Here is a 113751-nt window from a genome sequence, read left to right on the forward strand (position 1 = left end):
TCGCGCCGCTGTACGTGCCGCTCGCGGTTCCGCCGAGCGTCAGCGCGTTCGCGCCGAGATTCACGTTCGTGCCGGCCACGCCCGACAGCGCGCCGAGCGTTTGCGCACCCGACGCATTGCTCAGGTCGAGCGTCGCGCCCGCGTTCGCGAGATTCATCGCGCCGGTCGCCGACAGGCTGCCGCCCGCGCCGATCGCCAGCGTGCCGGCATTGATCGTCGTGCCGCCCGTGTAGGTGTTCGCGCCCGTCAGTGTCACCGTCGCCGCGCCGTTTTTCACGAGCGCGCCGGCGCCGGAAATCACGCCGCCCAGCGCGAGCGCATTGCTGCCGCCGAGCGTGAGTGCCGTGGCCGTGCCGAGATCGATCGCGTTGGCGACCGACAGGCTCGTATTCGCATCGAGCGTCGCCGCACCGCCGACGGTCAGCGTGCCGGCGCCCAGCGCCGCGGCGTTGCCGAGCACGAGGGCGCCGGCGTTCAGCGTCGTGCCGCCCGTGTAATTGTTCGCGCCGCTCAGCGTCAGCGCCGCCGCGCCGTTCTTCACGAGCCCGCCGCCGCCGGAGATCGTCCCGCCGAGCCCGAGATCGGTGCTGCCGCCCAGCGTCAGCGTCGTGCCGGTGGCGACGTTGATGCCGTTCGCGAGCGACACGTTGGTGGTCGCATCGAGCGTCGACGAGCCGTTGACGTTCACCGCGCCGGAGCCCAGCGCCGTGTTGCTGCCGACGACGAGGTTGCCGCCGTTCAGGTTCGTGCCGCCGGAGTAGACGTTCGTGCCGGTCAGCGATTGCGTCCCGGGGCCGGACAGCGTCACGCTGCCCGAGCCGCCGATCGTGCCCGCGTAGGTCGCGTTGATGGTGCCGTTGAGCGTCAGCGAATTGCCGCCGAGGTCCACGTTCGTGCCGGCCGCTCCCGCCAGCGCTCCGATCGTCTGCGCGCCCGACGCGCCGCTCAGGTCGAACGTCGCGCCCGCGCCGGTCAGGTTCACCGTGCCGGTCGCCGCGAGGCTGCCGGCGCCGCTCAGTGCGAGCGTGCCGCTGTTGATCGTCGTGTCGCCCGTGTAGGTGTTCACGGCCGTCAGCGTGGCCGTCGCGGAGCCGTTCTTCACGAGGCCGCCGTTTCCGCTGATCGTGCCGGACAGCCCGAGGCTGTTGCTGCCGCCGAGCGTCAGCGTCGCGCTGTTGTTGAGATTGATCGCATTGTCGAGCGTGACATTCGCGCTCGTGTCGAGCAACGCCGACGCATTGACGTTCACCGCGCCGGTGCCGAGCGCCCCGTTGTTGCCGACCACGAGGTTGCCGCCGTTCAGGTTCGTGCCGCCCGTATAGGTATTGGCACCCGACAGCGCCAGCGTGCCGCCGTCGTTCTTCGTCAGCGCACCGCTGCCCGACACCGTGCCCGACAGCGTGAGCCCGGTCGCGCCCTGCACCGTCAGCCCGGTGCCGAGCGTTACGTTGTTCGACACGTTGAGCCCCGCCGTGCCCGCCTGCAGCGCGCCGCCGTTGGCCGTGATCGTGCCGGTGCCGAGCGACGCGTTGTCGTTGATGATCGCGACGCCGCCGCTCGACAGCGTCGCGTCCTGCACGGTCGCCGCGCCGTTGATCGTCCAGTTGCCGCTCGCGACGTCGAGGTGATTGAAGTTGACGTAGTTGTTGATCGCGATCGTGCCGTTCGCGGAGGTGCCCTGCTGCAGGTTCAGCGTGTTGTTGCCGCCCGCGCCGCCGTCGACGATCCCCGTCGCCGCCACGTTGAGCGTGTTCGGGCCGACCGTGATGTTGAACGCGCCGCCGGTGCCGCCCGCCGCGTTGACCGACGAGCCCGTCACCGCGTCGAACGTGTTGGTGCTGTTCGCGCCCATCGACACGCTGCCGTTGATCGTGCCCGAGTTGGTGAACGTGTTGCCGCCCCCGGGCGTGCCGTTCGTGGCGAGCGACACGCGGCCGTTGATCGTGCCGCTGTTCGTCATGTTGACCGTGCCGCCGCCGTATGCGGCGACCACGGGCGCATCCGCGCCGGACAGCGTCGCGCCGACCAGCGGGTTCGAACCGATCGTGCCGGTGTTGTTGATCGTCGACGTGCCGCCGGTGCCGTTCTGGACCGACAGTGCCATGCCGGTCACGCCGCTGATCGCGACCCCGGTCGAGCCGAGCATCGTGCCGTTGTTGGTGACGGTGGTATTGCTCGCCGACGCATTGCCGAGCACCGCGCCGCTCGACAGCACGCCGAGCCCCGAGCCGAGCGCGGACGGGTCGATCGTGCCGTTGTTGGTCAGCGTGTTGTTGTTGCCGGTCAGCGACATCGCGGTGCCGCCGACGCCCAGCAGCACGCCGACGCTCGCGCCCGGATTGACGGTGACGTTCAGGTTGTTGGCGCTGTTTGCATAGCTCGGCGCCAGCGGATTCGCGACGCCCGAGCAGGTGACAGTGGTGCCTGCCGTGCTGCAGGTCGCGTACGCGGGAACGATGCCTGCGCCGGACAAGGCCAGGAAGACGCCCGTCGGCAACAGGAATTTCGGAAACGGCTCTCCGCTCTTCTTCGAATGCGCAATGTTCATGCTTCCCCTCGTGCTCGGCATGGCCGGTGAATCGAGCCGGCGGCGGCGGAAAATCCGGGACGCAAGCGTGCCCTCCGGCGGTCGCGGAACGACGTCGGTCTATTCGTGGATGAACTGCGGGTTAATCGATTCTCGTTTGCGAGTGCAAACTCAACCGGACGACATGATCGTGGCCCCTTGTTCTTATGCAGCGACTTTCTGGTTGATTTGATTACCGCCCTGCTTTTTGTCAGACAAGGCTATATCAAATAAACAGGGTTTTCCAGTCGATGTTTGGTTATCGGAGCGAGGTCGATGGAATACGTATTTTTTACTCGTGCGATTGCGTGAAACGACTGTATTAAAAGGATCTTTCGGTCATTCCGTCATGCCAGGCAAAGTTACCTGCACCACGAGATCAGTAAAAACACCGATAATTCATACTAATCGCCGGCCGGTTTTTCGCGACTCAATTTAAATAATGACGGCGGCAGTTGGCGCAAATAATCCGAACCCATTTTATTTAAAGAATTGAGAGCATGGATTCTCAACACACTTGCAGAGTGCCTTCGAATTCGGCGCACATGATCCCGCCGCCTTGAAATGAAAAATGAAAGCCGGAAGGTTAATCGCCCCCCGGCCACGCGGCCCCGCTTGAAACGCGGGTTCAAAGGTGTCGGACTTCAGGACAAGCGTGCCGCCGGCTTGCACGGCACGCGGCCCGGCATGCTGCCACGGCCCGCTCGCGCATGGCCAGGCACTGCGGTCGACACGGCGTGTCGAGCCTGTCCGGAGCAGCCGGACGATGTTCGGCATGCCGGAGCTTCGGGGTTCGAAGAATGTTCAACGAAGGTCGACGCGCCTGCCCGGCCGGCGTCAATCCACCGGACACATCGCGAGCCGCCCCATCGCCTCCCCGGCGCCGCGCACCGCGCAGGTGGCCGGCTCGTCGGCGATCCGCGCGCTCAGCCCGGTCTCGTCGCGCAGCAGGCGTTCGAGATCCGCGAGCAGCGCGCCGCCGCCCGTCAGCACCACGCCGCGATGCGCGATGTCGGTCACGAGTTCGGCCGGCGCGTTTTCCAGCACCGACTTCACCGCGCCGATCACCTGCTTGAGCGGCGCGGCCAGCGCGTCCGCCACATCGTGGTTGGACAGCTCGATCGAACGCGGCAGGCCGTCCTTGACGCTGCGCCCGATCGCGCGCGTCGACGCGCGCGGCACGGCGCTGGTGGCCGAGCCGATCGTCTCCTTCACGCGCTCGGCGGTCTGCTCGCCGAGCAGCACACCGTACAGGTTGCGCACGTGATTGACGATCGCCGCGTCGAACTGGTTGCCGCCGACCCGGATCGCCTCGCGATAGACGACACCGCCGAGCGCGATCACCGCGACTTCGGTCGTCCCGGCGCCGATGTCGACGACCATCGAGCCGACCGGCTCGGTCACCGGCAGGCCCGCGCCGAGCGCGGCGGCGAGCGCTTCCTCGATCAGTTCGACGTCCGATACACCGGCCGCGAACGCCGCCTCGCGCATCGCGCGACGCTCGACCGCCGTCGCATCCGACGGCACGCACAGCGTGACCTCGACGCGGCGGCTGAAGCGCGAGCGCGTGCGCGACATGTCGATGAAGCGCCGAAACATCTGCTCGGCGGCGTGCGCATCGGCGATCACGCCGTGCCGCATGGGCCGCACGGCCTCGAGATGCCCCGGCTCGCGGCCGAGCAGCGCCTTCGCGAGTTCGCCGACCGCCTCGAGCGTCGGTCGCGCATCGGACGCGCCGCCCTTGCGAAAGCACACGACCGACGGCTGATCCAGCACCACGCCGCGCTCGTGCGTATAAATCCGCGTACTCGCCGTTCCAGGGTCGATCGCAACGGGTTGCGCAAACAACTTTCCGAACAGCGGTGTCGACATGGTTACCCTTTTCTTGAACAAACGGCCGAAGCGGCCAGGCCGCATCCCCGCGGCGCGCCTTCGCCGCCCCATTGAAGTCTTAGCGGCAAATCGTGCCGATACTTTAAGCAATTCCAATGATTATTTCGCGACGAAATTGCCGAAACCGCGTTTCGGCAGGCCTGCGGCTACGCATCGGCCGCTCGCGCTGCGCTTGTAAAACACGGTAATCTCTCGGTCTTGCCTGCTCCCGGCAGGCGCCCGACGCCCGATCACGCCAGGTATTCCACCATGACAGCGACCGCCTCTCTCCGCTGGCTCGGGGTGCGCCGGCTCGGCGCCACGCTCGTTGCGCTGTGGTGCTGCACCGTTGCCGCGCAGCCCTTGCCGGCCGCCGACACCGCCGCGCGCACCGCGCCGGCGGCCACTGCCGCCGCACCGGCCGCCCCTGCCACGACGGCCGCCCCCGCCGCCACGCCCGCATCGACCTGCAACGCCGACGGCGGCCCGGCCGGCCGGCCGCCGGTCGGCCTCGTGCTGTCCGGCGGCGGCGCGCGCGGTTACGCGCACCTGGGCGTGCTGAAGGTGCTCGAAGAAAACCGCATCCCGATCGACTGCATCGCCGGCACGAGCATGGGCGCCGTGGTCGGCGGGCTGTATGCGAGCGGGATGGCCGCCGACGAGATGCAGAAGCAGCTGTCGGAGGTGAACCTGGCCGACATCGCGTTCGACGTGACCGACCGCGCCGACCTGCCGCAAACCAGCCGCGAGGACGAGCGCCTGTACATCAACAGCCTGACGCTGGGCTTCGGCAAGAAAGGCGTGAAGGCGCCGGTCGGCCTCGTGCAGGGCAACCGGCTGCAGGCGCTGCTCGCGAACTGGACCGCCGCCGTGCCGACCAACCAGCCGTTCGACCAGTTGCCGATCCCGTATCGCGCGGTCGCGACCGACCTGCAGACCGGCCAGATGGTCGTGCTGGACCGCGGCTCGCTGCCGCTCGCGATCCGCGCGAGCATGGCGATGCCCGGCCTGTTCGCGCCGGCCGAGATCAACGGCCGCGCGCTCGTCGACGGCGGGCTCGTCAGCAACCTGCCGGTCGACACCGCGCGGCAGATGGGTGCGAAGGTCGTGATCGCCGTCGACATCGGCTCGCAGCTGCGCCCGCTCGACGCGCTCGCGTCGCCGGCGGACGTGATGCAGCAGATGGTCGGCATCCTGATCCGCCAGAACGTGACGACGCAGCGCAAGCAGCTCGCCGCGCAGGACGTGCTGCTCACGCCCGACCTCGGCGCGCTCGCGTTCACCGATTTCCAGAACGCGAAGCAGGCGATCGCCGCCGGCGCGGCCGCCGCGACCGCGGCGCTGCCGCGGCTCAGGCACCTCGCGCTTACGCCGGAACAGTACGCGGCCTACCGGTCCGCGCATGCGCAGCCGCTGCCGCCGCCGATCCGCATCACGCGGGTCGAGATCAAGACGACCGGCGGCGTGCCCAAGCGTGTCGTCGCCGACGCGCTGCACGTGAAACCGGGCGACACCTACGATCCGGCGACCGTCAGCCAGGACCTGCTCGGACTGACGACCGGCGGCAATTTCGAGAGCGTGACGCAGCAGATCGTGAGCCACGGCGACGAGAACGTGCTCGAGATCGATGCGCGGGAGAAATACTGGGGGCCGAATTTCCTGCTGTTCGGCGTCGGGATGTCGAGCAGCTCGACCGACGAAGGCGGCTTCCGCCTGCACGTCGGCTACCGGCGGCCGTGGCTCACCGAATCGGGCCTCGAGTTCCGCGCGGACACGACGATCGGCAGCGACCTGCAGTCGGCGCGCGTCGAATTGCGCCAGCCGTTGCCGGCCGCATACGGCTTGTACATTTCGCCCTATGCGGAATACCAGCGTCGCTACGTGAACCTGTACGACAACAGCGGCCAGGTGAAGCTGAACCAGTACTTGATGCAGACGGCGCGCACCGGGCTCGACTTCGGCCTGCCGATCGCGCGGCTCGGCGACTTCCGGATGGGTATCGGCTATGCGACCGGGCACGGCTCGCCGAACTACAACCTGCCGTTCCCGTTCGACGACGGCAGCTCGACGCTGATCTGGCCGAGCTTCACGTCGCAGGCGCTGACCGCGCGTGCGCGGCTCGTCATCGATCAGCTCGACGATCCGATGTTCCCGCGCCGCGGCTACTACGGCGAATTCCGTGTCGAACGGTCGCTGTGGTCGCACAACAGCCAGTCCGCGGAGGACCTCGCCGATACATCCAACACGCCTTACACCGAGCTCTACGCCAAGGCGATGATCGCGCAGCAGTTCGGCCGGCACAGCGTCAGTGCAACGATCGAGGGCGGCAAGAGCATCGGCGGCACCAACCTGATCAACGCGTTCAACTTCACGCTCGGCGGGTTCCAGCATCTGGCCGCGTATGCGGCCGACCAGCTGACGGGCAACGAACTCGCGTACGGCAACGTGACCTACATGAACCAGCTGATGACGTTCAACGCGTCCCCGATCAAGGCGCTGTCGGTCGGCGCCAGCGCGGAACTCGGCAACGTGTGGTCGAGCGGCGTGAAGGTCGGCGGCGGCACGCTCAAGCAGAGCTATACGTTCTTCACGAGCCTGTCGACCTCATTCGGTCCGCTGTACATGGGTATCGCGCTCGCGCCGGGCGGCCGGCGCAACATCTACCTGCAGCTCGGCCGCACATACTGATGGCGGCGCGTGCGGATGGCGGCGGGCATCCGCCGCGTCAGCGCCCGCGCCTTGCGCGGCCGGACGCCGGCTAGATCGGCCAGCTGATCTCGAAGCGCGCGCCGCCGAGTTCGGCCGGATCGACGACCGCGATCCGGCCGTTGTGCGCGTGGAGCACCTGCCGCGTGATCGCGAGGCCGAGCCCGTAGCCGCCGGTGCGGCGGTCGAGCCGCACGAACGCGTCGAAGATCCGCTCGCGTTCGCTCTCCGGCACGCCCGGCCCGTCGTCCTCGACATAGATCGCGATGTTGCCGTGTTCGATCGCGATCCCGACGACGATCCGCGACGCCGCATATTTGCTCGCATTGCGCAGCAGGTTGCGCATCGCGTACGACATCAGCCGCCGGTCCATCTTCACGCGCAGGTCCGACGCGATCGCGATGCGCGACTCGATCGCGCGCTCCGGATACAGCAGCTGCGCGTCGCTGACCTGGTGCTCGAACCACGCGACCGGCGCGGTCAGCTCGAGGTTCGACTGCAGCGAGCTGTATTCGAGCCGCGCGTACGTGAGGCTCATGTCGATCAGTTCCTCGAGTTCCGTCACGTCCTGCGCGATGCTCTCCAGCGCACCGTGGTATTCGGCGGCCGAGCCCGGCTCGCGCAGCATCTCGAGCGCGAAGCGCACGCGCGCGAGCGGCGTGCGCAGCTCGTGCGAGATCCCGTTCGTCAGGTCGCGCTGCGCGGCGATCAGCCGCTCCATGCGCATCGCGAGCGCATTCAGCGTGCGCGCGAGCGGGCCGATGATCACGCTGTGCGACTCGCGTGCGCGCGTGTTGAAGCGCCCGCCGGTGAAATCGATCGCGCGCTCGCGCACCATCACGAGATCCGACCAGACCGGCCGCATCCACCGATACGCGGCGAGTGCGGGCGCGGTGAACACGAACGCGAGCACGATCCAGATATCGCCCGGCAGCGCGTCGAACGCATGCCACACGACTTCCGGCGACAACACCACGCACAGCGCGAGCGCCGGCACCAGCGCGGTCAGCAGCACGAGGCCGAGCAGGTGCAGGTAGGTGCGCACGTACAGGCGCGACCAGCTCGGAATGCGGTCGGCGCGCGTGTCGGTCCACGCGCGGCGGAAATGCAGCCAGCGCCATTTGACATAGCGCAGCGCGGAAAGCGGCGCTGCGTCGGGGTGCGAACGGGTGCGTCGGATCATCGCGGCTTCCGGCTATCGTGCGATGCGGGGACGCGGCGGCCGACGGCGTCGCGCCAGGGTGGCGTCATTCCCACGCATGCTTGCTGAACTGGTAACCCTTGCTGCGGATCGTCTTGATCCGCTGCGGGTTGCCTGCATCGTCGTGCAGCTTGCGGCGCAGCTTCGAGATGCGCCCGTCGATCGTGCGGTCGAGGCCGTCGAATTCGACCCCGCGCAGCTGCAGCATCAGGTCGTCGCGGCTGACGACCTCCCCCGCACGGCACACCAGCACCCACAGCAGGTCGAACTCGGCCGACGTGAGGTCGGGCGAGCCGCCGCCGGGCAGCACGACCGAGCGGTCGGTGCGGTCGATCGAGAACTGGCCGAATGTGTAGCGCTCCGGCTGCGACGCGGCGCCCTCGGCCGCGCGCGCGGGCACGCGGCGCAGCTGCGCCTTGATCCGCGCGAGCAGGATGCGCGGCTCGACCGGCTTGTGCACGTAGTCGTCGGCGCCGAATTCGAGGCCGAGCAGTTCGTCGAACGGCTCGTCGCGCGCCGTCACCATGATGATCACGCCGTCGTATTGCTTGCGTGCCTCGCGGCAGATCTCGAACCCGTCCTTGCCCGGCAGGTTCACGTCGAGAATGACGAGATCCGGGCGCGTGGACAGGATCGCCGGCACGGCGGCGTCACCATGCAGCACAGTGTCGACTTCATAGTCGTTCTTGCGCAGGTAGCCGGCGATCAGCGTGGACAGGCGGGTGTCGTCTTCGACGAGCAGGATGCGAAAGGGCATGGGCAACGGTCGGATCGTACGGGGAGACCGCGGCGGCGGCAGGCTTGCGCCGGCTGCCGGCCATCGGTCGAAACGTACCGCATGATACTGCGCCCACCGCTCGCCTGTTTGCCCGACCGATAAATAAGGGCGCGATTGCTGCCGCGCTTGACGAACCGGCGCCGAAACGGTTCCATACGGGCTCTTTGGAAACCGGGCCGCCCGCCCTGCCTCGCACGCGATGAACTATCAGCCGATCCTCGAACGCATCCATACCGAACTCGCCCCCTGGATCGGCCAGGGACGCGTCGCCGACTACATTCCCGAGCTCGCGAAGGTGCCCGCCGACAAGTTCGGGATGGCCGTCGTGACGCTGGACGGAAACGTTTACACGGTCGGCGACGCGCGGGAGCGCTTCTCGATCCAGAGCATCTCGAAGCTGTTCGCGTGCACGCTCGCGTTCCAGTTGCTGGGCGACGCGCTGTGGGAACGGGTCGGCCGCGAGCCGTCGGGCACCGCGTTCAATTCGCTCGTTCAGCTCGAAAGCGAGCGCGGCAAGCCGCGCAACCCGTTCATCAACGCCGGCGCGCTGGTCGTCACCGACGTGCTGTGCCGCCGCTTCGTCAGGGCCGAGACGGCGCTCGTCGAGTTCGTGCGGCGGCTGATCGGCGCGACCGACCTCGACTACGATTCGCGCGTCGCGCTGTCGGAACTGCAGCACGCGGAACGCAACCGCGCGATGGCGCATTTCATGGCGAGCTTCGGCAACATGCAGATGCCGCCCGATACGGTGGTCGACGCGTATTGTCGCCAGTGCGCGATCACGATGAACTGCGTCGAGCTGGCGCAGGCCGCGCTGTTTCTTGCGAACGGGGGCGTCGCGCCCGTTACCGGCGAGCGGGTCGTCGACGCGAGTTCGGCGAAGCGGCTGTCGGCGCTGATGCTGACCTGCGGCACCTATGACGCGGCGGGCGACTTCGTATATCGCGTCGGCTTGCCTGCCAAGAGCGGTGTCGGCGGCGGGATCGTCGCGGTGCTGCCGGGGGAGATGGCCGTGTGCGTGTGGGCGCCGGGGCTCGATGCGAACGGGAACTCGCTGGCGGGGACGTTGGCGCTGGAGTGGTTGACGACTTATACGGAAAGGTCGATTTTTTGACGCACAGAATTCACGCGCAACGCATTCTTCGCAATGTGACGATCGATTCGGCACACACCGGCACGTTGAATCGGGAATTCGTTCTCGGGCAGCAATCGACCCGGAGGACACGCTCGCAACGCCCGAAACCGGACATCGCACCCGTCATGAATCGAGCGCGACAACCGATCGCATCGGAACATTGAGCGAGCAAGATTCGGATAGGCCGGCGCAAATCCGGCCACGCAGCTAGAAGGCGCTCTTTATCACGCCCCCGTCGGCTCGCAACGCAGCGCCGGTCGTCGCCGACGAAAGCGGGCTGGCGATATACGCCACGAGGGACGCCACTTCCTGCGGCGAACCGAATCGCTTGATGAGCGATGTGGGACGGACCTTCTCGAAGAATTCCTTTTCGAACGCTTCAAACGATTTGCCGTCGGCCTTCGCGAGCGTCTCGACGAATTCGCCCACGCCGCGCGATTTCGTCGGCCCCGGCAGGATGCTGTTGACCGTGATACCCGTGCCGGCAACGGCTTCGGCCAGCCCGCGCGCAACCGCGATCTGCGCGGTCTTCGTCACCCCGTAGTGGATCATTTCGGCCGGAATCTGCACCCCGCTTTCGCTCGAAATGAAAATGATGCGCCCCCAGTCGGCCTGCTTCATTGCCGGCAGAAACAGCCGGGCGAGGCGTACGCCACTCAGGACGTTGACCTCGAAGAAACGCTTCCAGTCCGCGTCAGGAATCTCTTCGAATGGCTTGGGCTCGAAGATGCCGAGGTTATTGATCAGGATTTCCACACCCGGATAGCGTTGCGCCAGTTCGTCGGCCGCTTCGGCCGTACTCAGGTCGCCCGCAAATCCAGCCACATCGCCGCCGGTATCCGCTTTCAGTTGCGCGACTACGTCATCGACAGATGACCGGGAGCGTCCGTTCACGATCACACGAGCGCCTTCCTGGGCCAGCGTGCTGGCGATAGCGAGGCCAATGCCGGCTGTGCTGCCGCTCACCAGTGCGAGTTTGCCTGTCAGATTCAGGTTCATGAGTGATTCCTTTTTCCGTGGACAAAGTAGACGTGACGACATCGAGTCTCGAACGACTGGATGTCGCCAACAGGTTTACGTACGCGTAATCGATGCGCCGCCATCGACCAGCGAGGCAGTGCCGGTGACAAAGGACGAATCGTCGGATGCGAGATAAAGCACTGAACGCGCCAGTTCTTCCGGCTTTGCCACGCGCTTGAGCGCATGCAGTCCGGTCACGAACGCCTGCGATTCTTGAGTGTCGTTCATGCCGCGATACATCTCCGTGTCCACGGCACCCGGCAACACCGCGTTGACCCGCACGCCTTGCGCGCCGTACTCCGCGGCGAGTGCCTGCGTCAAGCCGATCAGCCCGGCCTTGCTCGCCGCGTAGGCCGCCGTGCCGGGAAACGCGAACGAGTAACCGACGAAGGTCGACGTGAAGATGATCGATCCGCCGCCTTGCTTCAGCATTTCGGGAATCTGGTGCTTCGCGCCCAGGAAGGCACTGGTCAGATTGGTCGCCAGCGCGGCGTTCCAGCCTGCTTCGGAAATACCGGTGGTCGGGCCCATCTCGCCGAGCGTACCTGCGTTGTTATAGGCGATGTCCAGACGGCCGAAGCGGCTCACTGCAAGCGCGACCAGCGCTTTCGCGAAGTCCTCCGACTGTACGTCGCCGGCCAGATACGCGGCTTCGCCGCCTTCGCTGGCGATCTCCGCCGCGAGCGCTTCGAGTTCCGCGGCGCGCCGCGCCGCAATGACCACCTTGGCGCCTTCCTTCGCGAACAGCTTTGCAGTGGCGCGGCCAATACCTGCGCTGGCACCCGTCACGATGGCGACTTTTCCTGTCAAACGTTGCATTTCCAATCTCCTGATCCGCTGCGTCGGCCAGCGCCCGATGCGTTGGCCCGTGAGAGCAATATAGGCTTCAGTCTTGATTGCAGAAAGGCATAAAAAATGGTCCTATCATTAAGTTTTTGTGAATGATCGAGGATTGGTATGGATCGCCTTCGCGCCTTCGAGGTTTTCGTGACGGTGGTGAGCCGTGGCGGCTTCGCGCGCGCGGCGGAAGCGCTCGGCACGTCGCCGGCCAACGTCACGCGGTACGTGCATGAACTGGAAGCGCACCTCGGCACGCGCCTCCTGAATCGCACGTCACGCACGCTGTCCCTGACGGAGGGCGGCGAGACACTCTACGCCCGCTGCAAGTCCATCCTCGACGAGGTTGCGGAGACGGAGGGGCTTGTGTCATCCGCGTCGGTCGAACCACGTGGACGACTGCGCATCAATGCGCCCGTGAGCTTCGGCATTCTGTATCTGGCGCCGCTATGGCCCGGCTTCATGCAGAAATATCCGCGAATCGAACTCGACATCGGGCTGATCGACCGCGTCGTCGATATCGTCGACGAGGGCTACGATCTCGCCATTCGCATCTCGCGCGCCGGCTCGACCAACCACGCGGCACGCAAGCTGGCGACATCGCAAAACATCTTGTGTGCGTCGCCGGCCTATCTGGCCCGCTTCGGACATCCGACCGCGCTGACGGACCTGGTCGAGCATCGCTGCATCGGGTACACATATGCGGCCACTGGCGACGAATGGGAACTGATCGATGGTAACGGCAAGACCCATCCTGTGAGGGTCGACTGCCATATGCATACCAATAACGGCGATACGGCGCGCTCGGCAGCGCTCGCCGGGCAAGGGCTGATCTGGCAACCCACGTTCCTGATCAACGACGATCTGCGTGCAGGCAAACTCGTTCACGTGTTGCCTGAGTATCGTCTACCCGAGATCGACATACTTGCTGTCTACCCGAGCCGCCGACACTTGAGCGCCAGAGTGCGCGTCATGATCGATTTCCTGGTCGATGCGTTCGGTGGCGTGCCGCCGTGGGACCGGGATGACGGAAATCGGGCAGGCGCCACGCCGGCGATGCGTTGAAGGCGCATCCCGAACATGCGTCCGCCATGTTCGGGCATTCAGGCTGCGGGAGCGCGATCGTTCCGTGCTCTGGCGCGCGGACATCGGATGACGGCCCCGGCCAGCCTTTGACCACGGTCGGCGACTGTCTGGAAATTTCAGCATCTCCGGACATGGAATGCGCGCGAAAGCCCGTCACCTCGGCGCAGGCGACATTCGAATGTCGATGCGATAGAACCCGCCGACATCCACGACTGGCCGAACCCGGTCCGACGGCGAAGATCGCGCCGCATTGTTGGAGTCCGCGGACCGTCATTCCATACGTTGCAAATTTGATTATTGACGGGTGTCCGTTGCGGGCCGCACGCCCCGTGGGGGAAAGTCGAACGAGAGAAACGGCATCGCTAGTCTGCAACGCAATGGGCGCGCTCTCCTGCCCCGTGGAAACGGGCCATGTCACGCGCGGGAGACACTCCGAATTGGCGTGCATATTCACGGCTGAATTGACTCGGGCTTTCATAGCCCACGCTAAAGCCGACGCCTGCGACATCTCCTTGTTGCGCTAAAAGCCGGGCGCGAGCGGTCTGGAGGCGGATTTGCTTTTGATATTGAAGCGGGCTCATGGCGGTTGCCGCCTTGAAATGGCGGTGGAAAGATACTGGGCTCATCCCTGCCAACGCGGCCAGGCGTTCGACCCGCACCGACTCCGAAAAATTGGTGCGCAGCCATGTGATGGCACGACTCACCTGCGAGAGGCGGCTGTCCGCCATGGCAATCTGGCGGACCATGGGGCCACACGGGCTTTGCAGAATCCGCCAGAACACCTCGCGCCGGATCATGGGCGCAAGGACTGCAATGTCCTCCGGCCGGTCGAGCAACCTGACCAATCTCCACATCGCATCAAGCAAATCGGGCCCAGCGTGGTTGACCTCCACGCCGGCGGCGCCGCCCTGTGGCGCCATTGGCTCGGCGATCAAGCTCGCGAGCATGCCCAAGTCCAGGTCCAGCGTGACGGCGGAGTATGGCGCCTGGGTGACCTGCCCTGTCGCTGGCAGGTCCACGGACACGGCTACGTAGTCGCCCGGCACGATGTCGAATAGCCGGCCTCCGAGCACCGTCCGCTTTGCCCCTCCGAGGATTAGGGCCAAAACCGGCCGGTGGACCACGTAGGTGACCACCGAAAGATCCGTCTCGACATAAAGCGTCAGCCCGCCAACGGCGGTTTCAGTCGGGCCTTCCCCGCCATGGCGCTCGACCAGCGCGCGAAGTTCGTACAAGTGGTCCAAGCCTGCCTCCAAACACCTCAGGGCATTGCACCCGCTCCGGAAACACCAATTGACAGGATTGTGCAAGAGATTGGCGGCATTGCGCTACCGCCGCGAACGGTCGCTGCGATTCAATGGAGCGTCCCAAACGCAGAATTGAACGAGGAAACCGTATGACGCACACGCCTCAAAAACCAATCGGTTCAGGCTTCGGCCCCGCCTCGACCGCCGACGAGGTGATCCGTGGCATCAATCTTACGGGCAAGACCGTCGTGGTAACCGGCGGCGCTTCAGGTATCGGAATCGAGACCGTCCGTGCATTTCGTTCCGCAGGCGCCAGGGTCATCGTGCCGGCCCGCGATACAGCCCAGGCCGAAGCAGCCCTCGCGACCATGCCTGACGTCATCGTGGAAGCGATGGACTTGCTGGAGCCTGCAGCGATAGACAGATTCGCCAGTCGCGTACTGTCGCTGACGGACACGCTGGACATTCTTGTCAACAACGCTGGAGTCATGGCCGCACCGCTGACACGCGATGCGCGCGGCTACGAAATGCAGTTCGCGGCCAACCACCTCGGCCATTTCCAACTCACCTGCCGGCTATGGCCCGCACTCGTGCGCGCGGAGGGGGCTCGCGTCGTAGCGCTCAGCTCCTACGGACATCGCCGCGCCGGCATCGATTTTCGCGACCCTCATTTCGAGCGTCGTGAGTACGACCGATGGATAGCCTACGGCCAGGCCAAAACCGCGAACGCCTTGTTCGCCGTCGCGCTGGATTCAATCGGCCGGCACTGGAACGTGCGCGCATTCGCCGTCCATCCCGGTGGCATTGCCACCCCGCTAGCGCGCCACATGCTGCCCTCCGAGATCGAAGCGAGCCGGATCTTCGATGCCGAGGGCAAGCCGGTCATTGATCCGGAAAACAACAAGAAGACGCCCGAACAGGGGGCGGCCACCTCCGTGTGGTGCGCGACGAGCCCTCAACTAGCCGGCATGGGCGGCGTCTACTGCGCCGATTGCGACATCGCCATCGCGCTTCCCAGCGACGGGAGCCCTGAAATGCACGGCGTCAGGCCCCGTGCCATCGACCCCGTCTCCGCCGGCCGTTTGTGGCAGCTCAGCGAACAACTGACGGGCGTGACGCTGGATTGAGCAAATTCGATGCGACTCGGGACAACCAGTCGCGCCTTATCACCAACCACTATGGCAACGTAGCCAGGAGAAAAAACATGCGAACGGTATCACTCGGAAGCCAAGGCATGGCGGTCAGCGCGCAAGGCCTTGGGTGCATGGGTATGAGCACTACCTACGGGCCCAGCGACGAGCACGAAAGCCTTGCAACCCTCATGCGCGCCCTCGACCTCGGTGTGACGTTCTTTGATACGGCGGAGGTCTACGGCCCATTCATGAACGAGGAGCTTCTCGGCAAGGCCTTCATAGGCAAGCGCGACAAGGTCATCCTGTCGACCAAGGCAGGATTTCGCTACACCGAGCACGGCAAGCTCGCCATGGAAGGTGAGAAGCCCTTGGTCACGGGCGATCCGTCGCATATCCGAAAGTCGGTCGAAGGATCGCTGCGACGCCTGAGGACCGACGTCATCGACCTCGTCTACCTGCATCGCATCGATCCGGCAACGCCGATCGAAGTGACGATCGGCGCGCTAGCCGACCTCGTGCACGAAGGCAAGATCCGCTACCTCGGCCTTTCCGAGGCATCGGCAAAGACGATCCGGAAAGCCCACGCGGTTCATCCGCTCACGGCCGTCCAAATGGAATATTCGCTGTTCGAGCGTGGCGTCGAGCACAACGATGTGCTGGCGACCGTCCGAGAGCTGGGAATCGGTTTTGTCTCCTACTCGCCGCTCGGCCGAGGCTTCTTGACCGGTGCGCTGAAGCATCTGGATAACCTGCATCCGACCGACTTCCGCCGGTTCGATCCGCGCTTCCTGGGAGAGAACCTCCAGTCCAATCTACTGTTGGTCGACCGCATCACCGAGATCGCTGAAGCAAAGGGCGTCATGCCGTCTCAGCTCGCCCTTGCATGGGTGACGAGTACCGGAACGGTGCCCATTCCGGGAACGCGACGCATCAGGTATCTCGAAGAGAACGTCGCCGCCGTCGATATCACGCTGACCCAGGACGAGATGAACGCCCTGGATGCGGCCGCTCCGTTCGGCGCTGCAGCTGGCGAGCGCTATTCGTCCGGAATGATGGCCACACTCGGTCATTAGGACAGCAACCCGCAGGAGGCGCCGCGAGCGTTTGCGCAGGCGGTGATCGACGTTGACAGGTTTTGATCCGGCAGACTCCGGCCTTGAAGGCGCGCGCCTCAGCCAGACTGTGGTCAACACGACGTAAGTAACCAGGGGCCGCGCCACGACGTATACGAGCTGTGGCCTGTCGGACATCTTGCGATTTCGCGCAAGTTTGAAAGATGCATAACTCTTGTTCTCGGGAGCGGGTTTGCTTCGTAACTCCCCGCCGTGCACCACGACTCCCGCCCATCCTATTCGCCCAAAGCGGTGCGGTACGCGATCCGGCTTCCAACGAGGGCTACGATTCTGTTCGTCCAGGTAGAGCAGCCACGGAGACCTGACTGCCGGCGAGCATCCTGTTGGCTCGGCGCACGAACACCCAGTGCCAAATCCAGAGGAGAACCGCAACTCCGCCGGCGACGGTGCCAATGGTATTGGGTATTAGCGAAAGAACCTGGGCAAGACACCACCCGATGCCGCTGATCCGGCCGAACGAGCGCAAACCCGACAGAGCCGGATTGATACGAGACTCCGCTTCCAGGGACTTCGCGACGTTGGAAATAATGAAGAAGTCCTCGATGAAGTTGTATGGCAAGAGGAACATGAGCCAGACGCTGTTGGGTTCGGCCGCACGCGATCCTCGGTTGACCGATTTCAGGGTGGTCCTGAGGTCGCTCGCGTAGGCATAGACCAGCGCCAGGAAAACCGCGATGACGACGATGCCACCGATCGGCCCAAGCATCTCCATTTCGCCGAGAACGCCTCCGCCTTCAGCGGGATAGATAAGGGGATAGGCGAGCCCAAAGGCAATGGGGATGCTCAGAATGGCTTTGAGAATGGTCCGCGCAGTCGTGCTCATGTATATCGGCTGGAGTAGGTGCGTTGTCGCAGGCAGCATAGCGAACGATCATCCTCGCCGTGCGATTATTTCCTGATATATACCGCCTTTTCTCGCGACTCCAGCCGAGCGGTGTTCTCGATTGATTCGACCCGTTCGATGGCAGGAATGCAGCCCGCCGAGAGGTGCGCCTCCTGTGCGACGGTCAGCACACGCTGGAGAGCTTCCGTTCCTAGAGGTGCTTGCGAACGTCACCGTCAAGCGCTTGCTTGACGACTCGTGTTCCGCAGTTCGTCCCGGGCCAATGCGCGTTAGCCTCGATCTCCCGATCGAATATCCGCCGTCCGCTGAGCACAACGGTCACTCGTTCCGAACATCCGATCGCTTGTCCTCCCTCCGCGGATCGATTGCAGCGACCGAAAGCCGGGCGCACCACGTGACTGACCTGGCTCCAGCACCCAGCCCGACCTGCGCCCCCAACGGCAAGCAATGGTCAGAGATCTCCGCGCACTTCACCGGTTCCCAGCGCGCTGCGCTGCCGGTTGACTTCCGCCCAAAGCTCATCGCTGTCGTCATTGCGCAGCACGACCATCCAGTCCAGTTGATCGTCGGTCACGCCGAAGTATTCCAGGATTTCCCGGCGAACCGCATCGACGAACTGCGCATATTCCGGGGTTGCCTGCGCCTGCGCGTGCAGGGCGTCGTATGCGGCATCGTCCGCGCCGCCGCCGTGCTCGTCGATATAGCGCGAGATCCACTGGTCCAGTTCGCGGTCGTAATCGGCCTCGGCGCGCATCGCTTGCACAGCCGTGTAGAAATCCAATTGCGCAAACGCGGCGATTGCCGCCGTTGTCGCCTCGTCGAAGGTAGTCGTCATTCCATCTCTCATGTCGGTCATGGCACATCATCGCACGGGCCGCACCCGGGCAGATGCCGCGATTCCGGACGGTGCAACACACCGCCTCGCGCCACCGGTCGACCGGAGCAAAGGCACCGTGAGCGGGGGCACGTCTTCCAGTGCGCCACTCATCGGGGCCGCCCGGCAACAGGACACTCATTTTGCCGCATTGCGAGCACAGTGAAGAAAGCAACCGGGCGCGGCAAATCGCGGAACAAGTTTCGTGCGTATCGCCGCAGGCGTCACACCGGTACTCAAGCGCCAATGCGGGTGCCGGTCGTGCATGACTCGTAATGGCCGAATCGAACGCCGTTGGATACCTCCCCGGCGGTCCGTTGCCGGTTGAATCCGCTCCCCTTGCCGAAAAGCCCACTCGTCGGTCAGTCGAATAGCCTTCGGCCCATGATCTGCGCGCCGGACACACGAGCCTGTCAACCACAGACCCGCCGCTCCTGCGGCAAAGCGGAGTGGCCTGCGCTGCTGCGCAAGCTGGACCGCATCGCCCCTCTTGTCGCCGCTGAAAAAGCGCAAGCCCGGCGCGAAGCCGGGGTGACGGAAACGCGCCGCTGTAATCGCCCTCAGGCCGACGATGCCGCCGACGCATTGCCGCCCGCGCGGCGACGGTACAGCCCGAGCGTCGCGCAAAAGCCGCAGAGCGCAGCGAAGCTCAGCCAGTAGCCGGGTGCGGCCTTGTCATGCAAGACCTGAATCAGATACGTCGATACGGCCGGCGTAAAGCCGCCGAACAGCGCCGTCGCGAGACTGAACGCCAGCGAGAAGCCCGCGACGCGCACTTCGACCGGCATCACTTCGGTGAGCGCGGCGACCATCGCGCCGTTATACATGCCGAAGAAGAACGAGAACCACAGCAGCACGATCAGCATGCGCGCGAAGCTCGGTGCATCGGCGAGCCAGGACAGCGCCGGATAAGCCGTGAAGATCGTCAGCGCGGAAATGGCGAGTAACAGCGGTTTGCGGCCAATGCGGTCGGAAATCGTGCCGCCGATCGGCAGCCAGACGAAATTCGACGCAGCCACGAGCAGCGTCACCATCAGGCTGTCGGAGGTGGACAGCTTCAGCACCGACTTCCCGAAGGTCGGCGTATACACGGTGATGAGATAGAAGGTGGTGGTAGTCATCGCCGTCAGCAGCATGCCGCCGATGACGGTGCGCCAATTGCCGAGCAGCATCGCAAAAATCTCGCGCGCCTGCGGATGATGCCGCCGCGCTTCGAACGCCGCGGTCTCCTGCAGCGAGCGGCGCAGCACGAACAGGAACGGCACGATCGCGCAACCGATGAAGAACGGCACGCGCCACCCCCATGCAGCGATCTGCTGCGCGGACAGCCACTGGTTCAATCCGTAACCGATGGCCGCCGCCACGACGATGGCGACCTGCTGGCTCGCCGACTGCCAACTCGTGTAAAAACCCTTGTTGCCGGGCGTCGCCATTTCCGCGAGATAGACCGACACGCCGCCCAGTTCCGCGCCCGCCGAGAAGCCCTGCAACAGACGCCCGAGCAGCACGAGCGCTGGCGCGACCAGGCCGATGGTCGCGTACCCCGGCACGCAGGCAATCAGAACGGTGCCGCTCGCCATGATCGACAGCGTAACGATCAGCCCGGTGCGCCGCCCGACCTTGTCGATATACGCGCCGAGAAAGATCGCGCCGAGCGGACGCATCAGGAAGCCCGCGCCGAACACAGCGAAGGTGAGCATCAGAGACGCGAACTCGCTGGTGGACGGGAAAAAGATCTTCGCGATCGAGGTCGCGTAGAAGCCGAACAGAAAGAAATCGAACTGTTCGATGAAATTGCCGCTGGTCACGCGCAACACGGCGGCGGCCCTCGTCATGGGCGAAATGCCGGGCGTGGCAGCGATCGATTCTGTGCGGTTCATTGCGTCTCCTGCTTCTTGTCTATGATGATGGGCGCCCACGCGCCCTGGTGTCTGCTAATCCGAACCGAGGTTCAGCGTGCTGCGTTGCCGCTTCTCTAGCGACGATTTGAGCAATGCCGCCGAGCGGAAGATGCCGTGCGCGAACTTGCCGTAAGGCAGCGTGGCGAACAGCGCCATCACGATGCCGAGATGAATCGCGAGCAGCGACGGCATCGCCGAGGTCGTGCGGAGCGCGAGCAGCGCGAGACCGGATGCGCTCGTCAGAAGCAGGAGCGCGATGAAGCCGCGGTCCATCGGACGCTGACGGGGATCGCCCCGCTCCGGAACGCGTTTCAGGTTCAGCCACAGCAGTCCCGCCGGCCCCGCAATCAGCCCGATGCCGCCCGCCGTTCCCATCAGCACCGGCACGCTCAGAAACGGATACGGCGCTTCCAGACCGAATGCATAGTGATAGAGCGTCGCGACTGCGGTTGCCGCAAAGCACAGCATGAAGCCGTAGAACGTCAGGTGATGGAAGCGACGCCGCGCCAGCGTGAAGGCATCGTCCTCTTCGTTGCAGCCGTCGCCGTGGCCGCCGTCCAGGTACTTGAGCGTCAGCGCGTTCCTGGCCGCTTCCGCGACGGCTGGCGCGCTCGCGCTCGCCGTTCCTGCCGACACGTCGCGCCAGAAGCGCGTGACGCCGAGACCGAGCGCAAGAATGGCGAACAGGAAAACGATGCCGAACATCGCCGCGAGCAGGCCGTGCGGGAAGATCGCGTAGAAGTTCGCCGGCGCGACATCGCCCGACAAGCCGCCGCGCAATGCCGTACCGAGCAGCAGAAACAGCGCGATTCCGGCCGCCAATGCAACCGACAAAGTCAGGCCGTTTCGCTTGTACAGCGCGCCGAACGACGCAGGAAACGCGTATTCGGTGTAGGTTTCGAGCCGGACTTCGGCCATCGCTTTCGGCACGTTCACGCCGAATTCGTGCGGCGGCGCGTATTGGCACGCGTGATAGCACGCGCCGCAGTTGTGGCAGAGATTCGCCAGATAGTTGACGTCCGCCTTGCCGAATTCCAGGCGGCGCGTCATGGCCGGGAACACCGCGCAGAAGCCTTCGCAATAGCGGCAGGCGTTGCAGATCTGCATCTGCCGTGCCACTTCGGTTTCGCCGGCGCTCATGTGTACGATGGGGATCACGCGCGCCGTGCTGCCGTGTGGAGTTTTTTTCGTATCGACCGAGCACGCCGTGCGCGCGCGTTCGGGCGCGAGCGGGTCAGACTGCTGCACTGGTTGCCTCCGTTGTCTTGAGCGCGGCGCGTGCGGCCTGCGTCCCGGCAATGCGCCCGAAGGCCGTGCCGATCGACATGCCGACGCCCGCCGTATAGCCCTTGCCGAGCACGTTGCCGGCCATCATTTCGCCGGCGACGAACAGGTTTTCACTGGCGTTGCCGCCGAAGTGAACCTGCGCGCGGTCATTGGTCTTGAGTCCGAGATACGTGAACGTGATGCCTGGCCGCAACGCGTAACCGTAGAACGGCGGTGTCTCGATGCGGCGGGCCCAGTGTGTCTTGGGCGGCGCGAGGCCTTCGGTGTGGCAGTCGTCGAGCGCGGTGTGGTCGAAGGTGCCGTCGCGGCACGTATCGTTGTAGCGCGTGAGCGTTTCCATGAAGCGCGCCTCCGGCAGCCCGAGCTTGCGCGCGAGTTCCGGCAGCGTGTCGGCCTGTGCGCCCGGAAACACCGGCGGCATGAAGCGGCCGATTGCTTTCGAGTCGATGATCGAATAGCCGATCTGCCCCGGCTGATGCGCAACGAGCCGTCCCCAGATTGCATAGCGCTTCGGCCAGAAATCCTCGCCTTCGTCGTAGAAGCGCTCGGCGTCACGATTCACCACGACGCCCAGCGACACGCAGTCGATGCGTGTGCAGATTCCGCCGTCATACAGCGGCGCGCGTGCATCGATGGCGACGCAATGCGACTGGGACGGATCGCCAATCATGTCCGCACCAGCGTCGGCCATATGCTTGATGAGCACGCCCTTGTTGAAGCGCGTGCCGCGAATCAGGAAGTTGTCGGCGGGCCATTCGCCGCGCTCGTTTTGCCCCCACGCTTCGCGCAGCCATTCGCGATTCGATTCAAAACCGCCTGCCGCCAGCACGCAAGCGCGCGCCTCGAAGCGCTGGCTGCCGCTGCGCGCCGCGATGAAGAGACTGCCGTCGAGTTCAAGCGAATCAACGGGCGTTTCATAGCGGATATCGACGCCGAGCGCTTCGGCGCTGCGGTAATACGCGTTGACGAGCGCCTTGCCGCCGCCCATGAAGAACGCGTTGGTGCGTGCCACGTGCAGCGCACCGGACAGCGGCGGCTGGAAGCGCACCCCATGCTTCTGCATCCACGGCCGGCACGACGACGACGCGCGGATCGTCAGCCGCGCGAGATGCTCGTTCGTGATGCCACCGGTGACTTTCAACAGGTCCTGCCAGAATTCCTCTTCCGGATAGGCGTCGACGAGAACGTCTTGCGGCGCATCGTGCATGCAGCGCAGATTGCGCGTGTGTTGCGAGTTGCCGCCGCGCCATTCGCGCGGCGCGGATTCGAGAAGCAGGACCGAGGCGCCCGCTTCGCGCGCCATCAATGCGGCACACAGCGCGGCATTGCCTCCTCCGATTACGAGCACATCGACCATCAGACTTGCCTCCTTTTGGACAAATCGTAAAGGTCTCGTGCCCGCGTCGCTACCAGCCAGCCGTCAACGGGTCTTCACTTTTTGTGAAGGCTGAGGTTCCCGCAGCCGCGCACCGGGCCAGCGGCCTTCCTGCACCAGTCGACGGGCGACATCGGCGAGCACCACGCGCGCAGCGAGACCGGCGGGAGACAGTTCGTCATCGGAGATGCTGGCGAGCATGTTGGGCCGCGTGGCGTATTTTTCAGCGACGGGCACGCTCGTCAGTATCACGTTCTCGGGCCTTGCGAGCGCCGCGCCCGGTTGTATCGTCGCGCCGATGCCGGTGCGGACGAAGTCCATCAGGAGCGCAAGGCCGTCGACTTCGGCGACGATGTTCGGCTCGTACTCGGCGCGCCTGAACGCCGATAACAGCAGCGAACGCAGCCCGTGCGTGCCGCTGGGGAGAATCAGCGGAAGCCTGCCAAGATTTTTCAGCCGGACGGACGCGCTCGTCGGCATGCCATCGAGATCGCCCGCGCCGATCAGGAACAGCCGCTCGTCCAGCAGCGGCAGCACGCTCCATCGTTGCGCGGACTCCTCATGGAACAGCACGGCGAGATCGATCTGACGCGCGCTCAACATGGACGCAAGATAGCCGGAGAGACTTTCGACCATGTGCAACCGTACATCGGGATAGCGCGAGCGCATGGCCTGCATGAATGCGACACCCAGCACGCTCGCCGTGCTCGGCGCCATGCCGACGCTGACATGGCCCGACAGACGGGCCGAGCGTGCGGCAAGCGCGGCATCGTCGATATGCCGCAGCGCGAGTTGCGCCTGACGCCAGAACGCCAGACCTGCATCGGTCGGAACGACGCCCGCCGAGGTGCGTTGCAGCAAGCGCGTGGACAGTTCGCCTTCGAGACGGCTGATCTGCTGACTCAGTGCCGAGGTCACCACGCCGAGTTCCAGCGCTGCCTTGCCCATGCTTCCGTGTTCGACGACACTGAGAAAATAGCGTAGTTGTCTGAGTTCCATTCCGCGCTCGATCAGGAGGATTGGGCGGATATTTTGACAGAACGTCGTCGGGTAATCCTCAGTGTCGAGGTTGGATCTTTACAGCACGTGCGTCTCTGCAGCAGTCGCACATATCCGGCAGAGACCAACCCCTTACTGCCACCGCTCTCTTCGAGAACAGGCGCTGATCGCTCCATACGCGCTTACCGAAGCCACCCTGGCTCGAGCTTCGACCGAAGCTAACCCCGCGTGCCGCTTTTGACGAATGCCAATCGGCTCCACATCACACCCGCACGCCGATTTCCACGCTGTACGGATTCGGTCTGGACATTCAGCACATTGCGCAAGCCATGAGCATTTGCGAGCTGCATGGTTTCTTCCGCTGAGACGTCGAACATCCGTCGTCCTTCCGGAACCGGTCCGTAACGCAAGGACACGACCAGCACCGCGCCGTCGCACAGGAGAGCGCTGACGTTCGGCATCGCCCGACGACGTTCGTCTTCATCAAGGTGCATCCAGACGGCCGACAGCATCACGAAGTCAAATTCCTTTCGCCTCGTACGCAAAATCGCAAGATCCGGCAGGCTATCGTCCAGCCATTCGATCCGAGGAGACGAATGCCGCCTGATTCCCGCAACGCGCAACGCATCCACCGGTTCGACGGCTACGACCGAATGCCCCATCGCCGCGAATGCAGCCGCATCGGTTCCGATACCGGCTCCAACATCGAGAATGCAAGACGGGCGCGCGGGAACGAGATGCAGCATGGGCCGATGATGTTCCTCGAACGAGATGTCCTGCCATTGCTCGATGAGCGAATGTGCATGCTCCGCGTAGCCTTCCGTGCCGCGTACATTGATGGACACCACCGTTCTCCAAATGTCGGTGTTTCGCGAAGTTTGCCAGATTGCCGGCATTTCAGTATCGCCGACCCGATGTCCAGAGCTGAACGAACCCGGTCGTCCAGGGCGGTACCGCACTCGCCAGCTCGGCCGGTCTGCACCAAGATGAAATGTCGGTTTATATTGCCGGAGTTCCAACACGCTCGCGCCGGAATGGTTGACGACGTATACGGAGCGGTCGATTTTCTGAAAACACCGAAGTGGCTCATGGGAGAGCATCAGTCATGCAACCGGAACACGCTTCAGATCTCGCGACGACTCGCCATGCAGGTGCGGAAGGCAGCACGCACGCGCCGATACCCTCGATCGTTCCGGCACAAACCGCGCTGATCGTGATGCACTACCAGACCGACATCCTCGGCCTCTTTCCGTCAGTCGCCCCCACCCTGCTCGCCAATACGCGCAAGCTGTGCGATGCAGCCCGGGCGAGCGGTGTCCACGTCTGCTTCGCGAATCTCCGCTTCAGCCCCGGCTATCCGGAAGTCAGCCCCCGCAACAAGAACGGGCAAGGGATCAAGCAACTCGGCCTGTTCGTCGACGACGGCCCGTGCCCGGAGCTCGGCCGGCTAGACAGCGAGCCGCTGACTATCGCGCATCGCGCGAGCGTGTTCTTCCGCACCGACCTGCAGGCGCGGCTCATCGCGCGGGGTATCGATACGCTGATCCTGGTCGGGATTGCGTCGACCGGCGTCGTGCTGTCGTCGGTCGCACACGCCAGCGACGCGGATTTCCGGCTGTATACGGTGAAGGACTGCTGCTACGACCCGGATGAAGTCGTGCACGAGCATCTGTTCGCGACGGCGTTCGAGACGCGCACGACGGTGCTGTCGCTCGCGGACGCGCTGCGGCTGCTCGCTTAGGCGCACGATATCCACGCCACGCCGGCCGGAACGCTTCCGGCCGGCGCCTCGCGCATTACGCCGTGCGCAACTTCGCGCGTTACTTCGCGATATACACGCCCGACGTCGGGCACGTCCCCTGCGTATTCCCGTCCGTCACGAGCGACGCCGCGCTCGGAAACTGCGCGGTCGCGTTCGTCTTGACCGCGATCCACGCTTCCGTGAAATAGCTGACGCCATTGGTCTTCGTGCACTTCAGCGACACCGCGCTGCGCGTATTGCTGCCGAACGCGCCTTCGAACGCGGACAGCAGCTGGTTGCGCGTCACCGTCTTGCCCGCGTTGGCCTGCAGGAACGCGTTGAACGACGTGTTGCCGAGCCGGCTGATCATGCCGGCCGCCTGGTTCCAGTACGCATCCGGCGACGCCGAGTTCGAGCAGGTGCCGTGCTTGAACCATTCGTGCTTGTCGAGGCACGACGCCACGCCCGGCATGTAGGTCGACAGCGTGCTGCGGGTCGCGGTGCTGACCGGATACGCATCCATGCTGCACCACTGGTGCGCGTTGTCGAGATCGACGTCGCTCTGCGGCACGCCGCAGTAGAACGGCTGGTTGCCGTCGTACCGGTTCGGCCAGAGACCATGCAGCGACAGGCTCGTCGCCGCGTACGTGCCGGCGAGGTTCGTACACTCCGGCGTGTCGTGCGACGCGCAGAAGCCGGGTTCCCACGAAGCAGCGAGCAGCAGGTAGTCGTAGCTGGTCTGCGCGACGGCGTGCAGCGAGGCGGATGCGACGGCGATTGCGGCCGCGGCGCGGGCGAGCGTCTTGAGCATGGCGTTTCCTCGGAAAAGGCTTGCGGTCGCGGGATGCGCCACAAGGTTGTCGAATGTCTGCCCGCGATTGTTGCTCGCGCAACGTGGCATCAATATGAAGGTGGACGAAGGAATTCGTAGTCGAACGCCACCCTTGTCAGCGCCGGCACCGGTACCAATACGCGCCCTTCTCCGCCGGAGACGCCGGCTCGCCCTGCAACGGAGCATCCCCACGATGACGGCCTGCCGGCCGGGCAGGCCCTATCGCGTCGCGATCGGAATGGGCAAAGCATCGAACTCGCGGACAGCATGCCCCTGCTCACGGCTCGCTGCTGCCAAGCTGCATGCGCGCACGCGCGGCCGAATCCGCGCCTTCGAGCGCGAGAATCTGTCACACGCCGATGCTCACGCGCCGGCCCTCGTCCGGCGCCACGCGATCATTTCACCGACGCGGCCTCCGATCCGCCGGACGACATCGCCGCGCTGTCCTGCTCGCGCCACGCGCGGCGCGACGCGATGATCGCCTGCACGGCCGAGCGCGCGACCTTCCACCACGCGAACGGACGCGGATCGGCGAGCATGCTGAGCGCGCGCGCATAGTCGAGCGTGAGCCCGGGCGTCCAGGCCATCGTCACCGCGCGCTTGCGGATCTGCGCGGCGACCCACAGCTCGGGCGTGAGCAGCAGCCGCACGAATGCGCCCCACCCGGCCCGCGTGCCCTTGAGCCGCCACACCGCGCCGTCGAGCGCCGCTTCGAGCGCGTTCGACACGGTGCTCGAACAGTTGCGGTGCGTGAGGTTGTACGTGACCGTCTGCCGATACGACGACCAGAACGCGGCCAGCTTCGCCGGATCGTAGTTGCGGATCCGCACGCGCACGGTCGACGGACACCACGCCTTCGACTCGGTCGCATAGTCGGGCTGGAACAGCCCGGGCACGTCGTTCTCGCGCGTCGCGCGCAGGATCCGTGTGAATTCATCGGGAGAACGATCGATCTCGACGGCCGGATACAGGCTGATGTAGATACCCTCGGGCGACTCCAGCGCCGCATGGCCGGTGGAGATCACGCCGTTGACGTCCACCGCCGCGATGTAGCGGTCGATCACCGGATAGCGCTGCGCTTCGGCCTTCGACGTGCCGGTCGGCGTCCACACGTGCACGGTCAGCGCGTGCTCGTGGTCGGCCGGCGGGCCGTCCCATTCGGATTGCGTGAAGCGCGGGAGGTCGGCAGCCGTGTCGATGTCAGGCACGATCGCCGGCGCCGGCGACGTGACGAACGCGGGGTTGCGCGTCAGCCGCCGCACGCGCGCGGCGAGGCTCAGCATGTGCATGCCGCCGAACATCAGCAGCAAGCCGAGGCAGTACGGCACGGTGCCCACATAGTGAGTCGGATACGGCTGGTAGAAGAAGATCGCGAGCAGGATCTCGACGACGCCCCACGCGAATGCGACGTGCCAGCGCCGGTAACGCACCATCCACGCGGACGTGCACTGCAGCAGCCCGTCGACGAGAAACAGCGTGCCGAAGATCATCGACAGCAGGAAGTGTCCGTGATGATGGCCCGCGAACACGAGCGCGGCGGCCACCACGACCGCGATGCCCTTCACGTAGCGCAGGATGCGCTGCCCGCCGACGCCGCTGCCGGCCACCGCGAGCGTCGCGAGCCCCTCGATCAGGAACAGCCACGCGAACAGTTCGATCGGAAAATGCAGCGCGCCGTCGAGTGCGTCGACGAAGATGCCGACGCCCGCGACGACCCACAGCCAGCCCAGCACGGTCAGTCCACGCCAGCGCGTTCGCAGATATTCGATGCCCAGCAGCAGCAACACCAGTCGTACCATGGCGCCCTCGTATTGATTTTTTCGGGATACGCGCAGATCACGCGCCTCCGGTCGTGCCGATCATGCATCGTGCGATGCGGAAGTCGGACGGTGGCAATGCTGACCGGCGCGTCATGCGTCGACATGTCCAATCACGGCCGGCGCGCTCCGCTTTCGCCGAATAATAAGATATGGCGGAGCCGGTTGAAAGCCTGGCGAAAACATTGCCGGCGGAGCCGGACGCCGGGCGTGTCGATAGAGACGGCGCGATTGGCGGGGTTGCGGCTGCTATTCCGCCGAAGGTTTCGACGTACCGTCCGGGATGGCCGCACCGTTGCTCGATCAGCCGTACACGATCTAAGCTCGGCATGTCACGATGGCGATCGCAGGTCTGGATCTCACGATACAGCGCACACCGATCACCGCCGACGGCACACCCGCCCTTGGCGGACGACGCGCGTTCCGATCGGGTTCGTCGTAATCCAGGCATCCCGGAAATGACGGCCCCATTCATCCATTGCGCAACGCGGCGCCTGCGCGGCCCGCATCCCGAACGGAATACGAACATGCCCGCCTCACCGCTTCACACCCCGCCGCTCGGCCCGCAACTCAAGCGTTGGCGCACGCTGCATCGCGTGAAGCAGAGCCATGCTGCCGAGTTGTTCGGCGTCGCCCAATCGACGATCTCGCGCTGGGAAGCCGGCATCCAGCAGATGTCGCCGGACGAGCGCGCGACGGCCGAGCGGCTGCTTGCCGCGCGTCTCGATTCGGCGGGCGACCACGCGCTCGCGCGGCTGATCGCGAGCAGCACGGCGCGCATGCATCTCGTGTGTGACCTCACGCACCGTCTGCTCGCGTGCTCGCCGTCGCGCGCGGCCGAGTTCTCGCGGCCGCTGCCGACGCTGCTCGGCACGTCGCTGTGGCGCTATGCGTCGCCGGAGATCGTCCGCATGGAAGCCGCGCTCGAACCGCTCGGCTGGCACGATCACGCGGGGCCGCCGAGCGTCGAATTCGCAACCGGCGCCAATGCGTCGCGCGTCGTGCCGATCCGCGGCAGCACCTGCCGATGGACGCGGATGACGCTGTCGGACGGCTCCGCCGCGCGCCTCGTCGAAACGCTATAGCACGCGCGGCGGTCGCGGGGTACGAGCGCGGCGCGCATATTTCATGCGTCGACGCAGCGCGGCCGCACGGCGTACGCTTGACGGCACGATTCGAGCATTCCCACCAGCCATGAACCTCGACACGATCCACGCGCGGCTCGATTTCCTGCGCGAAGCCGAACGCCTGAAAGACGTGCTGCGCAGCGGCCACACGTCGAGCGGGCGCGCCGAAAGCACGGCCGAGCACAGCTGGCGGCTGTGCCTGATGGCGCTCGTGTTCGCCGACGCGCTGCCCGACGTCGACACGACGAAGCTGCTGAAACTGTGCGTCGTCCACGATCTCGGCGAAGCGCTGCACGGCGACATCCCCGCGATCGAGCAGGCCGCGCATCCGGACAAGAGCACGCACGAACGCGACGACCTGCTCACGCTGACGGCCGGGCTCGATCGCGCGCTGCGCGACGAGATCGTCGCACTGTGGGACGAATACGAGGCGGCGGCATCACCGGAAGCGCGCGCCGCGAAGGCACTCGACAAGCTCGAGACGATCCTGCAGCACAACCAGGGCAGCAATCCGCCGGACTTCGACTACGCGTTCAATCTCGGCTACGGCCGGCGCTACACCGACGCGGCACCGCTGTTCAACGCGATCCGTGCGATCGTCGACGCGGACACGCAACGCAGGATCGACACACGCGGCGACGGCGCGTAAGCGCGCGGAACCAGCCGCGCACCACACCGCGTGCGGCAATCGCACAAGATGCGCACGCACCTGAACGGACGGGAATCGGCGCGATGCCCGCGCGCGGCGAGGAACACGACCGGCCGATGATGACGCTCGTTGCCGCGTCACGGCAACGACGCGTCACCCGACGCGCGGCGCACGCGTCATTCACACACCGTCACCCCCCGCCGCGCCGGCGCGAACGCCACCGCGCTTGCCGTCGCGAGCACGGCCACGCCGGCCGCGCCGTACACCATCACCCAGCCGAAGCCGTGCACGAGCGCCGCGTGCAGCGCCGCACCGTTCGGGTCGGCCTTGGCGAGCGCCGGCGCGATCGCCTGCAGCCCGTCGGTGCGGCCCGACGCGATCTGCTGCGCCAGCGCGCGCAGCGCCTCCACATCGACCGCTCCCGCGACGCCGGCCTTCAGGCTCGCGACGATCCCCGCGACCAGCACGAAGCCCATCGTCGCGATGTTCAGCGCGAGCGAGATCATCCGCGCGCTCATGTCGATGCCCGACGCCATCCCGGCCCGCGAACTCGGCACCGCGCCCGTCGTCGTGTTCGTGACCGGCGTGTTGGTGAGCCCGAGCCCGATGCCGGCGATCACGCAGCCGGGCAGCATCGTGAGCCAGCTCGCGTGCTCGACGCCGCTGCCGATCCGCATCAGCGCGAAGCCGGCCGCGATCGTAAACAGGCCGCCCGGAATCACGACGCCTGGCCCGTAGCGCAGCGCGAGCCGCTCGCCGAACGGCGGCGCGACCAGCGTCGGCAGCGTGTACGCGAGCAGCGCGAGGCCGGCCATCACGCTGTCGTAGCCGAGCGCGACCTGGAACCAGATCGGCAGGTAGATCATGAACGGCCAGAAGCTGAAGTTCATCCCCATCGAGCCGAAGATCGCGCCTGTGAACGCGCGAATCCGGAACACGGAGAAGTCGAACATCGGCCGCGCGCTCGTGCGCTCCGCGACGAAGAAGCCGGCCAGCGCGAGCACGGTCGCGCCGAGCACGCCGAGGCCGGCCGCACTCGTGAGCCCCAGCTCCGCGCTCTGCGTGATATAGAACGCGAGACCGAGCACCGCGAGCGACAGCGTGACGATGCCCGCGACGTCGAGCGTGCCCGCATGCGGATCGCGCGACTCCTGCACCGCGCCGCAGATCAGCACGAGCGCGACGGCCGCGAGCGGCGCATGCACGAGAAACACCCACGGCCAGCTCGCCGCTACGACGATCGCGCCGCCGACGATCGGCCCGAAGCCGAGGCCGATCCCGAACACGATGCCCCAGATCCCGAACGCGCGGCCACGCTCGCGCCCTTCGCGGAACTGATGCGACAGCACCGCGATCTGGCAGATCAGCATCGCGCCGCCGCTCGCGCCCTGCAGCAGCCGGCCCGCGACCAGCACCGGCACGTTCGGCGCGAGCCCGCACAGCAGCGAGGTCGCGCCGAACAGCACGGTGCCGATCACGTACACGCGCTTGCGGCCGAACCGGTCGGCGAGCGTGCCGGCCGCCATCAGCACCGTCGTGCACGCGATCGTGTACGCGTTCATGATCCACTGCATGCCGTTGAAGTCGCCGTGCAGCACGCGTTCGAGCGTCGGCAGGATCACCGGCACGCTCGAGATCTCGAGGCCGAACATCAGCGACGTGAGACAGACGGCCGCCAGCGCGACCGCATTCCTGCGGGAGTCGGATAGGGTCATGCGTATTGCGCGACGGCCCTCGACAGGCCGTGCGCCTCCAGGTGAGAAGGATGCGCCGCGTGCGGCCGGCAACGCACGCTGAGCGGGAATCGGTACTATAGTGAGAATTTCCCTCCCCATTGACGCGTCCACTTCCCCGGACTCGGGAATCACAGGACGCAATCAGGGCAACCCCAGCACGCCCCGCCATGACCGACAAACTCGACGGCGTAACGACCTTCGTCCAGGTCGTGGAATCCGGCAGCTTCGCGCTCGCCGCGGAACGGCTCGACATGACGCGCTCGGCGGTCGGCAAGGCGATCGCGCGGCTCGAGAAGCGGCTCGGCGCGCGGCTGCTGCAGCGCACGACGCGCAGCCAGAGCCTGACCGACGACGGCCAGGCGTACTACGACCGCTGCGTGCGCGCGCTGGCGGAGCTGGAAGCGGCCGAAGCCGATCTCGATTGCGGCCGCAACGAAGCGCGCGGCAAGCTGCGGCTGAGCGTGCCGCTCGCGTTCGGGCATCACTGCGTGACGCCGATCGTGCTCGATCTCGCGCGCACCTATCCGCACCTGCGGATCGACGTGTCGATCACCGACCGCTTCGTCGACCTGGTCGAGGAAGGCATCGACCTCGCGGTGCGGATCGGTTCGCTCGCGGACAGCACGAGCCTCGCGGTGCGGCGGCTCGGCACGCAATACGGAAGCCTCGGCGCCGCGCCGTCGTATCTCGCGCGCTACGGGATGCCGCAATCGCTCGACGATCTGAGGAACCACCGGACGATCGCATACTCACGCTCGGGCGTCGCGCAGCCGTGGGACCTGCGCGCGCCGGACGGCTCGACGGTGCGCATCGACATGCCGCACCAGCTCAGCTTCGACGACGTGCAGGCGATCGCGGCGGCCGGCGCATCGGGGTTCGGGATCGCGTGGCTGCCGAGCTGGCTGCTCGATCATTACGTGAAGCGCGGCGAGATGGTCGTCGTGCTCGATCGCTGCTTCGTATGCGAAGGCGACATTCACGCGATCTGGCCGAAAACGCGCTACCTGCCGCGCAAGACGCGCTGCGTGATCGACGCGCTCGTGCAGGCGGTGCCGCCGATGATCGAGCGGCCGCAGCCCGCGAGCATCAAGAAAACCGGTTGAAACCGACGCGCCGCACGGGCGCGCCGGGCCGTCACGCGGCGCTCACGCCGCGCCGAGATCGGCGAGCGGATGGGCGAACAGCTTCCACGGCGACGTCAGGAAATGCCGCACGCGCTCGGCGCGCAGCTCGACGAGCGACGCCGGCGCCCAGCGCGGCTTGCGATCCTTGTCGACGAGATGCGCGCGCACGCCTTCGCAGAAGTCGCCCTCCTCGATCGCGCGCGCGACGATGCCGAGCTCCATCCGGAACGATTCGGCGAGCGTCATCTGGCGGCCGCGCAGCAGCGCTTCGCGCGTCACGCACAGCATCGTCGGCGAATGGCCGGCGAGTGCATCGAGCGTCGCCTGCAGCCATTGACGATGCTCGCGCGACAGCTCGTCGCGCGCGAGCTCCTGCGTGAGCGTCGCGACGATCCGCTCGACGGTCGAGCGCTTGTCGAAGTGCCGGACGATCCACGCCGTCTGCGTATCGAGCGCCGCATGCGGCACGACGTTGCACGGCGGCTCGAACACCTTGCGCAGCGCCGGCAGCACGTCGCCGTCCCATTTGATGCTGTCGATGCGCGTCTCGAACGTATCGAGCCACGCCGACGGCACGCACAGATCCGCGAGCTTCGCGCTCAGCGCGTCGGCACCCGACAGCATCGCGCCCGTCAGCCCCACGTACAGCTCGAGCTCGACCGGCATGCGCGACAGGAAATGCGTCGCGCCGACGTCGGGCACGAGGCCGATGCGCGTCTCGGGCATCGCGATCTTGCTGCGCTCGGTCGCGACGCGCAGCGCCGCGCCTTGCGCGAGCCCCATTCCGCCGCCCATCGTCACGCCGTCCATCAGCGCGACCACCGGCTTCGGGAACGTGTGGATCGCGTAGTCGAGCCGGTATTCGTCGACGAAGAACGGCAGCCAGGTCTCGCGCTGCGCGACCATCCGGTGCAGCGCGCGCACGTCGCCGCCCGCGCAGAAGCCCTTCTCGCCCGCGCCGCGCAGCACGACCGCGACGATCTGGTCGTCGGTGCGGCAACGCTCGAGAAGCGCGGCCAGCTCGCCGATCATCGAATAGGACAACGCATTGAGTGCGGCCGGCCGGTTCAGCGTAATGAGCGCCACGCGGTTCACCACGCGAAACAGCACCTCCGGCGCGGGTTGCGCGAAGCTGTCATGAGTCGTCACCGGCGTGCTCATCGTTGCGACTCCCCGTCGGTGTGCCATTGCGGCGCGCGCTTGCCGAGAAACGCGGCCACGCCTTCGCGCGGATCGTTCGTGTCGAACAGGTCGACGAAGCGCTCGCGCTCGACCGCGAGCGCCGCGCTACGCGGCACGCCGCGGCGCGCGAGGCCGATCAGCTCCTTGCTGTAGGCGACCGCATGCGGGCTCTGCCGTGCGACGTTGCGCGCGAGCGCCAGCGCCGCATCGCGGGCCGCGCCGCTTTCGACCACGTCCTCGACGAGGCCGATCCTGAGGGCCGTCGCCGCGTCGACGCGCGTGCCGGCCAGGATGATCTTCTTCGCCCAGCCTTCACCGACGAGCCAGGGCAGCGTCTGTGTGCCGAGCCCGCACGGCAGCAGGCCGACCGACGGCTCGGGCAGCGCCATCTGCGCGTGCGTCTCGGCGATCCGCAGGTCGCACGCGAGCGCGCATTCGAGGCCGCCGCCCATCGCATAGCCGTTGATCGCCGCGATCGTCACGACGCGCGCGTCGTGCAGCGCCTCGAATGCCGCGCCGAAACGCGCGGCCATCGCGCGCGCGACCGCGCGGTCGCCGTCGGCGAACGTATTCAGGTCCGCGCCCGCGCTGAAGAACTTCGGGCCGTCTCCGGTGATCACCAGCGCGCGCACGCGCGGGTTCGCATTCAATTCGGCGACGGTGGCCTGCAGCTGCTGCAGCCCGTCGGCGGTGAAGGCGTTCGCGGGCGGACGCTTGAGCGTCGCGCACGCGATCGCGCCGTCGTCGACGTAGTCCAGTTCGATCATGAGGCGTCCTTCTTGGTGGCCGGTTGGTACAGGCGGATCACCGCCGAGAAATCGAGCTGCCCATCGCCGCGGCTGCTCATCGTCTGGTACAGCTGCTGCGCGAGCGCACCGAGATAGACGGGCTGGCGCGCCTGCTTCGCGGCGTCGTTCGCGAGGCCGAGATCCTTCAGCATCAGGTCGGTGCCGAAGCCGCCGCTGTAGCCGCGCGACGACGGCGCGGTGTCGATCACGCCCGGATACGGGTTGTAGGTGTCCGAGCTCCAGCAGCGGCCCGTCGACGTGTTGACGATGCCGGCCAGCACCTTCGGGTCGATGCCGAGCGCGACGCCGAGCGACATCGCTTCCGACACGGCCGCCATCGAGATGCCGAGCACGAGGTTGTTGCAGACCTTCGCGACCTGCCCCATCCCCGTCGGCCCGCAGTGGACGATGTTCTTGCCCATCCCGGCGAGCACCGGCTTCACGCGCTCGAAATCCGCATCGCTGCCGCCGACCATGAAGGTCAAGGTGCCGGCCGCCGCGCCGCCGGTGCCGCCCGACACCGGTGCGTCGACGAACGCGCCGCCGTGCTCGCGCACGAGCGCGCCGAACGCCTGCGCGCTCGCCGGGTCGATCGTGCTCGAATCGATCACGGTCGCGCCGGCGCCGAGGCCGGCCAGCACGCCGTTCTCGCCGGCGAGCACCGAGCGCACGTGCGGCGCGGCCGGCAGCATCGTGATCACGAAGGCCGCGCCCGATGCCGCGTCGCGCGGCGATGCGGCGACCTGCGCGCCGGCGTCCTGCAGCGCGCGCAATGCGTCGGCGCTCAGGTCGAACGCATGCACTTCATGGCCGGCCTTCAACAGGTTCAGCGCCATCGGCGCACCCATGTGGCCCAGTCCGATAAAACCGATCTTCATGTTCGTGTCCTCCGCGGCTCAATGCAGCCGGATCGTCGTGTTCACCGGGCCGGCCGTCGTGTCGTCGTCGAACCAGCGCGCGGTGACCGTCTTGGTCTGCGTGTAGAACTGCACGACCTGCTTGCCGTACGGGCCGAGATCGCCGAGCTTCGAACCGCGCGAACCGGTGAAGCTGAAGAACGGCACCGGCACCGGGATCGGGATGTTGATGCCGACCTGGCCGACGTCGATCTCGCTCTGGAACTTGCGTGCCGCCGCGCCGCTCTGCGTGAAGATGCCCACGCCGTTGCCCATCGGGTTCGCGTTGACGAGCGCGATCGCTTCGTCGAGCGTGTTGGCTTCGAGCACGACCAGCACCGGACCGAAGATCTCGTGCGTGTAGATCGACATGTCGGTCTTTACGCCGGAGAAGATCGTCGGGCCGACGAAATTGCCCTCCTCGTAACCGGCCACCTTCACGTCGCGGCCGTCGAGCTCGAGCTTCGCGCCTTCCTTCACGCCCGCTTCGATCAGCGACAGGATGCGCGCCTTCGCTCCGCGCGACACGACCGGACCGACGTCGGTGCCGGCTTCCGCGCCCGCGTTCACCTTCAGCAGCTTCGCCTTCGCGACGAGATCGGGCAGCCAGTCGCGCGCCTCGCCGACCAGCACCGCGACCGACGTCGCCATGCAGCGCTGCCCGGCCGCGCCGAAGCCCGCGCCGACCAGCGCGTTGAGGGTCTGCTCGCGATTCGCATCGGGCAGCACCACCGCGTGGTTCTTCGCGCCCATCATCGACTGCACACGCTTGCCGTGCTGGCTGCCGAGGTTGTACACGTGCGTGCCGACCGCCGTCGAGCCGACGAACGAGATCGCCTTCACGAGCGGATGCGTGCAGATCGCGTCGACGACTTCCTTGCCGCCGTGCACGACGTTCAGCACGCCCTTCGGCACGCCGGCCTCGATCGCGAGTTCGACGAGCTGCATCGTCGACATCGGGTCTTGCTCGGACGGCTTCAGCACGAACGTGTTGCCGCATACGATCGCCATCGGGAACATCCACAGCGGAATCATCGCGGGGAAGTTGAACGGCGTGATGCCCGCGCACACGCCGAGCGGCTGGCGCAGCGTGTAGGTGTCGACGCCGCCCGCGACGTTCTCCGCGAATTCGCCGAGCTGCAGCGTGCCGATCGAGCACGCATGCTCGACCACTTCGAGGCCGCGGAAGATGTCGCCTTCGGCATCGGGCAGCGTCTTGCCCTGCTCGGCCGTCAGCGTCTTCGCGATGCGCTGCAGGTTCGCGCGCACCAGATCCTGGAACTTCAGCATGATGCGCATGCGCGCGGCGATCGGCGTGTTCTTCCACGTCGCAAACGCGGCGTGCGCGGCCTGCACGGCCGCGTCGACTTCGGCGACGGTCGCGAACGGCACGCGCGCGAGGACCTGCTGCGTCGCCGGGTTGACGATGTCGCGCCACTCGCTCGTGGTGGACTCGACGAAGGCGCCGTCGATCAGCAGCTTGACCGTCGGCACGTCTTGCCCCGTGCGGGGCGTCGGATTCGCGTTCATCAGTGCACTCTCCTTGCAGTGGGCCGCATGGCGTGATGCCACGCGCGGCCGGTTCGGTTCAGTCCGGTGACGGGCGACGCACGGCAAAACGCGGCGCGCGCGGCCCGCGGCCGGTCATTTCAGTTCGGCGGCGAAATCTTCTTCCCAGTATTCGCCGGGCATCCGCGTGGTCGCATCGTCGCCGCGCTCGATCTCGCGGCGGCGCAGCTCGACGCGGCGGATCTTCCCCGAGATGGTCTTCGGCAGCTCCGCGAACTGCAGGCGGCGAATGCGCTTGTACGGCGCGAGCTTCTCGCGCGAGAAGCGGAAGATCTCCAGCGCGAGCGCGGGGCTCTCCTCGTAGCCCTGGCGCAGCGTGATGAAAGTCTTCGGCACCGACAGCCGCAGCGGGTCCGGGCTCGGCACGACGGCCGCTTCCGCGATCGCCGGATGCTCGATCAGCACGCTTTCCAGTTCGAACGGGCTCAGCCGGTAGTCGGACGACTTGAACACGTCGTCCGCGCGGCCGATGTACACGTAGTAGCCGTCGTCGCCGCGCATCGCGATGTCCGACGTGCGGTAATGGCCGTCGCGCATCGCGTGGGCAGTCGCGTCGGGATTGTTCGCATAGCCGGTCATCAGGCCGACCGGGCGCGTCACGCCGGCGCCGATCGGCAGCGCGACCTCGCCTTCGGTCACCGGCGCGCCGTCCGGGTCGAGCAGCGCGATCCGGTAGCCGGGCAGCGGCCGCCCCATCGAGCCCGCGACGACCGGCTGGCCCGGCGTGTTGCCGATCAGGCAGGTCGTCTCGGTCTGGCCGTAGCCGTCGCGAATCGTGATGCCCCACGCCTTCTTCACGCGCTCGATGATCTCGGGATTGAGCGGCTCGCCCGCGCCGACGATCTCGCGCAGCTTCACGTCGAACGACGCGAGCGGCTGCTGCACGAGCATGCGCCACACGGTCGGCGGCGCGCACAGCGTGGTCACCTGGTATTTGACGAGCGCATCGAGCACGACCTTCGGCTCGAAGCGCGCGTAGTTGAACGCGAACACGCACGCCTGCGCATTCCACGGCGCGAAGAAGCAGCTCCATGCATGCTTCGCCCAGCCCGGCGAGCTGATGTTCCAGTGGATGTCGCCCGGCTGCAGGCCGACCCAGTACATCGTCGACAGGTGCCCGACCGGATAGGTGCGATGCGTATGCTCGACGAGCTTCGGCTTCGACGTCGTGCCCGACGTGAAGTACAGCAGCATCGGATCGCTCGCGTGCGTGACGGCGTCCGGCTCGAACGCGGCGCTCGCCGCATAGCCGTCGTTCATCGCGAGCCAGCCCGCGCGCGGCGCGCCGGCGACGATCTTCTGCTTAAGGCTGAGATCGGCCTGTTCGAACTTCGCGGTTTCGTTCTCGTCGACGATCGCGTATTTCGCGCCGCCGATCTGCACGCGATCGCGCACGTCGTCGGCCGACAGCTGCGTGGTCGCGGGCAGCACGATCGCGCCGAGCTTCATCGCGGCGAGCATCGCGTCCCACAGCTCGACACGGTTCGGCAGCATCAGCAGGATCCGGTCGCCGCGCACGACGCCGATGCCGCGCAGCCAGTTCGCGATCCGCGACGAGCGCTCGGACATCTGCGCGAACGAATACGGGTCACCCGTGCCGGTTGCCGCGTCGACGATCCACAGCGCGGGCTTGTCGTTGCCGCGCGCCATCGGGTCGAAGTAGTCGAGCGCCCAGTTGAACGCATCGAGCACCGGCCATTCGAAATCGCGGTAAGCGGTTTCGTAGTCGGTGCGATGGCGCAGCAGAAAGTCGCGTGCGTCCAGGAATGCCTGTACCGTCATCGTGTCGTCTCCAGTCTCCATGCCCAGCGGTCAACCGGGCACGCGCTGCAGCGCATGCCCGGTTCCGTATCGCGCGGCGCACGGTCACGTCGTTGCGTGCCGCGTTTGCCGCGCTGCCCTCGTGCCCTGCCTGTTTGCCTGCCTGTATGTCTGGTTGTTTGCGTGGTTGTCGATGGAGCGCGCGTCGCGACTCAAAGCTGTCGCGCGATCACCATCCGCTGCACTTCGCTGGTGCCTTCGTAAATCTGCGTGATGCGCGCGTCGCGATAGTGACGCTCGACTTCGTAATCGACGAGGTAGCCGTAGCCGCCGTGGATCTGGATCGCGTCCGAGCACACGCGCTCGGCCATCTCGGACGCGAACAGCTTCGCCTGCGATGCTTCCGACAGGCACGGCAGACCGGCCGTGCGCAGCTTCGCCGCGTGATGCACGAGCAGGCGCGCCGCGTTGATCTGGGTGGCCATGTCGGCGAGCTTCTGCTGGATCGCCTGGTGCTCGGCGAGCGGCTTGCCGAACTGCACGCGCTCGCCCGCATAGCGGCGCGCCTTGTCGAATGCGGCGCGCGCGATGCCGAGCGCCTGCGCGGCGATGCCGATGCGCCCGCCTTCCAGGTTCGACAGCGCGATCTTCAGCCCTTCGCCGCGATTGCCGAGCAGGTTCTCTTCCGGAATCGCGCAGTTCTCGAACGTGATCGGGCACGTATCGGATGCGCGGATGCCCATCTTCTTCTCCGGCTTGCCGACGATGAAGCCCGGCGTGTCGGTCGGCACCAGGAACGCGGAAATGCCGCGCTTGCCGGCTTCCGGATCGGTCATGGCAAAAACGATCGCTACGCCGGCGCGCTGGCCGTTGGTCACGAACTGCTTCGCGCCGTTCAGCACCCACTTGCCGTCGCGCAGCTCCGCCCGCGTGCGCAGGTTGTGCGCCTCCGAGCCGGCCTGCGGCTCGGTCAGGCAGAACGCGCCGATGATGCGGCCCGCCGCCATCTCGGCCAGCCAGCGATCCTTCTGCGCGGGCGTGCCGAAGCCGAGGATCGGCCCGCAGCCGACCGAGTTGTGCACGCTCATCATCGTCGCGCAGGCGGCGTCGCCCGCCGCGATCTCTTCCATCGCCAGCGCATAGGCGACGTAATCCGTATACGCGCCGCCCAGCTCCTGCGGCACGATCATCCCGAGCAGGCCGAGTTCGCCGAGCTGCGCGACGACGGCGTCGGGCAAGTGCGCGTCGTGGTCCCACTGCGCGGCGTTCGGTGCCAGCACCTCGGTGGCAAAAGCGCGCGCGGCGTCGCGGATCATCCGCTGGTCTTCGGTGTAAAGCTCGTCCATGGCGCTGCTGTCTCCCGCGGCCGCGTACCGCGACCGACCTTTCGTTTCGATGCAACAAGTGTAGGCAAGCGCGCGCGACTGTTCGATGCTCGCGCCGCTCATTTACACTGAGCGTTTTTGCCATACCGGCGGCTTCGATGAAGCAGGAAGAGAAGGGAACCGTCGCGATCAGCCTCGTCGCCTACAGCGTCGCGCTCGCCACCCGGCGCGGCGTCGCGGCCGAGCCGCTGCTCGCGCAGGCCGGCATCGCGCCCGCGCTGCTCGCGCAGCCGCGCGCGCGGGTGTCGGCGCAGCAATACGGCGCGCTGTGGAACGCGATTGCGCGCGCGCTCGACGACGAGTTTTTCGGGCAGGATCGCCACCCGATGCGCAGCGGCAGCTTCATTGCGATGAGCCAGGCCGCGCTATCCGCGCAGGACGGGCTGCACGCGATGGCGCGCGCGGTGAATTTCATGCACTGCGTGCTCGACGACCTGCACGCGGAGCTCGACGCGAACCCGCAGCGCGTGCGGCTGCGCTTCGTGCACCGCAACAGCGCCGCGGCGCCCGCGATGTTTACGTACGCGACCTATTTCATCATCGTGTACGGGCTCACCTGCTGGCTGATCGGGCGACGCATCCCGGTGCTGCACGCGAGCTTCCGCTGCGACACGCCGCCGGCCGACCACGAATACCCGTCGATGCTGTGCGACGACATGCGCTTCAACCAGCCCGATTCGTATGTCGATTTCGATCCCGAATTCGCGACGCTGCCGGTCGTGCAGAACGCGAAGACGCTGAAGACCTTCCTGCGCAACGCGCCGGCCAGCTTCATCGTCAAGTACCGCAACCCGAACGCGCTCGCGCAGCGCGTGCGCACGGTGCTGCGCGGGATGCCGCCCGCCGCGTGGCCCGGCGCCGGCGGGATGGCCGCGCGGCTGCATGTGGCCGAAGCGACGCTGCGCCGCAAGCTGCACCAGGAAGGCCACGCGTACCAGTCGATCAAGGACACGCTGCGGCGCGACCTCGCGTTCGAGGCGCTGGCCGATCCGGCGCGAACCATCGCCGACGTCGCGGCCGCCGCCGGTTTCGCGGAACCGAGCGCGTTCTACCGCGCGTTTCGCAAATGGAGCGGGCGCAGCCCGGCCGAGTACCGGGAAGAAGCGCTCGCGCGGGGCGGCGGCACTGGCTGAGTGCGCGGCCGGCGGCACCGCCTTCGCGCTTTCCGCCGAAACCGCCTAATCTTCAAATATCGGGCCAACGCCCTTTCCGCGAGCCGGACGGCGTGCGGCCGCGCGCCGCCCGGACGCCCCGATGCACATTCACCGTCATGGGCCGCCGCCGGCACCTGCATCGCCCGGCGCCCGCCCCCGTCACCCGCTGTCCGCGCGGGTCGCGCGCGCCGCGCTGTTCGCGGCGCTGCTCGTCGTGTGCGCGGCGGTTGCCGCGCCGCCCCCCGCTACCCAGCCCGTCGCCGCGCCGCCTGTCGTCGTGATTCCGGTCAACGGCGCGATCGGGCCGGCCAGCGCCGACTTCATCGTCCGCTCGCTCGACCGCGCGGCGCGCGAGCACGCGCCGCTCGCGATCCTGCAACTCGATACGCCCGGCGGGCTCGACACGTCGATGCGGCTGATCATCAAGGCGATCCTCGGCTCGCCGGTGCCGGTCGCCGCGTTCGTCGCGCCGGGTGGCGCACGGGCCGCGAGCGCCGGTACCTATATCGTCTACGCGAGCCACATTGCCGCGATGGCGCCCGGCACCAATCTCGGCGCGGCATCGCCGGTGCAGTTCGGCATCGGCGGCGGCGCGCCGGGAGCGCCGGGAGCGCCTGGGGCGCCAGGTGCGACGAAGCCGTCGCCGGCCGGCGCATCGGGCGCGTCCGGCGCATCCGCGACACCGGCCGAGTTGCCGAACGACACGCAGTCGACCGAGATCCGCAAGGCGACCCAGGATGCCGCCGCGTACATCCGCGGCCTCGCGCAGTTGCGCGGACGCAATGCCGCGTGGGCCGAGCGCGCGGTGCGCGAGGCGTTGAGCCTGTCGGCAACGGAGGCGCGCGCGCAGCATGTCGTCGACCTGGTCGCGCAGGACCCGGCCGACCTCGCGCGCCAGCTCGACGGCCGCACCGTGACGACGACCGCCGGCACGCTGCACCTCGCGACCGCGCATGCGCCGCTCGTCGTGCTGGCGCCCGACTGGCGCAGCCGCTTCCTGTCGATCATCACCGATCCGAACGTCGCGCTGATCCTGCTGACGATCGGCATCTACGGGCTGTTCTTCGAGTTCGCGAATCCCGGCTTCGTGCTGCCGGGCGTCGCCGGCACCATCTGCCTGCTGATCGGGCTGTTCGCGATGCAGTTGCTGCCGGTCAGCTATGCGGGCCTCGGGCTCGTGCTGCTCGGGCTCGGCTGCCTCGTCGCCGAGGCGTTCCTGCCGACCTTCGGCGTGCTCGGTTTCGGCGGGATCGTCGCCTTCACGATCGGCGCGCTGATGCTGATCGATACCGACGTGCCCGGCTACGGCATTCCGTGGCCGGTGATCGTGGGCCTCGCGGCCGGTGGCGGGCTGCTCGTCGCCGTCGTATCGAGCGTCGCGCTGCGCGCGCGGCGGCGGCCGGTGGTGACGGGCGCCGAGGCGATGGTCGGCAGCATCGGCGAAGTGCTCGACGACGGCCTGCACGCCGACCAGCCGCAGGGCGCGGCCGGCGCCGCACCGTCGGCGGCGGGCTGGGCGCGCGTGCACGGCGAGCGCTGGCGCGTCGCGAGCAGCACGCCGCTGGCCGCCGGTTGCCGCGTGCGCGTGACCGGCCGCCACGGGCTGACGCTCACCGTCGCGCCGCTCTACGACGTGCCGGTACACGAACAACAACACCAGGGAGCACCGTCATGATGGGCTACACGTTTGGCTTCAGCAGCGTCCTGATCGTCTTCATCGTGGTGCTCGTCGCATCGTCGATCCGCATCTTCCGCGAGTACGAGCGCGGCGTCGTCTTCATGCTCGGCCGGTTCTGGAAGGTGAAGGGGCCGGGGCTCGTGCTGATCATCCCGATCGTCCAGCAGGTCGTGCGGATCGACCTGCGCACCGTCGTGTTCGACGTGCCCGCGCAGGACGTGATCACGCGCGACAACGTGTCGGTGAAGGTCAATGCGGTCGTGTATTTCCGCGTCGTCGATCCGGAGAAGGCCGTGATCCAGGTCGCGCGCTTCTTCGAGGCGACGAGCCAGCTCGCGCAGACGACGCTGCGCGCGGTGCTCGGCAAGCACGAGCTCGACGCGTTGCTCGCCGAACGCGAGCAGTTGAATGCCGACATCCAGAAGACGCTCGACGCGCAGACCGATGCGTGGGGCATCAAGGTGTCGACGGTCGAGATCAAGCACGTCGACCTGAACGAGACGATGATCCGCGCGATCGCGCGGCAGGCCGAGGCCGAACGCGAGCGGCGCGCGAAGGTGATCCATGCGGAAGGCGAACTGCAGGCGTCGGAAAAGCTGCTGCAGGCCGCGCAGCGGCTCGCACTTCAGCCGCAGGCGATGCAGCTGCGCTACCTGCAGACACTGACGACGATCGCGGCGGACAAGAATTCGACGATCGTGTTTCCGCTGCCGGTGGATCTGCTGGGGGCGTTGCTGGAGCGATTGAGGCCGCCGCGCGAGTCGTGAGACGCGCGGGCGCCGGCATGCACGACGCCGCGGCCGATGCCGATGCCGATGCCGACGCCAACGCTCGGGCGCGGGGCCGCGGCGGCCGGTAGCCGGTAGCCGGTTGCCGGTTGCCGGTTGCCGGTTGCCGGTTGCCGGTTGCCGGTTGCCCGTTGCCCGACCCGCGCCCGGCCCGCGTCAGGCCAGCAGCTTGCGGTCGGTCTTGCCGTACTTGATCGACTTCTCGTCCGGGATCATCAGCCCCGTGTGCTCGTCGCGCCCCTGCAGCAGGAAGCGCGCGTCCGGCTTGCCGATCTGCTCCGCCGCGAGCTTGCTGTCCGCGCCGATCTCGCCCTTCTTCATCCGGTTCACGATCACGCCAGCCGCGGTGTCCTTGAAGTCGCGCAGCATCCATGCGTCGCCGTCGCTGTCGCCGAACACCAGCAGCGGGCCGTAACCCTTCTTCGACGCGAGGACGTTGCGGATGCCCACCGTCTTGCCGGGCCCCCAGTTGAAATGCCAGCCGGCCGGATAGGTGCTCGTGTACTTGCCGTCCTGCATGTCGAGACGCAGGCCGATCACGTTCTCGGGCGGCACGCCGTAACCATAGTTCGGATTGCCGGCGAATACGCGCACGACATCGTCGAGCGACGCGGTGCTCACGTACACGTCGATGCCGTTCGCACGCAGCGTATGCATCACCGCGCGGATTTCCTCGTGAATGCGGATGCCGTGGAAATGCGTGTCGGCCACCACGCCGGCCTTGCCCGGCAGCGCTTTCGGGCTTTCGTAGCGGACCTTGCGCAGCGCGTCGCCGATCCCGTAGTTGTTCGACGCTTCCGCCATCGCCTGCAGCTCGGCGGTCGTCATGTTCTTGTAGAAATAGATGATCCACTTGTAGCCGACTTCGAGCGGATGCGTATCGCAGATCGCGTCGTACATGAAGTACAGCTTCGCGCGAAAATCCTTGAACTGGTCGGTCTCGCGAATCTCGTCGAGGCTCTTGTCGCCGCCGAAACCCTTGTAGTTCGCGTAGAGCCAGCGGTAGTCGGACTCGACGTCGGCGGCGAGATCCTCCATCGTCACCGGCTTGCCGTCGACGGTCGTATAGTCCTTCATGAACGCGCCCTTCGGCACGTCCTTCCACATCACGCCGACGAACTCGTCCGGCGTCAGCTTGTACTGCAGATGGTTGATCTGGTACATCAGCAACGCTTCTTCGCAGTCGTTCATGATGCACGTGTTGTCCCAGTCGAACACCGCATACGGGCGGCGCTTCCCGTCGTAGCGCGCGCTCGCGACGCCGTGCTGGTCGAGCACCGCCTGCAGGCGCGCGGCGTTGAACGGCGACCAGCGGCCCGGGTCCAGCGCGTCCGGCGCGGTCGCGCTCTTCGCGCCGGCCATGCCGGCCTTGAGCATCAGCGGCGTCGCAGCGGTCGCCGCGGCCAGGGTGTTCATGAACTTGCGGCGTTGCATGGTCTGTCTCCACAGGAAGGTCGAATCGGCTTCGGTCGCTGCCCCCGCGCGACGCGCGGCACACCGGCCCCGCGAAGCCGCGAAGGCTTCGAATCGGGGGCGAATGATGTGACGAAATTATTTCGGCAATTTGACAGCGTCGCGCCGCGACACGACAGGGAGTTGATCCAGCGCGACATGCCAGGCCCGCGCCGCGGCCTCGCGTGGCGCTCCCCGGCCGGCTGCCCCGCTCGGGATGCGTGCGCAGCGACGGCCATCCGCCCCGACCGCCGCAAACCTAGAGCTTCCCCTCCATTTCGGCCTTCATTAGGAGAAATCCTCACCTCCGCGCCACGTCGAACCCGCTATGATCTTTACATCGATCAATGACACATTAAATGCTGACTGAATAACCCGCCGCCGGATCACCGGCGGATGCATTCCGGTTCAGCGCCCCAGCCTTGCACCGGACCCGCGTCGCGCCGACGCGCAAACGCGGGCCGACACATGGAGACGCATCATGACCGCCCACCATCCGCTGCCGGAAGTCCACCTCGACGAGCTGCCGCAATTCCGCGCGGTCCAGCAGCTTGCGTACCGCTGCGTCGAGACCGTCGGCGCGATGCTCTACCCCGGCATCACCGAGAAGGAAGCCGCGCGCCTGCTGACCGAATGGCTGCAGGACAACGGCGTGCACGACTGGCTGCACAAGCCGTTCGCGTGGTTCGGCGACCGCACCGCGTTCCAGGGCTTCTCGGGCCTGAAGCACATGGGCGGCTTCAACCTCGCGTTCTTCCCGAGCAACCGCCAGCTCGAAACCGACATGCCGGTGATCCTCGACGTCGCGCCCGTGCTCGACGGGATCGTCGCGGACGTCGGCTACGCGCACTGCCTCGGCCACAACCCGATCCTCGAACAGCTGCAGGACGACCTGATGGACCATCGCGACCTGATCGTGCAGCTCGTGAAGGCGCGCCGCCCGATGGCCGAGGTCGCGCAGGCGGTCGACGCGCTGTGCCGTCGCCAGGGCGTCGAGCCGCGCCACAAGGCCTATCCGTTCAAGGTGCTCGCGCATCGCGTCGCGAAGATCCACAAGCTGTCGAAGCCGCGCTTCGTCGCGCGCTTCGGGCTGAACGCGACGCGCAACCTGCTGCTCGACCAGGGCCGCGCGGCGAAGCAGCAGGGCTGGTCGCCGCTGTGGTCGATCGACCGCCGCTCCGAGCATGCGCCCGTGCCGGGCCTGTGGGCCGTGGAGCCGCATCTCGGCTTCGCCGGCGTCGGCGCGAAATTCGAGGAGCTGCTGGTGATCACCGACGACGACGCGTACTGGCTCGACGACGACCTGCCGCACGTGCGCCGCTGGCAGCGCCGCCAGGCCGAACGCGCGCCGGCCGTCGCGACCGTGCAGGCCGCCGCCTGACACGCACGCATTGCGCCTTCCTCCCGAATCCCTGAACGACGGACTCACGATGCAGCCTCTTTCCGACGAAGCGCCGCTGGCCCTGTTCGAATCGGTCCACAGCGAAACGGCCGTCGCCTCCGGCGACCTGACGCTCGCGGTGCGAACCTGGGGCGACCCGGCCCGCTCGCCGGTCGTGCTCGTGCACGGCTACCCCGACGACAGCAGCGTCTGGCAGCAGGTCGCGCCGCTGCTCGCGCGCAGGCACTACGTGATCGCCTACGACGTGCGCGGCGCGGGCCTGTCCGGCGTGCCGAAGCGCACGGCCGACTATCACCTCGCGAAGCTGACCGACGACTTCGTCGCGGTGATCGACGCGCTCTGCCCCGGCCGCGCGGTGCACCTGATCGCGCACGACTGGGGTTCGATCCAGGGCTGGGAGTTCGTCACCGATCCGCGGCTTGCGGGCCGCATCGTGTCGTACACGTCGTGCTCAGGGCCGTGCCTCGACCACGTCGGCTTCTGGCTGCGCGAACGCGTGCTGCACCCGACGCCCGCATCGCTCGGCAAACTCGGCGGCCAGCTCGTGCGCTCGTGGTACGTGTACCTGTTCCACCTGCCGTTCGTCCCTGAACTCGGCTGGCGACTGTGGCTCGGCCGCGCGTGGCCGGGCCTGTTGCGCCGGGTCGAGAAGACGCCTGCCACGCCGCGCCCGACGCAGGCCGACGACGGCGCGCGCGGCGTGCGCCTCTATCGCGCGAACTTCATCCGCTGCCTGTTCGCGCCGCGCGAGCGCTACGCACATGCACCGGTGCAGACGATCGTGCCGCTCGGCGACAAATACGTGAGCCCGGCGCTGTCCGAGAACCTGTCGCGCTGGGTGCCGCAGTACTACCGCCGTGAAGTCGCGGCCGGCCACTGGCTGCCGCTCGCCGATCCCGCGCGCTTCGCGGGCCTCGCCGAGCAGCTGATCGACGCGGTCGAATCGGGCGAGGAACCGCCCGCGCTCGCGAACGCACGCCGCCGCGCGACCAGCGGCCGGTTCAGCGGCAAGGTCGCGGTCGTCACCGGCGCGGGCAGCGGCATCGGCCGCTGCGCGGCGCTCGCGTTCGCCCGCGAAGGCGCGACCGTCGTCGCGTGCGACATCGATCTCGCGAGCGCCGAGCGCACCGCGCTGCTGCTCGGGCTGACCGGCGCGCAGGCATACGCGAAACGCGTGGACGTCGGCGCCGCCGAGGAGATGGAATCGCTCGCGGCATGGGTCGGCAGCGAACTCGGCGGCGCGGACATCGTGATCAACAACGCGGGCATCGGCATGGCCGGCGGCATCCTCGACACGAGCGAGCGGCACTGGGAGCGCATCCTGCACGTGAACCTGTGGGGCGTGATCCACGGCTCGCGGCTGTTCGCGCAGCAGATGGCCGCGCGCGGCGCGGGCGGCCACATCGTCAACACCGCGTCGGCCGCCGCGTTCGGGCCGTCGCGCGACCTGCCCGCGTACGCGACGACGAAGGCCGCCGTGCTGATGCTCAGCGAATGCATGCGCGCGGAACTCGCGGAAAAAGGCATCGGCGTGACGGCCGTGTGCCCGGGCTTCGCGGAAACCGGAATCATGGCGTCGACGCAATACGCGGGCGCCAACGCACAGGACGAAGCGCGGCTGCGCAAGCGCGCGACGAAGCTGTACCAGATGCGCGGCCTGAAGCCGGAAACCGTCGCGCAGGCGATGGTCGACGGCGTGCTGCGCAACCGGCCGGTCGTGGCGGTGGGCACCGAGGCGCACGCGCTGCGCTTCGTCGGCCGCTTCATGCCGTGGCTCGGCCGGATGCTCGCCCGCATCAGCATGGCATCGCATTGACGGCGCAGCGCGCCGCACAGGAACGGAGACACAGATGACCGCTACCGCCGACTATCACAAGATCAAGGCCCGGCACGTGAAGTTCGACTTCAGCGACACGCCGATCACCTGGGTGCCGAACGACCCGGGCAGCACGCACATCATCAACACGCTGAACCTGCTGTTCCCGGAAGGCGAGCTGTGGTTCTGCCGCGTGTACAACAAGGCGCTGCCGCACATCACCGATGCGCGCCTGCGCGACGAAGCCGAAGGCTTCCTGCGCCAGGAAGCGGTGCATTCGCGCTCGCACGGCGGCGTGCTCAGGCATTATTACGACCGGCACGGGATCGACACGAAGCCGTTCACGCAGAAGCTGAACTGGCTGTTCACGCGCGTGCTGGGCGAAGCGCCGTTCGGGCTGAAGATCGGCCATACGCGCTTCTGGCTGCGGCAGCAACTCGCGGTGATCGCGTCGCTCGAGCATTTCTTCGGTTATCTGGGCAACTGGGTGCTCAACGCGCACGGGCTCGACGAAGGCCGTGCCGACCCGACGATGGTCGACCTGCTGCGCTGGCACGGCGCGGAGGAAGTCGAGCACCGGACCGTCGCGTTCGACATCTACAACCACATGGGCGGCAACTACCCGGAGCGCTGCCTGCACATGGCGTTCGTGATCGTGCTGCTGCTCTACTTCATCACGAGCGGCGCGAAGTTCATGTACCGGCGCGATCCGGCCGTGGGCCGCTATCCCGGTTTCGTGCTCGCGTGGTGGAAGGGTTCGCGGCGCGGGCACCTGCCTTCGTTCTGGAAAGTGATCGGCGCGGCGCTGCGCTATTTCAGGCCGGGCTATACGCCGCACCACGAAGGCTCGACCGAGCAGGCGCTCGCGTATCTGGCGCGCTCGCCGGCCGCGCAGGCGGCCGCGCACGGCGGCAACTGGGGCACGACGAAAGGCGCGTGACCGGGTTCGCCGGCGGGTTCGCGACGGTTTCGGCGGGGGCGTCCGCCGAAATGCGTACAATCGCGGCTTCATTTCCCGGAGGTGCCGCGATGGCCATGAAGAAAACCGATCTAGAAAAGAACAAGGCGCTCAAGCTGACGCACGCGATGAAGCAGTCGAGCTCCGCCCGTTTCGGCAAGGGCGCCGAGGACGCGGCGAAGCTCGATCGCCGCGCGCAGCGCAAGCTCGACCAGGAACAGGGCCTCGTGCCGTTCGCGTGCAAGCTCAACGCCGAACTCGTCGAACAGCTGAAGGCACGCGCCGCCACGCATCCGAACGGCATGACGGGCCTGCTGTCCGAACTGCTCGTCAACGGCCTCGCCCAGCGCGACGCGTGACGCGCCACGTTTCTCGAAAATAGTCGTTGACAACGCCGTACGACATCGACAAACTCGTTCGCATGCCTACGTTCAAGCTCATCGCCATCGCGAATCATTGCCCGGTGAACATTCGAAAGAATGGATCACGGGAGGCGCTTGTGCGTTAGCATCCGAGCAGTACCGCATGTCACACGAGGCCTCACCGGAAACGGATGAGGCCTTTTTGTTCTGGTGCGCGTCATCCATCCGGCTCAACGAATGGAGAAGACGATGGACCAGGCAAGCCCGTTGTTCGACCGTCCCGATTCGCGCCGCGCCGGCGCGATCGCGTTACCGACCGTCGTGATCCGATTCGCGGTTGCGCCGCGCACGACGCTGACCTGGCGCGCGCCGGGCGATGCGGAAATTCGTGCGCACGGTGCACCGCTGTGGATCACGCGGCCGCCGAGCGTCGACGACTACTGGGTGCAACCCGGCGACGTGCTGCGCATCGCGCGCGGCGATCGCATCTGGCTCGGCACCAATGACGACCGGCCGGCCGAAGCGTCGATCACGACGGCGTACGTGCGGCGCGGCGAACGGCTGAGACGCACGCTCGCGCGAATGCAACGTTTGCTCGCCGGACGATGGCGAAGACGGGATTGACGATGCGCGATTCCGTCGCGCGACGGGACACCGGAACGCGCGGAATCAACGCATCCGGAAACGGACGCACCCGCGGCGCCATGCGTCGCGGGTGCGCATCGAATGACGCGGCACGCGCGTGCGTGCCGCGAGCGATCGCGCGCCGTGCGCAACCCTTGCATGCATCGCGTGCATCAGGTGCTGGCGGCGAGACGCGGGCCCGTGCTGCGGGGAGTGGCATCGAGGTCGGGGCGTTGCGCCGCCTGCGAGGTCACCCACGGGTCGATGCCTTGCTTTTGCACCTCCTCGAGAAATGACACCCGCGTACGCCAGTAATCCGCCTGTAATTTCGCATCGATGACGCGCTGTTCGGCTGCGAACAGTTCCATGCGCGCCGTCACGAGCATCGACGCAGCGGTTTTTTCCGGCGTGGGGGCGTGCCGCATCGCCCAACGGCTGATCCAGTTCAACATGCTCACCTCCGGGATGACGGACGAACCCGCATCGGGCAATCGCAACCGGTCGCGCCTGCCCGAATGCGCAACGACCGTCACCGCACTTCACCGCCTGCCCTGCACGGACTGCGACTCCCCCGCGTCGGCAACGACTGGCCGGCGTGTGTGCGCGGTGTATCTATCCTAGAAAGACTTGCCGGTTAACGCGATGACGTCTTGCAATCTTTTACACAGAAACCACAGTCGCGCCCGCGTCGCGAAATGACAGTTGCGGACGGAACGGGTTCGGCGCAGGATAGCCCGATATCTGCAACCGCCTGGACTGATGAATGGCCGCTGCACGCCGCTGCGCACCCGCGCCGGTCATGCCGCGCGCGTTCGCGCATGCATTGCGACCGTCCTGCGTTCGGCCAGCATGCGGGTGCGCGATTGCAGTCGCATGTCATCGCATGTCATCGCGCGGCGGCCGCGCGCCGCATGCCGGTCATGTCGTTGCGCCCGCATCGGCCGGCCCGGCCCGCCGCCCCTCATCGAATCGTTTCCATCGTTTCTACCTGCCCGCCTCGTCCGAACCGGTAAAATGCGCGCCTTCCTCGCGCGGCCGGCCTGTCCGACCGTTCGCGCGAACGCGGCCGATCGTGCCCCGCAACTATATCGTCCGAGCTATCCGCGCTATTACAATCCGCCGATAGCGCGGCAATAGTGGCTGGTTACAGTAGGCCGGCCTCGCGCTGCCTTACAACAATTCGGCACGAACAACAAGCAACACGACAACCCGACCGGAGAAAACGCCTTCATGGAATCCATCAAGCGGTATTTCGGCTTCGCTGAAGCCGGCACCGACTTCCGCACCGAAATACTCGCGGGCGTCACCACGTTCCTGACGATGGCCTACATCATCTTCGTCAACCCCGCGATCCTCGGCGATGCCGGCATGCCGAAGGAATCCGTGTTCGTCGCGACCTGCCTCGTCGCGGCGCTGGCATCGATCATCATGGGGCTGTACGCGAACTATCCGATCGCCTGCGCGCCCGGCATGGGCCTGAACGCGTATTTCGCGTATACGGTCGTCAAGGGAATGGGCTTCACGTGGCAGGCCGCGCTCGGCGCGGTGTTCATCTCCGGCTGCCTGTTCCTGCTCGTCACGCTGTTCCGCGTGCGCGAGGCGATCGTCAACGGCATTCCGAAATCGCTGCGCATCTCGATCACCGCCGGCATCGGCCTGTTCCTCGGCATCATCTCGCTGAAGACCTCGGGCGTGATCGTCGGCAGCCCGGCCACGCTCGTCACGCTCGGCGACCTGCACAAGCCCACGACGATCCTCGCGATCATCGGCTTCTTCACGATCGTCACGCTCGACCACCTGCGCGTGCGCGGCGCGATCCTGATCGGCATCATCGGTGTCACCGTCCTGTCGTTCTTCTTCGGCGGCAACCAGTTCCACGGCGTGTTCTCCGCGCCGCCGTCGATCGACGCGACGCTGTTCAAGCTCGACATCGGCGCCGCGCTGTCGACCGGCATCATCAACGTGATCCTCGTATTCTTCCTCGTGGAGTTGTTCGATGCGACCGGCACGCTGATGGGCGTCGCGAACCGCGCGGGCCTGCTCGTCGAAGGCAAGATGAACCGCTTGAACAAGGCGCTGCTCGCCGACAGCACCGCGATCGTCGCGGGCTCGGTGCTCGGCACGTCGTCGACCACCGCCTATATCGAAAGCGCATCGGGCGTGCAGGCCGGCGGCCGCACCGGCGTGACGGCGATCACCGTCGCCGTGCTGTTCCTCGCGTGCCTGTTCATCGCGCCGCTCGCCGGGGTCGTGCCGGGCTACGCAACGGCACCGGCACTGCTGTACGTGTCGTGCCTGATGCTGCGCGAGATGGTCGACGTGCCGTGGGACGACGCGACCGAAGCCGTGCCGGCCGCGCTGACCGCGCTGCTGATGCCGTTCACGTACTCGATCGCGAACGGCGTCGCGTTCGGCTTCATCGCGTACGGCGGCCTGAAGCTGCTGACGGGCCAGGCCCGCACGGTCAAGCCGATCGTGTGGATCATCGCGGCCGTGTTCCTGTTCCGCTTCTTCTATCTCGGCAGCGAGTGACGCACGCGCCCCGGTGCGTGGCATGATCAAAAGACGCCACCTTCACGTGTAGTGCCGCCCGGTTCCTGTCGCGGAACCGAACGGCATGACGAGAAGGACGGCCCCTGACGACCCGGTCGCATTTGCGGCCGGGTCGTTTCACATGGGCGCCCTGTATCGGCGGGCGCCCGCCTAGCTGCATGCCCGGGGGGCATTTTCCCGGGCGGGATTGATGGTTGTATTACGCGAAACAATGCGTTTCGGCGTATCAAAAAGCATTGAATTTACCCCAAATATCCAATCGAAATATTGGCGACCGATATATTAAAAATACAAGACATCACTTAATCGTCGCACAGCACCATTTTCCATCGATATTTTCGCAAATCGATACGACGCATGACTTTGATGACGCTCGCAATTATCCCCGGAATTATCGGGTTGATTTATAAAATCCGGCTGCTATATTCCGCTTGCACGGCCGAAAATCTCTGCGGTCGCGCGATCTTCCCGCTCATCAAAAGGAGTGATTCTTTCGGTTTTATTCGGGTCGGCGTGATTCAATATATCAAGCACGCACGGGGTATCCTCCACGCGAATGGGCAAGGGGCCGGAAAAACATTGCCTGTTTCATAATCAGGAGTCGTCATGGCAACGATCTACGTAAACGTGATTGTCAATGTCGCGAAAGCCATTGCCGAAAACAATCTGCCGAAATATGTATTCATGGTGGATTCGACGGGCTACAGCGGGGACGGTTCGGAAGGCAGCAATGAATTGCGGACGAAATGCGAAAACGGCGACACGATCGTCTGGTCCGCCGTTTCCCTCGACCCGGGTGAATCCATCGCGATTCTCGGCTTCTGGGGGAGCGCGATTCCCAACATGGTCAACCCGCAACAATATCCGCAGTTCGACGGCGCCGTGTGGGGCGGGCGGGTCAACAGCGCGGGAACCAACGTTCAATACTCGATCAACCTGCTGCTGGAGGGTAACGTCCATATGTCGTTCGACCCGTTCATCACGGCGACCAACCCGGCTCGATAACCGGGTGCGGCAGTCCGGGGGCGACTGAATGACCGGTTTCGGCTTGTCGCTTCGCGGCATGGACAAGCCGAAACCGCGATGGACGGATTTGCAGACAGGCGGTTCGTGAAGCGGCGGACCGAAGCGTCCCGAAAGCCTGATGCCTTTCCTTACCGTGAAGAACTGAACGGCATGACGCCGCAGGACCGCGTGTTCGTTCGGGTAGCCGCCTGGTGCAGGCGACATCAGGTCACGCGTCCGCCTGCCGGAGCACCCAGCGCGCGAAGGTCTGCAACGGCCCCTCGCCCAGTTCCAGCGCCTCCGGCAACACGAGACAGAAGCGCTTGACCACGCCGCGCCCGTCCGGCCAGGGCGCCGCGAGCAGCCCCTGCGCGATTTCGGCGTCGACATAGAGGCGCGGCACCAGCGCGACGCCGAGCCCGGCCAGTGCCGCGGCGATCAGCATCGAGTAAAGATCATAGCGGGCGCCGGCGGCCGGATTGTTCACGGGCAATCCCGTCTCCTGCACGTAAGCCGACCACGCATCGGGCGTCTGGCGCTTGTGCAGGCGCGGCAGCGTGCCCAGCAAGGTGTCCGGCTGCCCGCCCGCGAGCAGCGACGGATGGCAGACCGGCACCAGCACCTCCTCGCACAAACGGTACGTATGCATGCCGGCCCAGGCCGGATGCTCGAAGTGAATCGCCGCGTCGAAGCCGCTGCCGGCCAGTACGAACGGCTCGGCGCGATCGGCGAAATGCACCGTGATGTTCGGATGCTGCGTCTGGAATCCCTTGAGCCGCGGAATCAGCCAGCGCGTCGCAAACGTCGGCGTCACGGCGATGTCGACGCTGCCGCCGTCACCGGGCTGCCCCATCATGTACTGGCTGTCGCGCTCGAGCCGGTCCAGCACTTCGCGAACCTGCGCCGCGTAGCGCGCGCCGTTCGGCGCCACCCGCACGCGGTTGCCGACCCGTTCGAACAGCGCGACGCCCAGGAACGTCTCGAGTCGGCCGATCTGCCGGCTGATCGCGCCTTCCGTCAACGCCAGTTCGTCGGCGGCGCGCGCGAAGCTCCCATGCCGCGCCGCGGCCTCGAATGCCATCAATGCCGAATTGCTCGGAATCCTGCGTCGCGTCACGATTGCTCCCGGTCCGACCGCCGTCGGTCATGGCTTGATCAAATGTAATTGAATGGTGACGAATCATCGTTTTCCGCCCATTCTTCCGATCATTATCATGACAAAAACTCAACCAGTCGAGCCGGCCGATCGCTCAGAAGGCCGCTCGCCACCCGTGGAGATGTCATGATCTATGCCGTTGAATGCAGCATCGCCGAGCCCGCCGTCGAAGCCGGGTGGAACGACTTCTACAGCCGCGTCAAACTGCCGGCGCTGATCTCGGTATCCGGCTTCCGCACGTCGCAACGCTTTCGCGCCCTCGGCGGCGACGGCCCGGTCTACCTCGCGCTGCATACGATCGACGGCCCGGACGTGCTGACGTCGGCCGAGTATCGCGACAAGGGCGGCGGCAATTTCGCGCGCTGGCAGCCGCACATCGTCGAATGGCGCCGTAACGTGTACGACAGCGCGGCACCTGCGCCGGCCGTCTCCGGCCATCAATGGCTGGCCGTGTGCGACGACGCCGCCCCGTTCGCGCGAGCAGGTATCGCAGCCACCGCCATGCATGCGGTCGCGCTGGACCGCCAGCCGGCCGCTCGCTGGCTGGCCGTCCTCGATCACGATCAGGCGCGGCTCGCGTCCGATGCGTCGGGCGCCGCGATCCGGTGCTATGCGCCGATGGGCGACCGGCTCGTCAGCGCGACGACGACGTCGGCCGCACGCTGACGGGAGCCCGGCCATGCCCAGCGTCACGATTTTCATCCCCGGGACGAGCATGCCGTCCAGCGCGGCACTCGATGCACTGTCGTCAGCCTGCGAGACGCTCTGCACCGAGGTGTTGAGCGCCGCACCCGGCACGATCCACGTCGCGTACGTGCCGATCCGGCTCGGCCGCGGACATCCGGTCAGCGCGGAGATCCGCTTTCGCATCGCGTCATTTCGCACCACTGAATTGATGGACCGGTTCATGGCCGAACTGGATCGCGAGATTCTCCGCCACACCGGATTCATCGCACGCATCCGCTGCTTCGGCTACGACACCACCCACCTTCACGCCCGACATTGACCCCATGAGCGCACTCATTCCACGCCCTTCTTTCCCGCGCCGCCAAGTCGGCGATTTCACGGTGACCGCGATCAGCGACGGCACGCTGACGGCCGGCCTCGACCTGCTGTCGAACATCGACGTCGACGACGCGGCCCGTATCATGCACCGGGCCGGCATGCATACGCCGTCGGCGGTCAACATCAACTGCTACGTGATACGCGGCAACGGCCGCACCGTGCTCGTCGACACCGGTGCCGGCGGCATCCGGAACTGGGGCGGCCTGCTGCGTCCGTCGCTGTCACAAGCCGGCATCGATGCACGCGAGATCGACACGGTCCTGCTGACGCACGCGCATCCGGACCACATCGGCGGCCTGCTCGACGCAGACGGGCGCCCGGCCTTTCCGCAAGCGGAGGTGCTCATCGACGAACGGGAACGCATGTTCTGGCTGGACGACGATATGTACGAGAGAGCCAGCGAGCGAGCGCGCATCAATGTCCGAATCGCGCGGCGCGCGTTCGACGCCTGCGCGGCGCAACTGCGCACCATCGCGGCAGGCGACGTGCTGCCCGGTATCGCCGCCGTGCCGCTGCCGGGGCACACGCCCGGCCACACCGGCTATCGCGTCGAATCGCAGGGCGAGCGCCTGCTGATCTGGGGCGATCTCGTGCATTTCGCGCCGATCCAGGTTGCTCGCCCCGACGTGTCGATCGCGTTCGATCACGATCCGTCGCAGGCATCGGCGACCCGCGCGGCCACGCTCGCCGAAGTCGCTTCGGATCGCTTGCTGATTGCCGGCATGCACCTCGCCGACGCAGGCTTCGCACGCATCGCGCGCACGCACGACGCAACGGGCGGCGCGTACGCGCTGATCGACTCAGATTGAGCGAAACGGGATCAAGCGAAACGGAACGCGGGCACGCCATCGCGCCGCACGATGCCCGGACCGTGCAGCGCATCGTCCCGCACAAGCGATCGATCTACCGGACGAGCCCGCGCCGATATGACACGGGCGCCGGTATCCGGCGCCCGCTCCGTCGCTGCCCGGTCGTCCGGCTCAGCGCCAGTTCGCTTCGTAGAAGCGCACGTAGCCGCTGCGCAGCGTCACGCATTGCGCGCGCGTCTCGGACAGCAACCGCCGTGCGGCTGCCTCGATCCGCTCGCGGTGCTGATCGTACGCACCGACCATGTCCTCGAAGCGCGGCGATGCCGCACCGAAATGATCCTCCAGCGCCTCGGCGGTGATCTGACATTGGACGCGCTCGCCATTGACCAGCGCCGTGAAACCCAGCATCAGGTCGCGCCCCGAATATTCGGGCTTCTCATTCGTGAAATGGATCTGCATGGGAGCCGCCTCGACCGGTAGAAAGCAAATGACCGCGTCCGTCGTCCGCTACCGGCCGGACGAAAATTTACGCGGGCTCGCCGGCAGAGGCACGATCCACGGGGGTATGGCGCGGACTAATGCATGCCGGTTGCATTCCACTTTAGACGGTTTCGCGCAGGAGGCAAAATTTGCGATGTGCGTCGTTCCGACGCGCATTTCCTCTGACCAGCGCGACATCCGGCACCGTTTTGCCGAACGGCGTCAGTGAGGATCGGTGGGCCAGACGTTCAGCGCGATCGCGGCGGTCGTGGCGCCCACCGCGATCGCGGCCGCTCCGTATTGCACCGCGTCGCTCAGGTCGAACAGCAGCCCGTGGATCGCCACGGCGATGCCGCCCAGCATGATGAAGGTGGCGATGGCCGCCAGCACGACTCTCAGTTCCGTCCGAACCATGATGCGTCTCCCGAACGGATGCATGTCGCGTCGCATGCATGTTGCGATGCGGAACACGGCGCGTGCGTGTTCCATTTCCATCATTGCAGGCGGGCGCTTAAAAGCAAGGGGTTTTTGTACGCAGTCGCACAACGTGCGCGGCGCTTGTATGATGAGGCGATATCGACGGCGGCGGCCCGGGTGGCGGATGGTGCGGTGCAGGGCGTCAAAGGGTTCGACTGCGAAGCGGGGCCTCGGAACGCGCTGATGTGCGGGCTCGGGTAGACCGCGAAGCATGGGACTAGAGCAAGCGCTGAAGCGCCAACTTGGGCCGACTGCGAAGCATGGGGCCCAAGTAAGCGCTGAAGCGCTAACTCGGACCGACCGCGAAGCATGGGGCCCAAGTAAGCGCTAAAGCGTCAACTTGGGCCGACCGCGAAGCATGGGGCCCAAGTAAGCGCTGAAGCGCTAACTTGGGCCGACAGGAGACAAGACATGCCTCAATCTTTCGTGCTGCCCGCCACCGCGGGCCGCACCGACCTGCTCGCGCAGGCGCATGCCCGTTCGACCGCGGTCGGCCTGCGCGCGAACGAGCGCCCCGATTTCTCGCCGCTGTCGCGGCTCGCGCTGCGCGAACTGCTCGACACGAACCACGCATTGTTCGCGCACGCGCGCCCGGTGATGGAAGACCTCCACGCGCAAATCGCCGACACGCAAAGCCTCGTGCTGCTCACCGATGCCGACGGCGTGATCCTGCACAGCATCGGCGACGCGGACTTCATCGAGAAGGCGAACCGCGTCGCGCTGTGCACCGGCGTGTCATGGGCCGAAGGCGCGCGCGGCACCAACGCGATCGGCACCGCGCTCGCATCGGGCCAGGCGGTCGCCGTGCACGGCTCGGAACACTTCCTGCGCGCGAACCATATCCTCACCTGCTCGTGCGCGCCGATCATCGATCCGTTCGGCCGTACCCTCGGCACGCTCGACGTGAGCGGCGACCCGCGCGGCTTCAGCCCCCATACGCTCGCGCTGGTGCGGATGTCCGCGCAGCTGATCGAGAACCACCTGTTCGCGAACCAGTGCGCGGAGGCGCTGCGGCTGCGCTTCCACGCCCACGAGGATTGCGTCGACTCGCTGTTCGCCGGGCTCGTCGCGTTCGGCCCCGACGGCGGGCTGATCGCCGCGAACCGGAGCGCGCAATTCCAGCTCGGCGCGACGTTCGATGCATTGCAGCATCAAGGCTGCGACGCGCTGTTCGGCATGCACTTCGGCCAACTCGCGCAGCAGGCGGCCCGCGCGGCCGGCGCACCGTTCCGCCTCACGCTGTCGACCGGCGTGCGCGTGCTCGCCCGCTGCGAATTCGCGGAAGCGCACAAGACGGCCGTCGCCGTCACGCCGCCCGCCCCCGCCGTGCGCACGCGGGCGCCGGACCCCGACGCGATCACGTTCGCGACGCTCGACACCGGCGATGCGCGGATGGCCGCCGTGCTCGAACGCGTCGCGAAGATCCGCGGACGCGACCTGCCGTTGCTGATCCTCGGCCAGACCGGCACCGGCAAGGAATGGCTCGCGCGTGCGCTGCACCAGGCATCGCCGCGCGCGGACGGCCCGTTCGTCGCGGTCAACTGCGCGGCGCTGCCGGATTCGCTGATCGAGGCCGAACTGTTCGGCTACGAGGACGGTGCGTTCACCGGCGCGCGCAAGCGCGGCAGCCCCGGCAAGATCGTGCAGGCCGACGGCGGCACGCTGTTTCTCGACGAAATCGGCGACATGCCGCTCGCGCAGCAGGTCAGGCTGATGCGCGTGCTGCAGGAGCGCGCGGTGATGCCGCTCGGCGGCGCACGCGCGGTGCCGGTCGACGTGCGCGTGGTCTGCGCGACCCACCGCGACCTGCGCGCGATGATCGCCGCAGGCACCTTCCGCGAAGACCTGTTCTACCGGATCAACGGGCTCGCGGTCACGCTGCCGCCGCTCGCCGCGCGCACCGACCTGCCCGCGCTGGTCGAGCGGATCCTCGCGCGGCTGGCGCGCAGCGAGCCGATGCCGGGCCGCCTCGCGGCCGACGTGCTCGACGCGTTCATGCGGCACCGCTGGCCCGGCAACCTGCGGCAAATGACCAACGTGCTGCGCACGGCCGGCATGCTCGCCGAAGACGAAGCCGAAATCACGCTCGCGCACCTGCCCGACGATTTCTGGCTCGACTGCGACGACGCACCCGCGGCGCAAGCCGCACCGGCCGACGTGCGCGAAGCGACGACGCTGCAGAGCCACCAGGCCGCGGTGATCGATGCCGTGCTCGCACGGCACGGCGGCAACGTATCGGCCGCCGCGCGGGAGCTCGGGCTCGCCCGCAATACCGTGTACCGCTACCTGCGCCGGCACTGACACGTTCCGGGCCGGTTGCCCGCCCGACGGGCGCCGGCCGCAGGCGGCTTCGGGTATGCTTGGCGCTTGCGTTGCCTTCCGGCATCGCGCTGCCTTTCCTCGCTTCGCTGCCGATTCGCCGCCCGCTTTCACCCATGACCGATCCCGACCACCCGCCTCTCGTGCGCATCGAGCCGCTCGGCGCGACGTTCGACGCGCCCGATTCGCTGACGCTGCTCGAGGCCGCCGCGTTCGCGCACGTCAGGCTGCCGCGCTCGTGCCGCAACGGCACGTGCCGAAGCTGCCTGTGCAGGATCGTCAGCGGCAGCGTACGCTATACGATCGAATGGCCGGGCCTGAGCCGCGAGGAAAAGGCCGACGGCTATACGCTGCCGTGCGTGGCCGTCGCGACTTCGGATGTCGTGCTCGACGTGCCCGATGCGGTCATGATCGACTGAACGCGGCGCGCGGCCGCGCGCCGTCCCGCAACGATGATGCCTGCCTGGAGAAGATGATGACCCAGTCCACCGATCGCATCGAGAAACAAGCCTTGCTCGCCGCGCCGCTGGCGCGCGTCTGGGAAGCCGTCAGCAATGCCGGCGAATTCGGCATCTGGTTCGGCGTGTCGTTCGACGGGCCGTTCGTGCCCGACCAGCCGCTGTTCGGCCGCATCACGCCGACGCGCGTCGACGACGACATCGCCAAGGCACAGGAGCCGTATGCGGGCACTGTGTTCGAAATCGTCGTCGATCGCGTCGAGCCGAAACAACTGTTCTCCTTTCGCTGGCATCCGTTCGCGATCGACCCGAACTTCGATTACACGTCCGAGCCGATGACGCTCGTCACGTTCGCGCTCGCGGAAAAGGACGGCGGCACGCTGCTGACGGTCACCGAGACGGGTTTCGACCAGCTGATCGAAGCGCGCCGTGCGAAGGCGCGCGAGATGAACGATCACGGCTGGGCCGCGCAGATGATGCTGATCACGAAATATCTGGCGAAGCACGCGTGAGCGCGCCGCGCGTCATTCCCGGTATCCACGTGCCCGCATGCCCTAGCCGCGGGTGCATGGCATAATCCGCTCCATCGTTACCCTACGCCGCCCCGCGCATCGCATGCTGAGTCGTCGTTTCCGGAAGATCGTCAGTCTGATCGGGATGCTCGCCATCCTGATGACGGCGCTCGCGCCGACGATCTCGCAGGCGCTGACGACGCAAGGCCGCGTCGACGCGCTGCTTGCCGGCCACTGCACGGCCGCGCCGGCTGACGGTGGCCACGCCGGCGATGCGTCGTCGAAAAGCCTGCAGGCGCATCTGCAGGCCTGCGGCTATTGCAGCCTGCTCGCCCATACGCCGGCCCTGCCCGCGCCCGAACTGACGTTCGCGGCCAACGTCCACCCGCTCCAGCACCGCGAAGCAACCCGCTTCGAAAGCCTGCGCCGCGCGCTGCCGCTCACGGCCGCGCAGCCGCGCGCCCCGCCGCTCGCGTCCTGATTCGTCGTCACCGCGCGTGATGCCGCAGCGCATCGCGCCGTCCGCACGCGTCCGCGCGTGCATGCCGTGTCACGTTTCGAAGGACGATCATGTTCGACCGTATTGCTCGCGGCGCCGTGCCGTGCGTGCGCTCGTCCGCTTCAGGCCGTTGCGCGCGCGTGAACGCGCGGCCGCGTGCCGAATTCGAATACATCGTTTTCCTTATCATTTCCAACCGGATCATCCCGTCATGAAAACCACTGCATTCCTCCGCGGCGCACTCGTCGCTCTCGGCTTCGTCGTCGCCCAGGCCGCACACGCGCACGCGCACCCGAAAACCCTGGAACCGGCCGCCGACGCCACGCTGTCGAGCGCGCCGCACGCGGTCACGATCGACTTCAGCGAAACGCTCGAACCCGCATTCAGTTCGATCGCCGTCACCGACAGCCACGGACGGTCGGTCGCCGACGGGAAATCCGCGGTCGACGCCGGCAACCGGAAGCGGATGCATGTCGCACTGGCGAACCTGACGCCCGGCACGTACACGGTCGCGTGGGTCGCGGTGGCGAGCGACGGCCATCGCACGCAGGGCCGCTACGCGTTCACGCTGAAGTAACGCACACGCTGCCCGCTTCCCTACCCGATCAGGAACACCAACAATGAAACCCTCGATTCCGACCAGCCTGCTGTTCGCCCTGCTGGCGCTGCAGGCGCCCGCCACGTTCGCCGCGTCGGCCGTCCAGGCCGATGCATGCTGGATCCGCACGATGCCGGCGACGGTGCCGTCATCCGGCTATTTCACGCTGAAGAACGACGGCGACAAGCCCGTCACGCTCACTGGCATCGATACGCCCGCGTTCGGGATGGCGATGATGCACGAAACGCAGACGGCCGGCAGTACCGCGAAGATGGTTCACGTCGAAGCGGTCGACGTGCCCGCGCACGGCACGGTGACGTTCAGGCCGAAGGGCTATCACGTGATGCTCGAGGAGCCGCGCCAGCCCGTCGCGCCCGGCGCGAAGGTGCCGTTGCGGCTGCATTTCGCCGACGGCGCGACGGCGTCCGTGACCTGCGACGCGAAGGCGCCGTCCTACATCGGCCAGTAACGCCGCCTGCGCAACGACCGAAGGAGATGCACATGAGCAAGGAACGCCTGCCGCTGGCCAACCTGATCGTCCGCTACCGGACGCCGCTGAATGTCGCCGTGCTGATCGTCTGCGGGTTATGGGCGGGGTGGATCGCATGGATGACGCGGCCGTCCGCGATCGATTCGCCGTCGTCGATCGCCGCCTACTGCGTGCGCGGCGCGCGTTGACGCCGTGTGTCGGGGTGAACCGCGCCGCCGTGGCATCATGCACGGATTCACCCCGACCGCAGAACCCGCCTTTCGGAGCGCCGCATGTCCATTCAGACCTGGCTGCTGTTTGCCGCAGCCTATCTCGCCACCACGCTGTCGCCGGGCCCCAACGTGCTGCTCGTCATCCGCAACACGGTGCGCTACGGCTCGCGCGGCACCGCCGCGACGATCGCGGGCAACCTCGTCGCGCAAGGCGCGGTGGTCATGCTCGTCGCGTTCGGCGTCGGCGCCGTGCTGGCCGAGATGCCGCCGCTGTTCATCGCGATGAAGGTCGTCGGCGCCGCGTATCTGATCTATCTGGGCATCCGGCAACTGCGCGGCGGGCGCAACCCCCGTTCGCCGGACGGCAAGGCCGCGATCGTCGAGCCCGACCGCAGGAAACTGTTCCGCGAAGCGCTGTTCGTGTCGGGCAGCAATCCGAAGACGATGATCTTCCTGTCGGCATTCATGCCGCAGTTCATCGCGCACGATCGCCCGCTCGCGATGCAGTTCGTCGCGATGTACGCGACGATCGCCTGCACCGTCGTCATCGTGCACAGCGTCTATTCGTTCGGCGTGCGCCGGCTCCATCGCGGCATCGGCATCAGCCCGTGGGTACGCGCGGCCAAGCGCGCGAGCGGGCTGCTGTTCGTCGGGCTCGGGATCAAGCTGCTGACCGCGCGGCAGGCGTAAGCATCCGCACGGCGACGGCCCGCGCCGCGGCGCGGGCGGAATCGTCAGCCCTTCGATTCGGCCAGCGCTGCCGCAATCTCGCCGAACGACGGCCGCGCGTCGATATCTTCGTTCAGGCACGCGGCCGCCAGCGCGTCGAGTGCGTGCGAGCCTTCCCACGCAGGCGGCTCGCAGCGCGCCAGCAACTCGCCGAGCAGATGACCGAACGCCCTGACCTCCAGCCGTTCGAGCCGCGCCGCGCGCTCGCGGTCGTTCACGTCGTAGACCGACGCCGCGCCGAAATCGCCGAGCAGCGCGCCGCCCTTGCCGTCGTGCAGGATGTTGTGCGCGTACAGGTCGCCGTGCATGATGCCGCGCGCGTGCAGATGCGCGGCGACCGACGCGATGCCGAGCGCGATCCGCGGCGCGTCGGCCGGCGCGAATCGCGCATCGGCCGCATACACGTCGCGCGTGCAGGACGCGAAGCTCGGCGGCCCGGCGAGGTTGGTCAGCGCCGGATCGACCAGCGCCATCACGAGGCCGTGCGTGCCGTCCGGATGACCGCGCACCTTGCCGATCACCGGAATCATGTTCGGATGGCGCCCGGCGTGCAGGCAGGCGGCCATTTCGCAATCGGGCAGGCCGTCGCTCGTCACCGCGCCCTTGAACAGCTTGACCGCGACCGCTCGCGGCACGGCGCCGTCCACACGCCATTGCGCGCGGTAGATTACGCCCGACGCGCCTTCGCCGAGCTTCTCGTCGCAGGTCAGCGACCTCCAGTCGATGTCCGCGACGCCCGGCTCGGCCGAAGCCGCGGCTTCCGGCGCGGCGCCGAACGGATTGCCCGCCGACGCGAGCCACGCGAGGCGCGGCAGGCGCAACAGCCAGTCCGGCAGCGCGTCGAGCCGGTTCGCCGACAGCCGCACCAGCTCCAGCGCACGGCAGGCGGCCATTTCGGGCGGCAACGCACGCAGCCGGTTACCCGCGAGCATCAGCTTCTGCAGGCGCGCGCAATCGCCGATCTCGGCGGGCAGCGCGTCGATTTCGTTGTCGGTCAGGATCAGCCAGCGCAGCGCACGCGGCAGCGAGTCGCGCGGCACCGTGCGGATCCGGTTCGCCTTGAAGCCGATCATGTCGAGCTGCGCGCACGTGCCGAGCACTTCAGGAAATTCGGTGAAGCGATTGCCGGACGCGAACAGGATGCGCAGGCGATGCAGCCGCGACAGGTCGTCCGGCAGCGCGGACAGCGCATTGCCGGACAGGTCGAGCACTTCGAGCGTATCCGCCAGATCGAAGATCTCGCGCGGGAATTCGGTCAGCCCGCACGCAAGCTTCAGTTGCCGGGCGCCCGACAGCTGGCCGGCCTGCAGTTGTTCGAGGGTCGTCGTCACGGGGAGAAAACGGGTTGCGGTTGCGAGGATCGTCGGATCGATCCGGCGAATTTTACCGGGTTCCCCCTCGCCTGCCCCGCGATCGCGTCACACCCCCTTCACAAACGCGCAATGTGGCGCTAGAATTGCGCCCCTTGCAGTACTGAAGTGCCGACGTGGTGAAATTGGTAGACACGCTATCTTGAGGGGGTAGTGGCGAAAGCTGTGCGAGTTCGAGTCTCGCCGTCGGCACCAGATACGGTTTTTCCGTGTTTCGTGCATTTGCAGAACCCGCGACAGCGCATGGCTTCGCGGGTTTTTTGTTGTCCGCTGCGCAACGACCGAGGCAACCCCGGCCGGCGAGACTGCGCAAACGGCGGCCCGCATCCGCATGCGCCCTTTCGCATCCGCACCTCCCGGATACGATGAGCCGCACGCAAAACACGCATCAATGCTCGTCTGCCCGGTTCAGGAAAAAAAGCGGATATCGACCGTCCTCCAGACCCCTTCCGTGTTGAACGGGCTTCGTGCACGAGTCGCCGCACCGTGTCGATATCGCCCGCCTCATAGAGCAACAGGCCCCCGCTCACCGAGCTAGCGTGTCGGCAAGTCCTCCGCGAAATTGTCGAACACACGTTGCACCAAGGCATTGATTCTCAGCATCGTGGCAGACTGGGTTCTGCCCGCGAGCGTGACGATCCCGAAACAGGCCGAACCAGCCAGCGGCGGATCGAGCGGCACCGGATGCAACCTTCCCGCCCGAACCGCCTCGTCGAATACTGGCCGGCTGCCAAGAATGACGACATCGCTGACGGCTGCCGCCGCCTCCAGCTCGCCGAAATCGTCGCTCTGGAGCTTGATGCGATCCGCGATTGGATATCCGAGATGCTGCTGAAGATCGTCGAGCGCGTACTTCGACAGATGCGTGCAGCCGACCGGATACTTCAATAGATTCTCGGGCGATACGCCAGCCATGCCCGCGAGCGGATGCGCGTGACCGCAGAAGAATGCGGCCCGCCATCTCGGCAGCGGCACGATCTCGATTTCCGGCTGCTGCGTGAGCGACGCGATATCGCCAACGAACATGTCGATGCGCTCCGCCAGCAACATGCCGAGCAGGTCGGCAGTATTGCCTCGCTTGAGTACCACGCGTACTTGGGGCGCATTAACGGCCCCGAACGTCAGGATGGGTTGCCTGAGCAGCGCGGCTGGCGTCGCGCCCAGCCCGATGCAGAGATCGCCGAACTCCCCGCGCTCGAGCAGCGCGAGGTCGCGCCTGAGCTCCCGCACTTCGAAATCGATCCGGCGCGCCCGCTCGACGAATACCTTGCCGTGCGGCGTCAGCGTGATACGTTGCGCGCCGCGATCGAACAGCGAAATACCGAACTCCGCTTCGATCGACTGGATACTGCGTGACAGCGCGGATTGACTCAGGTGCACCTCCGCGCAAGCGCGACTGAAATTCTGGCACCGAGCGAGCGCGAGGACATGTTGCAGTTTGCGAAGGTTCATGTGAAATCAGGCGTTCACGGGCAGCGACCTGCCCACGTGCGGAAAGTATAGTCGCGCCCTTCGCCGCAACGGCTCGATCGTGGCGCCCGTGTGCCGTATCAGAACCGGTGATGAATGCCGACGCTCACGCCGACCTGACTCTTGCCAGGCTGGCCCACACTGGAAAAGCTGTTGACGCCGAACGCGCTCTCGCCGGAGTTCCAGACCGTGCCGACATGCGCATACAGAAACGTCGCCTTCGACAGCAGATACTCGCCTCCGCCGACCAACAGCGTCGGATGCCCCGGCGTGCTCTGGAACGCGTAGCGGCCGCCCAGCACGTACCATTGAATCGTCGGCGTCGCGAAACCCTTCGCACTGCCCCAGTAAGCCATGCCGCGCGGCGTCAACTGGAGGTCTCCGACCACGCGCGTGACGCCCGCGGCAACGGTCACGCCGCCCACCGTATAACGAAGCGCCGCGCTGTACCGCTCATCGACCCGCCCCGACGCATCGATGCCGCCTGCGCTCGCACCGCGACTCTGCTCGTAAAGCACGCGAGCGGCAAGCGCTCCCCGGTCATATTCGAGCGCCGCACCGACATACCGGCCGGCCAGGCCGTTGCCCGGAAGTTGTTGACCGAAGCCATATTCAGCCTCGACATTGAATCCGTAAAACGGCTGCGACTGGAACTTCACCGCATTGTTCAGCCTCAGCGTCGCCAGCGGGATCGCGTTCAGCGAAAGCGTCGAGTCGTTGGCGAAATACGTAGGATCATAGAGCACCGTCTTGTCGAACTGTACGCTGTATTGCCGCCCGAACGTCAGCCGGCCATAAGGCGATCGAAACCCGACGCTCGAAAGGCGGTTGAACAACGTGCCCGGCGTCACGAGGGTGCCCTTGCCGAGGTCGAAGCCGTTTTCGAGCTGAAAGATTGCACCGTAGCCCCCGCCGAGATCCTCGTCGCCCTTGATGCCGAAGCGGGACGGCAGAAACGCACTGCCCAGCATGCCAAGCGACGACTTCCCGTTCGATCCGGCGTTGGTCAAGCTCTGGATGCCGATATCCAGGATGCCGTACATGACCACCGAGCTCTGCGCGCGGGCGCCATCCGCCCCCGTCGCGCACGCAAGCGTCAACGCGGTCGTCGCCAGTCTCCTCACTGATTTTCTGTTTTTCATGTCGTCCCATCATTGATTGGATTGCGCTGCGATCCGGCTCCACGCATTCCCGCTCGTTACGGCATATCCATTTCGCATACCGAATCGTTGGAAAACCGATTTTCTTCATCGCATGCGCGGCACCGGAGCATGCGTCCGCGTGAATCTTCGAGACCGCGATGCATCGTATTCAGCTAAAAAATCACCATCCAATGAGATTCTTGTCGTCCGGCGATGCAAGAGTTGCATGCCCCTCCGATGACTGTGTGAGGAACGCACGAGCGGGCGCTTCGATCATGTCGGTCACGACCGACATGGCCATCCTCGTCAAAAAAAAGCGCGTATCAGTTTCATGACTGACACGCGCACAAGGAGACACGGCTCTGATGTGGATTGCGCGAACGACGCGTTGTGACCTTGGACTACCGCGGCGCACGACGATCAGGACATCCATTCGGCTAGACGGCGAGTCCCGGACAAATCGGCGTGGTTCCGACAGCACGGCATATCGATTCGTACCGGTCGCCATGCGACCGCGCAACGGGCTTCGTCATCGCGAACCCGGACGCGCCCGCCCGTTCATCGGGCAATCCGCCCGACGAGCGGGTCGATCCAGCGGCCGGCTATCCACACGTACGCGCCCGTTGCGATCGCGCAGAACCAGTAAAGCCCGATCCCGACGACGATCCCGACCGTCATCGGCGATTCGACCGGGAAGTGGCGTGTCAACACGGCCGGAGCGAACGCGACGGTCAGGATGAACGCAAAGTAGATGCCCAGCACGAGCACGCTCATGCCGATGCTCAGGCGTGTGCGACGCCGGACCAGACGGGCCACGTCGCGCGTGCGTGCGTCGACGCTTGCGTTCGCATCGGTGCTGCGCGCGACGACTGCCGGGTGATTGACGTTCGACATGGTTGCTCCAGTGATCAGTGAGTTTGGGGAGCGCTGATGCCGATTCCGGTCGCGCTGCGGAACATCTGCGCATCGAATCCCGCGCGCTCCGCCGCCGCACGAGCGGACGAGTCGGTAATCGATGCGAGCCATGCGACGCCGAACGCCAGCGTCATCGAGAACAGGGTCGGATTCGCGTACGAAAAGAGCGCGCTGTCGTGCTTCAGGATGCCCACCCAGATTGTCGGCCCGGTCACGAGCAGCCCGACCGACGACACCAACCCGACTATCCCGCCAGCCAGTACGCCGCGCGTCGTCAATCCTCGCCAGAACATCGACAGCATCAGGATCGGGAAGTTGGTGCTCGCCGAAATGGAGAACGCGAGCCCGACCAGGAAGCTGATGTTCAGGTTTTGCACGAGATGCGACAGCAGCAGCGCGGCCGCGACCAGTACGAACGTGGCCCGGCGCGATACCGCCAGTTCGCGTGCCGGATCGGCTTGCCCCCGGCACAGGATGCGCTTGTACAGATCGTGACCGACCGCCGATGCGCCCGAAATCGTGAGGCCCGCGACGACCGCCAGGATCGTTGCGAACGCAACTGCGGACATGATGCCGAGGAACACGTCGCCGCCGAAGTAATGGCTCAGATGCATCGCCGTCATGTTTCCGCCGCCGATCAGCGTGTGCGTGACCGGATCCAGGAAAGCGGGATTGCGGAGCACGAATACGATCGCACCCGCGCCGATCACGACGACCGCGGTATAGAACCACGCAATGAGCGCGGTTGCGTAGAACGCCGATTGCCGGGCCGCGGCGCCGTCACGCACGGTGAACAGGCGACTCAGGATATGCGGCAGGCCTACCATGCCGAAGATCAACGACATGCCGAGCGAAATCGCATCCACGGGATTCGTGACGAGCCGGCTCGGCGCCAGCACGGCCGAGCCGGCCGGATGAGACTGCACCACCGTGGCGATCAGCCGACTGGCGCTGAAGCCGGTCGCCTGCAGCACCTTGAACGCCAGATACGTACCGATCGCGACCATCAGCACCGCCTTGACGATCTGCACCCACGTGGTGGCCAGCATCCCGCCGATCAGCACGTACACGAGCACCAGTGCGCCAACCGCCAGCATCGCCACCATGTAAGGCACGCCGAACAGCAGCTGGATCAGCTTGCCGGCGCCGACCAGCTGGATGACGAGATAGAACAGCACGATCACCAGCGAATTCACGGCGGCAAGGCTCCGAACCGGACGCTCCGCGAGACGGAATGCGACGACATCGGCGAGCGTGAAGCGTCCGAGATTGCGTAGCGGTTCCGCGACGAGAAACAGCAGGATCGGCCAGCCGATCAGCGTGCCGACGCCGTAAATGATGGAGTCGTAGCCCGAGCCGGCCATCATGCCGACCGCACCGAGGAACGACGATGCGGACATGTAGTCGCCTGCGAGCGCGAAGCCGTTCTGCAACGGCGTGACACTTCCGCCGGCCGTATAGAACTGCGAAACCGAGCGGTTGCGACGCGATGCCCAGTACGTAATGCCGAGCGTCAACGCAACGAAGAGCAGAAACGGCGCAAGCGTATACCCGCTTGCGACGCGCTGCGCCGGTGCTTCGGCCGCACATGCCGCGCCCGTTGCGGCCGCGGCGCACACGCCTGCCGACAGCGAGGCCATCGTCCGCCGGGCGCGAAACGTTGCACGTTCCATGATGTTCTCCTCCATTTTTTATGAATGCTTCGGTCGCGCGACGCTTTCCGTCAAACGCCGAGACGGCGACGCACGACTTCGTCGAAAATCGCGACGCCGATCGGTGCCACGTCGTCGTTGAAGTCGTATTCGGGGTGATGGCACATGTGACCGCCCTGCCCGAGAAAGAAATAACAACCGGGCCGCGCCTCGAGAAAGCGCGCGACATCGTCACCCGCCATCAACGGTGCCACGTCGGTCAGCACGTTCGCGGCGCCGACCACGGTATCGGCAGCCGCCATGACACATCGCGCCGGAGCTTCCGCATTGATCGTGGCCGGCGTGCCGTGCGAAACGTCGAGATCGATCGCGCATCCGTGCGATAGCGCAACGCCGTCGCAGATCTCTCGCATGCGCCGATGCACGCGTTCGCGCGCCAGCGGCGACAGCGCGCGCGTGGTGCCTTGCAGCGACGCGCGATCGGGAATGACGTTCGCCGTCGCCCCCGCAACGAACTGGCAGATGCTCAGCACCGCGCTGTCGAGCGGATCGATCGCGCGGCTGACGACGGTCTGCAATGCGGTGACGAGCAACGCGCCGATGGCGATCGGATCGACGCTACGATGCGGCGTTCCGCCATGACTGCCGGTGCCGCGAATCTCGATCGAGAAAAAATCCACCGCGGCAAGCTGCGATCCGACGCGCACGCCGATCTTGCCCGGTTCGAGCTGCGGATGGTTGTGCAACCCATAGATTTCGTCGAACGGGAAACGCGCGAGCAACTGATCGTCGAGCATCGCCTGACTGCCTTTGACGATTTCCTCGGCCGGCTGGAATACCAGCACGACCCGCCCCTTGAACTGGCGATGGCCGGCCAGCAGCTTCGCCGCGCCGAGCAGGATCGCGGTGTGTCCATCGTGACCGCAGCCATGAAACAGTCCGTGATGGACCGAGCGATAAACCGGCCGGCCTTCCTCCTGGATCGGCAGCGCATCCATGTCGGCGCGCAACGCAATCGTGGGGCCCGGCCCGCCGTTACCGTCGATCACGCCCACCACGCCGGTGCGGCCGATTCCGGTATGCGTATCGATGCCGAACGAGCGCAGCAACTCCGCGACGAACGCTGCCGTGCCGGTTTCCTGAAACGCGATTTCCGGACGACTGTGAATCTGTCGACGCCACGCTTTCATGTCCTCGGACAGTGCGGCGACGGGTGTACTGATCTGCATGGAACGATTCCTCGGGGATTGCTGCCGCGCGGCAAGCGCGACGTGGCTGAACGAACCTGTCGAACAAGGCTCGACGTTCGCCCGATTCTAGAAATCGCAAAATATGCGGTCCAATGCAAAGTTTCGGTATTTCCTATGCAGAGAGCACATAGGCACGCGACGACACCGGCGGATTTGTCGGCCGCCATGCGCAGCGACCTCCGTGAGCGCAAATGCAGTCGCCAGATCAGATAGCCGCCGAATTGGTAGACACGCTACCTTGAGGGGGTAGCGGCGAAAGCTGTGCGGGTTCGAGTCTCGCCGTCGGCAGCGGAACACGGTTGCTCCGTGTTTCGGGCACGTTAAAAGAACCGCGACAGCGAAAGGCTTCGCGGTTTTTTATTGCATCGGCAAACCGGTCCGATGCGTGGACCGGCGCGTCATCGAAGAACGAGACGCGGCTGCCGGCTGGCGTCGCGCCGTCGATGCGCGAAACGGCGGCCCGGCAATGCGCGCCGACACGGCGTCGCAGACCGCGTCCGACGGGCGATCCGGTTGAATTGTTCGAGTGAATGGAATCAGATTGCGGGTTTCGGCTCGCGGACTGCCCGCCCGAGCGTGATGCGCCAGCATCCAGCCGCCGCCAGCGACAACCCGGTCGCAACGAAGATCGCGACGCGCACGCCTCCCCCCGGGGTCTGCGCGGTGCTCATCAGCGCGCCGAAGATCGCCACGCCGAATGCGGAGCCGCTTTGCCTGCTCGCATGGAGCACGCCAGCCGCGATGCCCGCACGGCTCTTCTCGACGGCGCCCATCATCGCGGCCGTGACGGCCGCCTGCAACGCCGGTTGGCGGCGGTAGCGGCTGTCGGCTGCGGAGCAATTGCTGCTTTCGCTTGCGCGTGTCGGTGTCGATTTATCCAATCCGCAGTTCGAACAGGCAATCAACGATTGCGTAGCCAACCTCCAGTCAGGCTGATCGGCCAATTTCCATGTACGGCCAAGAGCGACCATTCCACGATCACGCGTTTATACTCCCAGGCACAGCAATCTGCGTGATACGACAAGACCAAATGAAAACGAGAGAATTGTTGATCGCTTCGCTAGGAGCGTTGGTGTTGACTCAACCTTCACCATCCTTCTCGCAAAACATCAACGGGAAAAATCTCTATATACAAAGATGCGCGATGTGCCATGGCGCAGATATCACGGGCACCGGGCCATTGGCCAAGAAAAGCAATCCTGCCACGCCTGACCTCACAACTGCTGCGTTCAAAAAGCGACTCCATGATTATCCAGGCGTCATTGTTTCATCGGTAATACTTCGTCCGAACGGGGACCTGATTCCGAGAACTTTGAGGGAAAACGGCGTAAAGCTTGCGCCGCACTCCTGGACCGTTCAGGATTTTCGCGATCTGAATAACTACATGAGTGACGTGATTTCCAAAAGCCGATGATTCCGTGTTGACCGTCTGACCGCGATGGGTCGAGTACTGTCGGATTCGGAAGCATCATCGGCAGAGCGCATTGCCGGCTCATCGTCGGGGCCGGGTTCGGCCCAGACCGTGTCAAAACGTGCATGGGGCTACCGTTGTTCCTCTTCTGATCTGAACTGAAAATGTTGCCACTCTACAAGTTTGTCCTCGGCCCAATTCTGGTGATACAGGCACGCAGGCTAAGGCGAACGGCGCTACGCCTACCGGAAGCAGCAGGGCCTCGTTGCGGCAGGGAAGGCTCGCGAGAGGCCCTGCAACCGGCCTTGCGAATTCTGGTTGTCGGTGACTCGTCGGCGGCAGGAGTGGGGGTCGACGATCAGGTACAGGCATTAGCGCAACCGGTCGCCAAAATGCTGGCTATCAAACTGGGCAGGCCCGTTACATGGCAACTGGTGGCAAAGTCGGGTGTCAACACTGAAGAGTCTCTAGCGCTATTAAGGCAGAGCGAATTACAGCCGGCGGACTTTCTCGTGACCGCATTGGGTACTAACGATGTAACGTCGCAACGTTCGCCACGCCAGTTCCTGCAAGACTATCGGCGACTGGTTGAAGAAGTCCGCCGTCGCACCGGCGCATTCGGTCTGGTAGCAACAGGGCTACCGCCATTGCGAATTCTGCCAGCGGCGCAGCACCCGCTGCGCTGGTACCTGGGCCGATATGCCGCGTCTCTGGACCGCACGCTGCGGCGGTGGATTAGCCAGGACGCTGCCGCGCGCTATATATCGCTTGATTGGGCAGCAAAGCCGCTCGAGATGGCCCGTGATCGATTTCACCCCGGGGCTGGGCAATATCGCTGTTGGGCTGAGCTCGTCAGCGAGCAGATCGTGGATTTACTGGTTGAGGATTCTGGGCCAGTGGTCGATCTGGGCATGTGCAACGTAAAGCTTGAACGTCCGCTGTAGAGGAAAGCGACTGGCTGAATCCGCCGTCGGCTACGGCCGACCGCGTCGGGCGGCAGTCGGCCAAGAAGGGTCATTCGGTGTCAGATCGTAGATCGTCGACAACGAACAACATCTCTCCCGACGTTCACCGCAGGTAGCATGGTGAAATCCACGATATGCAAATCGACAGTAAGCACTCGATCATGGTCGTCATTGAAAATATTCAACGATACAAAAAAGAGGGGAAAGCCGTGTCAGTTATCGAGACTTTGATGGAAACTGCAGTTGCTGACGTTGATCAATTGCGTGTAATGGATGCACAAGGAGACGACTTTGGCGTACCTCGCGAAGTCGATTTTTGCCTGATCGCACCGTCTGCCGAAAAGGCATCGATTGTTTCCGGTTTCATTAACGACTACCAGTACGGCCGCGCTTCGGTGGAACAAGTCGACGACCATTTTCGCGTCCTAGTCTTCATCAATATGCCAGTTCTCCAGCACAATATTTTAGCTGTGTCGGGATTCATGACGTGTATCTCTGCATTTTTTGGGCTGACCTACGATGGTTGGGGGTGCGTCGTTCAGAAACGCAACTGAAAACATTTTTCGATGTATTGCCGCCGTCGCAGTCCGGCGGCGGATTCAACCGGTCGATGCAACACACTAGACGCTGCGTATGCAGTGGAGGTGTTGCAAATGAAACAGCGGCGCAGGATCTACTACACCGAGACTCAAAAGGCCCTGATGTGGGAGCGGTGGCGCAAGGGTGACACGCTTCATCAGATTGCCCAACTGTTCGATCGCCACCATTCCTCTATTCAGGGGATTCTCGTCAGGACTGGCGGAATACAGCCAGCGCCTCGACACCGTTCAAAGCTGGCCTTGACGCTTGCCGAACGCGAGGAAATCTCGCGCGCAGTCGTCGCCGGCCAGTCGATTCGATCGATAGCGGCGCGGTTAGGACGTGCGCCATCTACTATCAGCCGCGAAGTGCAGCGAAATGGCGGAAGGCAGTACTATCGGGCGACCCAGGCCGACGCGCTCGCCTGGGACCGCGCACGGCGCCCAAAGACATGTAAGCTGGTCAGGAATCGGACACTCGCCCAGGTTGTGGCAAGCAAGCTCCGATTGCAGTGGTCGCCGGAGCAGATTGCGGGTTGGCTCAAGCACGTGTATGCGGTCAACAAGGACTATCAGGTGTCGCACGAGACTATCTATCGGAGCCTCTATATCCAGGCCCGTGGTGCGCTGAAAAGAGAACTGCTGGAACACCTGCGCCGTTCTCGGGCCATGCGTCGATCGCGTCAACACACACTAAAGACCGAGGACCGCACGAACATCCGCGATGCCATATCGATCAGTGAACGCCCGGGCACGGCCGAGGATCGAGCAATACCCGGGCACTGGGAAGGCGATCTTCTGTTCGGCAACGCCAACAGTCAGATTGCAACACTCGTCGAACGCCAGACCCGGTTCGTGATGTTGGTGAAGATTGCCAGCAAGGACTCTGACGCTGTCGTCAATGCTCTGATAAGACACGCCGGCAAGCTTCCGCAGGAATTGTATAAATCGCTGACGTGGGATCGGGGTACGGAGATGGCTGGCCACAAGCGCTTCACTGTCGCGACGGACATCAAGGTCTACTTCTGCGATCCCCAGCATCCCTGGCAACGCGGCACGAACGAAAACACGAACGGGCTTCTGAGACAGTACCTCCCAAAAGGAACGGACCTCTCTACCTACTCGCAGGCCAAGCTTAACGCCATTGCCCGACGGCTCAACGAACGTCCCCGCAAGACACTAAACTTCGATACACCGGCTGAACGATTCCATCAAGCTGTTGCATCGACCGGTTGAATCCACCGCCACTTTCGGACATTCGGGGCAGCCACGTAAATCACCGACAATGAGAGCTGCGCCGGTCCCAACCTGCGAACGTTCGTGATTTACGAATACGACCTTAAGGTAGCCGACGTTACAAAGATCGGTGCGCACATTCACAGAAGACATCCTGCCTGAGGGTAGGATTTTGTATCCTCGGTAACTACAACGTGAGGCGTTAATGAGTAGTCGATGTCCCGTTCACCGCAGCACCGCATGCATGCGATGAGATCCGTCACTGGGCTTGAAACACCGCGGCATGCCAGTAGGCCCGTGGATCGCGGAACCAGGACGCGAATGCATTTCGGTCGAAGACTCGAAGCTGCTTCATCTCCACCGCATAACGCCGGAACAGAGCAAGCAACTCGCGCAAAGCACTCTCATCGACCTTCGCTTGATCGACATAGATGCTCAATACGTCTAGCTCGCCTTCATAGCGCTTCACACAAGGCAGCTTATCGAGCCACTCGAAGAATGCGGATTCATCGCACTCCGAGTAGTACCAAACACGCTTGGCAGATAGAACCAGATCACCTGTCACGACGTCTGCCTCCTGGATAAATGTTGTAGCCGCCTCCGCCGGGATATTGCACATCCCAACGGGCCCTTTGTTCACGTTCTTCTCTGGGCGGACTAGCTACCGGTAGCTTAGCGCATTGCGAACGGCCGCTTTGGCGAAGATCGAAGGTCTCCTTCGGGTCGATCTGCGCCGCTCGGACGTCGCCGGCTCGCCGGAGCGGCGCGACAGCATCGTATGGCGCAGTTCGGCCACTTCCGGACGTTCGTCGAGTCGGGAAAGTTGCCGTTGGAATGGCTGCATTACTCCGGAACCTGACGGACGAGATCACAGCCGCTTCCCGCATCTACGAACTAACGAATTCAAGCGCCCAACCCGATGTGGGACATCGGATTCGCCAAGGCGCTCGCAGACTTGAAGCAATCGTTGTAGCTACTTCTCGAACCAATATTCGAATTCGGTGCGGTTCTGGTTGAAGGCCTTGGAGTCGGCAACGGTTTCCGCGCGGACGATGCCACGAATGCCGCGGAACTTGCCGGTGCCGCCCGTGATATCCAACTCTGTGAGGTTCTTCAGGCGGTCGCTGCCTGGCAGCTTGTGGTTGAGGAAGTATCCGCGAGCAAAAATCTTGTCGCCGTTCTCCATTCTGTATTCGACGTAGCTGCGGCCAAGCCCATTCAGGTCGGTCAGGTCGCTTGTGGCGCGGATGACGGCTTCTTTGAGAACGACGCCCTCAATTGTCTGGTCTTTGCGACCGTAACTGCGCACTAACTCGTATAGCCGTAGCTTGTGCTCAGGCACATCGCCGACTTCAAGGATGTACTGCTTCGTGTACCTGTTTCCGCTCGCTGGTGCGTCGAATGCGGCGATATGCTTCTCCTGCGCAATAGCGATCGTCGAAGCGAAAAGCACGCCGCATGTCGCGGCAAACACTTTCAGATGCATGGCCGTCTCCCAGCAGGGAACCCCTTGCACTCTAGCAAGACCGCAAAGGGCAATGCAAGACAACAGATCGGATCCATCAAACTGGAGCTAATCAAATGCGCGCTTTTCGCCAATAGTTCGCGTTCAAACGAATCTCCGAAAAGTTGACGTGGAGGATTTCAACGTCGGTTTTCCGGGACGTTCATCGAATTGGCGCTCTCGGTCATGAAGCGTTATTTGCCAAGCGCGTGGCTCGGCGAATAACGCTAAGCCAACGGTCATTGGCAGACGGAAGTCGAACGCTCCCTTACCAATCACTTGTGCTCATTAGCCGGGATTTCACGCTTGCGGTCGGCGCAATTCCGCTTTCCGAGAGACAGGATGGCTGGGCCAAATATTGATCCCAAAACGATGTGTCAAAGGAGGCAATGCGGTTGACCTAGATCAACGGAGTGCGATCAACTCGGCTTACAGTGGTGTGGCACGGTGGTCGGCCATCTCCAGCGCGCGCGTTCGATTCAGAACCAAATCCGACTCGCAAGTCGAAGAAAGTATCGCCGGGCTCATATGTCGTGAACAGGGAGGGCATCATGATGCATCGATCCTTTGCCGCGCTCGCCGCATTATTTGTAGGTCATGCCGCCTTGACGGCCGCGAACGCGCAGACGTTGGAGAAGATTGCGCGAACCAATCAGATCGTCGTTTCATATCGGGAAGCTGCGGTGCCCTTCAGCTATCTGCTGACGCCGCATAAGGCCGTTGGCTTTTCGATGGACGTGACTGAAGAAATTGTCGATGACGTCCGAAAGGCGCTTCGAAAACCGGACCTACATACCGTCTACGTGCCTGTTACCGGGCAAAACCGGATTCCGTTGCTCGTCAACGGCACCATCGACCTTGAGTGTGGATCGACGACAAATACATCGGCGCGCGGCAAGGAGGTCACGTTTTCGACCAACTACTTCTACGCAGGCACGCGACTCATGACCAAACGTGAATCACACATCGGTGATTACGCTGATCTCGCACACAAGGTCGTCGCGACCGTCGGCGGGAGCACCAATGAAAAGGCCTTACGCCGCCAACTCGACGCGCAGCATGTCGATGCGGACGTGGTGCTGACAAAGGATTATGCCGAAGCTCTGAAGGAGGTTGCGGACGACAGAGCGGCGGCGCTCGCACTCGACGACGTTCTGCTTTACGGGCTACGTGCGAATGCTAGCGACCCGGATATGTGGGAAGTCGTCGGCGAAGCGCTGCAGATCGAGCCGTACGCGTGTATGGTGCGAAAGGATGATCCGGCGTTCAAGCGGCTCGTCGATGGTACGCTGACCCGGCTGATGAAGAGCGGTGAGTTCGCGCGCCTGTACGCAAAGTGGTTCGAATCGCCGATTCCACCGCGCGGCGCAAATCTCAAGATGCCGATGAGCGCAGCGCTGAAGGGAAACCTGATCGCACGCAGTGATCGACCTGCACAATGACCGGTCGCACGCATCTGGAATTCGCGCGGGACGACGACAAATGACCGCAACGGGGCATTGAGCCGCCATTGATCCTCCGCTGGCCCGAAGGGCTGATATGGGTCGGCATCGGCCAGTCCTGAAAAGATCGAGCGTAGGTCGTGGCGTAGCTTCGTGTGCCGATCCCTATCAGACAAGGCGCAGGTACTGCTGCATCAGCATTCCCCCTCTCCATCAGAAAACGGCGCATCGCTCGACCGATCACCCACACGCCCTACCCCGCCCTCACAGCACCGGCAACACCGCCCGAATATGCTCCGCGAACGCCGCCGTCAGATGCGACGGCCGCTTCCGGTCGAACCGCAGCGTAATGCCGACCGCCGGCAGCGGCGGCAATCCGCGATCGCTGGCGAGGATGGCCAGATCCGCCGGCACCGCCGTCTGCGTCATCACCGCGAACGCCTGCCCCGAACGCACCAGCGCGGTCAGCCCCGCGAGGCTGCTGCTCGCATACGCGACGCGATAATCGCGGCCCGCGCGATGCAGCGCCTCACAGGCCGCGATGTGATCGAGCGTATCGGGATCGGACAGCGCGAGCGGCAACGGATCGAACCGCGCGGCATCGAGCCCCGGATAGCCGATCCACACCAGTTGCTCGCGGCGGATGAAGTCGCCGTCCGAGCCATCGTCCGGCACGGACACCATCGCCAGATCGACCGCCCGCTTGTCGAGCTGTTCGAGCAAGCGCGGCGTCGGCCCGCACACGACTTCGACGATCGCCTGCGGATGCTGGCTCGAAAACTGCCGCAGCAGCGAAGGCAGGAACACGCCCGCGTAATCGTCCGGGCAGCCGAACCGGATCGTGCCCGACAACCCGGTGCCGCACAGATCGGCCATCGCCTCGTCGTGCTGCCGCAGGATGCGCTGCGCATGCACGAGCAGCCGCTCGCCGGGATGCGTGAGCAGCAGGCCGCGCCCGGTGCGCTGGAACAGCGGCTGGTCGACGCTTTCCTCGAGCCGCCGCATCTGCTGGCTGAGCGCGGACTGCGTGCGGCCGACCCGCGCCGCCGCGCGGCTGAGCGAGCGCACTTCGGCGATGACGACGAACGAGCGCAGCAGGTCGATTTCGAGCGAACGTGCCAAGGTATTAGCTCCTTTTCTACCTTGCATAAGAACTATTCGTTTCCATAAAACCAGACCGGCGCCTAGACTGCAAGCGATCCTTGGCCCTTGTCCGGAGAAGCCCGATGTCCCTGAACGACGACGCAACCTTCTGGCACAACGCCAGGCAGCACCTGATCCGCTACGGCGGCACGTTCGAGCCGATGATCATCGAGCGCGCGCAAGGCAGCTTCGTCTACGACGCGGACGGCCGCGCGATCCTCGATTTCACGTCGGGCCAGATGAGCGCGGTGCTCGGGCACAGCCATCCGGAGATCGTCTCCGTCATCAACGAATACGCGGGCAAGCTCGATCACCTGTTCAGCGGGATGCTGTCGCGCCCCGTCGTCGACCTCGCGACGCGCCTCGCCGACCTCACGCCGCCCGGGCTCGATCGCGCGCTGCTGCTGAGCACCGGCGCGGAATCGAACGAAGCGGCGATCCGGATGGCGAAGCTCGTCACCGGCAAGTACGAGATCGTCGGCTTCGCGCAGTCGTGGCACGGGATGACGGGCGCGGCGGCATCCGCCACGTACAGCGCCGGCCGCAAGGGCGTCGGCCCGGCCGCCGTCGGCTCGTTCGCGATTCCGGCGCCGTTCGCGTACCGGCCGCGCTTCGAGCGCAACGGCACCTACGACTATCTCGCCGAACTCGACTACGCATTCGACCTGATCGATCGCCAGTCGAGCGGCAACCTCGCCGCGTTCATCGCGGAGCCGATCCTCAGCTCGGGCGGCATCATCGAATTGCCCGAAGGCTACATGGCGGCGCTCAAGCGCAAGTGCGAGGAGCGCGGGATGCTGCTGATCCTCGACGAAGCGCAAACCGGCGTCGGGCGCACCGGCACGATGTTCGCGTGCCAGCGCGACGGCGTGACGCCCGACCTCCTCACGCTGTCGAAAACCCTCGGCGCGGGGCTGCCGCTCGCGGCGGTCGTCACGTCCGCGCGGATCGAGGAACGCGCGCACGAACTCGGCTACCTGTTCTACACGACCCACGTGTCGGACCCGCTGCCGGCAGCGGTCGGCCTGCGCGTGCTCGACGTGGTGCAGCGCGACGGCCTCGTCCAGCGGGCGAACGTGATGGGCGACCGGCTGCGGCGCGGGCTGCTCGACCTGATGGAGCGCTTCGACTGCATCGGCGACGTGCGCGGGCGCGGCCTGCTGCTCGGCGTCGAGATCGTCAAGGACCGGCGGACGAAGGAGCCGGCGGACGGCCTTGGCGCGAAGATCACGCGCGAATGCATGAACCTCGGGCTCAGCATGAACATCGTGCAGTTGCCCGGAATGGGCGGCGTGTTCCGGATCGCGCCGCCGCTGACCGTCAGCGAAGCGGAAATCGATCTCGGGCTGTCGCTGCTGGAACAGGCGATCGCACGCGTGCTGTAACCCCGCCGCCCGTCGCTGCCGCGCGAAGCGCGTACGATCTGCGTACACTATCCGGCAGGCAACGACGACGGGCAGCGAGGCGAGCGATGGCAAGCGCGGCAAACGACAACGGCACGAACGAACACTGGCTCGTCGCGCGCCGCGATCCGGAAACGGGGATCGAAAGCCTGCGCGCGCATTTCAGCGGGCATGCGTACGATCCGCACGATCACGACGACATGCTGATCGGCTTCACGGAACAAGGCGTACAGCGTTTCCAGTGTCATCGGTCGCTGCACACGAGCGTGCCGGGCCGCGCGATCCTGATCGAACCGGGCGCGCTGCACGACGGCCATGCACCGGAAGCCGGCGGCTTCACCTACTCGATGCTGTACCTGCCACAGGCGTGGGTCGAACGTGCGGCCCGCCGAATCGATCTTCCCGGCCTGAGCGGCGTCGAAGCCGCGTTCGGCCATACGCTCGTCGACGATCGCCGCCTCGTCGACGCGATCCGCCACGCGTTTCTCGCGATCCACGGCAACGAAGGCAAGCTCGCGCGCGACCAGACGCTCGACCGTCTCCTCATGCGCCTCGGCGGTCAGTTGCGCGAGTCGGTCGCGGCAAGCGCCAACGCGAGCACGGGCACCGTGCCGCCGGCGATCGTGCGCGTGCGCGACCTGCTGCACGCGCATCTGGACGGCAATCTCGGCCTCGACGAACTCGCCGAGCGGGCCGGCATCGATCGCTTCCGGCTCACACGGCTGTTCCAGCGCGCGTACGGAACGTCGCCGCACGCGTACCTGGTTCGCCTGCGCCTGCGCGCGGCGCGCCGGCTGCTCGCGGCGGGCCGCACGCCGGCGCAGGCCGCCGCGGACGTCGGCTTCGCCGACCAGAGTCACCTCGGCCGCTGGTTCCGGCGTGCGTATAGGATGACGCCGGCCGCCTATCGGCGGATGTGCACAAACGTTCCAGACTGATCGCGCCGGCTATCCGATCATGAGCGCTTCAACGAGGAGCACTCATGTTCGATACGAAAGTGGCATTGATCGTGCGCGACGATCTCGCGGCGTGGCAGAAACTCAACGTGGTCGCATTTCTCGCGACGGGCGTCGCGGCCGGCGCGCCCGAAGCGCTCGGCGAGCCTTACGAGGATGCGGCCGGGAATCGCTACGGCCGCATGTTCGGCCAGCCGATGCTGGTGTTCGCGGCCGATCTCGACGGCCTGCAGGCCGCGCATCGGCACGCGCTGTCGCGCGAAGTCAGGATCGTGCCGTACGTGCGCGCGATGTTCTCGACCGGGCACGACGCGGCCAATCGCGAAGTGTTTCGCGCCGGGGACGCGACGAATCTCGATCTGGTCGGCCTTGCATTGCACGGGCCGAAGAAGGCCGTGGATAAAGCCGTGAAGGGTCTGGCGTTGCACGCGTGAACCCGGCGTCCGGCTCGCTGCCGCGGGCCGCTTCCATGCCTGGCCGCCGCGTCCGGCCGAACCGTTCGCCGTGCTTGCTGGCGAGCCACACGCCGAGCGCGACGACGACGATGCCGAGATAGGTCGTCACCGGAATCCGGTCGCCGAACATCCACGCGGCCCAGGTCAGCGTCACGGGCGGTTCGAGATAGACGAGCGTCGCCACGCGCGTCGCGGGCATGCGCTTGAGCAGCGCCCATAACGTCAGGTAAGCCATGAACGTCGAGAACACCGTCAGCCACACGACGGACAACCAGACGTTCGGCTGCGTCGGCACATGCAGATCGCCGGTGACGAGCCCGCATGCCGCGAACAGCACGAGGCTCACGCACCCCTGCACGAACAGCGGCAGAAACAACCCGTCCTCGTTGCTGCGCGCCGTCGTGAGCGCGCGCCGCCGCTGATAGATCGTCGCGATCGACAGCCCCAGCGCGGACACCAGCGGCAGCAGGTACATGACGATGCCGACCGATTCGGTCGGCAGCGCGTATTGCCCGCCGATCACGATGCCGACGCCGATGAATCCGAGCACGAGCCCGGCCCACTGGCGCGCGCCGCTGCGCTCGCTGCCTTCGAACGTCGTCATCGCCGCCGTGATGAGCGGCTGCAACGCCGCGACGATCGCCGCGATGCCCGGCGGCAGCCCATGCTGGATCGCGACGTAGACGCAGGCCAGGTAGAGGAACTGCGACAGAAAGCCGATCACCGCGTGATAGCGAATCTTCTCCAGCGTCAGGCGCCCGAGCCGCCTGTTGAGGACGATCGCCAGACAGAGCGTGACGAGCAGAAAACGCCAGAACAGCAGGTTGAACGCACCGGCCGTCTCCGCGCCGAGCTTGGCGCCGATGAAGCCGGAACTCCACGACAACACGAACACGAGCTGGATCAGGAAAAGCTGCATCGGAACTGCGCCCCTCAGAACGTGACCGTGGATGTGTGCGCGTCGCCCAGCTCTTCGAACCGGATCGGTTCGAGACCGAGGCGAAGGTACTGCATCGCCGCGTCGTCGCGAAGGCTGCGTTGCAGTGCCAGCCAGTTGACGACCGTGCGCGGGATGCCGTCGTCCGAAGCGAGATGCCAGAAGCCGTTGTCGTCTTCGCGTGTATACGGGCAATGAAACGACAGCACCAGCGACATGCGCCGCCCTGCCTCGACCGGTTCGACGCCGTGAAACAGCTTGCTGCCGTAGATCAGCAGCGCGTCGCCCGCCTGGCTCAAATCCGCCGTCTTCACATGCGCGCGTTCGCGATCGTGCCGATCGAACGTCTCGGCAGTCGATTCGTAGAACAGAAAGTTTCCACCCTCGTATTCGGATCGATCCGACAGCACGATGTTCAGCACGAAACTGGTGCCGTCGGTGTGCCACATGCCGACCTGTTCCTTGTCGTCGCGCTCGCGCGTCGGGTAGTAATAGTTGAACTGCGAGCGCGCATTGATCATCGGATACGGGATCAACGGCGCGCCGGCCAGACGCGACAGCCGCAGCAGGAACGCGCGGTCGTGCATCATGGCGTCGATGAAGCGCGAGCGGTTCGTCACCGCACGCACCCGCTTCGAGATGATCCAGTTGCTGTGCGACGCGCTGCGTTCCAGCGTGCGGCCGATCTCGCGCAACGCGTGAACCGCTTCGTCGGAGAACAACCCGCGCAGGCTGCACACCGCGTTGAGCGCGTTCGACTGCGTGCCGCGCATCGGCACGTCGCGATAGCCGAGATCGTCGAGGTTGCGGCGATACCGCACCTGATAGCCGTCGCGCAGGAAGCCGCTCGTCCAGCGCATCCGTTCCGCAATGGTAACCGTGTCGTCCACGACATTCGCGTCGCCGGCCAGCGAGGTCCGCAGCGCAAGCCTCACCCGATCGAACCCGCGCGCAAACACCGGCAGTGCATTTCCCTTGTTCATCGCGTGCCTCGCTCTCGTCGTTGCGGCCCCGGGGTGCTAGCCCTTGAACTGCGCAATCTGGTACACGACGCTGCCGTCCCCGCTGCGCAGCTCGTCGATCACCCGGCAGTTGCCGTGACTGCTGCGCACGTGGCGGAATTGCTCGGGCGTGTATTTCAGGCAGACGTTGGTGATCAGATGCCCGTGGACGCCGGCCTTCGACACCGGCTGCAGCGTAACCGCGACGTGGAACTGATCGCCCAGCAGGTTCAGCCGGACGATCGACACGTCATGCTCGCCGTGCGGCTCGAAGCCCTGCTGCCGGCTGACGACTTCGGAAAACCGCACCATGTTCTCGTTGCGGTAGAAGTCATAGATGTGCGCTTCGCGGCCTTCCACGAACAGTTGCATCTCCGACACAACGTAGGTCGACTTGCCGCCGAGATTGCGGATCAGCCGGCCGATCGTCACCGGCAACTCGTTGCCTTCCTGGAACCCGAGCATCGTGATGAAGGTCATGTCCTGGCCCAGATCGATGTGGTTCCACTGCACGTTCCGGTAGTCGTCGGCGATGTAGTTGAAACAGCCGGGCGTCTTCAGGAACGGCATGATCGCGTCGCGCATCGCGTGTTCCGACGACTCGTTGATGTCGACCGCCGTGTACCGCAGATGGTCCGGCCCGCCGCCGCTGACGCCCTTCATCAGTTCGGTCGTCTTGACCGGCTCGGGCCCGAGTTCGATGTAGTGAACATGGCGGCCGCGCGACAACGTGGCGAGACGCTCGCTCAACGCACCGATCGCTTCCCGCAACGATCCTTTTCCATTGCGATCCGCACATAATGCAGGACTCCGAACCCCCAATTCGTTCAGGTTCCGCATCAAGGAGAAGACTTCACGCCCCGCCTCGCGTTGCCGCGCGGCATCGTCCGTGCGCTGCAACGTCGAATACTTCTCGTGATTCTCGACCGTCCATACCGACTCCGCCTTCAGCTTCCTGTCCCGCACCAATGCATCCACTACAAAATCATTGATAGACATGAATCGTTCCCCGGGATACGTGTCACGCTCGATCGAATGCCTGCCGTCGTCCGCCTGTTGACCCGAGGATAGGGAGGCGCAATAATTCCGTCAATCGACATTACCTGAATCACTGATTCGGAAAATCAAAATCATGCCGCGCACCCTGGACGTCGACCTGCTGCGTACCTTCCACGCCGTCGCGAAGCTCGGCCGCTTCAAGGATGCGGCCGCGTATGTGAATCGCAGCCCGTCGTCGGTCACGGCACAGATCCAGAAGCTCGAGGAGATGGTCGCGCAGCGGCTGTTTACGCGAAACAACCAGGCCGTCGAGCTCACGCAGTTCGGCCACAAGCTGCTCGGCGACACCACCGAGTTCCTGTCGAGCCACGACCGGCTGGTCGAATCGCTGTCGCCGCAGATCCTGACCGGCAAGTTGCGGCTCGGCATCCCCGATTCGTATGCCGCGCATTTCATGGCGGAATTCCTGCCGCGCTTCGCCGCCGACCGGCCGTTGCTCGAACTGACCGTCGAAGCGCGCTCCAGCGAGGAACTGCAGCAGCTGTTTTCCCGCGGCCAGCTCGACATCACGATTGCCGTCGTGCCGAAAGCGCTGCCGCACGCGGAACTGCTCAGCAAGACCCATCCGGTGTGGGTCGCCGCGCGCACCTTCAAGTTCAATCCCGACGCGCCGCTGCCGATCGCCGTGCAGCTGCAGGGATGTCCGTACCGCGACACCGCGCTGAACGCGCTGAAGAAGGCGAAGATCGCGCACCGGATGCTGCTCGAGAGCGCGAGCTCGCCGGCGGTTGAAGCGTGCATCGCGAATGGCCTCGCGGTCGGCATCATCGAGCACGATCGCGTGTCCGGCAACCTGACGAGCAACGTCGCGGGGATCGCGCTGCCGGATCTGCCACCGCACCTGATCACGATCCTCACGGACGACAGCAATCGCGCCGCGCTGCATTTACGCGACGTGCTGAAAAGCACGTTCAGGATCGGCTAGGGTAGAAGAGTCATCAGCAGGTCGAGGCCGAACCGCTGCTGATAGAGGTGTTTCGCGTCGTCGAACATCAGCGTGTCGACGTTCGCGACGGTTCGTTTGATCTTCATCGAATTCGCCAGGAAGACGAATGCGATTTGACGGCAACTGCTATTGAATTTCCAGTAGCTCGGGCTTGTTCGCCACTAGCCATGCCTTCACGTCGGTCATCAACGATGTTGCACTGACAAAGCACTCGTTCACCACCGAGTCCACATGTAGCCAAATTTGCTACGATCGAAGCCGAATCGGCTACACAATTCCCGTAGACCGCCGGCCCATTGCAGGCCGGCGGCTTTCTCTCGTCAACCGCCGAGATACGCCTGCTTGATGCGGTCGTTCGCGAGCAGGTTCGCGCCCGTGTCGGCGAGCACCACGCGCCCCGTTTCGAGCACGTAGCCGCGATCGGCCACACCCAGCGCCTTGTTCGCGTTCTGCTCGACCAGGAACACCGTGACACCCTCGTCACGAATCGTCCGGATGATGTCGAAGATCTGCGCGATCACGAGCGGTGCGAGGCCGAGCGTCGGCTCGTCGAGCAGCAGCAGGCGCGGCTTGCTCATCAGCGCCCGGCCGATCGCCAGCATCTGCTGCTCGCCGCCCGACATCGTGCCGGCCCGCTGCGCCGCGCGTTCCTTCAGGCGCGGAAACAGCTTGAACACGTGCTCGATGCCATCGTCGATCTCATGACGGCTCGCGAAGAACCCGCCCATCTTCAGGTTCTCGAGCACCGTCAGGCTCGGGAACACGCGCCGTCCTTCCGGCGAGATTGCCATCCCCTGCCGCATGATCTGGTGCGTCGACATCGCAGTGATGTCGTTGCCCTCGAACAGCACGCGGCCCGACGACGCGCGCGGCGTGCCGCATACGGTCATCATCAGCGTCGTCTTGCCGGCGCCGTTGCTGCCGATCAGCGTGACGATCTCGCCCTTCTTCACCTCGATCGACACGCCCGCGAGCGCCTCGACCGCGCCATAGTGCGTATGGACCTGTTCCAGCTTCAGCATCACTCTTCCCCCAGATACGCCTTGATCACGCGCGGGTCGTTGCGGACCGCTTCCGGCGTGCCGATCACGATCGGCCGGCCGTGCTCCATCACGAGGATGCGGTCCGACACGCCCATCACGAGGCTCATGTCGTGTTCGATCAGCAGCACCGATACGCCGAACTCGTGGCGCAGCTTGTCGATCAGGTGCTGCAGCTCGATCTTTTCCTGCGGGTTGAGACCGGCCGCCGGTTCGTCCAGCATCAACAGGCGCGGCTCGGTGATCATGCAGCGCGCGATCTCCAGACGCCGCTGGTGCCCGTACGACAGCGTGCCCGCCTGCCGGTTGGCGACCGACTTCAGCCCCATCCGATCGAGCCACACGGCCGCGCGTTCGAGCGCTTCCTTCTCGGCGCGACGATACGCGGGCGTCGAGAACAGGCCCGGCAACAGCCCCGACTTCACCTTGCGATGCTGCGCGACGAGCAGGTTCTCGACCACCGTCAGCGACTTGAACAGGCGGATGTTCTGGAACGTGCGCACGAGGCCCTTCAACGCGATCTGGTGGCTCGGCAGCCCCGCGATCGCGTGGCCGTCGAGCACGACGTCGCCGCCGGTCGGCTTGTAGAAGCCGCCGACGCAGTTGAACACCGTGGTCTTGCCCGCGCCGTTCGGCCCGATGATCGCGAACACCTCGTTGCGGCGCACGTCGAAATCGATGCCGTCCACCGCGAGCAATCCGCCGAAGCGCATCTGCAGCCCGGCGACCTTCAACAGTTCCGTATTCGCGCTCATTGCGGCAGCTCCACGTGGGGACGGCTCGCGGGCAGCAGGCCCTGCGGACGCCACATCATCATCAACACCATCACCAGACCGAAGATCAGCATCCGGTACTCGGCGAAGCCGCGCGCGACTTCCGGCAGCACGGTCAGCAGGATCGCCGCGAGAATCACGCCGAGCTGCGAGCCCATCCCGCCGAGCACGACGATCGCGAGGATCAGCGCCGACTCGATGAAGGTGAACGATTCAGGATTCACGAGGCCCTGGCGCGCCGCGAAGAACGCGCCGCCGATGCCCGCGAACGCCGCGCCGAGCGTGAACGCCGACAGCTTGATGCGCGTCGGGTTGAGACCCAGCGAACGGCAGGCGATCTCGTCGTCGCGCAGCGCTTCCCACGCGCGGCCCATCGGCATGCGGATCAGGCGGCTCGTCACGAACAGCGTGAAGCCGACCAGCACCAGCGCGATCAGGTACAGGAAGATCACCATGTGTTCGCCGCTGTATTCCAGCCCGATCAGTTCATGGAAGGTCTTCGCGCCTTCGACGCTCGCCGAGCGCGCCATCTCGAAGCCGAACACCGTCGGCTTCGGAATGCTCGAGATGCCGTCCGGGCCGCCGGTGAGGCTCGTCAGGTTGTTCGCGAGCAGGCGGATGATTTCGCCGAAGCCGAGCGTGACGATCGCGAGGTAGTCGCCGCGCAGACGCAGCACCGGGAAGCCGAGCAGGAAGCCGAACGTCGCTGCGGCGATCGCCGCGATCGGCAGGCACTCCCAGAACGACAGCCCGAAATACTGGTTCAGCATCGCGTACGTATAGCCGCCGACCGCGTAGAACCCGACATAACCGAGATCCAGCAGGCCCGCGAAACCGACCACGATGTTCAGCCCGAGGCCGAGGATCACGTAGATCAGCGCGAGCGTCGCGACGTCCACCGCACCGCGCGAACCGAAGAACGGCCACACGAGGCCGACCGCGAGCAACACCCAGATGATCGCGCGCTGCTGCTGCGCGCCCATCGCGGGCATCGCCGGCAGCTTCACCGCCGATTTCGCGCGCACGAGCCACGGCTTGAACAACTGGAACAGGAACACGGCCGCGACCGCGATCCACACCGGACGCCAGTGCGGCGTGAGCACCACCTGATAGCCGTCGAGCTTCAGCTGCAGGCCGAGCACCGGGATCGTGAGGATCGCCGTCAGGAGCGCGGCGGCCGCGGCATTCTTCAGCGCCTGGCCGACCGACGCGTCGGCGGCCGGGCGGCGAACGGAAATGACTTGACTCATCTGCGTCTCCCTCAGACCTTTTCGATGTCCGACTTGCCGAGCAGGCCGGTCGGGCGGAAGAGCAGGATCAGCACGAGCAGGCCGAACGCGACCACGTCCTTGTACTCGGCCGGCATGTACCCTGCGGCGAAGGTTTCGGCGAGGCCCAGCAGCACGCCGCCGAGCATCGCGCCCGGGATGCTGCCGATCCCGCCCAGCACCGCGGCGGTGAACGCCTTGATGCCCGCGACGAAGCCGATGTACGGGTTCAGCTTGCCGATCGTCAGCCCGATCAGCACGCCGCCGACGGCCGCCAGCATCGCGCCGAGCACGAACGTGAACGAGATCACGCGGTTCGTGTCGATGCCGAGCAGGTTCGCCATCTTCATGTCTTCGGCGCAGGCGCGGCACGCGCGGCCCATCCGCGAATGCGAGATGAACAGCGTGAGCGCGATCATCAGCACGACCGTCACGCAGACGATCAGCAGACGCGCATACGGAATCGTCACGTCGTAATCGCCGCCGAGATGGATGTCGAATGCGCCGGAGATCAGCACCGGCACCGACACGTCGCGCGCGCCCTGGCCGATCTGCACGTAGTTCTGCAGGAAGATCGACATGCCGATCGCGGAGATCAGCGGCACGAGGCGCGGGCCGCCGCGCAGCGGGCGATATGCGACACGCTCGACCGCGAAGCCGTACAGGCCGGTGACGAGCACCGACACGATCAGCGCGGCGCCGAGCACGAGCGGCAGCGGATAACCGGCGGAGATGCCGATGGCGGTGAGGGTCACGAGGCCCACGTATGCGCCGATCATGTAGATCTCGCCGTGGGCGAAGTTGATCATGCCGATGATGCCGTAGACCATCGAGTAGCCGATGGCGATCAACGCATAGATCGCACCCAGCGTCAGGCCGTTGACCAGCTGCTGGGCGAATTGAGGAAAGAAGTCAGTCATGTGCGGGAAGCTCCCGTTGGCGCTGGGTCGCGTGCCGTCGCCGGATCACGGCGGTCGGCCGCGCGCAACGCACGGTGTCGTCTCGGGCCGCCCGTCGGCCGCGCAATGCGGTCATGCGCGGCGCGAATGCACGCCCGCCCCGTCCGGGTCTCGGACAGGGCGGGCGCGCGGGCGGGTACGCCGGATTACTTGGCGGCGGTCTTCGTCGCGTCCTTGTGCCACGTGTAGACGACGAACTTGAACGCCTTCAGGTCGCCCTGGGCGTCATACGCGACCTTGCCGATCGGCGTGTCGAACGTCGTCTTGTGCATGTACGCGGCGACCTTGGTCGGGTCGGTCGTCTTCGCGCCGGCGATCGCGTCGGCGATGATCTTCACCGCAGCGTACGACGGCATCTGGAACGGGCCGTTCGGGTCGCGCTTCTTGTCCGCGAACGCCTTCACGAGCGCAGCGTTGGCCGGGTCGGCCGAGAAATCTGCCGGCAGCGTGACGAGCATGCCTTCCGAAGCCGGGCCGGCGATCGCCGTCACGTCCTTGTTGCCCACGCCTTCAGGGCCCATGAACGTCGCCTTCACGCCCTGCTCGCGCGCCTGGCGCATCAGCAGGCCCATTTCCGGGTGGTAGCCGCCGAAGTAGACGAAGTCGACGCCTTGCGACTTCAGCTTCGTGATGATCGCCGAGTAGTCCGAATCGCCGGCATTGATGCCTTCGAACAGCACGACCGGGATCTTCGCGCCTTCGAGGTCCTTCTTCACCGACGACGCGATGCCCTGGCCGTACGATTGCTTGTCGTGCAGGATCGCGACCTTCTTCGGCTTCACGTTGTTGATGATGTAGTGCGCGGCGGCCGGGCCTTGCTGGTCGTCACGGCCGATCGTGCGGAAGATGAAGTGGCGCTTCTTGCCTTCCGTCAGCTGCGGCGCGGTGGCCGACGGCGTGACCATCACGATGCCTTCGTTCTCGTAGATGTCGGAGGCGGGGATCGTCGAACCCGAGCACACGTGGCCGATCACGTACTTGATCTTCTGGCTGACGATCTTGTTGGCGACGGCGACGGCCTGCTTCGGTTCGCATGCGTCGTCCATCTGCACGACTTCGAACTTGTTGCCGCCCGCGCCGCCTGCCGCGTTGATCTGTTCGATCGCGGTCAGCGCGCCGGCCTTCACCATGTCGCCGTATTGGGCGACCGAGCCGCTCATCGGACCAGCGATGGCGATCTTCACGGTTTCCGCTTGCGCGGCGGCGGCGCCGGCGGCGAACAGCACGGCGGCGACGGAAATGGACGTAAGACGGGACAGCGTCATCTGGGAGCTCCTCGATGTTGTTTAGTCATACGGGCAAAGGCGGCATGACTTGCGCAATCGAACAGCACCCGGGGCGAGGACATGGGACACGCCCGAGACACATGAAGACGGACCTGCGGATGAATGTTGCGTAGCGGGGCCCGGCTCTTGCAGTCCCCCAAGGGGGACGTCTGGTTCGGAAAGACATCGTGATGCGTCTTGCATTGCGCAAGCGTTTCGCCTGCCCCGCTTGCCAACTGCTCGTTCGGAGGGATGGTCCGACAGCCGTTGGCAAGGCAGTCGAAATTATATGGGGGTTTTTAAATCGTCTGTCAAAAATGCCGCTTCTATGAGGGAAAACACGGAGAAACTTGGGTGGGGAGAGGTGGCGATTTGGGAGCAACTCGGGCGGGCGGAGAACGTTTGCGGTGGGTGCAATTGGGTTGCGATTTTGGGTGGAGGTTTGGGGTTGTAGCTTGATGGATGGGGCTTTGCGGCGATCTGTGATCGTGGATCGCGAGATTTTTTGTTTTTAGGGGTCGGTGTGTTTTAAATCAATCGACTGAGGATTGCGTGGGCGCGCACCAACGCGGGGCGGCGGGGTGGATCGGTTAATCCTTCCATATGCTGACGTTTACGGCACTCACGAAAGCTGGTTGTTATTTTTATGAAATAATGCGAACTCGCCTCTGCAATCCAGCCAGCCTTCCCGCGAACCGCGCCCGCCGCGCTTCGCCGTCGCTTCAGGGCCGCTTCAACGCCCGTCCGTCGTTCAGTCTCGCCAGCCAGTGATCTGCCGTTTTTTCAATGCACATCACCTGCTTCGGATCGCATATGAATCATCCCTTCCGTCTTTCTTCCGCTGCCGCGCTTGCTTGTGCGCTTTCTGTTTCTACCGTCGACGCCTCGGGCCGCGATTCGCTCGTCGATCGTTCGGGCGGTGCCAACGTGTTTCGTTCGGAACGTCAGGCCGTGGCTCGCGATGATGGGCGCTCGGCACGCGCAACCCGACGCGTAAAGTACGCTGCGCCGGCTGAACGCAGCCCGTTCGATACGCCTGATACGCGGCCGGTGCGTGTGTCAGGCGATACGCTCGAATCGCACACTGCGTCCGTACCCGAATCCGATTTCGTATTGCCCGCGAATCGCGTTGCGCTCGGCGCAGGCGGGAGCGACAGCCTCGGGCGCGCTTTGCCCGAATATGAACAGCGCGCGCAGAACTGGGACGAATACCTGCGGGCGAATGGTTCGCGACCTGTCGGCAGCGGCGGATCGTATGCGCCAACGCGGACTTACGATGCCGCGCGCGGGCCGCACGGTACGCCGAATCCGTTTGATCCGTCAGTGCCGCAACCGGAGACACGGACGTTCTATGACAACGGCGCCGGCACGCATTGCACAGCTACAGGTGGCGCGGGAACGTCGCGGTCGTCGTGCAATATTGCCTGGTGATGCATTGGGGGCGGCCGATGGCGGCTACCCTGCCCGGCGCGCTGCGCGACATCGCGCAGCGCGGCCGCGTCTTGCGGCGTTGCCTTTTACAGTTTCGTGATGATCAGCCTGCCAGGCTCAATATCAATCCGTGCCTTCTGGCCGGGTACAAAACACGCATCTTCGATCAGCCACATTCCACCAATCTTCATGTACGGGTAGAACTTCTCCGGCTTGACGTCCGTTTTCGGGGTACCCCACATTTCCTGGATCGTGACGAAACGCTCCGTCTTCGGTGGTCGTGCTTTATGATTCGGCTTAGCCATGGGCAACTCCTTGGTAGTTGGCTTTGGTTAGCGGGTCGTGAGTGTTGGTAGCACTTGCGGCCCGCGCTCGTTTACTGCGGCGTTTTTATGGTCGGGATTCCTCCTTTGTTTTTGCCCCGATGAAAGCGATGTTTCGATAGGGCTTACCGGTTACGTTGTGCCCATTCGCGCGCGCGATGCACGCGCGATCATCATTGGACATTGCGTATTAGACCATCGCTAACGCCCAATATTTGCGACTTGCTCGAACGTTAGCCGTTAGGCATAGGAACGCAATTTTGCCTGCGCGGGCCGCGCCATTGCATGCGCAGATGCGGAAGGAAAAGCAAACTGACGCGGACGTTGATCGACTCGGGACACGATCATTTGAAACAGTTCGAATGAATTGGTATCACTCACAACATGATCACAGTTCGATACAGAAGCGACTGCTGCTCCGTCTCCTCTGACTTATCGACATAAAGAAATTGCTTGCCGGGAACGTTCTTTTCTACAGCCTCCACAGTCCGCAATCGACCCGAAGCCGACATCTGCCCCGGCACGACTGCAGCGGTTGCTTCCAAAGTACAACGGCCGTTCCATCGACCACATCGGTTGGCTGAAGGCCGTCCTATACGGACACTGGCCGCCCAGTGAATTCAATGGCCCCTTCGACATTTAGGAGAAGCATTTGAGTTTCAACATCGATTGGTCGACGGGACCATAAGTACGACCGCTTTCTGGCGCATGACAGCACCTTTCTGGTCAACTCGGCCTAGACATGGGCCACCCGATTAGAAATCGAATGGGTCGCGCTCTCTTAGTCCAAGCCACATATCAACAGAGCGACGCAGCGTTCGCAGGGCCTCCTCGTGCTCGGGGAATTCTGCGGGATCGATCGCGTCGCACCTGACCTTGGCCACGTCAATGCCGACGAAGTCGTCGATCGTCTGTTTGTTGAATGTGTTGTGCGGTGCAGAGACCCTGTCACCCCACGCGTGGACCGTGCCCCGGTTCATCATGCGTGTGGCCATCCTTGCGAAGCCCTCGTCGGTCCGGATCGCCTCGACCATCCACTCGCGGGGTTCGTCCAATGAACCAGCGTAGTCCCTCCATCGGTACAAATAGGACATGAGATCCGGTTCGGCGATCAGCACGTCGACGTCCGCGGCGCGGCTCCTCATCAACCGCAGCCATTCGGCTTTCATTGCCTCGACGGTATCGGTGTCGAGCGCCGGATCGAAGGCGTCGTTCTCCCCCTCCTTCCGATCGGCGGGATCGTTAAGATGAATCAAGATCGCAGCAATTGACAGCGCCTTGGTCTGGCGGAGCGCCTCAAGCGCCAGATCACCTCGCATACCTTCCGGCACCCGTTTTAGGAACCAGCTTGTCGCTCGCCATGCTGAAAGCCAGGGCGAATCGAAGGGGTCGCCGGCGCGCAGGCCTGCGAGCTTCTGGGCGATCCCGAACATCGCGGGAAGCAGCACGGCGGCGTTTTCGACCGGAAGGCGGTCGACGGACTCGTCGAACCTCGCGACGAGCGAGGGCAGCAAGCCATCGGTCTCGACATCGGCGATCGCGGCAGCTAGCCCGTCCTCCGTCGCAGTCGCGTCGAGGAACGCGACGAAGCGACGCTCCGACATTTCGCCGGCCGCTGTCTGGAGTTCGAAGTAACGCGGGAAGTAGCGCCGGGAGCACACCCGCTTGGCTGTCAGCCACTTGAGATGGGAGCCCTCTGCGTAGTTCGTGCCCCCGTATGCCCATTCGAGAGGCGGAAAGAGGTCCTTGAGCGCGTCCCGGGCGATGACGCGGCGCTCCTCCGGCACGAGCTCGAGAAGTCGCTCGGCCGCTGTCCTGTCCTCATCCCGCCGACCATAGCCCGGGAACCGACCCTCCTGGAGGACCAGCTCCCTCTCTCGGAACAGCGCCTCATGGAGGTCCGGTTCGAAGACCCGGAGCGCCTCCAGAAGAAGGAAGTCGACAATATTCACCTCAAATACGTCGCCGGCCGCATGCAACGGTAAGTGCACGGCGATGGACGAGATCAATCGGCGCGCGTCGCGCATGTTGCGCAATAGCGGCTGGATGCAGCCGACGAACGCGTTACCCCAACGCGTCTGCGAGAACCCATTCGCCTCCGTTGCGTACGGTCCCGCCAGCTCGGAGAGCTCTTCCCCGAATATATGATGCACAATCGATACCGGGACCGCCGGTAGGTCGAAGCTAGCCTGCACGACCTTTTCGAGAAAAGCGCGACCGTCACCGTCTGCGACCGGATCGAGCGCACGCTCTATGATGCTGGGCTGGAACAGGAGGACAAAGACGATGTTGGGCAGGTTGGCGTTTGCCTTCACCTGCCGGAGGAGCATCCTGATCTGCTCGGGCTCGAGCCGGTCGATGTCGTCGACGAAGACAACCAGCGGCCGGTCGAGTTCGCGAAGACGAACCTCCAGCGCATCGCGCACCTTGTCGAGCGGTTCGCTGCCGCGATCACGTCACAGATGCGACAGCGCTCGACCCAGCAGGGGCGTGCCGATCGAGAGGATGGCGAGGCCAGTTGCCACCTTCGCTGCCGTCGGGAGGTCGAAGCCTATTGCCGAGGCGACGGCGATCACCGAGGCGTTCGTCAGCACTGTCGAAATTATATGACTTGAGCCGCCGGCCTTTTTTAGCGGCGCGCTGGCCCCTGTAAGGATCGCGCCGTACCGTCGAAGCGCTTCGGCGCGGGCGAGCGCTGCCTTCGAATGTTCGCCCCCCAGACGATCCGCAATCTGGCCGAAGAGGGCGCGGGCGATCGCATCGCCGTCGCCCCACTGCCAGGGATTGAAGTCAAGCCAGTCGGCCCCGTCACTCTTGGCATCGAGTCGCTCGGTGATTAGATTCTTAAGTGAGGACTTGCCGAAGCCCCACCCACCTCGGATTGCGAACACCCTGCCTTCGCGCAGACTGAGTTCCGAGAGCACGCCGGCTATGCGGCCTGCGAAGTCCGCCCTCCTCAGGCGATCCTCGGACGCAGTCCGGATCGGCGCCTCCGCACCGATCCCGCCGTCCGGCCGTTCGGTTCTTGCGGCCTCCGCAGCGAGCCTCGCACGGCGACGAGCACGCCACGCGGACAGACGGACAAGCGGTCCGGTCATCGCGCAGCGACACCGATCGGATCGCCAGCCCCGCCGGAGGGGCGGAGCGCTGACGTCGAAGTGTGAAGCGCCGGCACGGGCATCGGGATAGAGACTCTCGAATGTCTATCGCCATCACTGCGTCCGCGACCAATCCCGAAACGTTTTCGCCACATAGTTATATTCCCAGTATTACTCGAGGAGATCCCACCGCGTTTGCGCATCCTAGCTCGTCCCGTCCGCTAACGGCGAGACAGCCGACATTAATCGAATGGACAGCGAACAGCAGATCAGGGAGAGAGGCGACATGACGCTGGCTTACCGAGGCCGAATTACCGCTTGTTGAGCGAAGCCGCCATCTGAAAGTCTCAACCACACTCCAGGCGAAGGTCTGCTTGTGGCCGGCTGCCGCCCGACGCGGGGACCGTAGCCGACCCATAGCAGCCAGACGCGTTGACTGCCAACAGTGGTCGTTCCCGCTAGAATGGATGCGTTCAATGACAGGCCGGCACCGCGAAAGCAAGCCGCAGATGTTCAATCTATTATTCGCCCGACTTTGTGCCGAACGTTCAGAACGCTGCTAAATTCGCTCGGCAACATAAGCCGAGTTCCATTCATGTATAAGGGCAATCCAACTTATGGCGCTTCCTGCTGCGCGAGTAGGCGAACGGCTTCGAGTCAACGGAAAACTGATTCCGTTCAGTTTTTGGCCAACAAAGCTCGGGGCCAGAGGTAATGCAAGCCTGCAATCATTGCTCTTCTCGCTTGATCCGTGGGCCATCATTGACCAAGCCATCAAGACTACATGCCCGGTGGTTGCTCGCCCTGAAGCTCTTGCATGCATGAACCAAGCACGTGATTTCTTTGAAGGCGCAGTGGATGCCCGGCGGGTGTCGGCTCGGCCGCTAACGCTCTACTACTGCTTCATGAACCTTGTGAAGGCGTTCTGCCTGACTCGCGGAACGCAACAAACGTTTAATAAGGCCCAGCACGGCATCTCAGAGATGCTTCGCGCTCCAAGCAACCGCGAACTCACCGACGCTTTCCTGCGCACGTTCCCCAGTCCTAATGCTCAAGGCAACTTGCAGAATTTTTCGGAGTTCATGCTAGCGCTCACGGGTGCTGGCCTTGCTGTGAATCAGGACTTCGATGTGCCGACTCTCCTGCCACAAATTCTTCCCGGTCACAGGTTGTGGGCATCTGCCGCGGGCAAGAAAGAACGGTTCATTGCAGTCCACGATATCCGCACTTACCTCAACAAAAACACACGCCAGCTCTGGCTGAATTTGTACTTCGTTACAGACGACCTTTCCCGAATCGGCGTAAGCATTACCCGACTACTCGCCGAGTCAAAGCTGCAAAATGCGTTTACCCAGGTCGCATGCAGCGAGACCGATGCTTCCGGCCGGGAACTGATCTGCATTCAACAAATCACACCAGTCGTCTGCCCGAACACGAAATATGCGAACTCTCTTGAATCTCTGTTCCACTCAATTCAGGGGATTCTCTGGACCACCGTTTCGTCAGTTCCGCCGTACAGGAGGCACTACGTTTACCTTCGACCGGCTGCAGAAGACGCTCAAACATTGCCGCAACTACTCTCGACTTATATCCTCGCGTACTATTTGGGATCAATTACGAGGTACCGACCGCACCATTTCCCCGCGATCAATGACGGTGCCTTCGGTCCTCGAATTCAGGACTTTATATCCGGGCAGCCGCAACAGTTTCTGTATCTCATGGCGTCAGAGTTTTCTCGCCGTGAGATAGCCAAGCCATCTATCCTCTAATCGCGATGCAACGTACTAAGATTTCGGTTTGTAGTACCAATATGGTGACATCGGAACCGTCGAAAAATCAATGTCTTAGCGCGCGCCTCAAGTGAAGTTACTAACTGAAAACTTAGTAACTGAACTTGAGTGACTGTTTTTCCATTGACTAGTGGCGGCTTCTGGCCGAACTCGGCCGGCCGCCGCCCGGCGCAGATCGACCCAGAGCCGACTGTCACGCCGCTCCAATCGAACGTCTGAAGTCAAAGCCTATTTTTAAGTATATCAATTCATCAGCCAACCTGACGATTCCAATCTCGCAAAATACTCTCTATCCGATCAACCTCGATCTGCGGCAGTGTTCCTGTATGCATAATTATATTTCTAGACATTTCCAGATCATTAAATCTCGACATAACCCATGCCTGATCCGGAAACAAGTCAGAAAAATCATCCCAGTTCGCGATAATAATCTGACCTAGATTTCCAAAAAGCGTATAACCAATTAACGCAGCCGATCTGGCTGCATGATATTTATTCGCAGCCTCTTTTTCCTTAAGTTTTTCAACGGCCGCTCGAATCTTTGCTGGCACCGCACAACCCCACCAATCCAAACCCTTGCGCGATAGAAGACGTTCGGCTATTAGATCTCGAGCTGAATTCTCAATGCAAAAAAAAGCCGTAAAGACCGACGACATTTTTTTTGCATCGTAAACGATGCGCGGGCTGAAACCGAATTCGTCGACCGTAATGACCGGAGGTGTAGCGGTGCCGCGAATCGCAATACCTTCACTCGCCAATTGAGCGAGCGAATTCTCCGCGAGCAGTGCATTGAAAACGAATTGCCGCATCGACTACACCCCCAAATTATCACGAAGGCTTTTAAAAATTGCGTTATAAACCGTGATGTCGGTCGTGACCGGCAGATGAATCTGTATATTGTAATGATATTCAGTTTTTCGATGCGATGCTGGCGCTGCGGGAGGCGCAGCCTCGGTTGTTTTTTCTGGTAATGCTGTTGAGGAAGAGGAGTTATTCGCCTCTTTTACGATCGGCGCTGGGTCAGGTCTCTCGCTAAAATCAGCCAGCCTAGCGAGAGTCTTGAATGTCGAATAATATCGCTTAACAGCCTCTTCGTCCTTTCCAGTAATGCGGCTAATAGCCCCCTTTACCTCTGCCTCGCTTGCCGATTGAATATTCGAATCAATTGCAAACAGATCGGCGTAAGTTTCACGAACACGCTCTCCCAAAACTCGCTTCCAGTCCGAAGGATCCCGGAGACGGTCGTAATAAGCCGTCGGCACACCATTTTCAGTTAAAAAGCCTAGCGCCTTTAATACCCGCGGCATTGCCCTATCATTTGATGCGGTAAATCCCCACGTTGCGAGAAGTTCCTGTGACAATTTTTCCGGTTTTGCGGCTGTGCGAATTCTACTTAGAATTGGCTCAATTTTATTATTGGATACGATGAAGGGATATTGGTCTGGCATTGAGTTCTCCGTCAATGCATAAACGATTAAGTTTTAATCAAAAAATCTACTTCTACGCGGCATGGCGTGAAAGCCACATTTCTGCCAGCCAAAGCGGAAAATCACGTTGGCCCACGCCTAGAATACTCCGTTCTGAGTCCCCAGTGGCGTCTCGCACGATCAAGGGGCCACTTTTGCCACGCGAAACATCGGTCGTGGAATGATCGCCGGAGGCCGCTTTTGGCCGAACTCGGAAGTTCGTCGTCGGACTGTAATCTACCGTTGTCGACTCCAAGTCAAAGGTCGTGTCGCCTCTTCGCAGCCATTGATCACTCATGGCATGAGTGGTCCAGGATGGTTGGCAAGCGGCCGCAGGAAGTGTTTGCTCCAACACACGCCCAGCTCTCATGCCGACGGTTAGGAGATAGATCGGATATCGGACTGTCATTGTCCTAGTCCGCGTTGTAGTAGATCGACCGCATCCGAGACTAAAGGCATCGGCAGGGCATGGCGGTCTGTAGAACGATCTTCCATACGAGAACGCGGTCAGCGATTGATGGAGAGGCAGAGCGGAGTGCCGAAGCCCCCGCCCCATCGCCTGCTAATTGACAGCGGTCTTAGCCTGGCTAACCCACCAGTTCCGCTCGCCAGTATCCTTGGGATTGAATGGGGTGCGTAACCTTCGCGCGATCTGTTCCAAGTCTCCGGCGTCAGCAGCCGGGTTGACATTGTATGCGTGCCAGATGGCCGCGGAGACCGCCAATCCAATGTCTGGATCATTGACCAAGTCTGGCGAATTGAGTAGATCAACGCCGACCATTTCGCCGAAACGTTTGTAGTTGTACCGACCGACAACAAGGAGGCCGTATATGTTGCGGCCACGATATCGCCAGCCATCTCCGCTTCCTGGTGGCCCGTTCCCCAAGTCGCTTCTGCCTCCGTAGATCACGTTGGCGATGGCTTCGGGCTTACCAACGAGGCTTCTTGCCATTTCGTCAGATGTCACTTGGCGAGGCCAGTCCTTACGCAAAGCTGCGGCAGAATATGTAAGCCTATCCTCCTTGGCTCTAAATCCCCCGGTCTCGTAACCGATGGCGCCTAAAAAGTAGGCAAGTCGGATCGGGGTATTAATCTCGTATTTGGCCAAGACGTCGCGGTGTTTGAGGAGCGCGTCGGCAAAATATTCTCTGCCACGGAAGAAGTGCACTAGCTTTGCACGGTCGAGGCCCTCCAGGAAAGGAGTGACTTTGTCGGGCGTTCCGACCGGCTCAGGTTTGTCCGGCACACCATTGAACTCGCCGCTGGCGAAGCTCCAGCGGCCTGACGCAGTGAGACCGTTAACCACGAGCGGGAGTTGTTCACCGCCTGTGTCGTTGGAAACAAGCGTCTTCACGTCGTCAAAGAGCAGGACTATCGGGTCGTTCGGATGTCGTGCTATTGCTTCAATCAAGCGACCTGAGAACGGACTACTCTCCAGCGAAGCGCCTTCGTCAGCGATATCGCCAGCGCGTGTCGCATAGGCGATGAGCGTGCTGCCACGGCGACCCATGTCGTGCAGTCCCTTTGGATCTCGTGGCGTATTAGACGGATACCATTGGCGACACGCATCGAGCACAACGATGTTGATTGGGTTGCCGGCCTCCTCCATGTCCTTCAGCAGTGGCTGCAACGGAGTGCCTTCGTTGCGAACTTGGGCGGGAGTTCGCGCCTTGGATGTGAGCGGCAGCAGATAGTTGTTGCCGAATTCATCCTGAGCAGCGTGGCCAGCATAGTAGAAAAAGCCTACCGCGTTGTCTCCAGCCGCACGCAGTCGCTTCCCGAATGCAGCGATCACGTTGGTTAAAGTGGGGCGGTCGAGATCGTAACTGTTCGGCTGCAAGGTAAAGCCCTGTCGCCTTAATTGTTCAGCCAGCTTTTGCGCGTCTGATAATGCGTTTGGCAGAGAGGGATTCGGGTTATAGTGGGTATTGCCAATAACTAATGCAATGCGGACCGGTGTTTGACCGCAGGCCGCGCAGCATGCAATTGACGTTGCAATCAACAACAATACTCGGCCGAATCGGACTCGCCAACTGTTGTTTCGCAGTGCCGGTTGTGCGACTGTGATCATTGCAGTGGCCTCAGGCACGGCGCCCTCGCTCAAACAAGGCGGCCTCTGCTTCACGACGAATGGGTAATCCCCGTTGGTCGGGGCCCGGCCAGAGGTGCTTCATTGCACGAATTCGATCGGGTACTTTATCGAATTGCTCGGCTGCCATCAATTGCTTGATCTCGTACATCTCTTTCCGAGATTTGTTGTTATGCGTCGACGGCCCTCGGTTGTAAACCAGCGAAACGAGTGCCCCGAAGCTATCGTCGGATAACATTCCGCAGTTTGGAAAAGCGTCTTCCGTCTGTTTGGTGGGGTATCGCAGGAAAGCGAGAAACTGCGTGTAGGCGTCCGACCAAGAAATCTCGACAGATTGCACACGCGGCAAAGCTGCCTTTGCGGCGGGCCCCTTGAGTGCAGCCACGCTTGTCAGAAGCGCGCGGTCGTCCACGCTGAGCATCGGCCAGTCACGATCGATGATGGCTGCGTTTGCGGACTGCAGGTCGTAGCCGACTCCGATAGTCACGCCTGACTGCCCCTTTGGCCAGATCGGTCGTTGATACTTTGCTTTGTAGACCGCCTCGCTCGCGACCTCGCAGGCAACAATCAGATCGATCGACCGCTGGCTCAATAGCCGCTTAGAGGGTTTACCATGAGGTACGCCGCGAGCCCCCGTCTTATCGCGATAGATCCAACTTTGCTCAACCATTTCCGGGTCATTCTGGATTTGATGAAGCAGTGTTTCAAATCTATCGGCCTGTGCAAAGGCAGGCAAACTGTTCGCGAGTGCAGCCGAACCTAGAACCGAGAGAAACACGCGTCGTTCCATAGGAAACCTCAGGCTCCAAGCAAACGTGTGGAAAATGCAACCAACACATGTTATGTGGTTTTCTTAACAGCAAGCGCCAGAAGTTTGCCTTTGACCGCCAAAGCCCACGACCGTGCCTTGCTCGCGCTCGGGAGATTCGATGAAGCGCGACTACGTCGCCTTTATGCCCAGGCCGGACGCTGTGATAGCAGCGAGGAATCTGACCATCACCCGTCAACCTTACAACGAGCAGCACCTTGAATTGCGCTCTCAACGGGGGGCCAGGTAGGCGATGAGCACCTCAACCTAAGGGTGATGCGGTGTCCGGAAGTACAGGGTCAACTCCATTCCGTTCCCCCGTGCATTGGGCTAGATTTCAGCAATGTTTGGATCGGATTTCATCCCCCAGATTGGGGATGAAAAAATGCAATGTCTGATTCGTCCGGTGATGCCGCTGCTTTGTCCTGTATGCAAAAGAACGGCAGGAAAACATTGAGAATCGCCATTACGTCTGACGAGAAGCACCCCTGAAGCAACATGCTTCGAGCAGAAAGCGCTGCCCGCATATTGAACCTCGTACAAGAATGAGTAATATGCCCGAAAGGCTGTCAAAAAGAACGCATCGCGCGGGGTAGCCAAATGCAACGGAACGAGTTGATTCCATCGGCATTGCTCGATGACATCTACGCTGCAGCACTGGGCGATCAGAGATGGGAAGTCGTACTCGACGGCTTGCGATCGTCGGTAGGCGTGCGTATGGCCACGCTGCTGTCGTTCGACGACGCGGCGGGAGTGCCGGTCATCGACCGGGCTGCGGGCGACGACGAGCCGTGGGTTGCCGATTGCCGCCGCGCATACAACACCGAGTTCTATCTGTATGACCCGGTCGTACCGATCGCCGGCAACTGGCCGACTGGTCGCTGGTTCGAGGACGCCAAGCAACTGTCCCGCCCACAGCGCGACCACTGCGTGTTCTACCAGGAATTCCTGAAACCATACGGGATCGGCAGCATCGCCGGCCTGTATATCCATCGCGGTGAGCACACCGGCGCATTCCTCAGCGTACAGAGCGGCCCCGAATCGCAGGGCCTGTCGGACGCACAGCGCGTCGCGATCGAAAGCATGGGCGCACACATCAGCCGCGCGTTGCGGATCGAGGCACGCATCGGCGAACTCGAAGCACGCGTGGCCGCCGCGGAATCGGCGCTCGATGCGCTTCCGGTGCCGGTGTTCTTGCTCGGCGCGCAACGCGAACTCCGCTATACGAATCGCGCAGCCGATCAACTGATCGCGGCGGAACCTGCGCTGCGGATCGCGAACGGGCGCTTCGCACCGGAAGGCTGCGTCGACGATGCGCAATGGCGGCACGCGTTCGCGCGCGGTGGGCTGTTGCTGCGCCGTGCGACGGGCGAACCGCTACCGCTTGCGCTGATACCGGTGCCCGAACAGTCACGCCTCGTGCGCGAGCGGCCCGGCGTCGCGACATTGATGACGGCAGCCGACCTGCGTTCGCCGGCGGCACGCGCGCAGCGGCTGCGCGTGTTCTACGGACTGTCGTCGGCCGAAGCCGATCTCGCGGTGCTGCTGTGCTGCGACGGACGCTCGCCGCAGGAATGCGCCGAGCTGCGCGGCGTGTCGATCGGCACGATCCGCTCGCAGATCAAGTCGATCTATGCGAAGACGGAAGTGACGCGGGCGGCGCAGTTGACGTCGTTGGTCATGCAGACGTGACGGAACCAGATTGATGAAATAGCCGATGTCCGAGCTACACAATCGGAAAGTGTGTAGTGCAGCCCCGGTCTCACCATACAAATATTGTCCCTGGAAACGCACGTTTTGCGCCCCGATGCATGGTTAGTCGATTCCCTGGCTGCGTTTCGTTCCATGCGGGTGCGGTCACAACGCCCGTCTCGGGACCTGGAACGCGTTGTCGCATCCCAAGTTCACGCCGCAAATTCGAAGTGCGTTGTCTGACGGCAAGATAGTCCTTCGTCACGCCGGTGTTAAGCTGGTTTCGAATGTTGTATTCGAGATCCAGCTCATTGGCAGGCCCCATGCTCACTCACCTTACGAACGAGTGACCCATACGAACCATGCTCGAAGTGCGTCGCGTTCCCAACCGGATCGATTGCACTACTCCCCGACTGCCGCCTCACAATCCCCTCGAACTGCCAAACATGCCGGATCGCCACTCCTAGACTAGCGACTTTTCTCCGGTGGCTCCCAATATTTCGCTCCCTGAGAATCTATCAATTTTTCCAAAAAATCCGCAAACGAATCCGCGACCTTCGGCCAGTCACATCGACTATCCAAAGGCAAAGCAACGCAAACCGCACCAGCAGGATCCATCAACAATAATTCTGAATCCCCGTAAAAACGAGCAAAAACAACATCACCATTCAGAAACTCTCGCGCCCTTCTTCCCCTTTGCCTCGCAGTTTCATCGATGGCCTCTTGAGGCGACAATACCTGAACGCCCCACTGCCCGTACCCAACATCTTTGAATAAATCTGCCCGCTCGGATATTTTCCAAAATTTCGCGAGCTCGGACGCGGAGTCCGGAATACCCCGAATCGTCGAATCAAGCGCAACCGAATCAGCAAAATCAGATCTCAGAAAAAAATGACATTCCCTTCCAAAATGAAAAGCCCTTCTCGCCACAGACCAATCCGCCTTCATCTTCTCGACAATAACATTCAATTTTCCCATAATTGACTGATATCCCTCCAGAATGCGCTGAGGCTGCCAGATCAGTTCATCATCTACACCTACTGCAGCAAGAGCAGTTTATCTTTCTTCCCACCTCAAAGGTCAACTCGCAAATACACTGTTCGCGGACGTGATACATCCGAAGAAAATTTTAATTCATCGAACACCCCACAAGAGTCAAGCGGAAATTCTGCGTAATTTTTATTTTTTGACACCAAGGCGACCCCAAGCAAATCGCCACCTTTAAAGATAAGCCTTCAAAATACTTCGATCAAACGACTTATTCCCGGACACATTTTTACCCAGCAAATACTCGACATCCAGTCCATCTTGACCGACACCATTCTTCTTCGCCGCGAAAACGATAGTCAAAAATGGGTACGAGTAGTAGTTCGGGTTGTCCATTACATCCTTAATCAACCCCGAATTAACCTCCACCGCATTTACCACTCTCGGCAAGTAAATACCCACCACTTTTTCACATATCCATCGACACGTCGATTCCATCTCCACCTCATTCCGCGGCAAATCAACCACCCCGCCGACACTCGGCGAAAATGATTTTACCGCTTCCATAGATGTATTCATCGCCAGAACCAACCCCGTCGGAATCTTTGACTTGTATGGAGGATTACTGCCTACATAGAAATCCTGAAGACGAGGAGAATCAGCAGCAGCAGAAAGAATATACCCGTTTGCATTTCTTAGAAACCTGAATCCGATTCGCCCACTACCCGCCCCTTCGCGGTCGACAATAATTTCACCTCTCGACACCTTGACGCCGATCTCATTTATATTTCCCTTGAGAACCTCTTGCAATCTCTTCTCAAACTTCTTTTTCAGTTCAACGTCCATCTACACACCTCAATGTTTCAACACGTGAAACGCGTACAACACGGCCGATGTGATTCGGCCAGCCTTGTCACACGGGTGTCCACGCTTGCCATCATCGAGCGAAATCCCACAACCGGACAACGGAGCGCTATTGTGCGACAGCCTCATCTGCTTCTCAAAAATCGGCAATGAATGACGTCGCAATAGAAAACCCCGTCAACACTCGCAATTGAAAATCAATCCGAATCAGGATATATCTCTCGCAAACTTTCATCTCGACTAACTTGCGACCATACCGCACGACCCCACGCAACCCCACCATTTTTGAAGATGGATTTTATTTTACCCTCAAATTTTTCATTGAAATTCTCATCCGACTCGATAAAAACATCAACAATGTGATTTCCATCAGACAAAAAATCAGCAAGTCGATCAACCCGATCAACGACCTCGATAGAAAAATCATCGCCATCCCAATCTGCGATACAACGCCCCTTTTTATCCTTCACCGAAAGACGCGCACCAAATGCATTTTCGATTTTTTCAACCAGACCAAGAAAATCAATATCTTCCAGAAGAACAACGCTCAAGCAACGACCACGCTTAGAAATCATTTATATTTATTGGCCTAGAAATAGATGGACCATAAGCCTTACCAATCCCACTTGCAGCACTCCCTCTTTAAATAGTGCCCCCATAATCTCATTGCCCGTCGAGCGTGTAGAGAGTCATCGCAGTTTGGTGAAGCGCGCAACCAAATGTAGTGGTCCACATACGTGGATTCATGGCATAGCGATAAAATTCGACCGCCGCACGACCCAGTCGGATCGCGTGCCATGAACCAGTAAATGGTATACACAAGCCTCGTCGCCCCGGCAATACAAGCATTGAAACCAACTTACCGAGACTACCTGATCAGCCATCCATTTTAATCTATTTTCGCTCGCGACCGATCAACGCGAAAGAATGTCATATGACTGCTCGAACCGAATAATCAAGCAGTATTGCAAATTTCTCGATGTTAAAATTTAAGTCCTAAATTCATCATTTTCACGATAATAATTTATCTCATCAATAAACCACCTGACATTATCATTTTCATCGATCTTGTTTTTTAAAATATGGCTCAGCTGATTCACCAACATCCAACATCTCAAGTTATACTTCTCAACTGACTTCGGCATCTCCATGCCCTCGTCGTCCACATAAATTTCATCATCATCCAGATCTTGAATGTAATCCCACGGGATGTAGAAAAACCTCGCCCGCTCTGGGTCACTCCGCCAGGAATCAACATTTGCGTAAATCCAGTCTTTTTCTGGCAACGACTGGATATTTTCGGTTAGCCCCAACAGAGAATTATAAATTCGCACGAGCCCCCCCAACCGTTACACCTCTTTTACCCACAAGCTCATATGGAATTCATTTTATTCGACTATAAATCACAAATATCAACACAAACCCCTTCAGCCAGATCGACAAAAGTCCGCGTATTCGAGAAGAGTCACACTCAAACACCACCCTTGGTTATTGGACGAATCGCCCTCCGCGCGCCCCGCTCTTAACACAACTTACAATTGCATCGGTTTATACGAAAGCATTTTCTCCACAATTTCCTCCAGCGGCATATCCTCGCACTTTTTCTGAAATATATAATCCATTGCACTCGGATCAATCACATTCGCATTCAAAATTTCAATGTCATTTTCAGCCTCCTCGTCGGAGGCATAATTTGACTCTCTCATTCTTCCGACCAGTACGATCAATTCATCCCTATTCATCGCCCGACCTCTCACTAGGGGCATGCAGGATCCAGCGCGGCCATCGGCACCCATATGGATCATCGACTACCGCCCCGTTTCGCTCTTATTGCATATCTCCGGCACCCTTTTCTCGAAACTTCCCTCCAGCGGGAGCGAGGGACAAATTGCCGCACGAAAACCGCTGCTTCTTCTATTTAAGTTAACCCAACCACCGATCGCGTTAAGGCTCCGGATAAACGGGAATCTTTCTTTCGCCACGAATTTCAAAAATCTTCACATCACCGCCGCCGCCCTCCACCGATAACACTCGATCAGGAAAACGCCCCTCCGGCCATTTAACCACTATCCCGACAATACTCCCATCAGCATCATATGAATAATTCGTCTCCGTATACTCAAGATTTCGTTTTTCAAGCTGAAATACACTAGAGACCTTTCCCTTTACATAGTTCAATCGCACAACTCGAGTCACCTGTGAATCGGGATTCTCTTTAAATGTATTTCCATATACGTACCGAGTTGCAGAATTTTCTGAATATTGATAAAAATCATCGGAACGCATCCAATCCTGGTTTCCGGGTGGACCGCCCAATTTACCATACGCAACCATATGTATTACTCGCCCTTGATCATCGTACGAATAACAATACCGTCGGGGTCCGGGCTCCGATTTGCCTTTCAACATACGGCCGGGCTTCACTCCAAGTATCTCAGTACGATAGGGCTCGAGAGAAAATGGGGCACCGACACCAGTTCCCCACCCTTCTGATTTAGTGTTCTCTTTCGCGTGCTTCAAAAACTTTGAATAAGCTCCATCACTTTCATGCAGCAGCTTAACAAGATCGTCTTTCTTCATTTCTCACCTATCTTTTCCTGGGGAAAGTCTTCCCGCTCTCAAGGTCGGTCCTTATTTTATCCAATCCAGCATGAAAATCGGGGACCGTATTTGCATTATCCAAATGATCAAAAACGTATTGTTTGTATGCGTTACTGTGAACACCTTCCCCAGCATGGGCGGTCGATAAGTCGCCGGCTAGGCGCGAGCCAGTGTCTTTAGGCAGCCAAGCACCATTTTCACCCGCATTGATTGGTATCCCGAGATTATCCATCTTGGTTCGCAACGCCACCATTCTCGGATCAGTCGAATTCGACATTACGATATGGTGCGCCCGGTAGTCAGCGCTAGGTCTGTTTCCAAGATTTTGTGCAAGTTCCTTCGCGTCACTGGAGCACGATAGCCCCCAGGGGTCAATCCAGGTTATAGGGTTGGGGGCGTATTGGTAAAGGTTAGCCCCTCCTACCACCCCAATCGGATCCGGATTAATGAATCGCCCGATGTCCGGATCGTAGAACCGGAAAGTGTTGTAGTGCAACCCGGTCTCGCGATCCAGATACTGCCCCTGGAAGCGCAGGTTCTGTGGTCGCGGTACGTGTGTCGGCGTCGGCGCGACCACAGACACTTCGCCCCACGTGGCTGTCGGCCGCTGCGGCACCCGCGCAATCCACTCCTCCTGCACCGCATTGCCCCACACCTTGTAGCGTGCCTGCCAGACCAGCTCGCCATCCGCGTCAGTCAGTTCCTCCGGCAGCCCCGAAACGTCGTTGTGGAAGTAGTAGACGGCATCCCGTGCATCCGCATCATTAGCCGCCGCCTTCCCTTGATCGATCCGAGCAAGCGGCACGTAACTATTGGACTCGTACAAATACGTCAGCGCTTCCTCACCACGACGATCGTGATACGTCTCCTGCACCAACCGCATGCCGTCCCACAGGAAATCCGTACTCGCGTAACTGCCGTTGAGCTTCCGGATCCGCCGCCCGAACGCGTCGTATTCGAAGTGCGTCGTCGCGATGCCGAGCCGGTCCTTCGTCACGACCGACTTCAACTGGTTCCAATCGTCGTATTCAAGAATCAGCTCTTTGGCCGGCCCGTGCCCGCTCAGCTTGCGAACCAGCCGCCCATACGAGTCGTACTCGAAGCGCTTGTCCTCGAACATCTTGAGCCGGTTGTGCTCGACAAAGCCGCCCGGGTGATCGCTCGACACCAGGTTGGCCGCCGCATCCCAGCGAAACACTTCCGACGGCAATCCCGGCCCCACGGCCTGCTCGATACGCCCCGTCGGGTCATACCGATAGTTCGTGGTGCCGTAGCGCTGATCGCGCTTCTGGATCACGTCGCCTGCTGCATCGTATTGCCACTGCTTCGCAAGCAACTCGCCGCCCACCGTACCTCGCTGCGCAGCGTGCCGCGCCCGACGCCCCACCGCGTCGTACCCGAAATGACTCGTCAGCTTGCCCTGCGTTCGTAGAATCTCGCGATGCAGGTCATCCCGCTCGATATCGGCCACCGTGGCGCCATCGAAACGAATCTGGTGCACATGCCCCGACCCGTAATGCAGCCAATCGATCGTTCGTTCGCCGGAAATCGTCGTGCTGACGCGATTGCCAAGCTCATCGTAAGTGTGCGCGAGCCAGCCAGTCGGCGTGTACTCCTCGACGACCTCACCGCGCGCGTCGTATTTCAGGCTGACCCGGTTCTTCAGCGACGGCCCACGCGCGGCAAGCGCGTACAACTCCGCCGATGTGATTCGACCGGCCTTGTCATACAGGTATTCACAACGCTCATGCGGAGCTTGCTTCGCCGTCAACTGCCCGATCGCATCGCGCTCGTATCGCGTCTCGATCTGTCCATCGCGGACAATCGTGCCCTGGCCGCACACGTCGTACTCGTAGGTACGCTTGTGGCCATCGAGCCCGATCTGCGCGGAAACCAGATCGCGCCGCTCATACTGAAAACGGTATGTCTCGCGATTTTCGTTGGTGAGGCTCGCAAGCCTGAAAGCATCGTCGTAACCGAACCGCACCACGCGATCCGCCGCATCCGTGCGAGACAACAGCAACCCACGCGGATCGAGTTCATACCGCGTCCGACGCTGATTCGCATCAACGACCTCGACGAGCCGCCCCGCCGCATCGTATCGAAACGTCTGACGCGCACCGTCAGCCGTCCCGATCCCGGTAACGCGCCCCATCGCATCCGTTTCATACACGGTGGCCTGCCCGGCCGCGTCCGTCACCCGCGCGAGCGCACCACGTGCGTCATACGCGAACCGCGTGACCTTGCCGGAACAATCGGTATACGACGTCAACTGCGCCCGACCATTCCATTCGAGGAACTTGTACCCGCCACGCGCATCGCGAATCGTATGAACGAGCCCGCGATCGTCCCGGTAATACTCGGTCGCGAAACCCGCAGGGTCGCGCGTCATCGTCAGGTTGCCGCGATCGTCGTAGCGATAGATCCAGCGCGCATTGGCCGGATCGGTTTCAGCGACGGGCAGATCGTAGTGCCCGTTCCACTCGGTCCGCTCGACCTGGCCGAGCGCATCGATACGCTGCGTCTGCCGCCCGCGCTCGTCATATTCGAAGCGCGTCGTATTCCCGGCCGGATCGGTCGTACTGACCAATTGCCGCATCGCGTTCCACTCGAGCCGCCACACATGGCCTTCGGCGTCGGTATGACTCGTCGGTTGCCGATCCTCGTTCCACGTCCATTGCGTGACGCGCCCGATCTGGTCGGCGATCGTCACCGAACGCTGAACGAGATCCGCATCGAACGTGTACGCTTCGCCGTCGTCGGTCCAGTGGCGCACGACACGCGCGTCGCGGCCGACGCCCTGCCACGCATAAAAGCACGTCAAGCCGCCGCGCAACGTGTGCTGCACCATCAGTCCGCGCTCGTAGCCGAACCGTCGCCCGACGTGGCCGCTGCGATCGGTCACGGCCACCAGTTCGCCGGCGTCGTTGTACGTGTAACACACGAGCGTATCGGGGCGTTCGCCGTCCACACCACGCGTCAGCTCGATCGCGGCGATGCGTCGGGGGTGCGACGAATCGTAGACAAGCGTCAACAAACGACCCGCGCTATCACGCAGCAGCCCGGGCCGCACGACGTCATCGGCCGCTTCCTGCTCCACCTCGATCCAGTTGCCGTTGCGATCCTCGAGACGCCACAGCTTGAGCGTCTCGCTGTCCGCATCGCTGCGCGCACGGCCGAAATCGCGATACAGACCGTCGACCGTTTCGACCACATAGTGACCGCCGGCGGTACAGATCAGATAGATGCCTTCAGGCACGCTGAAATGACTCTCACCCGGCGGCACGGCCGGAAATTCGATATCGCGCCCCTGCTCATCCCAATACGTGATCGACGTGACCTCGCCGTGCTCGCGCGCAATCCGCAGCTCGACGCTGATCGGCACGCTCCAGCCGGTGCCGAACAGGCTGTCCGCACGATCGTCATGGCTGCTGTAAAAACGCCGCCACACGATCGGCAGCGGCCCGGGCAAAGCGAAGTCGGTGTCGTCCGTGCCGTCGAGAACCTTGCCGCCGGTGATGACGTTCACCGGATGGCCGGCCGAAGGTCTCGCCAGACTGCCGAGCCACGTCCCGAACGCACTCGCCGCGAAATTCATCGCGATACACGGCACCTTGCTCTTCAGGAACTGCCCCCAGCTCATCTTGCCGCGGCCGCAAACCGCCAGCGCAATCCCCAGCGCGGCGCCGAGCCAGCCGAGCCGCGTCGCCGACTTGACGTCCCGCACGCGCTGCGTGCCGCCGCCGATGAAAACGTTATCGGAGCCTTCGGCGATCGTCCCGTCGCAAGTCGTCTTGTCGCCGACGCGCGCGGCCGGCTGATCGTTGATATAAACGCTCCCCGACCCATCGGCAATCATCTGCGGCCCAGGATGATCCGTGCACGCAACGGTGTCGAGATCCCCCGGCTGCGCGGCCCGCGCCGCCGGCTTGTCGTTGACGTACACGTTGCCGGAGCCGCTCGCGATCTTGCCCTTGATCTCGGGCGGCGCGATCGAATCGGCCAGCGCCTTCGCGCCGTCGTCGATGGCTTCGTTCATGCCGCTCGCTTCCATCAGCGCGCCGGATCCCACCGCGACGCCCACGCCGATCGCAATCACGAGCGGCGTCGCCAGCCCGGCCGTGCCGATTTCGAGCGCGGCGAGGCCGACGAACACCAGCCCCTCCATCGCCTCGGCCACCAACGCGCCGACGACGGCACCGCCGATCACCGACCCGACCGTGCCGGCAAGCTCGCCCCAGAACGACGTGTGCTGGATCGGGTCT

Annotated in this window: 103 protein-coding genes, 1 tRNA gene and 1 pseudogene (1 of these 105 only partly in view); 45 read left to right on the plus strand and 60 right to left on the minus strand. The window is 63.9% G+C overall.

The features are described from left to right. Both DIE04_RS22465 and DIE04_RS22470 read right to left on the minus strand, forming a co-directional pair. The coding region (locus DIE04_RS22465) for an autotransporter-associated beta strand repeat-containing protein (RefSeq protein WP_185500399.1) at positions 1–2548 on the minus strand (2548 nt) is incomplete at its 3' end. A gap of 855 nt (positions 2549–3403) precedes the next feature. Beyond that, positions 3404–4438, minus strand: coding sequence for a rod shape-determining protein (locus DIE04_RS22470; protein WP_044847899.1), 1035 nt, complete (start codon positions 4436–4438; stop codon positions 3404–3406). 270 nt (positions 4439–4708) lie between these two features. Here DIE04_RS22470 and DIE04_RS22475 point away from each other — a divergent pair, with 270 nt between their 5' ends. Continuing rightward, positions 4709–7126 carry a patatin-like phospholipase family protein gene (locus DIE04_RS22475; RefSeq protein WP_124523239.1) on the plus strand — a complete coding sequence of 806 codons (2418 nt, stop codon included), beginning with the start codon at positions 4709–4711 and terminating at the stop codon, positions 7124–7126. Between the two features lie 70 nt (positions 7127–7196). Here the strand turns inward: DIE04_RS22475 and DIE04_RS22480 are convergent, their stop codons facing one another. Beyond that, positions 7197–8327, minus strand: a complete 1131-nt coding sequence (locus tag DIE04_RS22480; RefSeq protein ID WP_044846904.1) for an ATP-binding protein — start codon at positions 8325–8327, stop codon at positions 7197–7199. Positions 8328–8391: 64 nt separating this feature from the next. Beyond that, a complete protein-coding gene (locus tag DIE04_RS22485) occupies positions 8392–9102 on the minus strand; it encodes a response regulator (protein ID WP_124485306.1) in 711 nt (236 codons plus the stop codon). A 220-nt stretch (positions 9103–9322) separates the two neighbouring features. Here DIE04_RS22485 and DIE04_RS22490 point away from each other — a divergent pair, with 220 nt between their 5' ends. Then, the gene (locus tag DIE04_RS22490; protein ID WP_124523240.1) at positions 9323–10237 is read left to right on the plus strand and encodes a glutaminase; all 915 of its coding nucleotides are present in this window, start codon (positions 9323–9325) and stop codon (positions 10235–10237) included. A 228-nt stretch (positions 10238–10465) separates the two neighbouring features. Here DIE04_RS22490 and DIE04_RS22495 read toward each other — a convergent pair whose 3' ends face one another. After that, a complete protein-coding gene (locus DIE04_RS22495; RefSeq protein WP_124485305.1) occupies positions 10466–11257 on the minus strand; it encodes an SDR family NAD(P)-dependent oxidoreductase in 792 nt (263 codons plus the stop codon). Between the two features lie 75 nt (positions 11258–11332). Further along, a complete protein-coding gene (locus DIE04_RS22500; protein ID WP_124485304.1) occupies positions 11333–12097 on the minus strand; it encodes an SDR family oxidoreductase in 765 nt (254 codons plus the stop codon). Between the two features lie 138 nt (positions 12098–12235). On the opposite strand from DIE04_RS22500, the gene DIE04_RS22505 reads away from it, so the two are divergent. Beyond that, positions 12236–13180 (plus strand): LysR family transcriptional regulator, encoded by a 945-nt coding sequence (locus DIE04_RS22505; protein WP_124523242.1) that lies wholly within the window; start codon positions 12236–12238, stop codon positions 13178–13180. Positions 13181–13563: 383 nt separating this feature from the next. Here the strand turns inward: DIE04_RS22505 and DIE04_RS22510 are convergent, their stop codons facing one another. After that, the gene (locus DIE04_RS22510; protein ID WP_124523243.1) at positions 13564–14445 is read right to left on the minus strand and encodes an AraC family transcriptional regulator; all 882 of its coding nucleotides are present in this window, start codon (positions 14443–14445) and stop codon (positions 13564–13566) included. A gap of 152 nt (positions 14446–14597) precedes the next feature. Between DIE04_RS22510 and DIE04_RS22515 the strand changes: the two genes are divergently transcribed. Further along, positions 14598–15575 (plus strand): oxidoreductase, encoded by a 978-nt coding sequence (locus DIE04_RS22515; RefSeq protein WP_124523244.1) that lies wholly within the window; start codon positions 14598–14600, stop codon positions 15573–15575. 107 nt (positions 15576–15682) lie between these two features. Then, the gene (locus tag DIE04_RS22520; protein WP_260426272.1) at positions 15683–16654 is read left to right on the plus strand and encodes an aldo/keto reductase; all 972 of its coding nucleotides are present in this window, start codon (positions 15683–15685) and stop codon (positions 16652–16654) included. A gap of 322 nt (positions 16655–16976) precedes the next feature. On the opposite strand, the gene DIE04_RS22525 is transcribed toward DIE04_RS22520, so the two are convergent. From DIE04_RS22525 to DIE04_RS22560, 7 genes are all read right to left on the minus strand, one after another. After that, positions 16977–17537 carry a hypothetical protein gene (locus tag DIE04_RS22525; RefSeq protein ID WP_124523245.1) on the minus strand — a complete coding sequence of 187 codons (561 nt, stop codon included), beginning with the start codon at positions 17535–17537 and terminating at the stop codon, positions 16977–16979. 472 nt (positions 17538–18009) lie between these two features. Further along, on the minus strand, positions 18010–18393 hold the full coding sequence (locus DIE04_RS22530; protein ID WP_124523247.1) for an ATP-dependent protease: 384 nt from the start codon (positions 18391–18393) through the stop codon (positions 18010–18012). Between the two features lie 599 nt (positions 18394–18992). Continuing rightward, positions 18993–20312, minus strand: a complete 1320-nt coding sequence (locus DIE04_RS22540; RefSeq protein WP_124523250.1) for an MFS transporter — start codon at positions 20310–20312, stop codon at positions 18993–18995. Between the two features lie 54 nt (positions 20313–20366). Then, positions 20367–21581 carry a tricarballylate utilization 4Fe-4S protein TcuB gene (gene tcuB, locus DIE04_RS22545; RefSeq protein WP_124523251.1) on the minus strand — a complete coding sequence of 405 codons (1215 nt, stop codon included), beginning with the start codon at positions 21579–21581 and terminating at the stop codon, positions 20367–20369. Then, positions 21568–22977 carry an FAD-dependent tricarballylate dehydrogenase TcuA gene (gene tcuA, locus DIE04_RS22550; protein ID WP_124523252.1) on the minus strand — a complete coding sequence of 470 codons (1410 nt, stop codon included), beginning with the start codon at positions 22975–22977 and terminating at the stop codon, positions 21568–21570. The genes tcuB and tcuA overlap by 14 nt, the downstream gene beginning before the upstream one ends. Positions 22978–23040: 63 nt before the next feature. Next, entirely contained in the window at positions 23041–23994 is a 954-nt protein-coding gene (locus DIE04_RS22555) for a LysR family transcriptional regulator (RefSeq protein WP_124523254.1), read from the minus strand. A 218-nt stretch (positions 23995–24212) separates the two neighbouring features. Beyond that, complete coding sequence (locus DIE04_RS22560) at positions 24213–24839, minus strand: bifunctional 2-polyprenyl-6-hydroxyphenol methylase/3-demethylubiquinol 3-O-methyltransferase UbiG (RefSeq protein ID WP_185500402.1); 627 nt, start codon at positions 24837–24839, stop codon at positions 24213–24215. A 260-nt stretch (positions 24840–25099) separates the two neighbouring features. Between DIE04_RS22560 and DIE04_RS22565 the strand changes: the two genes are divergently transcribed. Continuing rightward, a complete protein-coding gene (locus DIE04_RS22565) occupies positions 25100–25735 on the plus strand; it encodes an isochorismatase family cysteine hydrolase (protein WP_124523257.1) in 636 nt (211 codons plus the stop codon). A gap of 79 nt (positions 25736–25814) precedes the next feature. Here the strand turns inward: DIE04_RS22565 and DIE04_RS22570 are convergent, their stop codons facing one another. Both DIE04_RS22570 and DIE04_RS22575 read right to left on the minus strand, forming a co-directional pair. Next, positions 25815–26546: a ribonuclease T2 gene (locus DIE04_RS22570; RefSeq protein WP_124523259.1), complete on the minus strand. Its 732-nt coding sequence runs from the start codon at positions 26544–26546 to the stop codon at positions 25815–25817. Between the two features lie 416 nt (positions 26547–26962). After that, positions 26963–28366, minus strand: a complete 1404-nt coding sequence (locus DIE04_RS22575; RefSeq protein WP_124523983.1) for an HdeD family acid-resistance protein — start codon at positions 28364–28366, stop codon at positions 26963–26965. A gap of 545 nt (positions 28367–28911) precedes the next feature. Between DIE04_RS22575 and DIE04_RS22580 the strand changes: the two genes are divergently transcribed. Further along, positions 28912–29469 (plus strand): helix-turn-helix transcriptional regulator, encoded by a 558-nt coding sequence (locus DIE04_RS22580; protein ID WP_124523263.1) that lies wholly within the window; start codon positions 28912–28914, stop codon positions 29467–29469. 109 nt (positions 29470–29578) lie between these two features. Continuing rightward, positions 29579–30160: an HD domain-containing protein gene (locus tag DIE04_RS22585; RefSeq protein ID WP_124485288.1), complete on the plus strand. Its 582-nt coding sequence runs from the start codon at positions 29579–29581 to the stop codon at positions 30158–30160. Between the two features lie 176 nt (positions 30161–30336). On the opposite strand, the gene DIE04_RS22590 is transcribed toward DIE04_RS22585, so the two are convergent. Next, positions 30337–31875, minus strand: a complete 1539-nt coding sequence (locus DIE04_RS22590) for an MFS transporter (RefSeq protein ID WP_124523265.1) — start codon at positions 31873–31875, stop codon at positions 30337–30339. A gap of 188 nt (positions 31876–32063) precedes the next feature. Between DIE04_RS22590 and DIE04_RS22595 the strand changes: the two genes are divergently transcribed. After that, a complete protein-coding gene (locus DIE04_RS22595; protein ID WP_124523266.1) occupies positions 32064–32999 on the plus strand; it encodes a LysR family transcriptional regulator in 936 nt (311 codons plus the stop codon). 42 nt (positions 33000–33041) lie between these two features. On the opposite strand, the gene DIE04_RS22600 is transcribed toward DIE04_RS22595, so the two are convergent. From DIE04_RS22600 to DIE04_RS22625, 6 genes are all read right to left on the minus strand, one after another. Next, the gene (locus tag DIE04_RS22600; RefSeq protein WP_124523267.1) at positions 33042–34181 is read right to left on the minus strand and encodes an enoyl-CoA hydratase/isomerase family protein; all 1140 of its coding nucleotides are present in this window, start codon (positions 34179–34181) and stop codon (positions 33042–33044) included. Further along, positions 34178–34969, minus strand: a complete 792-nt coding sequence (locus DIE04_RS22605; protein WP_124523269.1) for an enoyl-CoA hydratase — start codon at positions 34967–34969, stop codon at positions 34178–34180. The genes DIE04_RS22600 and DIE04_RS22605 overlap by 4 nt, the downstream gene beginning before the upstream one ends. After that, positions 34966–35868 carry a 3-hydroxyisobutyrate dehydrogenase gene (mmsB, locus tag DIE04_RS22610; protein ID WP_044846886.1) on the minus strand — a complete coding sequence of 301 codons (903 nt, stop codon included), beginning with the start codon at positions 35866–35868 and terminating at the stop codon, positions 34966–34968. The genes DIE04_RS22605 and mmsB overlap by 4 nt, the downstream gene beginning before the upstream one ends. An 18-nt stretch (positions 35869–35886) precedes the next feature. Next, positions 35887–37416: a CoA-acylating methylmalonate-semialdehyde dehydrogenase gene (locus DIE04_RS22615; RefSeq protein WP_124523271.1), complete on the minus strand. Its 1530-nt coding sequence runs from the start codon at positions 37414–37416 to the stop codon at positions 35887–35889. Positions 37417–37530: 114 nt separating this feature from the next. Next, on the minus strand, positions 37531–39237 hold the full coding sequence (locus DIE04_RS22620; protein WP_124523273.1) for an AMP-binding protein: 1707 nt from the start codon (positions 39235–39237) through the stop codon (positions 37531–37533). Positions 39238–39428: 191 nt separating this feature from the next. Beyond that, positions 39429–40562, minus strand: a complete 1134-nt coding sequence (locus DIE04_RS22625) for an acyl-CoA dehydrogenase family protein (protein ID WP_044846910.1) — start codon at positions 40560–40562, stop codon at positions 39429–39431. Between the two features lie 137 nt (positions 40563–40699). On the opposite strand from DIE04_RS22625, the gene DIE04_RS22630 reads away from it, so the two are divergent. From DIE04_RS22630 to DIE04_RS22640, 3 genes are all read left to right on the plus strand, one after another. Continuing rightward, positions 40700–41734: an AraC family transcriptional regulator gene (locus tag DIE04_RS22630; RefSeq protein WP_124523275.1), complete on the plus strand. Its 1035-nt coding sequence runs from the start codon at positions 40700–40702 to the stop codon at positions 41732–41734. Between the two features lie 121 nt (positions 41735–41855). Further along, entirely contained in the window at positions 41856–43430 is a 1575-nt protein-coding gene (locus DIE04_RS22635) for a nodulation protein NfeD (protein ID WP_124523277.1), read from the plus strand. Then, the gene (locus tag DIE04_RS22640) at positions 43427–44200 is read left to right on the plus strand and encodes a slipin family protein (protein ID WP_124523279.1); all 774 of its coding nucleotides are present in this window, start codon (positions 43427–43429) and stop codon (positions 44198–44200) included. Before DIE04_RS22635 ends, DIE04_RS22640 begins: the two co-directional genes overlap by 4 nt. A gap of 177 nt (positions 44201–44377) precedes the next feature. Here the strand turns inward: DIE04_RS22640 and DIE04_RS22645 are convergent, their stop codons facing one another. Then, positions 44378–45655, minus strand: a complete 1278-nt coding sequence (locus tag DIE04_RS22645; RefSeq protein ID WP_044846880.1) for a haloacid dehalogenase-like hydrolase — start codon at positions 45653–45655, stop codon at positions 44378–44380. Between the two features lie 499 nt (positions 45656–46154). Between DIE04_RS22645 and DIE04_RS22650 the strand changes: the two genes are divergently transcribed. From DIE04_RS22650 to DIE04_RS22670, 5 genes are all read left to right on the plus strand, one after another. Continuing rightward, a complete protein-coding gene (locus DIE04_RS22650) occupies positions 46155–47054 on the plus strand; it encodes a M24 family metallopeptidase (protein WP_044846879.1) in 900 nt (299 codons plus the stop codon). Between the two features lie 49 nt (positions 47055–47103). Beyond that, positions 47104–48891, plus strand: a complete 1788-nt coding sequence (locus DIE04_RS22655) for an SDR family oxidoreductase (RefSeq protein ID WP_124523280.1) — start codon at positions 47104–47106, stop codon at positions 48889–48891. 34 nt (positions 48892–48925) lie between these two features. Further along, entirely contained in the window at positions 48926–49831 is a 906-nt protein-coding gene (locus DIE04_RS22660) for a metal-dependent hydrolase (RefSeq protein WP_124523281.1), read from the plus strand. A gap of 89 nt (positions 49832–49920) precedes the next feature. Then, positions 49921–50208 (plus strand): hypothetical protein, encoded by a 288-nt coding sequence (locus DIE04_RS22665; RefSeq protein ID WP_044846876.1) that lies wholly within the window; start codon positions 49921–49923, stop codon positions 50206–50208. A 252-nt stretch (positions 50209–50460) separates the two neighbouring features. Next, positions 50461–50835 (plus strand): DUF2917 domain-containing protein, encoded by a 375-nt coding sequence (locus DIE04_RS22670; protein WP_124523283.1) that lies wholly within the window; start codon positions 50461–50463, stop codon positions 50833–50835. 173 nt (positions 50836–51008) lie between these two features. On the opposite strand, the gene DIE04_RS22675 is transcribed toward DIE04_RS22670, so the two are convergent. Further along, positions 51009–51287 carry a hypothetical protein gene (locus tag DIE04_RS22675; RefSeq protein ID WP_027807295.1) on the minus strand — a complete coding sequence of 93 codons (279 nt, stop codon included), beginning with the start codon at positions 51285–51287 and terminating at the stop codon, positions 51009–51011. Between the two features lie 778 nt (positions 51288–52065). On the opposite strand from DIE04_RS22675, the gene DIE04_RS22680 reads away from it, so the two are divergent. From DIE04_RS22680 to DIE04_RS22690, 3 genes are all read left to right on the plus strand, one after another. Further along, the gene (locus tag DIE04_RS22680) at positions 52066–53367 is read left to right on the plus strand and encodes an NCS2 family permease (RefSeq protein ID WP_044846874.1); all 1302 of its coding nucleotides are present in this window, start codon (positions 52066–52068) and stop codon (positions 53365–53367) included. A 378-nt stretch (positions 53368–53745) separates the two neighbouring features. Then, complete coding sequence (locus tag DIE04_RS22685; protein ID WP_124523285.1) at positions 53746–53982, plus strand: hypothetical protein; 237 nt, start codon at positions 53746–53748, stop codon at positions 53980–53982. A 12-nt stretch (positions 53983–53994) separates the two neighbouring features. Further along, a complete protein-coding gene (locus DIE04_RS22690; RefSeq protein ID WP_124485273.1) occupies positions 53995–54393 on the plus strand; it encodes a hypothetical protein in 399 nt (132 codons plus the stop codon). Between the two features lie 229 nt (positions 54394–54622). On the opposite strand, the gene DIE04_RS22695 is transcribed toward DIE04_RS22690, so the two are convergent. Further along, positions 54623–55474, minus strand: coding sequence for a LysR substrate-binding domain-containing protein (locus DIE04_RS22695; protein ID WP_044846873.1), 852 nt, complete (start codon positions 55472–55474; stop codon positions 54623–54625). A gap of 201 nt (positions 55475–55675) precedes the next feature. Here DIE04_RS22695 and DIE04_RS22700 point away from each other — a divergent pair, with 201 nt between their 5' ends. The 3 genes from DIE04_RS22700 to DIE04_RS22710 are packed head-to-tail and all read left to right on the plus strand — an operon-like array spanning position 55676 to position 57423. Beyond that, on the plus strand, positions 55676–56215 hold the full coding sequence (locus DIE04_RS22700; protein ID WP_124523287.1) for a sugar ABC transporter: 540 nt from the start codon (positions 55676–55678) through the stop codon (positions 56213–56215). Between the two features lie 13 nt (positions 56216–56228). Further along, positions 56229–56555: a hypothetical protein gene (locus DIE04_RS22705; RefSeq protein ID WP_124523289.1), complete on the plus strand. Its 327-nt coding sequence runs from the start codon at positions 56229–56231 to the stop codon at positions 56553–56555. 4 nt (positions 56556–56559) lie between these two features. Further along, positions 56560–57423, plus strand: a complete 864-nt coding sequence (locus tag DIE04_RS22710) for an MBL fold metallo-hydrolase (RefSeq protein ID WP_124485270.1) — start codon at positions 56560–56562, stop codon at positions 57421–57423. A 171-nt stretch (positions 57424–57594) separates the two neighbouring features. On the opposite strand, the gene DIE04_RS22715 is transcribed toward DIE04_RS22710, so the two are convergent. Both DIE04_RS22715 and DIE04_RS22720 read right to left on the minus strand, forming a co-directional pair. Beyond that, complete coding sequence (locus DIE04_RS22715) at positions 57595–57882, minus strand: DUF1488 domain-containing protein (RefSeq protein ID WP_014898618.1); 288 nt, start codon at positions 57880–57882, stop codon at positions 57595–57597. 243 nt (positions 57883–58125) lie between these two features. Continuing rightward, a complete protein-coding gene (locus DIE04_RS22720) occupies positions 58126–58401 on the minus strand; it encodes a DUF2964 domain-containing protein (protein WP_260426914.1) in 276 nt (91 codons plus the stop codon). A gap of 390 nt (positions 58402–58791) precedes the next feature. Here DIE04_RS22720 and DIE04_RS22730 point away from each other — a divergent pair, with 390 nt between their 5' ends. The 9 genes from DIE04_RS22730 to DIE04_RS22760 all read left to right on the plus strand — a co-directional run bounded on the left by DIE04_RS22730 (position 58792) and on the right by DIE04_RS22760 (position 64158). Continuing rightward, entirely contained in the window at positions 58792–60681 is a 1890-nt protein-coding gene (locus DIE04_RS22730; protein ID WP_124523293.1) for a sigma-54-dependent Fis family transcriptional regulator, read from the plus strand. 134 nt (positions 60682–60815) lie between these two features. Further along, positions 60816–61118 carry a 2Fe-2S iron-sulfur cluster-binding protein gene (locus tag DIE04_RS22735; RefSeq protein WP_059527056.1) on the plus strand — a complete coding sequence of 101 codons (303 nt, stop codon included), beginning with the start codon at positions 60816–60818 and terminating at the stop codon, positions 61116–61118. A gap of 56 nt (positions 61119–61174) precedes the next feature. Beyond that, the gene (locus DIE04_RS22740; RefSeq protein WP_044846907.1) at positions 61175–61669 is read left to right on the plus strand and encodes an SRPBCC family protein; all 495 of its coding nucleotides are present in this window, start codon (positions 61175–61177) and stop codon (positions 61667–61669) included. A gap of 103 nt (positions 61670–61772) precedes the next feature. Then, a complete protein-coding gene (locus DIE04_RS22745; RefSeq protein WP_044846867.1) occupies positions 61773–62150 on the plus strand; it encodes a DUF2946 domain-containing protein in 378 nt (125 codons plus the stop codon). An 89-nt stretch (positions 62151–62239) separates the two neighbouring features. Beyond that, a complete protein-coding gene (locus DIE04_RS29855; RefSeq protein ID WP_185500403.1) occupies positions 62240–62383 on the plus strand; it encodes a hypothetical protein in 144 nt (47 codons plus the stop codon). Further along, a complete protein-coding gene (gene copC, locus DIE04_RS22750) occupies positions 62380–62745 on the plus strand; it encodes a copper homeostasis periplasmic binding protein CopC (protein WP_124523295.1) in 366 nt (121 codons plus the stop codon). The genes DIE04_RS29855 and copC overlap by 4 nt, the downstream gene beginning before the upstream one ends. Before the next feature lie 43 nt (positions 62746–62788). After that, on the plus strand, positions 62789–63235 hold the full coding sequence (locus DIE04_RS22755; RefSeq protein WP_124523297.1) for a copper chaperone PCu(A)C: 447 nt from the start codon (positions 62789–62791) through the stop codon (positions 63233–63235). 32 nt (positions 63236–63267) lie between these two features. Beyond that, positions 63268–63444, plus strand: a complete 177-nt coding sequence (locus DIE04_RS29860; RefSeq protein ID WP_185500404.1) for a hypothetical protein — start codon at positions 63268–63270, stop codon at positions 63442–63444. An 84-nt stretch (positions 63445–63528) separates the two neighbouring features. Continuing rightward, positions 63529–64158, plus strand: coding sequence for a LysE family translocator (locus tag DIE04_RS22760; protein WP_124523298.1), 630 nt, complete (start codon positions 63529–63531; stop codon positions 64156–64158). A 44-nt stretch (positions 64159–64202) separates the two neighbouring features. Here the strand turns inward: DIE04_RS22760 and DIE04_RS22765 are convergent, their stop codons facing one another. After that, entirely contained in the window at positions 64203–65528 is a 1326-nt protein-coding gene (locus tag DIE04_RS22765) for a leucine-rich repeat-containing protein kinase family protein (protein WP_124523300.1), read from the minus strand. A 149-nt stretch (positions 65529–65677) separates the two neighbouring features. Here DIE04_RS22765 and DIE04_RS22770 point away from each other — a divergent pair. Then, positions 65678–65762: transfer RNA gene (locus DIE04_RS22770), tRNA-Leu, on the plus strand. 339 nt (positions 65763–66101) lie between these two features. Here the strand turns inward: DIE04_RS22770 and DIE04_RS22775 are convergent. From DIE04_RS22775 to DIE04_RS22800, 6 genes are all read right to left on the minus strand, one after another. Then, the gene (locus DIE04_RS22775; RefSeq protein WP_124485262.1) at positions 66102–67019 is read right to left on the minus strand and encodes a LysR family transcriptional regulator; all 918 of its coding nucleotides are present in this window, start codon (positions 67017–67019) and stop codon (positions 66102–66104) included. Between the two features lie 98 nt (positions 67020–67117). Continuing rightward, positions 67118–68179, minus strand: a complete 1062-nt coding sequence (locus DIE04_RS22780; RefSeq protein WP_124523304.1) for a porin — start codon at positions 68177–68179, stop codon at positions 67118–67120. A 558-nt stretch (positions 68180–68737) separates the two neighbouring features. Next, positions 68738–69073, minus strand: a complete 336-nt coding sequence (locus DIE04_RS22785; protein ID WP_185500405.1) for a DUF485 domain-containing protein — start codon at positions 69071–69073, stop codon at positions 68738–68740. Positions 69074–69087: 14 nt separating this feature from the next. Continuing rightward, the gene (locus DIE04_RS22790) at positions 69088–70767 is read right to left on the minus strand and encodes a sodium:solute symporter family transporter (RefSeq protein WP_260426267.1); all 1680 of its coding nucleotides are present in this window, start codon (positions 70765–70767) and stop codon (positions 69088–69090) included. A 50-nt stretch (positions 70768–70817) separates the two neighbouring features. Beyond that, entirely contained in the window at positions 70818–71975 is a 1158-nt protein-coding gene (locus DIE04_RS22795) for a M20 aminoacylase family protein (protein ID WP_124523308.1), read from the minus strand. A 557-nt stretch (positions 71976–72532) separates the two neighbouring features. After that, on the minus strand, positions 72533–72916 hold the full coding sequence (locus tag DIE04_RS22800) for a hypothetical protein (RefSeq protein WP_185500406.1): 384 nt from the start codon (positions 72914–72916) through the stop codon (positions 72533–72535). 110 nt (positions 72917–73026) lie between these two features. Here DIE04_RS22800 and DIE04_RS22805 point away from each other — a divergent pair, with 110 nt between their 5' ends. From DIE04_RS22805 to DIE04_RS22820, 4 genes are all read left to right on the plus strand, one after another. After that, positions 73027–73410 (plus strand): cytochrome c, encoded by a 384-nt coding sequence (locus DIE04_RS22805; protein ID WP_124523310.1) that lies wholly within the window; start codon positions 73027–73029, stop codon positions 73408–73410. A 302-nt stretch (positions 73411–73712) separates the two neighbouring features. After that, positions 73713–74351, plus strand: coding sequence for an SGNH/GDSL hydrolase family protein (locus tag DIE04_RS22810; protein WP_260426268.1), 639 nt, complete (start codon positions 73713–73715; stop codon positions 74349–74351). 182 nt (positions 74352–74533) lie between these two features. Further along, positions 74534–74926 (plus strand): ribonuclease E inhibitor RraB, encoded by a 393-nt coding sequence (locus tag DIE04_RS22815; protein WP_185500407.1) that lies wholly within the window; start codon positions 74534–74536, stop codon positions 74924–74926. A 99-nt stretch (positions 74927–75025) separates the two neighbouring features. Next, complete coding sequence (locus tag DIE04_RS22820) at positions 75026–76186, plus strand: IS30 family transposase (RefSeq protein ID WP_124573287.1); 1161 nt, start codon at positions 75026–75028, stop codon at positions 76184–76186. A 259-nt stretch (positions 76187–76445) separates the two neighbouring features. Here DIE04_RS22820 and DIE04_RS22825 read toward each other — a convergent pair whose 3' ends face one another. Continuing rightward, positions 76446–76826, minus strand: coding sequence for a hypothetical protein (locus tag DIE04_RS22825; RefSeq protein ID WP_221621954.1), 381 nt, complete (start codon positions 76824–76826; stop codon positions 76446–76448). Positions 76827–77159: 333 nt separating this feature from the next. Next, the gene (locus DIE04_RS22830; protein ID WP_124523224.1) at positions 77160–77672 is read right to left on the minus strand and encodes a hypothetical protein; all 513 of its coding nucleotides are present in this window, start codon (positions 77670–77672) and stop codon (positions 77160–77162) included. A gap of 569 nt (positions 77673–78241) precedes the next feature. On the opposite strand from DIE04_RS22830, the gene DIE04_RS22835 reads away from it, so the two are divergent. Then, on the plus strand, positions 78242–79132 hold the full coding sequence (locus DIE04_RS22835; RefSeq protein WP_124523222.1) for an amino acid ABC transporter substrate-binding protein: 891 nt from the start codon (positions 78242–78244) through the stop codon (positions 79130–79132). A 264-nt stretch (positions 79133–79396) separates the two neighbouring features. On the opposite strand, the gene DIE04_RS22840 is transcribed toward DIE04_RS22835, so the two are convergent. Then, positions 79397–80281 carry a LysR family transcriptional regulator gene (locus DIE04_RS22840; RefSeq protein ID WP_185500408.1) on the minus strand — a complete coding sequence of 295 codons (885 nt, stop codon included), beginning with the start codon at positions 80279–80281 and terminating at the stop codon, positions 79397–79399. Positions 80282–80358: 77 nt separating this feature from the next. On the opposite strand from DIE04_RS22840, the gene DIE04_RS22845 reads away from it, so the two are divergent. From DIE04_RS22845 to DIE04_RS22855, 3 genes are all read left to right on the plus strand, one after another. Further along, a complete protein-coding gene (locus tag DIE04_RS22845) occupies positions 80359–81660 on the plus strand; it encodes an aspartate aminotransferase family protein (protein WP_124523218.1) in 1302 nt (433 codons plus the stop codon). A gap of 86 nt (positions 81661–81746) precedes the next feature. After that, positions 81747–82616, plus strand: a complete 870-nt coding sequence (locus DIE04_RS22850; RefSeq protein ID WP_124523216.1) for an AraC family transcriptional regulator — start codon at positions 81747–81749, stop codon at positions 82614–82616. 44 nt (positions 82617–82660) lie between these two features. Then, the gene (locus tag DIE04_RS22855) at positions 82661–83068 is read left to right on the plus strand and encodes a DUF2000 family protein (RefSeq protein ID WP_124485251.1); all 408 of its coding nucleotides are present in this window, start codon (positions 82661–82663) and stop codon (positions 83066–83068) included. 136 nt (positions 83069–83204) lie between these two features. Here the strand turns inward: DIE04_RS22855 and DIE04_RS22860 are convergent. The 3 genes and pseudogenes from DIE04_RS22860 to DIE04_RS22870 form a co-directional block, all read right to left on the minus strand. Beyond that, positions 83205–84008, minus strand: a pseudogene (locus DIE04_RS22860) (DMT family transporter); the annotation flags it as partial. Between the two features lie 14 nt (positions 84009–84022). Further along, a complete protein-coding gene (locus tag DIE04_RS22865; RefSeq protein ID WP_124523214.1) occupies positions 84023–85009 on the minus strand; it encodes a 2OG-Fe(II) oxygenase in 987 nt (328 codons plus the stop codon). 36 nt (positions 85010–85045) lie between these two features. Beyond that, the gene (locus DIE04_RS22870; protein WP_044846851.1) at positions 85046–86026 is read right to left on the minus strand and encodes a hypothetical protein; all 981 of its coding nucleotides are present in this window, start codon (positions 86024–86026) and stop codon (positions 85046–85048) included. A gap of 133 nt (positions 86027–86159) precedes the next feature. Here DIE04_RS22870 and DIE04_RS22875 point away from each other — a divergent pair, with 133 nt between their 5' ends. Next, entirely contained in the window at positions 86160–87011 is an 852-nt protein-coding gene (locus tag DIE04_RS22875; protein WP_044846850.1) for a LysR substrate-binding domain-containing protein, read from the plus strand. 341 nt (positions 87012–87352) lie between these two features. Here the strand turns inward: DIE04_RS22875 and DIE04_RS22885 are convergent, their stop codons facing one another. The 5 genes from DIE04_RS22885 to DIE04_RS22905 all read right to left on the minus strand — a co-directional run bounded on the left by DIE04_RS22885 (position 87353) and on the right by DIE04_RS22905 (position 92337). Further along, positions 87353–88054 carry an ABC transporter ATP-binding protein gene (locus DIE04_RS22885; protein WP_044846849.1) on the minus strand — a complete coding sequence of 234 codons (702 nt, stop codon included), beginning with the start codon at positions 88052–88054 and terminating at the stop codon, positions 87353–87355. After that, positions 88054–88827: a high-affinity branched-chain amino acid ABC transporter ATP-binding protein LivG gene (gene livG / locus DIE04_RS22890; protein ID WP_044846848.1), complete on the minus strand. Its 774-nt coding sequence runs from the start codon at positions 88825–88827 to the stop codon at positions 88054–88056. Before livG ends, DIE04_RS22885 begins: the two co-directional genes overlap by 1 nt. After that, the gene (locus DIE04_RS22895) at positions 88824–90095 is read right to left on the minus strand and encodes a high-affinity branched-chain amino acid ABC transporter permease LivM (RefSeq protein ID WP_044846847.1); all 1272 of its coding nucleotides are present in this window, start codon (positions 90093–90095) and stop codon (positions 88824–88826) included. Before DIE04_RS22895 ends, livG begins: the two co-directional genes overlap by 4 nt. A gap of 11 nt (positions 90096–90106) precedes the next feature. Further along, positions 90107–91033 (minus strand): high-affinity branched-chain amino acid ABC transporter permease LivH, encoded by a 927-nt coding sequence (gene livH / locus DIE04_RS22900; RefSeq protein WP_044846846.1) that lies wholly within the window; start codon positions 91031–91033, stop codon positions 90107–90109. Between the two features lie 185 nt (positions 91034–91218). Beyond that, on the minus strand, positions 91219–92337 hold the full coding sequence (locus DIE04_RS22905; RefSeq protein WP_044846845.1) for a branched-chain amino acid ABC transporter substrate-binding protein: 1119 nt from the start codon (positions 92335–92337) through the stop codon (positions 91219–91221). Between the two features lie 813 nt (positions 92338–93150). Between DIE04_RS22905 and DIE04_RS22910 the strand changes: the two genes are divergently transcribed. Continuing rightward, a complete protein-coding gene (locus DIE04_RS22910) occupies positions 93151–93768 on the plus strand; it encodes a hypothetical protein (protein ID WP_260426269.1) in 618 nt (205 codons plus the stop codon). 86 nt (positions 93769–93854) lie between these two features. Here DIE04_RS22910 and DIE04_RS22915 read toward each other — a convergent pair whose 3' ends face one another. The 3 genes from DIE04_RS22915 to DIE04_RS30405 form a co-directional block, all read right to left on the minus strand. Then, positions 93855–94073: a hypothetical protein gene (locus DIE04_RS22915; protein ID WP_124523210.1), complete on the minus strand. Its 219-nt coding sequence runs from the start codon at positions 94071–94073 to the stop codon at positions 93855–93857. Between the two features lie 773 nt (positions 94074–94846). After that, positions 94847–96517 carry a P-loop NTPase fold protein gene (locus DIE04_RS22920; protein WP_221621955.1) on the minus strand — a complete coding sequence of 557 codons (1671 nt, stop codon included), beginning with the start codon at positions 96515–96517 and terminating at the stop codon, positions 94847–94849. Between the two features lie 30 nt (positions 96518–96547). Beyond that, positions 96548–97189 carry a P-loop NTPase fold protein gene (locus DIE04_RS30405; RefSeq protein ID WP_221621956.1) on the minus strand — a complete coding sequence of 214 codons (642 nt, stop codon included), beginning with the start codon at positions 97187–97189 and terminating at the stop codon, positions 96548–96550. Positions 97190–97806: 617 nt separating this feature from the next. Here DIE04_RS30405 and DIE04_RS22925 point away from each other — a divergent pair. Continuing rightward, positions 97807–98958: a YaaC family protein gene (locus DIE04_RS22925; RefSeq protein WP_124523208.1), complete on the plus strand. Its 1152-nt coding sequence runs from the start codon at positions 97807–97809 to the stop codon at positions 98956–98958. Positions 98959–99230: 272 nt separating this feature from the next. On the opposite strand, the gene DIE04_RS22930 is transcribed toward DIE04_RS22925, so the two are convergent. The 4 genes from DIE04_RS22930 to DIE04_RS22945 all read right to left on the minus strand — a co-directional run bounded on the left by DIE04_RS22930 (position 99231) and on the right by DIE04_RS22945 (position 103324). Then, entirely contained in the window at positions 99231–99788 is a 558-nt protein-coding gene (locus DIE04_RS22930; protein ID WP_124523206.1) for a Swt1 family HEPN domain-containing protein, read from the minus strand. Between the two features lie 3 nt (positions 99789–99791). After that, a complete protein-coding gene (locus DIE04_RS22935) occupies positions 99792–100427 on the minus strand; it encodes a DUF5343 domain-containing protein (RefSeq protein WP_124523204.1) in 636 nt (211 codons plus the stop codon). A 580-nt stretch (positions 100428–101007) separates the two neighbouring features. Further along, positions 101008–102516, minus strand: coding sequence for a caspase family protein (locus DIE04_RS22940; RefSeq protein WP_124523202.1), 1509 nt, complete (start codon positions 102514–102516; stop codon positions 101008–101010). 10 nt (positions 102517–102526) lie between these two features. Further along, a complete protein-coding gene (locus DIE04_RS22945; protein ID WP_124523200.1) occupies positions 102527–103324 on the minus strand; it encodes a hypothetical protein in 798 nt (265 codons plus the stop codon). Positions 103325–104059: 735 nt separating this feature from the next. On the opposite strand from DIE04_RS22945, the gene DIE04_RS22950 reads away from it, so the two are divergent. Beyond that, the gene (locus tag DIE04_RS22950; protein ID WP_260426270.1) at positions 104060–105034 is read left to right on the plus strand and encodes a helix-turn-helix transcriptional regulator; all 975 of its coding nucleotides are present in this window, start codon (positions 104060–104062) and stop codon (positions 105032–105034) included. A gap of 468 nt (positions 105035–105502) precedes the next feature. Here DIE04_RS22950 and DIE04_RS22955 read toward each other — a convergent pair whose 3' ends face one another. The 7 genes from DIE04_RS22955 to DIE04_RS30205 form a co-directional block, all read right to left on the minus strand. Next, positions 105503–106012, minus strand: coding sequence for a hypothetical protein (locus DIE04_RS22955; protein ID WP_124523196.1), 510 nt, complete (start codon positions 106010–106012; stop codon positions 105503–105505). Between the two features lie 243 nt (positions 106013–106255). Then, entirely contained in the window at positions 106256–106867 is a 612-nt protein-coding gene (locus DIE04_RS22960) for a hypothetical protein (protein ID WP_124523194.1), read from the minus strand. A 215-nt stretch (positions 106868–107082) separates the two neighbouring features. Then, positions 107083–107460, minus strand: a complete 378-nt coding sequence (locus tag DIE04_RS22965) for a hypothetical protein (protein ID WP_124523192.1) — start codon at positions 107458–107460, stop codon at positions 107083–107085. A 414-nt stretch (positions 107461–107874) separates the two neighbouring features. Then, positions 107875–108219, minus strand: a complete 345-nt coding sequence (locus DIE04_RS22970; protein WP_124523190.1) for a hypothetical protein — start codon at positions 108217–108219, stop codon at positions 107875–107877. Between the two features lie 198 nt (positions 108220–108417). Further along, complete coding sequence (locus DIE04_RS22975) at positions 108418–108681, minus strand: hypothetical protein (RefSeq protein WP_221621957.1); 264 nt, start codon at positions 108679–108681, stop codon at positions 108418–108420. 148 nt (positions 108682–108829) lie between these two features. Continuing rightward, positions 108830–109465 (minus strand): hypothetical protein, encoded by a 636-nt coding sequence (locus tag DIE04_RS22980; RefSeq protein ID WP_124523188.1) that lies wholly within the window; start codon positions 109463–109465, stop codon positions 108830–108832. Positions 109466–109472: 7 nt separating this feature from the next. Then, positions 109473–113751, minus strand: partial view of an RHS repeat-associated core domain-containing protein gene (locus DIE04_RS30205; protein ID WP_260426271.1) — the 3' portion only. It continues 35 nt past the right edge of the window; only the last 4279 of its 4314 coding nucleotides appear in the window; its start codon lies beyond the right edge, outside the window — the gene reads right to left on this strand; the stop codon is at positions 109473–109475.

The organism is Burkholderia sp. Bp8994, assembly GCF_003853805.1.
Taxonomy (GTDB): domain Bacteria; phylum Pseudomonadota; class Gammaproteobacteria; order Burkholderiales; family Burkholderiaceae; genus Burkholderia.

Excerpts from the sequence above, each read along its gene's own strand:
- DIE04_RS22470 (WP_044847899.1), bottom strand. The coding sequence starts at position 4,438 with ATGTCGACACCGCTGTTCGGAAAGTTGTTTGCGCAACCCGTTGCGATC.
- DIE04_RS22475 (WP_124523239.1), top strand. The coding sequence starts at position 4,709 with ATGACAGCGACCGCCTCTCTCCGCTGGCTCGGGGTGCGCCGGCTCGGC.
- DIE04_RS22480 (WP_044846904.1), bottom strand. The coding sequence starts at position 8,327 with ATGATCCGACGCACCCGTTCGCACCCCGACGCAGCGCCGCTTTCCGCG.
- DIE04_RS22485 (WP_124485306.1), bottom strand. The coding sequence starts at position 9,102 with ATGCCCTTTCGCATCCTGCTCGTCGAAGACGACACCCGCCTGTCCACG.
- DIE04_RS22490 (WP_124523240.1), top strand. The coding sequence starts at position 9,323 with ATGAACTATCAGCCGATCCTCGAACGCATCCATACCGAACTCGCCCCC.
- DIE04_RS22495 (WP_124485305.1), bottom strand. The coding sequence starts at position 11,257 with ATGAACCTGAATCTGACAGGCAAACTCGCACTGGTGAGCGGCAGCACA.
- DIE04_RS22500 (WP_124485304.1), bottom strand. The coding sequence starts at position 12,097 with ATGCAACGTTTGACAGGAAAAGTCGCCATCGTGACGGGTGCCAGCGCA.
- DIE04_RS22505 (WP_124523242.1), top strand. The coding sequence starts at position 12,236 with ATGGATCGCCTTCGCGCCTTCGAGGTTTTCGTGACGGTGGTGAGCCGT.
- DIE04_RS22515 (WP_124523244.1), top strand. The coding sequence starts at position 14,598 with ATGACGCACACGCCTCAAAAACCAATCGGTTCAGGCTTCGGCCCCGCC.
- DIE04_RS22520 (WP_260426272.1), top strand. The coding sequence starts at position 15,683 with ATGGCGGTCAGCGCGCAAGGCCTTGGGTGCATGGGTATGAGCACTACC.
- DIE04_RS22525 (WP_124523245.1), bottom strand. The coding sequence starts at position 17,537 with ATGAGCACGACTGCGCGGACCATTCTCAAAGCCATTCTGAGCATCCCC.
- DIE04_RS22530 (WP_124523247.1), bottom strand. The coding sequence starts at position 18,393 with ATGACGACTACCTTCGACGAGGCGACAACGGCGGCAATCGCCGCGTTT.
- DIE04_RS22540 (WP_124523250.1), bottom strand. The coding sequence starts at position 20,312 with ATGAACCGCACAGAATCGATCGCTGCCACGCCCGGCATTTCGCCCATG.
- tcuA (WP_124523252.1), bottom strand. The coding sequence starts at position 22,977 with ATGGTCGATGTGCTCGTAATCGGAGGAGGCAATGCCGCGCTGTGTGCC.
- DIE04_RS22555 (WP_124523254.1), bottom strand. The coding sequence starts at position 23,994 with ATGGAACTCAGACAACTACGCTATTTTCTCAGTGTCGTCGAACACGGA.
- DIE04_RS22565 (WP_124523257.1), top strand. The coding sequence starts at position 25,100 with ATGCAACCGGAACACGCTTCAGATCTCGCGACGACTCGCCATGCAGGT.
- DIE04_RS22570 (WP_124523259.1), bottom strand. The coding sequence starts at position 26,546 with ATGCTCAAGACGCTCGCCCGCGCCGCGGCCGCAATCGCCGTCGCATCC.
- DIE04_RS22575 (WP_124523983.1), bottom strand. The coding sequence starts at position 28,366 with ATGGTACGACTGGTGTTGCTGCTGCTGGGCATCGAATATCTGCGAACG.
- DIE04_RS22580 (WP_124523263.1), top strand. The coding sequence starts at position 28,912 with ATGCCCGCCTCACCGCTTCACACCCCGCCGCTCGGCCCGCAACTCAAG.
- DIE04_RS22585 (WP_124485288.1), top strand. The coding sequence starts at position 29,579 with ATGAACCTCGACACGATCCACGCGCGGCTCGATTTCCTGCGCGAAGCC.
- DIE04_RS22590 (WP_124523265.1), bottom strand. The coding sequence starts at position 31,875 with ATGACCCTATCCGACTCCCGCAGGAATGCGGTCGCGCTGGCGGCCGTC.
- DIE04_RS22595 (WP_124523266.1), top strand. The coding sequence starts at position 32,064 with ATGACCGACAAACTCGACGGCGTAACGACCTTCGTCCAGGTCGTGGAA.
- DIE04_RS22600 (WP_124523267.1), bottom strand. The coding sequence starts at position 34,181 with ATGAGCACGCCGGTGACGACTCATGACAGCTTCGCGCAACCCGCGCCG.
- DIE04_RS22605 (WP_124523269.1), bottom strand. The coding sequence starts at position 34,969 with ATGATCGAACTGGACTACGTCGACGACGGCGCGATCGCGTGCGCGACG.
- mmsB (WP_044846886.1), bottom strand. The coding sequence starts at position 35,868 with ATGAAGATCGGTTTTATCGGACTGGGCCACATGGGTGCGCCGATGGCG.
- DIE04_RS22615 (WP_124523271.1), bottom strand. The coding sequence starts at position 37,416 with ATGAACGCGAATCCGACGCCCCGCACGGGGCAAGACGTGCCGACGGTC.
- DIE04_RS22620 (WP_124523273.1), bottom strand. The coding sequence starts at position 39,237 with ATGACGGTACAGGCATTCCTGGACGCACGCGACTTTCTGCTGCGCCAT.
- DIE04_RS22625 (WP_044846910.1), bottom strand. The coding sequence starts at position 40,562 with ATGGACGAGCTTTACACCGAAGACCAGCGGATGATCCGCGACGCCGCG.
- DIE04_RS22630 (WP_124523275.1), top strand. The coding sequence starts at position 40,700 with ATGAAGCAGGAAGAGAAGGGAACCGTCGCGATCAGCCTCGTCGCCTAC.
- DIE04_RS22635 (WP_124523277.1), top strand. The coding sequence starts at position 41,856 with ATGCACATTCACCGTCATGGGCCGCCGCCGGCACCTGCATCGCCCGGC.
- DIE04_RS22640 (WP_124523279.1), top strand. The coding sequence starts at position 43,427 with ATGATGGGCTACACGTTTGGCTTCAGCAGCGTCCTGATCGTCTTCATC.
- DIE04_RS22645 (WP_044846880.1), bottom strand. The coding sequence starts at position 45,655 with ATGCAACGCCGCAAGTTCATGAACACCCTGGCCGCGGCGACCGCTGCG.
- DIE04_RS22650 (WP_044846879.1), top strand. The coding sequence starts at position 46,155 with ATGACCGCCCACCATCCGCTGCCGGAAGTCCACCTCGACGAGCTGCCG.
- DIE04_RS22655 (WP_124523280.1), top strand. The coding sequence starts at position 47,104 with ATGCAGCCTCTTTCCGACGAAGCGCCGCTGGCCCTGTTCGAATCGGTC.
- DIE04_RS22660 (WP_124523281.1), top strand. The coding sequence starts at position 48,926 with ATGACCGCTACCGCCGACTATCACAAGATCAAGGCCCGGCACGTGAAG.
- DIE04_RS22665 (WP_044846876.1), top strand. The coding sequence starts at position 49,921 with ATGGCCATGAAGAAAACCGATCTAGAAAAGAACAAGGCGCTCAAGCTG.
- DIE04_RS22670 (WP_124523283.1), top strand. The coding sequence starts at position 50,461 with ATGGACCAGGCAAGCCCGTTGTTCGACCGTCCCGATTCGCGCCGCGCC.
- DIE04_RS22675 (WP_027807295.1), bottom strand. The coding sequence starts at position 51,287 with ATGTTGAACTGGATCAGCCGTTGGGCGATGCGGCACGCCCCCACGCCG.
- DIE04_RS22680 (WP_044846874.1), top strand. The coding sequence starts at position 52,066 with ATGGAATCCATCAAGCGGTATTTCGGCTTCGCTGAAGCCGGCACCGAC.
- DIE04_RS22685 (WP_124523285.1), top strand. The coding sequence starts at position 53,746 with ATGACTTTGATGACGCTCGCAATTATCCCCGGAATTATCGGGTTGATT.
- DIE04_RS22690 (WP_124485273.1), top strand. The coding sequence starts at position 53,995 with ATGGCAACGATCTACGTAAACGTGATTGTCAATGTCGCGAAAGCCATT.
- DIE04_RS22695 (WP_044846873.1), bottom strand. The coding sequence starts at position 55,474 with ATGGCATTCGAGGCCGCGGCGCGGCATGGGAGCTTCGCGCGCGCCGCC.
- DIE04_RS22700 (WP_124523287.1), top strand. The coding sequence starts at position 55,676 with ATGATCTATGCCGTTGAATGCAGCATCGCCGAGCCCGCCGTCGAAGCC.
- DIE04_RS22705 (WP_124523289.1), top strand. The coding sequence starts at position 56,229 with ATGCCCAGCGTCACGATTTTCATCCCCGGGACGAGCATGCCGTCCAGC.
- DIE04_RS22710 (WP_124485270.1), top strand. The coding sequence starts at position 56,560 with ATGAGCGCACTCATTCCACGCCCTTCTTTCCCGCGCCGCCAAGTCGGC.
- DIE04_RS22715 (WP_014898618.1), bottom strand. The coding sequence starts at position 57,882 with ATGCAGATCCATTTCACGAATGAGAAGCCCGAATATTCGGGGCGCGAC.
- DIE04_RS22720 (WP_260426914.1), bottom strand. The coding sequence starts at position 58,401 with ATGATGGAAATGGAACACGCACGCGCCGTGTTCCGCATCGCAACATGC.
- DIE04_RS22730 (WP_124523293.1), top strand. The coding sequence starts at position 58,792 with ATGCCTCAATCTTTCGTGCTGCCCGCCACCGCGGGCCGCACCGACCTG.
- DIE04_RS22735 (WP_059527056.1), top strand. The coding sequence starts at position 60,816 with ATGACCGATCCCGACCACCCGCCTCTCGTGCGCATCGAGCCGCTCGGC.
- DIE04_RS22740 (WP_044846907.1), top strand. The coding sequence starts at position 61,175 with ATGACCCAGTCCACCGATCGCATCGAGAAACAAGCCTTGCTCGCCGCG.
- DIE04_RS22745 (WP_044846867.1), top strand. The coding sequence starts at position 61,773 with ATGCTGAGTCGTCGTTTCCGGAAGATCGTCAGTCTGATCGGGATGCTC.
- DIE04_RS29855 (WP_185500403.1), top strand. The coding sequence starts at position 62,240 with ATGTTCGACCGTATTGCTCGCGGCGCCGTGCCGTGCGTGCGCTCGTCC.
- copC (WP_124523295.1), top strand. The coding sequence starts at position 62,380 with ATGAAAACCACTGCATTCCTCCGCGGCGCACTCGTCGCTCTCGGCTTC.
- DIE04_RS22755 (WP_124523297.1), top strand. The coding sequence starts at position 62,789 with ATGAAACCCTCGATTCCGACCAGCCTGCTGTTCGCCCTGCTGGCGCTG.
- DIE04_RS29860 (WP_185500404.1), top strand. The coding sequence starts at position 63,268 with ATGAGCAAGGAACGCCTGCCGCTGGCCAACCTGATCGTCCGCTACCGG.
- DIE04_RS22760 (WP_124523298.1), top strand. The coding sequence starts at position 63,529 with ATGTCCATTCAGACCTGGCTGCTGTTTGCCGCAGCCTATCTCGCCACC.
- DIE04_RS22775 (WP_124485262.1), bottom strand. The coding sequence starts at position 67,019 with ATGAACCTTCGCAAACTGCAACATGTCCTCGCGCTCGCTCGGTGCCAG.
- DIE04_RS22780 (WP_124523304.1), bottom strand. The coding sequence starts at position 68,179 with ATGAAAAACAGAAAATCAGTGAGGAGACTGGCGACGACCGCGTTGACG.
- DIE04_RS22785 (WP_185500405.1), bottom strand. The coding sequence starts at position 69,073 with ATGTCGAACGTCAATCACCCGGCAGTCGTCGCGCGCAGCACCGATGCG.
- DIE04_RS22790 (WP_260426267.1), bottom strand. The coding sequence starts at position 70,767 with ATGGAACGTGCAACGTTTCGCGCCCGGCGGACGATGGCCTCGCTGTCG.
- DIE04_RS22795 (WP_124523308.1), bottom strand. The coding sequence starts at position 71,975 with ATGCAGATCAGTACACCCGTCGCCGCACTGTCCGAGGACATGAAAGCG.
- DIE04_RS22805 (WP_124523310.1), top strand. The coding sequence starts at position 73,027 with ATGAAAACGAGAGAATTGTTGATCGCTTCGCTAGGAGCGTTGGTGTTG.
- DIE04_RS22815 (WP_185500407.1), top strand. The coding sequence starts at position 74,534 with ATGGTCGTCATTGAAAATATTCAACGATACAAAAAAGAGGGGAAAGCC.
- DIE04_RS22820 (WP_124573287.1), top strand. The coding sequence starts at position 75,026 with ATGAAACAGCGGCGCAGGATCTACTACACCGAGACTCAAAAGGCCCTG.
- DIE04_RS22830 (WP_124523224.1), bottom strand. The coding sequence starts at position 77,672 with ATGCATCTGAAAGTGTTTGCCGCGACATGCGGCGTGCTTTTCGCTTCG.
- DIE04_RS22835 (WP_124523222.1), top strand. The coding sequence starts at position 78,242 with ATGATGCATCGATCCTTTGCCGCGCTCGCCGCATTATTTGTAGGTCAT.
- DIE04_RS22840 (WP_185500408.1), bottom strand. The coding sequence starts at position 80,281 with ATGCAAGGTAGAAAAGGAGCTAATACCTTGGCACGTTCGCTCGAAATC.
- DIE04_RS22845 (WP_124523218.1), top strand. The coding sequence starts at position 80,359 with ATGTCCCTGAACGACGACGCAACCTTCTGGCACAACGCCAGGCAGCAC.
- DIE04_RS22850 (WP_124523216.1), top strand. The coding sequence starts at position 81,747 with ATGGCAAGCGCGGCAAACGACAACGGCACGAACGAACACTGGCTCGTC.
- DIE04_RS22855 (WP_124485251.1), top strand. The coding sequence starts at position 82,661 with ATGTTCGATACGAAAGTGGCATTGATCGTGCGCGACGATCTCGCGGCG.
- DIE04_RS22865 (WP_124523214.1), bottom strand. The coding sequence starts at position 85,009 with ATGAACAAGGGAAATGCACTGCCGGTGTTTGCGCGCGGGTTCGATCGG.
- DIE04_RS22870 (WP_044846851.1), bottom strand. The coding sequence starts at position 86,026 with ATGTCTATCAATGATTTTGTAGTGGATGCATTGGTGCGGGACAGGAAG.
- DIE04_RS22875 (WP_044846850.1), top strand. The coding sequence starts at position 86,160 with ATGCCGCGCACCCTGGACGTCGACCTGCTGCGTACCTTCCACGCCGTC.
- DIE04_RS22885 (WP_044846849.1), bottom strand. The coding sequence starts at position 88,054 with ATGCTGAAGCTGGAACAGGTCCATACGCACTATGGCGCGGTCGAGGCG.
- livG (WP_044846848.1), bottom strand. The coding sequence starts at position 88,827 with ATGAGCGCGAATACGGAACTGTTGAAGGTCGCCGGGCTGCAGATGCGC.
- DIE04_RS22895 (WP_044846847.1), bottom strand. The coding sequence starts at position 90,095 with ATGAGTCAAGTCATTTCCGTTCGCCGCCCGGCCGCCGACGCGTCGGTC.
- livH (WP_044846846.1), bottom strand. The coding sequence starts at position 91,033 with ATGACTGACTTCTTTCCTCAATTCGCCCAGCAGCTGGTCAACGGCCTG.
- DIE04_RS22905 (WP_044846845.1), bottom strand. The coding sequence starts at position 92,337 with ATGACGCTGTCCCGTCTTACGTCCATTTCCGTCGCCGCCGTGCTGTTC.
- DIE04_RS22910 (WP_260426269.1), top strand. The coding sequence starts at position 93,151 with ATGAATCATCCCTTCCGTCTTTCTTCCGCTGCCGCGCTTGCTTGTGCG.
- DIE04_RS22915 (WP_124523210.1), bottom strand. The coding sequence starts at position 94,073 with ATGGCTAAGCCGAATCATAAAGCACGACCACCGAAGACGGAGCGTTTC.
- DIE04_RS30405 (WP_221621956.1), bottom strand. The coding sequence starts at position 97,189 with ATGACCGGACCGCTTGTCCGTCTGTCCGCGTGGCGTGCTCGTCGCCGT.
- DIE04_RS22925 (WP_124523208.1), top strand. The coding sequence starts at position 97,807 with ATGGCGCTTCCTGCTGCGCGAGTAGGCGAACGGCTTCGAGTCAACGGA.
- DIE04_RS22930 (WP_124523206.1), bottom strand. The coding sequence starts at position 99,788 with ATGCGGCAATTCGTTTTCAATGCACTGCTCGCGGAGAATTCGCTCGCT.
- DIE04_RS22935 (WP_124523204.1), bottom strand. The coding sequence starts at position 100,427 with ATGCCAGACCAATATCCCTTCATCGTATCCAATAATAAAATTGAGCCA.
- DIE04_RS22940 (WP_124523202.1), bottom strand. The coding sequence starts at position 102,516 with ATGATCACAGTCGCACAACCGGCACTGCGAAACAACAGTTGGCGAGTC.
- DIE04_RS22945 (WP_124523200.1), bottom strand. The coding sequence starts at position 103,324 with ATGGAACGACGCGTGTTTCTCTCGGTTCTAGGTTCGGCTGCACTCGCG.
- DIE04_RS22950 (WP_260426270.1), top strand. The coding sequence starts at position 104,060 with ATGGCCACGCTGCTGTCGTTCGACGACGCGGCGGGAGTGCCGGTCATC.
- DIE04_RS22955 (WP_124523196.1), bottom strand. The coding sequence starts at position 106,012 with ATGGGAAAATTGAATGTTATTGTCGAGAAGATGAAGGCGGATTGGTCT.
- DIE04_RS22960 (WP_124523194.1), bottom strand. The coding sequence starts at position 106,867 with ATGGACGTTGAACTGAAAAAGAAGTTTGAGAAGAGATTGCAAGAGGTT.
- DIE04_RS22965 (WP_124523192.1), bottom strand. The coding sequence starts at position 107,460 with ATGATTTCTAAGCGTGGTCGTTGCTTGAGCGTTGTTCTTCTGGAAGAT.
- DIE04_RS22975 (WP_221621957.1), bottom strand. The coding sequence starts at position 108,681 with ATGGGTGCCGATGGCCGCGCTGGATCCTGCATGCCCCTAGTGAGAGGT.
- DIE04_RS22980 (WP_124523188.1), bottom strand. The coding sequence starts at position 109,465 with ATGAAGAAAGACGATCTTGTTAAGCTGCTGCATGAAAGTGATGGAGCT.